General features: G+C 65.9%; 114 protein-coding genes, 4 tRNA genes, 2 rRNA genes and 1 pseudogene (1 of these 121 running past the window's edge). 23 read left to right on the top strand and 98 right to left on the bottom strand.

Features of this window, described 5'->3' with window-relative positions; all coding sequences use genetic code 11:
- A protein-coding gene (locus tag AAFN46_RS08500) for a polyhydroxyalkanoic acid system family protein (protein ID WP_347808245.1) crosses the window boundary here: on the bottom strand, positions 1 to 115 show its 5' portion. The gene continues 164 nt to the left of window position 1, outside the view; 115 of the gene's 279 nt are visible here — the first part of the coding sequence; its start codon is at positions 113 to 115; the stop codon falls past the left edge of the window.
- A 221-nt stretch (positions 116 to 336) separates the two neighbouring features.
- On the opposite strand from AAFN46_RS08500, the gene ubiE reads away from it, so the two are divergent.
- From ubiE to AAFN46_RS08450, 10 genes and pseudogenes are all read left to right on the top strand, one after another.
- Complete coding sequence (gene ubiE / locus AAFN46_RS08495; RefSeq protein ID WP_347808244.1) at positions 337 to 1,107, top strand: bifunctional demethylmenaquinone methyltransferase/2-methoxy-6-polyprenyl-1,4-benzoquinol methylase UbiE; 771 nt, start codon at positions 337 to 339, stop codon at positions 1,105 to 1,107.
- Positions 1,107 to 1,721: an SCP2 sterol-binding domain-containing protein gene (locus AAFN46_RS08490; RefSeq protein ID WP_347808243.1), complete on the top strand. Its 615-nt coding sequence runs from the start codon at positions 1,107 to 1,109 to the stop codon at positions 1,719 to 1,721. Before ubiE ends, AAFN46_RS08490 begins: the two co-directional genes overlap by 1 nt.
- Entirely contained in the window at positions 1,718 to 3,307 is a 1,590-nt protein-coding gene (gene ubiB, locus AAFN46_RS08485) for a ubiquinone biosynthesis regulatory protein kinase UbiB (RefSeq protein ID WP_347808242.1), read from the top strand. Before AAFN46_RS08490 ends, ubiB begins: the two co-directional genes overlap by 4 nt.
- A 78-nt stretch (positions 3,308 to 3,385) precedes the next feature.
- Positions 3,386 to 3,784 (top strand): phosphoribosyl-AMP cyclohydrolase, encoded by a 399-nt coding sequence (gene hisI / locus AAFN46_RS08480; RefSeq protein ID WP_347808241.1) that lies wholly within the window; start codon positions 3,386 to 3,388, stop codon positions 3,782 to 3,784.
- Entirely contained in the window at positions 3,777 to 4,109 is a 333-nt protein-coding gene (locus AAFN46_RS08475) for a phosphoribosyl-ATP diphosphatase (protein ID WP_347808240.1), read from the top strand. The genes hisI and AAFN46_RS08475 overlap by 8 nt, the downstream gene beginning before the upstream one ends.
- A 24-nt stretch (positions 4,110 to 4,133) precedes the next feature.
- Complete coding sequence (gene tatA / locus AAFN46_RS08470) at positions 4,134 to 4,370, top strand: twin-arginine translocase TatA/TatE family subunit (protein ID WP_347808239.1); 237 nt, start codon at positions 4,134 to 4,136, stop codon at positions 4,368 to 4,370.
- Between the two features lie 3 nt (positions 4,371 to 4,373).
- A pseudogene (gene tatB, locus AAFN46_RS08465) lies at positions 4,374 to 4,628 on the top strand (Sec-independent protein translocase protein TatB); the annotation flags it as partial.
- 41 nt (positions 4,629 to 4,669) lie between these two features.
- The gene (tatC, locus tag AAFN46_RS08460; protein ID WP_347808238.1) at positions 4,670 to 5,449 is read left to right on the top strand and encodes a twin-arginine translocase subunit TatC; all 780 of its coding nucleotides are present in this window, start codon (positions 4,670 to 4,672) and stop codon (positions 5,447 to 5,449) included.
- Complete coding sequence (locus AAFN46_RS08455; protein WP_347808237.1) at positions 5,446 to 6,153, top strand: 16S rRNA (uracil(1498)-N(3))-methyltransferase; 708 nt, start codon at positions 5,446 to 5,448, stop codon at positions 6,151 to 6,153. The genes tatC and AAFN46_RS08455 overlap by 4 nt, the downstream gene beginning before the upstream one ends.
- A gap of 64 nt (positions 6,154 to 6,217) precedes the next feature.
- A complete protein-coding gene (locus tag AAFN46_RS08450; RefSeq protein WP_347808236.1) occupies positions 6,218 to 6,631 on the top strand; it encodes a UPF0158 family protein in 414 nt (137 codons plus the stop codon).
- Here AAFN46_RS08450 and AAFN46_RS08445 read toward each other — a convergent pair.
- Positions 6,628 to 7,212, bottom strand: a complete 585-nt coding sequence (locus tag AAFN46_RS08445) for a TetR/AcrR family transcriptional regulator (RefSeq protein ID WP_347808235.1) — start codon at positions 7,210 to 7,212, stop codon at positions 6,628 to 6,630. The two genes, AAFN46_RS08450 and AAFN46_RS08445, sit on opposite strands and share 4 nt — an antisense overlap.
- Positions 7,213 to 7,278: 66 nt before the next feature.
- Between AAFN46_RS08445 and AAFN46_RS08440 the strand changes: the two genes are divergently transcribed.
- The gene (locus AAFN46_RS08440; RefSeq protein ID WP_347808234.1) at positions 7,279 to 7,782 is read left to right on the top strand and encodes a DoxX family protein; all 504 of its coding nucleotides are present in this window, start codon (positions 7,279 to 7,281) and stop codon (positions 7,780 to 7,782) included.
- Here AAFN46_RS08440 and dtd read toward each other — a convergent pair.
- Together dtd and pip are read right to left on the bottom strand one after the other, a co-directional pair.
- On the bottom strand, positions 7,745 to 8,182 hold the full coding sequence (gene dtd, locus AAFN46_RS08435) for a D-aminoacyl-tRNA deacylase (RefSeq protein WP_347808233.1): 438 nt from the start codon (positions 8,180 to 8,182) through the stop codon (positions 7,745 to 7,747). The two genes, AAFN46_RS08440 and dtd, sit on opposite strands and share 38 nt — an antisense overlap.
- A complete protein-coding gene (gene pip / locus AAFN46_RS08430; protein WP_347808232.1) occupies positions 8,179 to 9,150 on the bottom strand; it encodes a prolyl aminopeptidase in 972 nt (323 codons plus the stop codon). The genes dtd and pip overlap by 4 nt, the downstream gene beginning before the upstream one ends.
- A gap of 92 nt (positions 9,151 to 9,242) precedes the next feature.
- On the opposite strand from pip, the gene AAFN46_RS08425 reads away from it, so the two are divergent.
- Positions 9,243 to 9,674 (top strand): hypothetical protein, encoded by a 432-nt coding sequence (locus AAFN46_RS08425; protein ID WP_347808384.1) that lies wholly within the window; start codon positions 9,243 to 9,245, stop codon positions 9,672 to 9,674.
- Here AAFN46_RS08425 and AAFN46_RS08420 read toward each other — a convergent pair.
- The 17 genes from AAFN46_RS08420 to bioB form a co-directional block, all read right to left on the bottom strand.
- Complete coding sequence (locus tag AAFN46_RS08420; protein ID WP_347808231.1) at positions 9,648 to 10,229, bottom strand: lipocalin family protein; 582 nt, start codon at positions 10,227 to 10,229, stop codon at positions 9,648 to 9,650. The genes AAFN46_RS08425 and AAFN46_RS08420 overlap by 27 nt on opposite strands.
- On the bottom strand, positions 10,226 to 10,480 hold the full coding sequence (gene bamE / locus AAFN46_RS08415) for an outer membrane protein assembly factor BamE (protein WP_347808230.1): 255 nt from the start codon (positions 10,478 to 10,480) through the stop codon (positions 10,226 to 10,228). The genes AAFN46_RS08420 and bamE overlap by 4 nt, the downstream gene beginning before the upstream one ends.
- 71 nt (positions 10,481 to 10,551) lie before the next feature.
- Positions 10,552 to 11,157, bottom strand: coding sequence for a DUF924 family protein (locus AAFN46_RS08410; protein WP_347808383.1), 606 nt, complete (start codon positions 11,155 to 11,157; stop codon positions 10,552 to 10,554).
- Positions 11,154 to 12,161 (bottom strand): class 1 fructose-bisphosphatase, encoded by a 1,008-nt coding sequence (locus AAFN46_RS08405; protein ID WP_347808229.1) that lies wholly within the window; start codon positions 12,159 to 12,161, stop codon positions 11,154 to 11,156. Before AAFN46_RS08405 ends, AAFN46_RS08410 begins: the two co-directional genes overlap by 4 nt.
- Positions 12,162 to 12,279: 118 nt before the next feature.
- On the bottom strand, positions 12,280 to 14,256 hold the full coding sequence (locus AAFN46_RS08400) for an autotransporter domain-containing protein (RefSeq protein WP_347808228.1): 1,977 nt from the start codon (positions 14,254 to 14,256) through the stop codon (positions 12,280 to 12,282).
- A 93-nt stretch (positions 14,257 to 14,349) separates the two neighbouring features.
- Positions 14,350 to 15,687: a DUF3999 domain-containing protein gene (locus AAFN46_RS08395; RefSeq protein WP_347808227.1), complete on the bottom strand. Its 1,338-nt coding sequence runs from the start codon at positions 15,685 to 15,687 to the stop codon at positions 14,350 to 14,352.
- Positions 15,684 to 19,247, bottom strand: coding sequence for a DUF2339 domain-containing protein (locus AAFN46_RS08390; RefSeq protein ID WP_347808226.1), 3,564 nt, complete (start codon positions 19,245 to 19,247; stop codon positions 15,684 to 15,686). The genes AAFN46_RS08395 and AAFN46_RS08390 overlap by 4 nt, the downstream gene beginning before the upstream one ends.
- A 182-nt stretch (positions 19,248 to 19,429) precedes the next feature.
- Positions 19,430 to 21,208 carry an acyl-CoA dehydrogenase C-terminal domain-containing protein gene (locus AAFN46_RS08385; RefSeq protein ID WP_347808225.1) on the bottom strand — a complete coding sequence of 593 codons (1,779 nt, stop codon included), beginning with the start codon at positions 21,206 to 21,208 and terminating at the stop codon, positions 19,430 to 19,432.
- Positions 21,209 to 21,396: 188 nt separating this feature from the next.
- Positions 21,397 to 22,689 (bottom strand): GGDEF domain-containing protein, encoded by a 1,293-nt coding sequence (locus AAFN46_RS08380; protein ID WP_347808224.1) that lies wholly within the window; start codon positions 22,687 to 22,689, stop codon positions 21,397 to 21,399.
- Positions 22,690 to 22,847: 158 nt separating this feature from the next.
- Positions 22,848 to 24,653 (bottom strand): phenylacyl-CoA dehydrogenase, encoded by a 1,806-nt coding sequence (locus AAFN46_RS08375; protein ID WP_347808223.1) that lies wholly within the window; start codon positions 24,651 to 24,653, stop codon positions 22,848 to 22,850.
- A 168-nt stretch (positions 24,654 to 24,821) separates the two neighbouring features.
- Positions 24,822 to 25,565: a putative metalloprotease CJM1_0395 family protein gene (locus AAFN46_RS08370; protein WP_347808222.1), complete on the bottom strand. Its 744-nt coding sequence runs from the start codon at positions 25,563 to 25,565 to the stop codon at positions 24,822 to 24,824.
- A 56-nt stretch (positions 25,566 to 25,621) separates the two neighbouring features.
- A complete protein-coding gene (locus AAFN46_RS08365) occupies positions 25,622 to 25,918 on the bottom strand; it encodes a pyrroloquinoline quinone biosynthesis protein PqqE (RefSeq protein WP_347808221.1) in 297 nt (98 codons plus the stop codon).
- A gap of 96 nt (positions 25,919 to 26,014) precedes the next feature.
- Positions 26,015 to 26,692, bottom strand: coding sequence for a dethiobiotin synthase (gene bioD, locus AAFN46_RS08360; RefSeq protein ID WP_347808220.1), 678 nt, complete (start codon positions 26,690 to 26,692; stop codon positions 26,015 to 26,017).
- A gap of 1 nt (position 26,693) precedes the next feature.
- Positions 26,694 to 27,482: a malonyl-ACP O-methyltransferase BioC gene (gene bioC / locus AAFN46_RS08355; protein ID WP_347808219.1), complete on the bottom strand. Its 789-nt coding sequence runs from the start codon at positions 27,480 to 27,482 to the stop codon at positions 26,694 to 26,696.
- On the bottom strand, positions 27,479 to 28,207 hold the full coding sequence (locus tag AAFN46_RS08350) for an alpha/beta fold hydrolase (RefSeq protein WP_347808218.1): 729 nt from the start codon (positions 28,205 to 28,207) through the stop codon (positions 27,479 to 27,481). The genes bioC and AAFN46_RS08350 overlap by 4 nt, the downstream gene beginning before the upstream one ends.
- Entirely contained in the window at positions 28,200 to 29,369 is a 1,170-nt protein-coding gene (bioF, locus tag AAFN46_RS08345) for an 8-amino-7-oxononanoate synthase (protein ID WP_347808217.1), read from the bottom strand. Before bioF ends, AAFN46_RS08350 begins: the two co-directional genes overlap by 8 nt.
- An 82-nt stretch (positions 29,370 to 29,451) precedes the next feature.
- Positions 29,452 to 30,507: a biotin synthase BioB gene (bioB, locus tag AAFN46_RS08340; protein WP_347808216.1), complete on the bottom strand. Its 1,056-nt coding sequence runs from the start codon at positions 30,505 to 30,507 to the stop codon at positions 29,452 to 29,454.
- Positions 30,508 to 30,568: 61 nt separating this feature from the next.
- Here bioB and AAFN46_RS08335 point away from each other — a divergent pair, with 61 nt between their 5' ends.
- Entirely contained in the window at positions 30,569 to 31,303 is a 735-nt protein-coding gene (locus tag AAFN46_RS08335) for a ComF family protein (RefSeq protein ID WP_347808215.1), read from the top strand.
- Positions 31,304 to 31,340: 37 nt separating this feature from the next.
- On the top strand, positions 31,341 to 32,315 hold the full coding sequence (locus AAFN46_RS08330; protein ID WP_347808214.1) for a serine/threonine protein kinase: 975 nt from the start codon (positions 31,341 to 31,343) through the stop codon (positions 32,313 to 32,315).
- A 109-nt stretch (positions 32,316 to 32,424) separates the two neighbouring features.
- Here AAFN46_RS08330 and AAFN46_RS08325 read toward each other — a convergent pair whose 3' ends face one another.
- A complete protein-coding gene (locus AAFN46_RS08325) occupies positions 32,425 to 33,147 on the bottom strand; it encodes an NAD(P)-binding oxidoreductase (RefSeq protein WP_347808213.1) in 723 nt (240 codons plus the stop codon).
- A 315-nt stretch (positions 33,148 to 33,462) separates the two neighbouring features.
- Here AAFN46_RS08325 and rarD point away from each other — a divergent pair, with 315 nt between their 5' ends.
- The gene (rarD, locus tag AAFN46_RS08320; RefSeq protein WP_347808212.1) at positions 33,463 to 34,359 is read left to right on the top strand and encodes an EamA family transporter RarD; all 897 of its coding nucleotides are present in this window, start codon (positions 33,463 to 33,465) and stop codon (positions 34,357 to 34,359) included.
- 433 nt (positions 34,360 to 34,792) lie between these two features.
- Here rarD and AAFN46_RS08315 read toward each other — a convergent pair whose 3' ends face one another.
- The gene (locus AAFN46_RS08315; RefSeq protein WP_347808211.1) at positions 34,793 to 35,311 is read right to left on the bottom strand and encodes a glycine cleavage system protein R; all 519 of its coding nucleotides are present in this window, start codon (positions 35,309 to 35,311) and stop codon (positions 34,793 to 34,795) included.
- A 66-nt stretch (positions 35,312 to 35,377) separates the two neighbouring features.
- Positions 35,378 to 35,833, bottom strand: coding sequence for a GNAT family N-acetyltransferase (locus AAFN46_RS08310; RefSeq protein WP_347808210.1), 456 nt, complete (start codon positions 35,831 to 35,833; stop codon positions 35,378 to 35,380).
- Between the two features lie 162 nt (positions 35,834 to 35,995).
- Between AAFN46_RS08310 and AAFN46_RS08305 the strand changes: the two genes are divergently transcribed.
- Positions 35,996 to 38,185: a malate synthase G gene (locus AAFN46_RS08305; RefSeq protein WP_347808209.1), complete on the top strand. Its 2,190-nt coding sequence runs from the start codon at positions 35,996 to 35,998 to the stop codon at positions 38,183 to 38,185.
- Between the two features lie 160 nt (positions 38,186 to 38,345).
- Here AAFN46_RS08305 and speB read toward each other — a convergent pair whose 3' ends face one another.
- Both speB and AAFN46_RS08295 read right to left on the bottom strand, forming a co-directional pair.
- Positions 38,346 to 39,308 (bottom strand): agmatinase, encoded by a 963-nt coding sequence (speB, locus tag AAFN46_RS08300; protein WP_347808208.1) that lies wholly within the window; start codon positions 39,306 to 39,308, stop codon positions 38,346 to 38,348.
- 88 nt (positions 39,309 to 39,396) lie between these two features.
- Positions 39,397 to 40,470, bottom strand: a complete 1,074-nt coding sequence (locus tag AAFN46_RS08295; protein ID WP_347808207.1) for a polyamine ABC transporter substrate-binding protein — start codon at positions 40,468 to 40,470, stop codon at positions 39,397 to 39,399.
- A gap of 142 nt (positions 40,471 to 40,612) precedes the next feature.
- Here AAFN46_RS08295 and AAFN46_RS08290 point away from each other — a divergent pair, with 142 nt between their 5' ends.
- Positions 40,613 to 41,506 carry a LysR family transcriptional regulator gene (locus AAFN46_RS08290; RefSeq protein WP_347808206.1) on the top strand — a complete coding sequence of 298 codons (894 nt, stop codon included), beginning with the start codon at positions 40,613 to 40,615 and terminating at the stop codon, positions 41,504 to 41,506.
- Here AAFN46_RS08290 and AAFN46_RS08285 read toward each other — a convergent pair whose 3' ends face one another.
- A complete protein-coding gene (locus tag AAFN46_RS08285; protein ID WP_347808205.1) occupies positions 41,507 to 41,680 on the bottom strand; it encodes a hypothetical protein in 174 nt (57 codons plus the stop codon). It lies immediately after the preceding gene.
- Between the two features lie 194 nt (positions 41,681 to 41,874).
- Here AAFN46_RS08285 and AAFN46_RS08280 point away from each other — a divergent pair, with 194 nt between their 5' ends.
- Positions 41,875 to 42,435 (top strand): NADPH-dependent FMN reductase, encoded by a 561-nt coding sequence (locus AAFN46_RS08280; protein WP_347808204.1) that lies wholly within the window; start codon positions 41,875 to 41,877, stop codon positions 42,433 to 42,435.
- Positions 42,436 to 42,483: 48 nt separating this feature from the next.
- On the top strand, positions 42,484 to 43,413 hold the full coding sequence (locus AAFN46_RS08275) for an ion channel (RefSeq protein ID WP_347808203.1): 930 nt from the start codon (positions 42,484 to 42,486) through the stop codon (positions 43,411 to 43,413).
- Between the two features lie 47 nt (positions 43,414 to 43,460).
- Here AAFN46_RS08275 and AAFN46_RS08270 read toward each other — a convergent pair whose 3' ends face one another.
- Together AAFN46_RS08270 and AAFN46_RS08265 are read right to left on the bottom strand one after the other, a co-directional pair.
- Positions 43,461 to 45,227 (bottom strand): sodium:solute symporter family protein, encoded by a 1,767-nt coding sequence (locus AAFN46_RS08270; protein ID WP_347808202.1) that lies wholly within the window; start codon positions 45,225 to 45,227, stop codon positions 43,461 to 43,463.
- A gap of 10 nt (positions 45,228 to 45,237) precedes the next feature.
- Positions 45,238 to 45,504 carry a DUF4212 domain-containing protein gene (locus AAFN46_RS08265; protein ID WP_347808201.1) on the bottom strand — a complete coding sequence of 89 codons (267 nt, stop codon included), beginning with the start codon at positions 45,502 to 45,504 and terminating at the stop codon, positions 45,238 to 45,240.
- Between the two features lie 217 nt (positions 45,505 to 45,721).
- Between AAFN46_RS08265 and AAFN46_RS08260 the strand changes: the two genes are divergently transcribed.
- On the top strand, positions 45,722 to 46,345 hold the full coding sequence (locus AAFN46_RS08260; protein WP_347808200.1) for a glutathione S-transferase: 624 nt from the start codon (positions 45,722 to 45,724) through the stop codon (positions 46,343 to 46,345).
- 76 nt (positions 46,346 to 46,421) lie between these two features.
- Here AAFN46_RS08260 and AAFN46_RS08255 read toward each other — a convergent pair whose 3' ends face one another.
- From AAFN46_RS08255 to AAFN46_RS08230, 6 genes are all read right to left on the bottom strand, one after another.
- Positions 46,422 to 46,724, bottom strand: coding sequence for a hypothetical protein (locus AAFN46_RS08255; protein ID WP_347808382.1), 303 nt, complete (start codon positions 46,722 to 46,724; stop codon positions 46,422 to 46,424).
- Between the two features lie 48 nt (positions 46,725 to 46,772).
- A complete protein-coding gene (gene creD / locus AAFN46_RS08250; RefSeq protein WP_347808199.1) occupies positions 46,773 to 48,119 on the bottom strand; it encodes a cell envelope integrity protein CreD in 1,347 nt (448 codons plus the stop codon).
- Positions 48,120 to 48,340: 221 nt separating this feature from the next.
- On the bottom strand, positions 48,341 to 48,781 hold the full coding sequence (locus AAFN46_RS08245) for a CBS domain-containing protein (protein WP_347808198.1): 441 nt from the start codon (positions 48,779 to 48,781) through the stop codon (positions 48,341 to 48,343).
- Between the two features lie 99 nt (positions 48,782 to 48,880).
- Positions 48,881 to 50,305, bottom strand: coding sequence for a two-component system sensor histidine kinase CreC (gene creC, locus AAFN46_RS08240; RefSeq protein WP_347808197.1), 1,425 nt, complete (start codon positions 50,303 to 50,305; stop codon positions 48,881 to 48,883).
- Complete coding sequence (gene creB / locus AAFN46_RS08235) at positions 50,305 to 50,985, bottom strand: two-component system response regulator CreB (protein WP_347808196.1); 681 nt, start codon at positions 50,983 to 50,985, stop codon at positions 50,305 to 50,307. Before creB ends, creC begins: the two co-directional genes overlap by 1 nt.
- A 71-nt stretch (positions 50,986 to 51,056) precedes the next feature.
- Entirely contained in the window at positions 51,057 to 52,304 is a 1,248-nt protein-coding gene (locus AAFN46_RS08230; protein ID WP_347808195.1) for an HD-GYP domain-containing protein, read from the bottom strand.
- A 151-nt stretch (positions 52,305 to 52,455) separates the two neighbouring features.
- On the opposite strand from AAFN46_RS08230, the gene AAFN46_RS08225 reads away from it, so the two are divergent.
- Entirely contained in the window at positions 52,456 to 53,343 is an 888-nt protein-coding gene (locus tag AAFN46_RS08225; RefSeq protein ID WP_347808194.1) for an acyltransferase, read from the top strand.
- 4 nt (positions 53,344 to 53,347) lie between these two features.
- Here the strand turns inward: AAFN46_RS08225 and AAFN46_RS08220 are convergent, their stop codons facing one another.
- From AAFN46_RS08220 to AAFN46_RS08200, 5 genes are all read right to left on the bottom strand, one after another.
- Positions 53,348 to 54,277: an NAD-dependent epimerase/dehydratase family protein gene (locus AAFN46_RS08220; RefSeq protein ID WP_347808193.1), complete on the bottom strand. Its 930-nt coding sequence runs from the start codon at positions 54,275 to 54,277 to the stop codon at positions 53,348 to 53,350.
- A gap of 7 nt (positions 54,278 to 54,284) precedes the next feature.
- Positions 54,285 to 55,169, bottom strand: a complete 885-nt coding sequence (locus tag AAFN46_RS08215; protein WP_347808192.1) for a sugar nucleotide-binding protein — start codon at positions 55,167 to 55,169, stop codon at positions 54,285 to 54,287.
- A gap of 104 nt (positions 55,170 to 55,273) precedes the next feature.
- Entirely contained in the window at positions 55,274 to 57,277 is a 2,004-nt protein-coding gene (locus tag AAFN46_RS08210; RefSeq protein ID WP_347808191.1) for a neutral/alkaline ceramidase, read from the bottom strand.
- A gap of 236 nt (positions 57,278 to 57,513) precedes the next feature.
- Positions 57,514 to 58,878 carry a DUF1329 domain-containing protein gene (locus AAFN46_RS08205; RefSeq protein WP_347808190.1) on the bottom strand — a complete coding sequence of 455 codons (1,365 nt, stop codon included), beginning with the start codon at positions 58,876 to 58,878 and terminating at the stop codon, positions 57,514 to 57,516.
- A 14-nt stretch (positions 58,879 to 58,892) separates the two neighbouring features.
- Entirely contained in the window at positions 58,893 to 60,692 is a 1,800-nt protein-coding gene (locus AAFN46_RS08200; protein ID WP_347808189.1) for a DUF1302 family protein, read from the bottom strand.
- 169 nt (positions 60,693 to 60,861) lie between these two features.
- On the opposite strand from AAFN46_RS08200, the gene AAFN46_RS08195 reads away from it, so the two are divergent.
- The gene (locus AAFN46_RS08195) at positions 60,862 to 61,899 is read left to right on the top strand and encodes an AraC family transcriptional regulator (RefSeq protein ID WP_347808188.1); all 1,038 of its coding nucleotides are present in this window, start codon (positions 60,862 to 60,864) and stop codon (positions 61,897 to 61,899) included.
- A gap of 60 nt (positions 61,900 to 61,959) precedes the next feature.
- Here the strand turns inward: AAFN46_RS08195 and AAFN46_RS08190 are convergent, their stop codons facing one another.
- From AAFN46_RS08190 to AAFN46_RS08160, 7 genes are all read right to left on the bottom strand, one after another.
- A complete protein-coding gene (locus tag AAFN46_RS08190; protein ID WP_347808381.1) occupies positions 61,960 to 63,171 on the bottom strand; it encodes a DSD1 family PLP-dependent enzyme in 1,212 nt (403 codons plus the stop codon).
- A gap of 72 nt (positions 63,172 to 63,243) precedes the next feature.
- The gene (locus AAFN46_RS08185; protein ID WP_347808187.1) at positions 63,244 to 64,638 is read right to left on the bottom strand and encodes a D-arabinono-1,4-lactone oxidase; all 1,395 of its coding nucleotides are present in this window, start codon (positions 64,636 to 64,638) and stop codon (positions 63,244 to 63,246) included.
- A gap of 1 nt (position 64,639) precedes the next feature.
- Positions 64,640 to 65,023: a c-type cytochrome gene (locus AAFN46_RS08180; RefSeq protein ID WP_347808186.1), complete on the bottom strand. Its 384-nt coding sequence runs from the start codon at positions 65,021 to 65,023 to the stop codon at positions 64,640 to 64,642.
- A gap of 123 nt (positions 65,024 to 65,146) precedes the next feature.
- Positions 65,147 to 66,304 carry a radical SAM protein gene (locus tag AAFN46_RS08175; protein ID WP_347808185.1) on the bottom strand — a complete coding sequence of 386 codons (1,158 nt, stop codon included), beginning with the start codon at positions 66,302 to 66,304 and terminating at the stop codon, positions 65,147 to 65,149.
- 39 nt (positions 66,305 to 66,343) lie between these two features.
- The gene (locus AAFN46_RS08170; protein WP_347808184.1) at positions 66,344 to 66,685 is read right to left on the bottom strand and encodes a cobalamin-dependent protein; all 342 of its coding nucleotides are present in this window, start codon (positions 66,683 to 66,685) and stop codon (positions 66,344 to 66,346) included.
- A 148-nt stretch (positions 66,686 to 66,833) separates the two neighbouring features.
- Complete coding sequence (locus AAFN46_RS08165; RefSeq protein WP_347808183.1) at positions 66,834 to 67,328, bottom strand: single-stranded DNA-binding protein; 495 nt, start codon at positions 67,326 to 67,328, stop codon at positions 66,834 to 66,836.
- Positions 67,329 to 67,343: 15 nt separating this feature from the next.
- Positions 67,344 to 68,732 carry an MFS transporter gene (locus AAFN46_RS08160; RefSeq protein ID WP_347808182.1) on the bottom strand — a complete coding sequence of 463 codons (1,389 nt, stop codon included), beginning with the start codon at positions 68,730 to 68,732 and terminating at the stop codon, positions 67,344 to 67,346.
- Between the two features lie 132 nt (positions 68,733 to 68,864).
- Between AAFN46_RS08160 and uvrA the strand changes: the two genes are divergently transcribed.
- Positions 68,865 to 71,735, top strand: a complete 2,871-nt coding sequence (gene uvrA, locus AAFN46_RS08155; protein WP_347808181.1) for an excinuclease ABC subunit UvrA — start codon at positions 68,865 to 68,867, stop codon at positions 71,733 to 71,735.
- A gap of 86 nt (positions 71,736 to 71,821) precedes the next feature.
- Here the strand turns inward: uvrA and katG are convergent, their stop codons facing one another.
- From katG to AAFN46_RS07900, 51 genes are all read right to left on the bottom strand, one after another.
- Entirely contained in the window at positions 71,822 to 73,972 is a 2,151-nt protein-coding gene (gene katG / locus AAFN46_RS08150) for a catalase/peroxidase HPI (protein ID WP_347808180.1), read from the bottom strand.
- Positions 73,973 to 74,210: 238 nt separating this feature from the next.
- A complete protein-coding gene (gene rplQ / locus AAFN46_RS08145; RefSeq protein ID WP_110683351.1) occupies positions 74,211 to 74,600 on the bottom strand; it encodes a 50S ribosomal protein L17 in 390 nt (129 codons plus the stop codon).
- A 45-nt stretch (positions 74,601 to 74,645) separates the two neighbouring features.
- Positions 74,646 to 75,647 carry a DNA-directed RNA polymerase subunit alpha gene (gene rpoA / locus AAFN46_RS08140; protein ID WP_347808179.1) on the bottom strand — a complete coding sequence of 334 codons (1,002 nt, stop codon included), beginning with the start codon at positions 75,645 to 75,647 and terminating at the stop codon, positions 74,646 to 74,648.
- 22 nt (positions 75,648 to 75,669) lie between these two features.
- Positions 75,670 to 76,290 (bottom strand): 30S ribosomal protein S4, encoded by a 621-nt coding sequence (gene rpsD / locus AAFN46_RS08135; protein ID WP_347808178.1) that lies wholly within the window; start codon positions 76,288 to 76,290, stop codon positions 75,670 to 75,672.
- Between the two features lie 16 nt (positions 76,291 to 76,306).
- Entirely contained in the window at positions 76,307 to 76,696 is a 390-nt protein-coding gene (gene rpsK, locus AAFN46_RS08130) for a 30S ribosomal protein S11 (protein WP_021702690.1), read from the bottom strand.
- Between the two features lie 30 nt (positions 76,697 to 76,726).
- Positions 76,727 to 77,083, bottom strand: coding sequence for a 30S ribosomal protein S13 (gene rpsM / locus AAFN46_RS08125; protein WP_347808177.1), 357 nt, complete (start codon positions 77,081 to 77,083; stop codon positions 76,727 to 76,729).
- 133 nt (positions 77,084 to 77,216) lie between these two features.
- Entirely contained in the window at positions 77,217 to 77,333 is a 117-nt protein-coding gene (gene rpmJ, locus AAFN46_RS08120; protein ID WP_043217073.1) for a 50S ribosomal protein L36, read from the bottom strand.
- Positions 77,334 to 77,364: 31 nt separating this feature from the next.
- The gene (gene secY / locus AAFN46_RS08115) at positions 77,365 to 78,693 is read right to left on the bottom strand and encodes a preprotein translocase subunit SecY (RefSeq protein ID WP_347808176.1); all 1,329 of its coding nucleotides are present in this window, start codon (positions 78,691 to 78,693) and stop codon (positions 77,365 to 77,367) included.
- A complete protein-coding gene (gene rplO / locus AAFN46_RS08110) occupies positions 78,694 to 79,128 on the bottom strand; it encodes a 50S ribosomal protein L15 (RefSeq protein ID WP_347808175.1) in 435 nt (144 codons plus the stop codon).
- Between the two features lie 2 nt (positions 79,129 to 79,130).
- A complete protein-coding gene (gene rpmD, locus AAFN46_RS08105) occupies positions 79,131 to 79,307 on the bottom strand; it encodes a 50S ribosomal protein L30 (protein ID WP_110683346.1) in 177 nt (58 codons plus the stop codon).
- Positions 79,308 to 79,309: 2 nt separating this feature from the next.
- Positions 79,310 to 79,837 (bottom strand): 30S ribosomal protein S5, encoded by a 528-nt coding sequence (rpsE, locus tag AAFN46_RS08100; RefSeq protein WP_347808174.1) that lies wholly within the window; start codon positions 79,835 to 79,837, stop codon positions 79,310 to 79,312.
- A gap of 3 nt (positions 79,838 to 79,840) precedes the next feature.
- Positions 79,841 to 80,191: a 50S ribosomal protein L18 gene (gene rplR, locus AAFN46_RS08095; protein WP_110683344.1), complete on the bottom strand. Its 351-nt coding sequence runs from the start codon at positions 80,189 to 80,191 to the stop codon at positions 79,841 to 79,843.
- Positions 80,192 to 80,201: 10 nt separating this feature from the next.
- Entirely contained in the window at positions 80,202 to 80,735 is a 534-nt protein-coding gene (rplF, locus tag AAFN46_RS08090) for a 50S ribosomal protein L6 (protein WP_347808173.1), read from the bottom strand.
- Positions 80,736 to 80,747: 12 nt separating this feature from the next.
- On the bottom strand, positions 80,748 to 81,140 hold the full coding sequence (gene rpsH / locus AAFN46_RS08085; protein ID WP_347808172.1) for a 30S ribosomal protein S8: 393 nt from the start codon (positions 81,138 to 81,140) through the stop codon (positions 80,748 to 80,750).
- A gap of 173 nt (positions 81,141 to 81,313) precedes the next feature.
- Positions 81,314 to 81,619: a 30S ribosomal protein S14 gene (gene rpsN, locus AAFN46_RS08080; RefSeq protein WP_347808171.1), complete on the bottom strand. Its 306-nt coding sequence runs from the start codon at positions 81,617 to 81,619 to the stop codon at positions 81,314 to 81,316.
- 12 nt (positions 81,620 to 81,631) lie between these two features.
- Positions 81,632 to 82,171 (bottom strand): 50S ribosomal protein L5, encoded by a 540-nt coding sequence (gene rplE, locus AAFN46_RS08075; protein ID WP_347808170.1) that lies wholly within the window; start codon positions 82,169 to 82,171, stop codon positions 81,632 to 81,634.
- Positions 82,172 to 82,190: 19 nt separating this feature from the next.
- Positions 82,191 to 82,505, bottom strand: a complete 315-nt coding sequence (gene rplX / locus AAFN46_RS08070; RefSeq protein ID WP_110683340.1) for a 50S ribosomal protein L24 — start codon at positions 82,503 to 82,505, stop codon at positions 82,191 to 82,193.
- Between the two features lie 12 nt (positions 82,506 to 82,517).
- Positions 82,518 to 82,886 (bottom strand): 50S ribosomal protein L14, encoded by a 369-nt coding sequence (gene rplN, locus AAFN46_RS08065; protein ID WP_225788815.1) that lies wholly within the window; start codon positions 82,884 to 82,886, stop codon positions 82,518 to 82,520.
- 22 nt (positions 82,887 to 82,908) lie between these two features.
- Positions 82,909 to 83,175, bottom strand: a complete 267-nt coding sequence (gene rpsQ / locus AAFN46_RS08060) for a 30S ribosomal protein S17 (RefSeq protein WP_187807876.1) — start codon at positions 83,173 to 83,175, stop codon at positions 82,909 to 82,911.
- A gap of 2 nt (positions 83,176 to 83,177) precedes the next feature.
- A complete protein-coding gene (gene rpmC / locus AAFN46_RS08055) occupies positions 83,178 to 83,369 on the bottom strand; it encodes a 50S ribosomal protein L29 (protein WP_021702703.1) in 192 nt (63 codons plus the stop codon).
- Positions 83,369 to 83,782: a 50S ribosomal protein L16 gene (gene rplP / locus AAFN46_RS08050; protein ID WP_110683337.1), complete on the bottom strand. Its 414-nt coding sequence runs from the start codon at positions 83,780 to 83,782 to the stop codon at positions 83,369 to 83,371. Before rplP ends, rpmC begins: the two co-directional genes overlap by 1 nt.
- 12 nt (positions 83,783 to 83,794) lie before the next feature.
- On the bottom strand, positions 83,795 to 84,481 hold the full coding sequence (rpsC, locus tag AAFN46_RS08045) for a 30S ribosomal protein S3 (protein ID WP_347808169.1): 687 nt from the start codon (positions 84,479 to 84,481) through the stop codon (positions 83,795 to 83,797).
- A gap of 13 nt (positions 84,482 to 84,494) precedes the next feature.
- On the bottom strand, positions 84,495 to 84,827 hold the full coding sequence (gene rplV, locus AAFN46_RS08040) for a 50S ribosomal protein L22 (RefSeq protein WP_003103908.1): 333 nt from the start codon (positions 84,825 to 84,827) through the stop codon (positions 84,495 to 84,497).
- A 13-nt stretch (positions 84,828 to 84,840) separates the two neighbouring features.
- Positions 84,841 to 85,116 (bottom strand): 30S ribosomal protein S19, encoded by a 276-nt coding sequence (rpsS, locus tag AAFN46_RS08035; RefSeq protein WP_347808168.1) that lies wholly within the window; start codon positions 85,114 to 85,116, stop codon positions 84,841 to 84,843.
- A 16-nt stretch (positions 85,117 to 85,132) separates the two neighbouring features.
- The gene (gene rplB / locus AAFN46_RS08030) at positions 85,133 to 85,954 is read right to left on the bottom strand and encodes a 50S ribosomal protein L2 (RefSeq protein ID WP_347808167.1); all 822 of its coding nucleotides are present in this window, start codon (positions 85,952 to 85,954) and stop codon (positions 85,133 to 85,135) included.
- A gap of 14 nt (positions 85,955 to 85,968) precedes the next feature.
- Positions 85,969 to 86,268 (bottom strand): 50S ribosomal protein L23, encoded by a 300-nt coding sequence (rplW, locus tag AAFN46_RS08025; RefSeq protein WP_252272486.1) that lies wholly within the window; start codon positions 86,266 to 86,268, stop codon positions 85,969 to 85,971.
- Positions 86,265 to 86,867: a 50S ribosomal protein L4 gene (gene rplD / locus AAFN46_RS08020; protein ID WP_347808166.1), complete on the bottom strand. Its 603-nt coding sequence runs from the start codon at positions 86,865 to 86,867 to the stop codon at positions 86,265 to 86,267. The genes rplW and rplD overlap by 4 nt, the downstream gene beginning before the upstream one ends.
- Before the next feature lie 14 nt (positions 86,868 to 86,881).
- Positions 86,882 to 87,517, bottom strand: a complete 636-nt coding sequence (gene rplC, locus AAFN46_RS08015; protein ID WP_076580073.1) for a 50S ribosomal protein L3 — start codon at positions 87,515 to 87,517, stop codon at positions 86,882 to 86,884.
- An 83-nt stretch (positions 87,518 to 87,600) separates the two neighbouring features.
- Complete coding sequence (gene rpsJ / locus AAFN46_RS08010; protein ID WP_003243886.1) at positions 87,601 to 87,912, bottom strand: 30S ribosomal protein S10; 312 nt, start codon at positions 87,910 to 87,912, stop codon at positions 87,601 to 87,603.
- Between the two features lie 152 nt (positions 87,913 to 88,064).
- Positions 88,065 to 89,258, bottom strand: a complete 1,194-nt coding sequence (gene tuf, locus AAFN46_RS08005) for an elongation factor Tu (RefSeq protein ID WP_347808155.1) — start codon at positions 89,256 to 89,258, stop codon at positions 88,065 to 88,067.
- Between the two features lie 30 nt (positions 89,259 to 89,288).
- Positions 89,289 to 91,424, bottom strand: a complete 2,136-nt coding sequence (fusA, locus tag AAFN46_RS08000) for an elongation factor G (protein ID WP_347808165.1) — start codon at positions 91,422 to 91,424, stop codon at positions 89,289 to 89,291.
- A 30-nt stretch (positions 91,425 to 91,454) separates the two neighbouring features.
- The gene (gene rpsG, locus AAFN46_RS07995; protein WP_347808164.1) at positions 91,455 to 91,925 is read right to left on the bottom strand and encodes a 30S ribosomal protein S7; all 471 of its coding nucleotides are present in this window, start codon (positions 91,923 to 91,925) and stop codon (positions 91,455 to 91,457) included.
- Positions 91,926 to 92,016: 91 nt separating this feature from the next.
- Positions 92,017 to 92,388, bottom strand: a complete 372-nt coding sequence (gene rpsL / locus AAFN46_RS07990; RefSeq protein WP_347808163.1) for a 30S ribosomal protein S12 — start codon at positions 92,386 to 92,388, stop codon at positions 92,017 to 92,019.
- A 157-nt stretch (positions 92,389 to 92,545) separates the two neighbouring features.
- Complete coding sequence (gene rpoC / locus AAFN46_RS07985; RefSeq protein WP_347808162.1) at positions 92,546 to 96,745, bottom strand: DNA-directed RNA polymerase subunit beta'; 4,200 nt, start codon at positions 96,743 to 96,745, stop codon at positions 92,546 to 92,548.
- A gap of 56 nt (positions 96,746 to 96,801) precedes the next feature.
- Positions 96,802 to 100,875: a DNA-directed RNA polymerase subunit beta gene (gene rpoB, locus AAFN46_RS07980; protein ID WP_347808161.1), complete on the bottom strand. Its 4,074-nt coding sequence runs from the start codon at positions 100,873 to 100,875 to the stop codon at positions 96,802 to 96,804.
- A gap of 221 nt (positions 100,876 to 101,096) precedes the next feature.
- A complete protein-coding gene (rplL, locus tag AAFN46_RS07975) occupies positions 101,097 to 101,468 on the bottom strand; it encodes a 50S ribosomal protein L7/L12 (protein ID WP_347808160.1) in 372 nt (123 codons plus the stop codon).
- Positions 101,469 to 101,550: 82 nt separating this feature from the next.
- Positions 101,551 to 102,051, bottom strand: coding sequence for a 50S ribosomal protein L10 (gene rplJ / locus AAFN46_RS07970; protein ID WP_347808159.1), 501 nt, complete (start codon positions 102,049 to 102,051; stop codon positions 101,551 to 101,553).
- A 207-nt stretch (positions 102,052 to 102,258) separates the two neighbouring features.
- Positions 102,259 to 102,954 carry a 50S ribosomal protein L1 gene (gene rplA, locus AAFN46_RS07965; protein ID WP_347808158.1) on the bottom strand — a complete coding sequence of 232 codons (696 nt, stop codon included), beginning with the start codon at positions 102,952 to 102,954 and terminating at the stop codon, positions 102,259 to 102,261.
- A complete protein-coding gene (gene rplK, locus AAFN46_RS07960; protein WP_004373444.1) occupies positions 102,954 to 103,385 on the bottom strand; it encodes a 50S ribosomal protein L11 in 432 nt (143 codons plus the stop codon). The genes rplA and rplK overlap by 1 nt, the downstream gene beginning before the upstream one ends.
- Positions 103,386 to 103,504: 119 nt before the next feature.
- Entirely contained in the window at positions 103,505 to 104,038 is a 534-nt protein-coding gene (gene nusG, locus AAFN46_RS07955) for a transcription termination/antitermination protein NusG (RefSeq protein WP_347808157.1), read from the bottom strand.
- A gap of 9 nt (positions 104,039 to 104,047) precedes the next feature.
- On the bottom strand, positions 104,048 to 104,416 hold the full coding sequence (gene secE / locus AAFN46_RS07950) for a preprotein translocase subunit SecE (protein ID WP_347808156.1): 369 nt from the start codon (positions 104,414 to 104,416) through the stop codon (positions 104,048 to 104,050).
- A 49-nt stretch (positions 104,417 to 104,465) separates the two neighbouring features.
- Positions 104,466 to 104,541: transfer RNA gene (locus AAFN46_RS07945), tRNA-Trp, on the bottom strand.
- A 54-nt stretch (positions 104,542 to 104,595) separates the two neighbouring features.
- A complete protein-coding gene (tuf, locus tag AAFN46_RS07940; protein ID WP_347808155.1) occupies positions 104,596 to 105,789 on the bottom strand; it encodes an elongation factor Tu in 1,194 nt (397 codons plus the stop codon).
- Positions 105,790 to 105,873: 84 nt separating this feature from the next.
- Positions 105,874 to 105,949 (bottom strand) — tRNA-Thr (locus AAFN46_RS07935).
- Between the two features lie 26 nt (positions 105,950 to 105,975).
- Positions 105,976 to 106,049 (bottom strand) — tRNA-Gly (locus tag AAFN46_RS07930).
- Positions 106,050 to 106,075: 26 nt separating this feature from the next.
- Positions 106,076 to 106,160: transfer RNA gene (locus tag AAFN46_RS07925), tRNA-Tyr, on the bottom strand.
- Positions 106,161 to 106,289: 129 nt separating this feature from the next.
- Positions 106,290 to 106,967: an SPOR domain-containing protein gene (locus tag AAFN46_RS07920; protein ID WP_347808154.1), complete on the bottom strand. Its 678-nt coding sequence runs from the start codon at positions 106,965 to 106,967 to the stop codon at positions 106,290 to 106,292.
- Positions 106,967 to 107,716, bottom strand: a complete 750-nt coding sequence (locus AAFN46_RS07915) for a pantothenate kinase (RefSeq protein WP_347808153.1) — start codon at positions 107,714 to 107,716, stop codon at positions 106,967 to 106,969. Before AAFN46_RS07915 ends, AAFN46_RS07920 begins: the two co-directional genes overlap by 1 nt.
- Positions 107,706 to 108,671 (bottom strand): bifunctional biotin--[acetyl-CoA-carboxylase] ligase/biotin operon repressor BirA, encoded by a 966-nt coding sequence (gene birA, locus AAFN46_RS07910; RefSeq protein WP_347808152.1) that lies wholly within the window; start codon positions 108,669 to 108,671, stop codon positions 107,706 to 107,708. Before birA ends, AAFN46_RS07915 begins: the two co-directional genes overlap by 11 nt.
- Before the next feature lie 187 nt (positions 108,672 to 108,858).
- A 5S ribosomal RNA gene (gene rrf / locus AAFN46_RS07905) occupies positions 108,859 to 108,974 on the bottom strand.
- 138 nt (positions 108,975 to 109,112) lie between these two features.
- A 23S ribosomal RNA gene (locus AAFN46_RS07900) occupies positions 109,113 to 109,208 on the bottom strand; the annotation flags it as partial.

The raw sequence follows: 109,208 nt of genomic DNA, 5'->3' as shown, positions 1-109,208 counted from the left end.
TCCAGCGGTACTTCACGTCGTACTCGCGCGCCAGCCGCTCGGCCAGTGCCTCGGCCTTCTCGCGGGCGGCCGCGAGGCCGAGGTTGTGGGAACGTTCGACGGTGATGCGGCTCATGCGCGACTCCTGCTGCGACCTGATGTCACGCGACTATATCAGTAAGCTGCAAGGCGGACGGCCGCCCCCTGCAAGCTGCAAGCTGCAAGCCGATCAACGTGAAGCCGGCAAGGCCAGCCCATCAAGCGCCCACCCTGCTCTTACTTGCAGCTTGCGGCTTGAAGCTCCTAGCTGCCTTTTAGGTTTAGAATGGCCGCCACTTCGATTCAGGTGACCGCGACATGAACGACCCTCGGCAAAACCCAGAGCAGGAAAAGACCACCCACTTCGGCTTCCAGGATGTCCCGGAAAGCCAGAAGGCGGAGAAGGTCGCCGAAGTCTTCCACTCGGTGGCGGCCAAGTACGACCTGATGAACGACGTGCTCTCCGGTGGCCTGCACCGCCTGTGGAAGCGCTTCACCATCGAGCTGTCCGGCGTGCGCCCGGGTAACCGTGTGCTGGATATCGCCGGCGGCACCGGCGACCTCACCCGCAAGTTCGCCAGCCTGGTCGGCCCCAGCGGCGAGGTGGTGCTGGCCGATATCAACGACTCCATGCTCAAGGTCGGCCGCGACCGCCTGCTGGACAAGGGCGTGGCCGGCAACGTGCAGTTCGTCCAGGCCGACGCCGAGGCACTGCCCTTCCCGGACAACCACTTCGACGTGGTCACCATCGCCTTCGGCCTGCGCAACGTGACGCGCAAGGAGAACGCCCTGCGCTCCATGCTGCGCGTGCTCAAGCCGGGCGGCCGCCTGCTGGTCCTGGAGTTCTCCAAGCCGGGCAACCCGCTGCTGGCCAAGGCCTACGACACCTACTCGTTCAGCTTCATGCCGCTGGCCGGCAAGCTGATCACCGACGACGCCGACAGCTACCGCTACCTGGCCGAGTCGATCCGCATGCACCCGGACCAGGAGACGCTCAAGGCCATGATGGTCGAGGCCGGGTTCGAGCGCGTCACCTACCACAACATGACCGGCGGCATCGTCGCCCTGCATCGCGGTATCAAACCCTGATGCTTATGAGCGGCCTGCTGGCCGGCGTCGAGCTCGGCCTCAACCGTGTGCTGCGCATGGACAGCACCGCGTTGCCGCGCTTGGCCCGCCTGGAGGGCAAGCTGATCGAGGTCGACTGCCAGAGCCCGGCGCTCAAGCTGTTCATCCTGCCCAGCGGCGAAGGCCTGCAGCTGGCCAGCCACTGGGAGGGCGCCGACTGCGTGCTCAGCGCTCCCGCCAGCAGTCTGCTGAAGCTGGCCCTGGCCAAGGACAAGACCGCCGTGCTGCACCGTCCCGAAGTCAGCCTCAGCGGCGACAGCGCCGCGCTGCTGGAGCTGGCCGGCATCCTCCAGGACCTGGAGCTGGACTGGGAGTACGAGCTGTCGCGCTGGCTCGGCCCGGTCGGCAGCCAGCTGCTCGCCGGCCACCTGCGCAGCCGGGTGAACTGGGCCGGCGACAGCCTCGACAGCCTGCGCCAGACCCTGGCCGACTACCTGGCCGAGGAGTCGCGCAGCCTGGTCGGCGAGCGCGAGGCCCAGGCCCGCTTCGACGAACTGGACGACCTCAAGCTGGCCCTCGACCGCCTCGACGCGCGCATCGACCGCCTCGCCAAGAGCCTGAACAAGACCCCATGAGCCTGCTCGCCACCCGCCGCCTGCTGCGCATCCTGCGCGTGGTCGTCCGCTACCACCTGGACGACCTGCTGCTGACCCTGCCCCTGCCCGCCTGGATGCGCGCCTTGCGCCTGGTCCTGCCCTGGCGCTGGCTGCCGCGCCGCCCACTTCGAATGAGCCGCGGCGAGGCCCTGCGCCACGCGCTGCAGGACCTCGGGCCAATCTTCATCAAGTTCGGCCAGCTGCTCTCCACCCGCCGCGACCTGCTCCCCGCCGACGTCGCCGACGAGCTGGCCAGGCTGCAGGACCGGGTACCGCCGTTCGACCCCGAGCACGCCATCGAGCGCATCGAGCAGCAACTCGGCGCGCGGGTCGGCGAGGTGTTCGCCCGCTTCGACGTGCAGCCGCTGGCCTCGGCCTCGGTGGCCCAGGTGCATGCCGCCCAGCTGAAGAGCGGCGAAGAGGTGGTGGTCAAGGTGATCCGCCCCAACCTGCGGCCGATCATCCGCTCCGACCTGGCCTGGCTGTTCCTCGCCGCGCGCATCGCCGAGAGGGCTTCCGCCGACGCCCGCCGCCTGCGCCCGGTGGAGGTGGTGGCCGACTACGAGAAGACCATCTACGACGAACTCGACCTGCTGCGCGAGGCGGCCAACGCCAGCCAGCTGCGGCGCAACTTCGACGGCTCCGACCTGCTCTATGTGCCGCAGGTGCACTGGGACTGGTGCCGACCCAAGGTGCTGGTGATGGAGCGCATCTACGGCGTGCCGGTGACCGACCTGGCGACTCTGGCCGACCAGCGCACCAACATGAAACTGCTGGCCGAGCGCGGCGTGGAGATCTTCTTCACCCAGGTGTTCCGCGACAGCTTCTTCCATGCCGACATGCACCCCGGCAACATCTTCGTCGCCACCCGCACGCCCTGGAGCCCGCAGTACATCGCCATCGACTGCGGCATCATCGGCAGCCTCACCGCCGAGGACCAGGACTACCTGGCGCGCAACCTGATCGCCTTCTTCAAGCGCGACTACCGCAAGGTGGCCCAGTTGCACATCGACTCCGGCTGGGTGCCGGCCGATACCCGCGTCAACGAGTTCGAGGCGGCCATCCGCACCGTGTGCGAGCCGATCTTCGAGAAGCCGCTCAAGGACATCTCCTTCGGCCAGCTGCTGCTGCGCCTGTTCCAGACCGCGCGACGCTTCAACATGGAAGTGCAGCCGCAACTGGTGCTGCTGCAGAAGACCCTGCTCAACATCGAGGGCCTGGGCCGCCAGCTGTACCCGGACCTGGACCTGTGGAGCACCGCGCAGCCCTTCCTCGAACGCTGGATGCGCGAGCGCGTCAGCCCCCTGCACCTGCTGCGCAACCTGCAGCAGCAGGCCGAGCAGGTGCCACACCTGTCGCAGATGGCCCGCGACACCCTGGAGCGCCTCAACCAGCCGCGCCCGGCGCAGGCCGCAGCGGCGCCGCGACAACGCGCCTGGCCGCTGCGCCTGCTCGGCGCGGCGCTGGTGGCCGGTGGCGTCAGCCAGGGCCTGGCCCTGGCGCCGGCGGCCTGGGCCGCCTGGCTCAGCCTGGGCGCCGGCCTGGCGTTGATCCTGCGCCGATAGCCAGTGCCGGCCGCGGCTGGCACACTAGTCGGATAGTTACCCGATTCACCACAAGGCCGCCCAAGGGCGGAGCTGCGAATGACCGACTGGCTCGACGAAATCAACTGGAACCAAGACGGCCTGGTGCCGGCCATCGCCCAGGACCACAAGACCGGGCGCGTGCTGATGATGGCCTGGATGAACCGCGAGGCGCTGGCCCTGACCGCCAGCGAGGGCCGCGCCATCTACTGGTCACGTTCGCGTGGCAAGCTGTGGCGCAAGGGCGAGGAGTCCGGCCATGTGCAGAAACTGCACGAGCTGCGCCTGGACTGCGACGCCGACGTCATCGTCCTGCAGGTCGAGCAGCTCGGCGGCATCGCCTGCCACACCGGGCGCCAGAGCTGCTTCTACCGGGTCTTCGAGAACGGCGCGTGGCAGACCGTCGACCCGGTGCTCAAGGACCCGCACGCCATCTACCAGGATCACAAGCATGAATGACACCCTCACCCGCCTGGCCGAGGTGCTGGAGGCGCGCAAGGGTGCGGCGCCGGACAGCTCCTACGTGGCCAGCCTGTACCACAAGGGCCTGAACAAGATTCTGGAGAAGGTCGGCGAGGAGTCGGTCGAGACCATCCTCGCAGCCAAGGACGCCGCCGTCAGCGGCGACTGCGACGACCTGATCTACGAGACCGCGGACCTCTGGTTCCACAGCCTGGTCATGCTCGCCGCCCTCGGCCAGCACCCGCAGGCCGTGCTGGACGAACTGGACCGCCGTTTCGGCCTGTCCGGGCACGCGGAAAAGGCCGCGCGCCCGCAATCCTGAATTTCACCTCACTGGAGATTTCCCATGGGTATCGGCGGTATCAGCATCTGGCAACTCCTGATCATCCTGCTCATCGTCGTCATGCTGTTCGGCACCAAGCGCCTCAAGGGCCTGGGCTCGGACCTGGGTGATGCGATCAAGGGCTTTCGCAAGTCGATGAACCAGGGCGAGGAAGAGTCCAAGCCGGCGGTGGAAGAGCCCAAGGGCCAGACCATCCACGGCGAGGCGCGCAAGGTCGAAGAGCCGGCGAAGAAAGACTGATCCATGTTCGACATCGGCTTCTCCGAACTGCTGCTGGTCGGCCTGATCGCCCTGCTGGTGCTCGGCCCCGAGCGCCTGCCGGTGGCCGCACGCATGGCCGGCCTGTGGATCGGCCGGCTCAAGCGCAGTTTCAACAGCCTGAAGGCCGAGGTGGAGCGCGAGATCGGCGCCGACGAGATCCGCCGCCAGCTGCACAACGAGCATATCCTCGAGCTGGAGCGCGAGATGAAGCAGAGCATCCAGCCGCCGCCGGCCAGCCCGGCGCCGGCGACCGATAGCCAGGACAAGCCCAGCCAGCCATGAGCGAGCCTTCCCGCGACGATCAGGAGATGCCCCTGGTCGCCCACCTCACCGAACTGCGTAACCGCATCCTGCGCTGTGTGATCGCCGTGCTGCTGATCTTCGCCGCGCTGTTCTACTTCGCCCAGGACATCTACGCGCTGGTCGCCGCGCCGCTGCGCGCCTACCTGCCAGAAGGGGCGACCATGATCGCCACCGGCGTGGCCTCGCCCTTCCTCACGCCCTTCAAACTGACCCTGGTGGTGGCGCTATTTCTCAGCATGCCGGTGGTGCTGCAGCAGATCTGGGGCTTCATCGCCCCGGGGCTGTACCAGCACGAGAAGCGCATCGCCGTGCCGCTGCTGATCTCCAGCATCCTGCTGTTCTACGCCGGCATGGCCTTCGCCTACTTCGTGGTGTTCCCCATCATGTTCGGCTTCTTCGCCAGCGTGACGCCCGAGGGCGTGGCGATGATGACCGACATCGGCCAATACCTGGACTTCGTCCTCACCCTGTTCTTCGCCTTCGGCGTGGCCTTCGAGATTCCGGTGGCCACCTTCCTGCTGATCTGGGTCGGCATGGTCGACGTCGCCACCCTGCGCAAGAGCCGTCCGTACGTGATCGTCGGCTGCTTCATCGTCGGCATGGTGCTGACCCCGCCCGACGTGTTCTCGCAGACCCTGCTGGCCGTGCCCATGTGGCTGCTGTTCGAAGCTGGCCTGCTGTTCGGCAGCCTGGTGCGCAGGCGCGGCGAGCACGAGGCCGAGTCGGACGATCAGCCGCCCGCACCGCTGCCATGAATCTGCTGCTGCTGGAGGACGCCGACTTCGTCGCGGCGGATCGCGCCGTGCTCAGTGGCCGCCGCCTCAAACACCTGCACGAGGTACACGGCGCCGAGAGCGGCGACAGCCTGCGCGTCGGCCGCCTCGGCGGGCTGATGGGCCGAGGCATCCTGCTGGCCCTGGATGAGCAGCACGCCGAACTGCGGGTCGAGCTGGACCAGCCGCCGCCGGCCAAGCTGCCGCTGACCCTGCTGCTGGCCCTGCCCCGGCCGAAGATGCTCAAGCGCGTGCTGCAGACCGTGGCCGCCATGGGCGTGCCGCGCCTGGTGCTGCTCAACAGCTACCGGGTGGAGAAGAGCTTCTGGCAGACCCCCTTCCTCAGCCCCGAGGCCATCCGCGAGCAACTGATCCTCGGCCTGGAACAGGCGCGCGACACGGTGCTGCCCGAGGTGCTGATCGAGAAACGCTTCAAGCCCTTCGTCGAGGACAGACTGCCATCGCTCGCCGCCGGCAGCCTGGGCCTGGTCGGCCACCCCGGCGACTTTCCCGCCTGCCCACGCCAGGTCGAACAGCCGGTGACCCTGGCCATTGGCCCGGAAGGCGGCTGGATCCCCTACGAAGTGGACAAGCTGCGCGAGGCCGGACTGCAACCGGTGCAGCTCGGCGAGCGCATCCTGCGCGTGGAGACCGCGGTGCCGGCGCTGCTGGCGCGGCTGTTCTGAACTCGTTGTCCCGCAACACGGGCAGACGTAGGCTGGAGCGGAGCCCGCCACCGAGAAGCCCGGCATGCGCCCGCTGACCATCGACCTCGATCTTCTGGCCTGCGCCCTGATCCGCGACAGGGGCGACTTGCGCCTCGACCTGCTCAGCGGCCGCCTGCTGGATATCCCGCCCGCGGGTGAAGACCCGGAGATCGAGCGCCTGCTGGAAGAGGAGCCGCAGCGCTTCCTCGCCCTCGACGGCCTGGAGCCGGGCGAGCGCCTGGCGCTGATGCAGGACTTTCTTCCCGAGGTGCTGGAGCCGGCCGCCTACACCGCACTGGCGGCCGCCCTGGCCAGCCGCAAGCCGCAGCGGGCCTTCATCAACGCCCTGGCTCAGTTGCCGGAGCAGCGCCAGGCCTGGCAGGCCTACGAGGGCGAGCGCCTGCGCGAGCGGGCGCTGGACTGGCTGGCCGAGCACGAGCTGGAGCCGCGCACCTAGGTCGTGCGCAGCCCGGCGACGAAGCCCGCGGTCACCCGTGCTATCACCCCGTCGCGATCCTCGTCGGCCGCCACCTGCCCGTCCAGCAACAGCTGCGCCAGGCCATGCACCAGGCTCCAGGCGGACAGGCTGGCGATCCGCGTATCGCCCGCCACCAGTTCGGCCACGGCCTCGTCCAGCTGGCGGTGTAGCGCCTCGGCCGCCTGTTGCAACTCCGGGTGGCGCCCCCGCTCCAGCGGCGCGGCGAACATCAGGCGGAACAGGCCACGGCGCTCCAGGGCGAAGCGCACATAGCAGGCGCCCAGCGCCGCCAGGCGCGCGTCCGCGTCCAGCCCGGCGCCGGCATGGCACATGCGCGCGAGCAACTCGGCGAAGCCCTGCGTGGCCAGCGCGGCCAGCAGCGCCTCGCGATCGGCGAAGTGGCGGTAGGGCGCGCTGTGCGACACCTGAGCGCGGCGCGCCACCTCGCGCAGGCTGATGGCCGCCTCGCCCTGCTCCGCCAATAGCTGGGCCGCCGCCTGCAGCAGCGCCGCACGCAAGTCGCCGTGATGATAGGAACGCCCATCGCTCGAAGTTGACACCGACAACATCTCCCGCCTATGTTGACACCAGAAACATGATAGCCGAGGCGCCCGAGGAGGTCTGCCATGCTCTTCGTCATTCTGCTGGCTCTGCTCTGCCTGGCGGCCTGGGCCGCCGCGCGCCTGGGTACGCCCGGGCTCGCCGACTGGCCCGCGCGCATGCGCCTGGCCCTGGCGCTGGCCCTGTTGTTCGCCGGCACCGATCACTGGCTGACCCCGCAGCGCTACCTGCCGATGATGCCGGACTACCTGCCCTGGCACCTGCAGTGGGTGCTGTTCACCGGTGCCTGCGAGATCGCCGGCGCGTTGGGCCTGCTGCTGGCGCGCACGCGGCGGCTGGCGGCGGCCCTGCTGGCGCTGTACTTCGTCTGCGTGTTCCCGGCCAACCTGCACAACGCGCTCAACGGCCTGAACGTGGCCGGCCTGCCGCAGGCGCAGTGGTACTACTGGCTGCGCCTGCCGTTCCAGCCGCTGATCATTCTGTGGACGCTATACGCCGGCGGTCTGCTGCCACGCCGGGCAGCGGGCGGACTCAGACTTCGAGGAGAAAGGTCACCGGCCCATCGTTGACCAGATGCACCTGCATGTCGGCGCCAAAGCGGCCGGTCGCCACCTGCGGGTGCTGTTCGCGGGCCAGCGCCACCAGCCGCTCGAACAGCTCGGCGCCCAGGGCCGGCGGCGCGGCGCTGGAGAAGCTCGGGCGCAGGCCGCTGCGGGTGTCGGCGGCGAGGGTGAACTGCGAGACCAGCAGCAGGCCGCCGTTCACGTCCGTCAGTGACAGGTTCATCTTGCCCTCGGCATCGCCGAACACGCGATAGGCGAGCATGCGCTTGAGGCCCTTGGCGATGCTCGCCGGGCTGTCCTGCGGCTCGATGCCGACCAGTGCCAGCAGGCCCCGGTCGATGGCGCCGACGATCTCGCCCGCGACTTCGACGCGGGCGCCGCGCACCCGCTGGATCAGCAGCTTCATGCGTCTTCCGGCGGCAGGTCGAGCAAGCGCCGGGCCATCTGATCGCAGGCGCGCACCAAGGCGTCGATGATGCCCGGCTCGGCGGCCGAGTGGCCGGCGTCGCGGATGATCTGCAGCTCGCTGTTGGGCCAGGCCTTGTGCAGCGCCCAGGCGTTGTCCAGCGGGCAGATCACGTCGTAGCGGCCATGCACTATGACCCCCGGCAGATGGGCGATCTTCGGCATGTCGCGAAGCAGCTGGTCCTCTTCGAGGAAGGCCTGATTGACGAAGTAATGGCACTCGATACGGGCGATGGACAGGGCGCGATGCGCCTCGCTGAAGCGCTCGACCACCTGCGGATTGGGGCGCAGGGTGGCGGTGCGCCCCTCCCAGGTGGACCAGGCCTTGGCCGCGTGCATCTGGGCGATCTGGTCCGCGCCGGTGAGGCGCTTGTGGAAGGCCTGCAACAGGTCGCCGCGCTCCTCCGCCGGGATCGGCGCGACGTAGTCCTCCCAGTAGTCGGGGAACAGGCGGCTGGCGCCCTCCTGGTAGAACCAGCTGATCTCCTGCGGGCGGCAGAGAAAGATGCCGCGCAGGATCAGGCCATGCACCCGCTCGGGATGCGCCTGGGCGTAGGCCAGGGCCAGGGTCGAGCCCCAGGAGCCGCCGAACAGCAGCCACTTGTCGATACCCAGATGCTCACGGATGCGTTCGAGGTCGGCGATCAGCGCCTGGGTGTTGTTGTTCTCCAGGCTGGCGTGCGGGGTGGAGCGGCCACAACCGCGCTGGTCGAAGGTGACGATGCGATACAGGTTGGGGTCGAAATAGCGGCGGCTGGCGGCGTCGCAACCGGCGCCCGGGCCGCCATGGATGAACACCACCGGCAGACCGTCCGCCGAGCCGCTTTCATCCACGTAGAGTACGTGCGGCTCCTCTACCGCCAGCTCGTGGCGGGCGTGGGGTTTGATCTCCGGATACAAAGTCAGCATGGCGCACTCCCGAGTCTGTGCGTAAGGTCCCTATGACCGTCTGCCGACGGCCAGCCGTGCCGGGCATCATAACCATGAATCGGGAGATGAACATGCTTAGTCGGCGATTTGCCCTGCCTTTGCTGCTGTTCTGCGGCCTGCTCGCCGGTTGCGGTCGGGACGATCCGCAGGCCGCCCTGGAGCGGGCGGTGCAGGAACTGCAGGACAATCTGGAGGCCAAGCGCAGCGACCTGGTGCTGGAGCAACTGCACCCGCAGTTCGCCGCCCAGCAGCAGTACGACCGCGACTGGGCGCGGCGCACCATGGCGCTGCTGTTCCTGCGCCACAAGCAGGTGCGGGTCATCGCCATCGGCACTCGCAGCGAACTCGACCCCAGCTACAGCGGCCGGGGCCATACCCGTGCCGAGGTGGCGCTGACCGGCGCCGCAGGGCTGATCCCGGACAGCGCCCGCCACTACAGCGTCAGCCTGGAGTGGTGGCAGGAGGGGAACGACTGGCTACTGGCCAGGCTGCACTGGGAGTGACGGGCCTATCTCGGCATCCGCCACCCGCCATATCAGGGCACTGGTGTCATAACCACGGGCCCGCGCCTCGGCGAGCAGTCGCGCGCGCAGCTCGGCCGAGACCTCTGGCTGCCGCGCCAGCAGCCAGAGGTAGTCGCGACTGGGATTGCCGACCAGCACGGCCTGGTAGTCGTTCTCCAGGTAGAGCACCCAGTAGTTGCCCCTGGCCACCCCCGGCAGCAGCCGGCTGAACCAGTTGTCGAAGCTGACCCAGAGCCGGTCAGTGCGCCCTTGCTGCTGGGCCACGGCCTGGCCACGCGCCTCGATCCACTCGCCTTCACGCGTGCGGCAGCGGTTGGTGACGGCGAGGCTGCCGTCGTCTTGCAGGCGGTAATGGGCCTGCGACTGGGCGCAGTTGCGCTGGAAGAACATCGGCAGGCGCGCCAGCTCGTACCAGGTGCCCTGGTAGCGCTGCAAGTCGACGACACCGGCGCTGGCCGGCGGCTCGGAGACCGCCGAAGCGCTGCAGCCGCCCAGCACGACCAGGGCGGCGAGCAGCCCGCCGCGGACAATCATTTCAGGCCCTGGCCGGAGAACATCAGCACCTTGTCGCCGGCGAACTGCACGCTGATGAAGGCCTTGTCGTCGCCCCAGGTACAACTGGTCAGGCCGATGGCGCCGGCGCATTCGCTCGGGCTGCCGAGCAGGCTCTCCACCTCGCTCTTGGCCATGCCGGCCTTGAGCTTGGCGTAGTTCTCCTGGTTGATCTTGCTGCAGGCGGCGAGCAGGACGCAGGTGGCGAGCAGAGCGAGACGACGGGGCGACATGAGGAACTCCTGAAGGGCGGAAATTGCCAGAGAGCTTGGCACAGGACGAGCCCGATTGCGCCCCTCGAACCTCAGAAGCGCGAACCCGGTTCCTGCAGGAAGGCCGCCTCCTCGGGCGTGTCGGCACGCCCGAGGATGGCGTTGCGATGGGGAAAGCGGCCGAAGCGCAGAATCACCGCCCGGTGCCGCTCGGCATAGTCGAGATAGCCGGCGAACAGCTCGTGTTCCTCGGTCGCCGCCGCATCGCGCAGGGCGACGAAACGCTCGACCGCCTCGTCCTGCAGGGCCAGCTCTTCGGCGTGCTCCAGCACCAGGTAGACGAAGACCCGGCGAATGGCCGGCAGCTGCCGATCGAAGCCCGCGGCCAGGCCCTGACGCACCAGCGCCCTGGCCCGGACGTCGCCGGCGAAGGCCTGCGGCGTGCCGCGATACAACATGCGCGGCAACTGATCGAGCAGCAGGATCAGCGCCAACCAGCCCTGCGGCTGCTCGGCCCAGTCCTGCAGCCCGCCGGCCAGGGCCGCCGCGCACGGCTCGGCGAAGCGCTCGCGCGCCTGCTCGTCCTGCTCGGCGCGATAGCCGAACCACAGCCGGCTGCGGCTGGCCGCCACCTGCGCGGCGGACTCGGCCTCGCCGAACCACCAGTCGAGCAACGGCTGCCAGGCTGCATGCTTCAGCCGCGGTGGTAGGCGCTGATGCGCAGCACTTCTTCCTTGGAACCGAGGAACACCGCCACGCGCTGGTGCAGGCTCTCCGGCTGGATCTCGAGGATGCGCTGGGTGCCGTTGGTGGCGGCGCCGCCGGCCTGCTCGATGATCATCGACATCGGGTTGGCCTCGTACATCAGGCGCAGCTTGCCGGGCTTCTCAGGCTCGCGGGCATCGCGCGGATACATGAAGATGCCGCCGCGGGTGAGGATGCGGTGCACGTCGGCCACCATCGAGGCGATCCAGCGCATGTTGTAGTTCTTGCCCAGCGGCCCGGTCTCGCCGGCCAGCAGCTCGGACACGTAGCGCTGCACCGGGGCCTCCCAGTGGCGCTGGTTGGACATGTTGATGGCGAACTCCTTGGTCGCCTCCGGCACGCGGATGTTGTCGTGGGTCAGCACGAAGCTGCCCAGCTCGCGGTCCAGGGTGAAGCCCTTGACGCCGTCGCCCAGGGTCAACATCAGCATGGTCTGCGGGCCGTAGATGGCGTAGCCGGCGCAGACCTGCTCGGTGCCCGGCTGGAGGAAGGCGTCCTCGCCCAAGTCGCCGGTCTCGCCATTGCGGTCCGGGCAGCGCAGCACGGAGAAGATAGTGCCGACCGAGACATTGACGTCGATGTTGCTGGAGCCGTCCAGCGGGTCGAACACCAGCAGGTAGGCGCCCTTGGGGTACTTACCGGGAATCTGGTAGGCGTTGTCCATTTCCTCGGAGGCCATGCCGGCCAGGTGGCCGCCCCACTCGTTGGCCTCCAGCAGGATCTCGTTGGACAGCACGTCGAGCTTCTTCTGCACCTCGCCCTGCACGTTCTCGCTGTCCAGGCTACCGAGCACGCCGCCCAGCGCACCCTTGGACACCTGATGACTGATCGCCTTGCAGGCACGCGCCACCACCTCGATGAGGAAGCGCAAATCGGCCGGAGTGTTGTGGCTGCGGGTCTGTTCGATCAGGTAGCGACTGAGGGTCACGCGGGACATGGAGAGGCTCCGGGGGCGGCAATGAAAATCGCGCGCAGTTTACCCTTCTGTGACCGCCGCGTCTCGGCCGACCGACGGGGCGGGCGTTGCCCGGCCCCGCGAGGGGCCGGGACAGGCCTCAGAGATCCCAGGAGAGGGACAGGTTGATGCCCTGCTGATCGTTGTCGTCGGCGTAGCGGTAGCTGTAGACGCCGCGCAGGGCCAGACCGGGCGCCAGCTGATGGCTCAGGCCCAGACTGGCACGCCAGGTCCGGTCGTCCGGCGCATAACCCTGCAGGGTGTAGCCGAGGGTCGGCAGACTGCGCTGAGCCATGTCGACTTCGCTGGCATCGTCCTCGTACTCGCGCTCCACCGCCACCTCGCCGAACAGGCGGGTCTGCTGGCTGAGGTCGTACAGGCCCTGGAAACCCAGCCCCAGACGCTTGGAGCTGCGCTTCTGGTCGCCGTAGCTGAGCGCCGCCGAGCTGTTGCTATCCTCGGCGTAACCGTCGACCTCGACCCGCGCGTAGTCGGCGCTGACGAAGGGGCTGAGATGCCAGGGGCTGTCCGCGCTCGGGGCGATGTCGTAGCCCAGGCGCGCGCTCAGGCTCCACAGGTCGCCGTCGGTGTCGGCCTTCTCGTTGCGGGTTGCCGGCCCGAGGTCGAAGCGGCGCTCGAGGTCGTGGTAATCCAGGTAGCCGATGCTCGCGGCGGCCTCACCCCACCAGCGATCCTGCTGGTACTGGGCGAAAGCGCTGGCCAGGTAGCTGCGCAGGTTGTAATCGGAATCGGCCTCGCCGGCCTCCAGACCCTGCTCGTAGAAGCCCGCGGCCAGACCGACGCGCCAGGCCTCTTTGAGCCGGTAGCTGCCACCGAAGTTGAGGTTGTAGCCATTGCCGTCGGCATCGCTCTCGTAGATGTCATAGGTCTGTCGCTGCCCCCCGGCACTGACGAAGGAGCGCCACTGACCTACTGCCTGCCAGGCCTCCCAGTCGGCCTGCCACTGAGTGCGCAGCTGGTCCTGATGGGCGCGCAGGGCACCATGCGCCATTTCCGGCAGCAGGCTGGCCTCCCAGGGCGCGGCCAACAGTGAGTAGGCGTAGTCGGCGAACAGCGTCTGGCCGGCGATGGTCGGATGTACACCATCATTGAATAGCAGTTTGGTTGGGTCTGGATTGGTGCCGTTAATGCCATACACGGCATTTTCGTTGGCGCAGCCATCGAAGCAGGTACCGATCAACTGCGCCGTGGTCAGGTCGGTCGCCAGGCCATAGCGTCCCGGGTTTTCTAACACCTCGCGAACCATCAACGGCACATTGAGCGGAATAATTTCTGCATCAATTGTCTGGAGCTGACGAATCAACTCCTGATTGAAATCGCCCACCAGCCCAGAGATGGTACCGGGCAAAGAGGGGATGAAGTTCCCCAAGTTGGTCGCGAACGGCGTACGCCCGACATCCGGAAGCAAAGACACCATGATGTAACGCGCGCCTGCAGCATCCAGGGCGCGGATACCCACAACCAAGTTGGTGGCGGACTGTTGCGCCTGCTGAGTGGCAAGGCTGGGCGCGGCAAGGGGGTTGATGAGCCCGTCGAGGAAATCATTCCCCCCACCGTTGACGTAGAACAGGGTATTGGGATCGACGCGCAGCCCGAGGCTGGCTAGCTCCGCCAGATAGCCGGGGCGCTGTCGCAGGTTGGTGCCATCTGTCAGCTCGACCACCGATCCCTCACCCGATCCGACGATGGAGTCGGTGATCTGGCTGGTCGTATTACCGCCAACGGCATAGTTGGTGCCGTCAGGCAAACCCAGCGACTGATTCACCGGCGAGGTGGAGCCCGTGAGATTACCCATGCCCAGGCGCAAGCTCAGCAGCTGGGTAGCATTAAGGGCAAACTCTTCGCCACTGCTGCTCAGATATGTAGGCCCAGTACGATTGGTAAAGCGCCTTGTAGCGCCCACGGGAGCATTGGAGCCAGGGTCCGCAAACTGCCCGGCATCACTCAGGCTGTCGCCGAAGACGATCAAGGAGGAATAGGGAGAGGATGCTTGCAGCGGCGTGGCAGCACAGGCCAGCAAGCAGGCCGCCGCCAGCGGAGTCAGAATGCGCTTCATCGGAAAGTCCTTGTCGTTGTTATTGGACCGGTTAGCACTGCCGGACTTTACCGTGATTTATTTCATATTTCACCAAGCGTTTGCTTGGGAGCACTAACGTTCACCGACTTCCGGCTTGCGCAACAGGCTAAAGGCCATGCCGCCGAGCAGGGCGACGCCGGCCAGCAGCACGGCCCACAGTCCGATGCGCTTCCAGTCGGCCGCCGACTGCGCGGCGTCGGCGGCCTCGCGCACCGCGGCCGGCACCTCCTGCGGGGCCAGGGCGCGCCCCAGCGCGGCCAGGCGCTTGGGCTCGTAGCCGGGTATCAGGGTGCCCAGGGGCAGCGCCGCCGAGCGCGCCGCGGCATCGCCCAGGACCAGCCGGTAGGGCGCCGAGCCGCGCGCCAGGAACACCACCTGAGTGCCGCGCACCGCCACCCTGATGCGTGGGGGATGCTCACCCAGGCCGCCACCACGGGCATCGACGCGCAGGCGAAGCTGCTGCACCGGAGCACCGTAGAGTTCGATCTCGTCCTGCAGCACTTCCCCGCCCTGCTGCGGCAGGCGATAGAGCAGGCCGCTGGCCAGCGCTCGCCACTCCAGCCGGCCGGCACCGCGCGAGGCCAGGCTGACCGGGGCCAGTACATTGCCGGCCGGCAACTCCACCCGCACCTTCTGCAGGGGCAGCGACAGTGGCAGCTCCCAGTCGTACTCGCCGGCCCTGGCCGAAGTCGGCGCCAGCGCCGCAGACCAGGCCAGCGGCGGCGCGCCATCGCGATTCTCGATGCTCACCAGGCGCGCGGAGAGCAGCGCCGGGGCCTGCTGCGGGGCCACCCAGAGCAGGCGCAGGTAGCGTGCCTTGGCGCCCGGCAGCGCCACTTCACGCTGCTCGACGCGCTCGTCGCCGAGGCTCAGGCGGGCGATCTGCCCATCCTCCCAGCGCGCCCAGTGCTGCAGGTCGTCGCTGGCCTCGATGGAGAAGCGCTGGAAGCCCTCCTGCTCGGCGCCCCAGTCGAGCTGCAGCCGGTGCAGAGGCTCGTCGAATGCGCTGGCGTCGAGCAGCCAGCCGCGCAGGATCTGCTCGCCCTGCCCGGCCTGCTCCGGCGTCACCTCCACCAGGGTGCCCGTGGTGCTGCGCTGCACGCGAATGGCCGGCGCGGCCTGGGTATCGGCGGCGCCGCGCAGCGGGAACCACTTCACCGCCGCCTCCTGGCGTTTCTCTTCGGGCTGGGCGCTGCCCAGGGTCAGGGCGTAGGCCAGCTCCTCGCCCTCGGCGTTGAGCACCCGCAGGTCGCGCAGGTCAGCATGTTTGGCCGCCATCTGCAGGCCCAGCGGCAGCTCCAGGCGGTACCAGGGGCCCTCGCCTTCCAGGGCCAGCGGCACCTGGGTGGCGAACTCGGCGCGCGCCCAGGGCGCCAACAGCAGCAGGGCGATCAACAGCGACTTATTCATGCATGTACCTCGGGGGACTCGCTCTTGCGCGGCGGCAGCGGGGCGAAGTAGCCGACCACCAGCAGCAGCACGCCGACGCCGATAAAGGAGATGATTCGTTCCAAACCGCCTCGATTGCCCAGCTCGACGAAGAACAGCTTGGCCACCACCACGGCGATCAGCGCCGCGCCCAGCAGCCACAGCTCGCGGCGCCCGCGCAGATGGCCGAGGATCATCAGCGGCAGGGCGATCAGGGTCCAGACGATGGATAGCCCGGCCTGCACCAGCATGGAGTCGAGCAGCGCATCCAGCTCGTAGGGCACGCCACCCCAGTGATGGGTGGCGCGGAACACCGCGGCGGTCAGCACGACGAACAGCGAGGCGCCGGCGACTATCTGTGCGATGCGCTCGCCGTGCGTCGCCAACCCCAGCTGCGGCAGGCCACTGCGCAGCCAGACGTAGATCGCCAACAACACCAACAGCATGCCCAGCTCCAGCGGGTTGAGCAGCGGCAGGTAGGGCAACGGCTCGGCGCCGCCGTCGCTGGCGATATTGGCCAGCCACAGCCAGCCGAGCATCAGCAGTGCCAGGGGCGCTGCGGCCCATACCCGGTACTCGCGCGGATAGGCGGCCACCGGCCAGGGCCAGGCGCGCGGCGCGGCCATCGCCAGCAGATACAGGCCCGGCAGCAGCGCCCAGCCCAGCCAGCGCCAGGCGTTGTAATGCTCGGCCAGCAGCATCAGGCCGTAACGCAGCTCCAGCGCCAGCACGCCGATGATCAGCCAGCAGCCGAGCACATGGGCGGCGCTGCGCACGCCGGCCGGCAGCAGCTCGGCCAGGCGCCTGAGCGACCATAGCTGCACGGCGAACACCAGGCCCCAGCCGAGCCAGCCGAAGCCCGCCGCCGGGTGGTAGAAGTGATGGACCAAGTGCAGCAGTATCGCCCCGGCCAGCGGCACCAGCAGGGTGCTCAGCAACGCCAGCGAGCGCCAGCGCAGGCGCCCGGCTAGCCAGGCCCACAGCGCCACGCTAAGCGCTGCCAGCGACAATAGTGCCGCGCCCTGCAACTCGACCGCGACGAAGCGCAGCACCTCGCTGGCGAGCGCCAGCGCCCACCAGCCGGCACCCCAGGCCAGCAGCAGCTGCGCCAGGCGCTGCAGGCTCAGGCTGCCCAAGGCCCCGGCCTGCTGGCGCAGCAGCACATGGCGCAGGCGCCAGGCGCCGAACTGAGCGGCCAGGGCCAGCACCAGCGGCGCCCAGAAACCGGCATGGGCCAGCGGGCGCAGCCCCTCGCTCGGTAGCTGGCCGAGCAGCAGCGGGCTGGCGGCGAGGAAGGCGATGCCGCCGACCAGCTGCAGCAGCAGGCCGAACAGGAAGCTGGCGCGCAGCTGCAGGCGCAGGCTGAGCCAGATGATCAGCAGCCCCGTGCCGGCCCACACCGCCGCCGCGCTCTGCCAGGGAAGAACGAACAGCACCGCCAGGTTGACGAACAGCAGGCCGACCAGCATGACCAGCGACAGGCCGCGCATCAGCCGGCGATCCTCGCTGACCAGCTTGTCGCGCACCGCTATCAGCATGCCGGCGACCAGTGCCAGGCCGATCAGCGAGCAGACCAGCAGGCCGCGCCAGCCCGAGTAGAAGATGGCGGACTCGCCCAGGCCGCTGCCCTGCATCTGGCTCAGGAACAGCGCGCCGCCCAGCAGCTGCACGGCGAAGGCGGTGAACAGGAAGCTGCGCGCCTGCAGGCGCAGGCCAACGAACAGGGTGGCCAGGCCGGCCAGGGCCCAGGCGATGGCGGTTCCCTCGGCGCCGAGAGCCAGCGGCGCGATCAGGTAGAGAAACACCAGCCCCGCCACCGCCAGCCAGGGCAGGCCGCGACGTTCCCAGCCGCGACTCGCCTCGACCGGCGCCCGGCGCAGCTGCCAGTGACTGAACAGCAGCGCCGCGCCGAGCATCAGCGCGCCCAGCGGCGCGCCGTCGAGCAGCTGCTCCTGGCCGAGATCGAGCTGGCCGAGGAAGGCCAGCGCCGCGCCGATCTGCAGCAACAGGGCGAAGGCGCGGGCCAAGGTTCGGCCCTGGCGCAGGCCCAGCCAATAGATGCCGGCGCCCTCCACCGCCCAGGCGGCGGAGGTCCAGCGCGCATCCAGGCCCAGCGGGATAGCCAGGGTGCCGAACACCACACCGAGGGCCAGGCAGGTCTCCATCAGCAACAGCACGTTGCGCCCGCGCAGCACAAGGGCCAGGCCCAGGTAGAACAGCCCCAGGCCCAGGGCGCTGAAGGCGGCGGCGAACTCCAGGTGCTGAACGATGGCGTACTGCAGGCCGAAGCCCACCAGTGGCGGGCCGAACAGCACGGTACCGTCGACATAGTCGGCGCGGCCGCGGCTCCAGCGCAGCAGCGCGTCACGCTCCTGCGGCGCGTCCGGCGCCTCGCGCAGCTTGCGCCGGGCGAACAGCAGGCCGATGGCCACGTAGGTCAGGAAGAACAGCACCAGGAAGGGCTCGCTGCTCCACAGCAGCTCAGGCGTGTAGGAGCGCAGGCCCCAGGCGAAGCCGATGCCGAAGGTGCCGACGAAACCGACCAGGTTGAGCAGGCGCCAGGCCTTGAACCAGGCGATGGCGAGGATGCCGGCGTTGAGCAGGATGAAGTAGGAGAACAGCGCCACATGGTTGCCGCTGCCGGTGGAGGTGAGAATCGGCGCGGCGAAGCCGCCGAGCGCCGCCGCCACGGCAAGGCCCAGGGCATTCTGTGCCACGGCGAGGATGGCCGAGAAGGCGGTAACCAGCACCAGCAGACCCAGGGCCAGCTTGGGATCGAGCAGCGGGTGCAGGCGCATGGCGGCGAACACCGTCAGGTAGAGCACGGCGATGCCGGCGCCCTGCAGCATCAGGCCGTAGTTCGGATTGCGCCGGCGCAACCACCAGCCCAGGCCGAGCAGGGCGATGGCGCTGGCCGCGACCCCGGCGTAACGCAGCTCCACCGGCACCACCATGCCTTCGGTGGCATAGCGCAGGAGGAAGGCCAGGCCGAGAAACAGCAGCACCACGCCGACCCGCAGCACGGTGTTGCCGCCCAGCAGCCAGGCCTTGGCCAGGGCGAAGCCGCGCTCTATGGTCGAGGGTTGGCGCGGTGGTTTGGGCGGGCGCGGGCTGGCAGATGGCGGCGGGCTGCTCGGTGGCGCCTCTGAGAGCAGGGGCTCGGCGGCGACAGGTTGCGGCTCGGCGGGCAGCCCCCAAACTAACTCGTCGTACTCTATCTCGGATGGATCCGGCTCGCTCTGCGCAGCCTCGCTCGGCGCGGCTGCGGCCGACACCGGTATGGGTTGCTCGGACTCGGCCGCCGGTGACTGGCCGCTCTCCAGCCTGGCCAGGCGCTCGACCACGGCCGAGGTGCCGCGCTCGAAGCGCTCGGCGAAATCCTTGAGTTCCTTGCGCAGGCGTGCATTGTCGGCGCCCAGTTGCTGCAGGCGCAGCGCCTGCCCCAGGCCCAGGCCGATCAGCCCGCCGAGCAGGGCGGAGGTCAGCGATTCTCCGGCCAGTGCACCGAGCACCAGGCCGACCAGCATGAAGATCCATTGCATGCGCCGTATTCCTCGAATGTCCCGCCTTTCCCGGCGAGTCGCCCGAGTATATCGGCGCCCCTACCGGACACTACACAGACGTAGGCCAACTGGCGCACAGACACAACGCATAGCTGGCTAGGCATTTTCACCGAACAAGAAAAAGCCCCGCCGAGGCGGGGCCCTTTCATCGCAGATCGGCCTTAGAACTGAGCGGCATCCAGCAGATACAGCGACTCGCTGCCGGCCTTGACCGAGGCGGTCAGGGAGTGAATGCGCGGCAGCAGGCGGGCGAAGAAGAAACGCGCGGTGCCCAGCTTGCTGGCATAGAAGTCGTCCTGACCCTCCTTGCCCAGGGCCGCACGCGCCATCAGCGCCCACATGTAGGCATAGGCGGTGTAGCCGAACACGTGCAGGTACTCCACCGAGGCGGCGCCGATCTCGTTCGGGTTGCCCTTGGCCTGCTCGATGACCCAGGCGGTCAGCGCGTCGAGGTTCTCCACGGCGGCCTGCAGCGGGCCGGTGAACTCGGCCAGCGAGGCGTCGGCGGAGGCGACGAAGCCCTTGATCTCGTCGGACAGGTGCTTGTAGAAGCTGCCGCCGCTGCCGACTATCTTGCGGCCCATCAGGTCCAGCGACTGGATGCCGTTGGTGCCTTCGTAGATCTGGGTGATGCGGCAGTCGCGGATCAGCTGCTCCTGGCCCCACTCGCGGACGAAGCCGTGGCCGCCGAAGATCTGCTGGCCGTGCACGGTGGTTTCCAGGCCCATGTCGGTGAGGAAGGCCTTGGCCACCGGGGTCAGCAGGGCGACCAGCTCTTCGGCGCGCTTGCGGGTGGTAGCGTCCTCGCTGTACTTGGCGGTGTCCAGCTGCATGGCGACGTAGCTGGAGAAGGCGCGGCCGCCTTCGTTCAGCGCCTTCATGGTCAGCAGCATGCGGCGCACGTCCGGATGCACGATGATCGGGTCGGCAGCCTTGTCCTTGTTCACCGGGCCGGTCGGCGCACGGCTCTGGATACGGTCGCGGGCGTACTCGACGGCGCTCTGGTAGGAGCGCTCGCCCAGGGCCAGGCCCTGGATGCCGACGCCCAGGCGCTCGTAGTTCATCATGGTGAACATGGCGTTGAGGCCCTTGTTCGGCTCGTCGATGATCCAGCCGGTGGCGCCGTCGAAGTTCATCACGCAGGTGGCCGAGGCCTTGATGCCCATCTTGTGCTCGATCGAGCCGCAGGACAGCGAGTTCTTCTCGCCCAGCGAGCCGTCGGCGTTGACCATCACCTTCGGCACCAGGAACAGCGAGATGCCTTTCGGGCCGGCCGGAGCGTCCGGCAGCTTGGCCAACACCAGGTGAACGATGTTCTCGGTCAGGTCGTGCTCGCCGCCGGTGATGAAGATCTTGGTGCCGGTGATCTTGTAGCTGCCGTCGGCCTGCGGCTCGGCCTTGGTGCGGATTATCCCTAAGTCGGTGCCGGCGTGCGGCTCGGTCAGGCACATGGAGCCGGCCCAAGTGCCTTCGTACATCTTCGGCAGGTACTGCGCCTTCAGCTCTTCGCTGGCGTGGTTGAGGATCGACAGGCAGGCGCCGGCGGTCAGCATCGGGTACAGGCCGAAGGACAGGTTGGCCGAGTTGACCATCTCCTCGACCTGGGCGCCGATCACCTTGGGCATGCCCATGCCACCGAACTCCGGCGAACCGCCGACGCCGACCCAGCCGCCTTCGGCATAGGTCCGGTAGGCCTCGGGGAAGCCGGCCGGGGTCTTCACCACGCCGTCTTCCCAGGAGCAGCCCTCTTCGTCGCCGCTGCGGTTCAGCGGGGCGATCACGCCGCCGGTGACCTTGCCGGCCTCCTCGAGGATGGCGGCGGCGGTGTCTTCGTCCACCACTTCGGCCAGGCCGGGCAGCTCGGCCCACAGCTTGGAGACCTCGAAGACTTCATTGAGTACGAAGCGCATGTCGCGCAGGGGAGCTTGGTAGTCGGCCATGGAGCGATCCTCGAACGATACGGCGATGCGGTCGGCAGACCGCGAGTGCATAGGCGAACGAGTGTAGCCAAACAACCAACAGGAGATAAGGGGTCGCAATGTGACCGACCATTCTAGCCAGGGTCACACTTAGACCTCGCCGGATAAGCGCCTTGAAAACAGGGGCTTATCCGAGTGACCGGTCGTCGTCAGGTCTGCGGCTCGGCCACGCGCACGGCGCCGCGGCGGCGCTCGCCCTGCGCCACCACGCAGTTGCGCCCGGCGCCCTTGGCCGCGTAGAGCGCCTTGTCGGCACAGCGGATGACCTCTTCGGCGCCGCGCTGATGGGCCTCGCGCTCGGCCACGCCGATGCTGATGGTCACCGACACGCTGCCCGCGCCGCCGGCCTTGCGCCGCTGGCGGCCCTGCTTGTCGTTCTTCGGCCGCTGCTGGCGGTCGCGCAGCTGCAGCGAGTAGTTCTCCACCGCCTCGCGCACCGCCTCCAGGTGCGGCCGACAGTCGTCCAGGCTCTTGCCCGGGAATACCAGGGTGAACTCCTCGCCGCCGTAGCGGTAGGCCTTGCCACCGCCGCCGATCTTGCGCAGGTGGCTGGCGACCAGCCTGAGCACCTCGTCACCGACGTCGTGGCCGTGGGTGTCGTTGAACTTCTTGAAGTGGTCGACGTCGGCCATGGCGATCACGTAGTTGCGCCCCAGGCGCTGCAGGCGGTCGTTCAACGCGCGCCGTCCGGGCAGGCCGGTCAGTTCGTCGCGGTAGGCCATCAGGTAGGCCTCGTGCACCACGGCGGCGACCAGCATCAGCATCGTCAGGCTACTCATCACCTGCAGGGCGTGCGGCAGGATGAAGGTATTGGGCAGCATCCACAGCAGGCCGAGCAGGCCACAGAACAAGGCCGCGTGCAGCGGCCTCGGCTGGCGCAGGTACTGCACCAGCAGCAGCCCGCCGGCAAGCAGGAACAGCGGGTAGGCGAGCTGGATCAGGCTCATCCACTGCCCGTGCCAGAGCGGCCAGTGGACCTCCGCCAGCCAGGCCTGCAGGTCCTGTGGGAAGCGCCGCGCCAGGGCCAGCGCGGTGCCGCCGACGGCCAGCAGCACGGCGGCGCGGGCGACCATGTCCTGCAGCAGATGGCTGCGCTCGCGCCAGGCGCCGTAGAGGCCGTAGAGCAACGGCAGTAGCAGGCTGCACAGGTGGAACACCAGGGCGGCGTCCCCGCGCACCTTGCCCTGCGCGTGGAAATAGTCGGTCTGGGTGTCCAGCAGGAAATAGCCGAGGTAGACCACCACCAGCAGGGAGAACTCGCGCTGGCGGCCGTAGACCACGCAGAAGACGCCACCGAGCAGCAGCAGCAGGGTCGGCAGCACGTTGAACAGCGACAGGAAGAACTCGCTCAACTCGCCCAGGCGCGCCACCGCCAGCCCGGCCAGCAGCAGCGGCAGCGAGGTCAGCAGATGATCGGGGCGGTAGGCGGAAAGCGGCGGCAAGTTCGGCCCTGCGGAATGCAGTTGGAGATGCGGCATTCTGCCCAGATTGCCGACAAAGAGCAGCGGAAATCCTGCGCATTCCGTCGCCCGACTTTTCCCGGGCAATAAAAAACCGCGGCCCGGAGGCCGCGGTTCTCTGACCCGAGGTCGGACCGGGCTTAGTAGCCCAGAGCGAAGTGCTCTTCGTCCATTTCCATCAGGTTGCTGGCGCCGGACAGCATGGTGGCGACGTGGGCACGGGTACGCGGCAGGATACGCTGGAAGTAGAAGCGCGCGGTCTGCAGTTTGGCCTTGTAGAAGGCCTCGTCCTCGGTGCCGGCAGCCAGCTTCTCGGCGGCCAGGCGCGCCATGTCGGCCCAGAAGTAGGCCAGGCAGGCGTAGCCGGAGTACATCAGGTAGTCCACGGAAGCGGCGCCCACTTCTTCGCGGTCCTTCATGGCGGCCATGCCCACTTTCATGGTCAGGTCGCCCCACTCCTTGTTCAGCTGGGCCAGCGGCGCGACGAATTCCTTGACGGCTTCGTTGCCTTCGTTGGCCTGGCAGAACTTGTGCACAATCTTGGTGAAGCCCTTCAGCGCTTCGCCCTGGGTCATCAGCACCTTGCGGCCCAGCAGGTCGAGTGCCTGAACGCCGGTGGTGCCTTCGTACATCATGGAGATGCGGCAGTCACGCAGGTTCTGCTCCATGCCCCACTCGCTGATGAAGCCGTGGCCACCGTAGATCTGCATGCCGTGGGAAGCGGCCTCGAAGCCCACTTCGGTCATGAACGCTTTGGCGATCGGGGTGAGGAAGGCCAGCAGGGAGTCGGCGGCTTTCTTCTCTTCTTCGTCCTGGCTGTACTTGACGATGTCGACCTGCTTGGCGGTGAAGTACACCATCGCGCGGTTGCCTTCGGCGAAGGCCTTCATGGTCAGCAGCATGCGACGCACGTCCGGGTGGACGATGATCGGGTCGGCGGCCTTGTCCGGCGCTTTCGGGCCGGTCAGGGAGCGCATCTGCAGACGCTCGCGGGCGTACTTGATGCCGCCCTGGAAGGCGATTTCGGCGTGGGCCAGGCCCTGCAGCGCGGTACCCAGGCGAGCAGTGTTCATGAAGGTGAACATGCAGTTCAGGCCCTTGTTGGCCGGGCCGATCAGGTAGCCGGTGGCGCCGTCGAAGTTCATCACGCAGGTGGCGTTACCGTGGATGCCCATCTTGTGCTCGATCGAGCCACAGGAAACGGCGTTGCGCTCGCCGACGGAGCCGTCGGCATTCGGCAGGAACTTCGGCACGATGAACAGGGAGATGCCCTTGGTGCCTTGCGGGGCGTCGGGCAGGCGAGCCAGCACGATGTGGACGATGTTGTCGACCATGTCGTGTTCGCCGGCGGAGATGAAGATCTTGGTGCCGGACACCTTGTAGGAGCCGTCGGCCTGCGGCTCGGCCTTGGTGCGCAGCATGCCCAGGTCGGTACCGCAGTGCGGCTCGGTCAGGCACATGGTGCCGGTCCACTCGCCGGAGACCAGCTTGGTCAGGTAGGTGTGCTTCTGCTCGTCGGTGCCGTGGGCCTCGATGGTGTTCATCGCGCCGTGGGACAGGCCGGGGTACATGCCCCAGGACCAGTTGGCCTCGCCGACCATCTCGCTCAGGGCCAGGCCGAGGGATTCCGGCAGGCCTTGGCCGCCGTGGTCGACGTGGTGAGCCAGGCTCGGCCAGCCGCCTTCGACGAACTGCTGGTAGGCCTCTTTGAAGCCGGTCGGAGTCTTCACGCCGGACTCGGACCAGGTGCAGCCTTCGAGGTCACCGACACGGTTCAGCGGAGCGATGACTTGCTCGCAGAACTTGGCGCCTTCTTCCAGGATGGCACTGACCATGTCCGGGGTAGCGTCCTGGCAGCCAGGCAGGCTCTGATAGTGCGCTTCGTAGCCGAGCAGTTCGTCGCGAACGAAGCGGATATCACGCAAGGGGGCCTTGTACTCAGGCATAGCGGTAAACCTCTACGGTGGATTCCTTAGTTTTGGGGTGACCGTCTAGTGCGGTCGTTCGCGGGATTTCTCCCGGCGCCCGGCAGGCACGAACCGGCCTGGCAATCAAACAGGCGTTTGAAACATACGTTTACGCCCCACCCTTGTCAAGCACCCGCCAGCGGTCGCTCAGACCAGCAGATCGACCGTCGGCACCGGGGCCTGCAACTGGGCCAGACGCAGATACAGATCCAGTCTAGGCGGCGACGCCGGCGCCTGCCGTTCCTTGCCATCGCGCTCGGCCTCGCGCGCCTCGCGTTCCTCTTCCGCGGCCAGGCGCTCCTCACGCTGCAGGGCACGCTCCTCGGCGACCGCAGCCTCCTCCTCGCGGCGCAGCTGGGCCAGTTCGGCGCGAGCCTGGGTGGCCTGCGCGGAAGCCTGGGCGGCGATGCGCAGATCCTGGGCCGAGGGCTCGGCCGGCGCCAGGGCGGCGCGCTGCACCAGTTCCATCTTGCGCAGGGTGGCCTCGGGGTCGTTGGGGATGGGGCTGGTGTCGATGCCGACTTCGCCGCCGACGGCATAGCGCTTGCCGTCCGGACCGCGAGTGAAGGTGTAGGTGGGTGCCCCGGCGTAGGCACCGCCGACGGCGGCATGGGCCTGCTCATGAGCCCGCACCTCTAGATCGCGGCTGGTCAGCTTGGCGATCTCCAGCCGCTCCTGACGCTGCTGCTGGACTTCGCCAGGGGACAGCTTGTCCTCCTCGGCCCTGGTCGCCGCCTCCTCGTGCAGGGCGGCATCATCGGGCTCGACGGGAGGCGTATCGCTCAGCGACTCATCGCCGGGGGCGGGCTGGGAAAGGTCGGACGAAGCGGGGCGAGCCGTCTGGGAAAGCGGCTGAGGCGCGACATAAGACGTAGCGCTGCCGATTTGCATCGGACTCCTCCTCGCCGAGCCGGAGCGAGCCCTCTACGACAGACCCGGGGCTTCGCTCAGGCGCGGGTATCGATCAGGGTACCCAGCACCTCGTCGGCGGTCTCCACCACCCGCGCGCTGGCCTGCACCTCGTTGCGCCCCTGAGTCAGCCCCACCAGGCTCTCGGCCAGATCGGGCTGGGTACTGGCCTGGGTCTCGGAGGTCGGCTCGACCTGCTGGGTCGGCGGCGTCTCGTCCTGAGGCTCGGTCGGCAGGCTGTTGTTGGCGATCTCGCTGGCCGCCTGTTCGACACGGCGCTGCCCGGCCTGGATGCCACTGAGACCGGCGCTAAAGGCGTTACCTGAGATTTCCATGCTTGCGACTCCCTCGTGGGGACAGACCTATGCAGGCAATTGAAGCAGAAAATGCTCAAAAAACGTACAGCGGAAGCGCTATGACCGATAAACGGCTTATAGCGCCGGCAGGCGCAAGTACTGCGCCACCGTCTCCGGCGTCGCTTCGCCCAGGCGCGGCACCCGCCCCAGGCAGGGTGCGGGCAGGCGCTCGGCCAGGGTGGCGAGATTCTCCTCCAGGCGCGAGGTGTGCGGGTCAACGATATTGGCCACCCAGCCGGCCAGGCGCAGGCCGTCGCGCTCGATGGCCTCGGCGCTGAGCACCGCGTGGTTGATGCAGCCCAGGCGCACGCCGACCACCAGAATGACCGGCAACTGCAAAGCAATGGCCAGGTCGGAGAGGCTCTCCCGCCCGGCCAGCGGCACCCGCCAGCCCCCAGCGCCCTCGACCAGGGTGAAGTCGGCGCCACGGGCCAGCACCCACTCCACCGCCGGCCGCAGCCGCACCACCGAGAGTTCCACCCCCGCCTCGCGCGCCGCCAGATGCGGGGCTATCGCCGGCGCGAAGGCGAAGGGATTGACCTCCTCGTAGGCCAGCGCCAGCGAACACTGGCCGAGCAGGGCCAGAGCGTCGTCGTTGCGCAGCCCCTCGGGGCCGTGCACGCAGCCGGAGGCCACCGGCTTGGCCGCCGCCGTGCTCAGCCCGGCCTGGCGCGCCGCACACAGCAGGCCGGCGGCGATGGTGGTCTTGCCGATCTCGGTGTCGGTGCCGGTGACGAAATAGGCGTGAGTCATCTCAGTCTTCCTTGCGCAGCACGCCATATACCACCTGGTAGGTGGCCGGCAGGCCATCGACGCTACGGAAGCGCTCGTAGGCCTCCATCAGCGCGCGGATGCGCGCCGGGCCGGTGAGCCCGCCGGGGCGGCCGGGGTTGAGGTTATGCGCGCCGAGGTCCTTGAGCGAGCGGGTCAGCGCGCGCAGGTCGGGGAAATGCAGGACCTTGGCCCGTCGCTCCAGGGTCAGCACCTGCAGGCTACTGCCGGCGCACAGGGCCTGGTAGTCCTCGAAGCGGCGGAAGCGGTTGACGTGGACGAAGCCGTCCACCGTCTGCCAGCTGCCCTGCAGCTCCTGCAGGGTGCCGACGCACAGGCTGCTGAAGGCCAGCACGCCGCCGGGGCGCAGCACCCGCCGCGCCTCGGCCAGCACGGCGGCGAAGTCGGCGCACCACTGCACGGCCAGGCTGGTGAAGATCAGGTCGCAGGCGCCGTCCTGCAGCGGCAGGCGCTCGGCATCGCCGGCGACGAAATGGCAGGCACCGCCCAGCGGCCGGGCGTGGCGCAGCATGCCTTCGGCCAGGTCGACGGCCAGGCCCTCGCTCTGCGGGTAGCGCAGGGCCAGGGCGCGGCTGAAGTGCCCGGTGCCGCAGCCCAGGTCGAGCCAGCGCCGCGGCGCCAGCGGCGGCAGGCCGGCCAGCAACTCGCCGCCGACCTGGCGCTGCAGATCGGCCACGGCGTCATAACTCTCGGCGGCGCGGGAGAACGACTCGGCGACCCGGCGCTTGTCCGGCAGGCCCGTTTCGCTCATGCGCCGGCCTCGGTGAGGAAGGCCTGGATGGCCGCGGCCACCTCATGCGGACGCTCCAACGGGAAGGCATGGCTGACCGCCTCGATCAGCCCGACCTCGATGTCCGGCTGCAGCGCGAGCAGCTCGCCGGCCACCTGCTCCGGCACCAGTGCATCGGCGCCGGCCAGCAGGTGCAGCTGCGGCCCGGCGAAACGCTGCAGGGCGCTGCGCCCGTCGAAGTTGCCCAGCACCTCCAGGCCGGCCAGCAGCACCTCGGGAGCCTGCTGCGGCGCGGCGGCCTGCAGCTGGCGGGCCAGCGCCCGCGCCTCGCCCGCACCCTGGGTGCAGAGCAGGCTGAAGCGCTTGAGGGTGGCCGCCGGATCGCGCCGGCAACCGGCGACGAAGGCCTCGAAGGTGGCCTCGTCCATGCCGTACGGCCAGTCCGGCCCGGCGACGAAACAGGGGTTGCTGGCCAGGGTGATCAGCCCACGGCAGCGCTCGCCGCGCAGCGCCGCCAGCTCGCTGGCGAGCATGCCGCCGAGCGACCAGCCGCCCAGCCAGGTATGCGGCGGCAGGCGCTCGTCCAGCTCCAGCAGCCAGTCGCGCGGCTCGCCGCGGACCAGCCCGGGCAGCGGCTCGATCTCCACCCGCAAGCCGGCGTCGAGGCCACGCAGGGCATCGGCCAGCACTTCCAGCGGCAGGCTGCCGAGGCCCCAGCCGGGCAACAGGATCAGATGATCACGCATCAGGGTTCACCAGCGGCCAGCACTCGGCCAGGGTCTCGAGCAGGCGCTCCAGCTGCGCCTCGCTGTGGGCGGCGGAGAGGGTCACACGCAGGCGTGCGCTGCCGGCCGGCACGGTCGGCGGGCGAATGGCGCCGACCAGCAGGCCGCGCTCCTTCAGCAGCGCCGAGAGCTGCAGGGCTCGTTCGCTGTCGCCGACCAGGATCGGCTGGATGGGGGTCGGGCTGTCCATCAGGTTCAGGCCGATCTCGGCGGCGCCCTGGCGGAAGCGCGCGATCAGCCGGTTCAGATGCTCGCGGCGCCAGCTCTCGTCGCGCAGCAGTTGCAGGCTCTTGAGGGTGGCGCAGGCCACGGCCGGCGGCTGGCTGGTGGTGTAGATATAGGGGCGGGCGAACTGGATCAGCGTCTCGATCAGCTCTTCGCTGCCGGCGACGAAGGCGCCGGCCGTACCGAAGGCCTTGCCCAGGGTGCCGACCAGCACCGGCACCTCGTCCAGGCCCAGGCCAAAGTGCTCGACTATGCCGCCGCCCGTGGCGCCCAGCGGGCCGAAGCCATGGGCATCGTCGACCATCACCCAGGCCTTGTGGGCCTTGGCCCGTGCACAGAGCGCGGGCAGATCGGCCAGGTCGCCGTCCATGCTGAACACGCCGTCGGTCACCACCAGGGTGTTGCCTTCGGCCTTGTTCAGTCGCTTGCCCAGGCTCTCGGCATCGTTGTGTAGATAACGCGAGAAGCGCGCGCCGCTGAGCAGCCCGGCATCCAGCAGCGAGGCGTGGTTGAGGCGATCCTCCAGCACCCTGTCGCCCTGCCCCACCAGGGCCGTCACCGCCGCCAGATTGGCCATGTAGCCGGTGGAGAACAGCAGCGCGCGGGGTCGGCCGGTGAACTCGGCCAACGCCTCCTCCAGCTCGTGGTGCGGCGTGCTGTGGCCGATCACCAGATGCGAGGCGCCACCGCCCACGCCCCACTTCTCCGCGCCCTGCTGCAGGGCACGAATCACCTCGGGGTGATTGGCCAGGCCCAGGTAGTCGTTGGAGCAGAAGGCCAGCAGCTCGCGACCGTCGACCCGCACTGCGGGGCCCTGGGGGGCGTCCAGCAGGGGGCGCTGGCGATACAGATGGGCGGCGCGGCGCTCGGCTAGACGTGAAGCGAGATCGAAAGACATCAATAGCTCCAAGCCTCAAGCCACAAGCGCCAAGAGACGTGCACTCGGCTTGCAGCTTGAAGCTTCTGACTTGTGGCTACCGTCAGACGGCCGCGTCGTAGAACAGCTTGGAGTCGCGCTGCTCGACCAGCGCCTGCTCGATGGCCGCCTGGTGCACTTCGTCGGCGTGCTCCTCGCGCTCCTCGGGCTTGATGCCGAGGCGCTTGAACAGGGCCATGTCCTTGTCCGCCTGCGGGTTGGCGGTGGTCAGCAGCTTCTCGCCGTAGAAGATCGAGTTGGCGCCGGCCATAAAGGCCAGGGCCTGCATCTGCTCGTTCATCTGCTCGCGGCCGGCGGACAGGCGCACGTGCGACTTGGGCATCATGATCCTTGCAACCGCCAATGTGCGGATAAAGTCGAACGGATCGACGTCCTTCTCCTCGGCCAGCGGAGTGCCCTTCACTTTCACCAGCATGTTGATCGGTACCGACTCCGGATGCTCGGGCAGGTTGGCCAGCTGGATCAGCAGGCCGGCGCGGTCGTCCAGCGACTCGCCCATGCCGAGAATGCCGCCGGAACAGATCTTCATCCCCGCCTCGCGCACGTAGGCCAGGGTCTGCAGGCGCTCGCTGTAGGTGCGGGTGGTGATGATGTTGCCGTAGAACTCCGGCGAGGTATCGAGGTTGTGGTTGTAGTAGTCGAGGCCGGCTTCGGCGAGCGCCTGGGTCTGCACCTGGTCCAGCTTGCCCAGGGTCATGCAGGTCTCCAGGCCGAGCTTCTTCACGCCTTTGACCATTTCCAGCACGTAGGGCATGTCCTTGGCCGACGGGTGCTTCCACGCCGCGCCCATGCAGAAACGGGTGGAGCCGATGGCCTTGGCCTCTTCGGCGGCCTTGAGCACCTTCTGCACTTCCATCAGCTTCTCTTTGTCGAGGCCGGTGTTGTAGTGGCCGGACTGCGGGCAGTACTTGCAGTCTTCCGGGCAGGCACCGGTCTTGATCGACAGCAGGGTCGAGACCTGCACGCGGTTCGGGTCGAAATGCGCGCGGTGCACGGTCTGCGCCTGGAACAGCAGGTCGTTGAACGGCTGCTCGAACAGCGCCCTGACCTCGGCGAGGGACCAATCGTGGCGGGTGACGGAGACGGTACTGGCGCTCATCGGCGTTTCCTTTGTTCTAGGCTGTGCGACACGGCTGCGAGGCATCGTCAAGGGAAGGACCATGCGCTGTCAACCATACCGCGAGAATGCGGTTTACATCTGGACAAAAAACAAACAACAATGCCTGATCTGCAACGAGCAGACCGACACCTCGGAGCCGCTGTGCAGCGCCTGCGAGGCCGAGCTGCCCTGGCTCGGCGGGCAGTGCGGTGTCTGCGCCGTGCCGCTGCCGAGCGTCGGGCTGACCTGTGGCGCCTGCCTGCGCAGGCCGCCCGCCTTCACCCGGGTGGAGGCCGCGTGGCGCTATGCCTTTCCCGTGGACAGCCTGATCACCCGCTTCAAGCATCAGCAGCAATGGCCGATGGGACGTCTGCTCGGTGCCCTGCTGTCACATCATCTGCAGCATGCCTTCGCCGAGGGCCTGCCGCGCCCCGACCTGCTGCTGCCAGTGCCACTGGGGCGCAGGCGCCTGCGCCAGCGTGGCTTCAACCAGGCCGGCATGCTCGCCGGATGGCTCGGCAAGAGCCTGCAGCTGCCCGTGCAGGAGCACTGGCTGCAGCGCCCGCACGAGGGCGCGCACCAGCAGGAACTGGACGCCGCCGCGCGCAAGCGCAACCTGCGCCGGGCCTTCGCCCTGCATCCTCAGGCCCGGGTGGCGGGCCGGCATGTCGCGCTGGTCGACGATGTGCTGACCACCGGCGCCACCGCCGAAACCCTGGCCCGCCTGCTGCTGAAGGCCGGCGCGGCGCGGGTGGACGTCTACTGCCTGGCGCGCACCCCGAAGCCCGGCGACTGAGGCTGGGTTACACTGGGTGCCCCCGCAGGAGCCGCCCATGTCCCACCCCTTCGACGCCCTCAGCCCCGACCTGATCCTCGACGCCGTCGAGAGCCTCGGCTACCTCAGCGACGCCCGCGTGCTGGCGCTGAACAGCTACGAGAACCGCGTCTACCAGGTGGGCATCGAAGGGGAGACGCCGCTGATCGCCAAGTTCTACCGGCCGGATCGCTGGAGCGATGCGGCGATCCGCGAGGAACATGGCTTCAGCCAGGAGCTGGCCGACTGCGAGGTACCGGTGGTGGCGCCGCTGCGCCGCGATGGCGAGAGCCTGTTCGAACACGCCGGCTTTCGCTTCGCCCTGTTCCCCCGCCGCGGCGGCCGCGCCCCCGAGCCGGGCAATCTGGACCAGCTGTACCGTCTCGGCCAGCTGCTCGGCCGCCTGCACGCGGTGGGCGCCAGTCGCCCCTTCGCGCACCGCGAGACCCTGGCGGTGGACAACTTCGGTCATGCCGCGCTGGCGACCCTGCTGCAGGGCGATTTCGTCCCGCGCGCCCTGCTGCCGGCCTACGAGTCGGTGGCGCGCGACCTGCTGGGGCGCCTCGACACGCTGTTCGCCCGCGTGCGCTATACGTCGATCCGCCTGCACGGCGACTGCCATCCGGGCAACCTGCTGCACCGCGACGACGCCTTCCATATGGTCGACCTGGACGACTGTCGCATGGGCCCGGCCGTGCAGGACCTGTGGATGATGCTGGCCGGTGAGCGCCAGGAGCGCCTCGGCCAACTGTCCGAGCTGATGGATGGCTACCAGGAGTTCCACGACTTCGACAGCCGCGAGCTGGCACTGATCGAGGGCCTGCGCGCCCTGCGCCTGCTGCACCACAGCGCCTGGATCGCCCGCCGCTGGGACGACCCGGCCTTCCCCCTGGCCTTCCCCTGGTTCGCCAACGAACGCTACTGGGGCGACCAGATCCTGTCGCTGCGCGAACAGCTGGCGGCGCTCGACGAGGAGCCGCTGCGGCTGTTCTGAGCCGGCAGCCCAGACAAGCCGCCGCTTGCCGCATGGTTAGCCGCTCCAGTGGCCGCAACGGAATGCCGCGCGGGACGGACCTATGCCCATGCCGGCCAGCCCTGAGCCACTAGGCGAAGCCGTGGTTGTAGATCACCGGCATCCGCCCCCGCCACTGGCTCCAGGGCTCCTCCTCCATGAGCAAGTCGGCCATGAAGTGGGCGACGTTGATGCGACTGCTCTTGCCCGGGTTGAAAATCGCGCTGCGGGTGGGCGCGGGATGCACCTCATACGAGCTGACAGCGCCTTCATCGACCAGGCTGTCCGGCCTCACCACCGCCCACTCGATGGCATCCTCGTTCGGACCGAGATGATCCCGTAGATAGGCGGCGGCCAGCTCGTTATCCCTGTGTGGCGGCAGCAGCAGGCGGACCAGGCCAACGATGCAGCGCTGGCCCAGGGAAACAGGCTCGGCGAGGTTGCGATTGCCCGCGGTGTTCATCAGCACGAACCTGACGGGGCGGTGCGGGCGCCGCTCGCGGACGGCCTGGCACAGCCTGCGCGTAGCGTGCGCCACCAGCCGACGAGGGGAGCCATAGATTCCCCTGAGGCTCAGGTTGTGCCCCAGGCAGGAGGCGACGCCACTGCAACCCTCGACCTGCTGCGCCAGCGCATCGTCATCGAGGTCGAGCACGCTCGCCTGGACGACGGACAGCAGGGGGTGAGCGGCGAGGGCCGCGGGCAGCCTCTCCGGCGTTCGCACTATCGCCCTCACCCGCTGACCACGATCGAGCAATTCCCCGACCAGCAAGCGCCCGGTCGCCCCGCTGGCACCCACCACCAGAATCGTCATGTCTCGTCCCTGTCTTTAGTGATCGCTCGAGAGCAGGAGGTATATGCCAAGGCGGCCCATACTCTCGCCGCCTGGCATCACAGCGTAGCGCCTGCACCAGGGCCGAGGGAGTTTTCGCGGTCACGCCGATCCATCACTGGTGCCAGCCCATCGTGACAGCGCTTCTCGCAGGCACAGCGGCGCACCTGCGTAAAACCTTCCTTACAGCCAAGTCGAGCCGGCTCCCCTGGAGCAAAGCTGATCACACAGACAAACTCCCTGGTCCGGCACTAGAATCGACGCGCTTTGTTAGCCGCCTAACCACCAAGGAAAATCATGGCCACCGCCCACCCCACCCGGGGTTATACCCTCGGCATCGCCGCCTACATCATCTGGGGCCTGTTCCCGCTCTACTTCAAGGCCATCCAGGCGGTTCCCGCGCTGGAGATCGTGGTGCACCGGGCGCTGTGGTCGGCGCTGTTCGGCATGCTCCTGCTGCAGCTGTGGAAGCATCCGGGCTGGTGGCGCGAACTGCGCGCCAATCCCAGGCGCCTGGCGGTGCTGACCGCCAGCGGCCTGCTGATCGCCAGCAACTGGCTGGTCTATGTCTGGGCGGTGAACAACGGGCGCATGCTGGAGGCCAGCCTGGGCTACTACATCAACCCGCTGATCAACGTGCTGCTCGGCATGCTGCTGCTCGGCGAGCGCCTGCGCCGCCTGCAGTGGGTCGCCGTGACACTGGCCGCGCTGGGCGTGCTGCAACAGTTGTGGCAGGTCGGCAGCATCCCCTGGGTGTCGCTGGTACTGGCGCTGACCTTCGGCTTCTACGGCCTGATCCGCAAGCAGGCGCCGGTGGCCGCCCTGCCCGGCCTGGTGGTGGAAACCTGGCTGCTGCTGCCGCTGGCGCTCGGCTGGCTGCTCCTGCATCCGGCCGCGGTCAGCACCCAGGCGGGCTTCTGGGGCAGCGGCGAGGCGCTCTGGCTGATCGCCGCCGGCCCCATCACCCTGGTGCCGCTGCTGTGCTTCAACGCCGCCGCCCGCCACCTGCCCTACACCACCCTGGGCTTCCTGCAGTATCTGGCGCCGACCCTGGTGCTGCTACAGGCGGTGCTGCTGTTCGGCGAGACCCTGGAGTCGAGCAAGCTGCTGTCCTTCGTGTGCATCTGGGCGGCGCTGCTGATCTACAGCCTGGATATCTGGCTGGGTGTGCGCCGCCGCGGGCAGATCGCCTAAAAAACCAGCGACCATGGCAAAGCCGCGCCGGCCCTGGCCTGGCGCGCTCGATCCCGCCCTTGTCCACAGAGACATCCCCAGCCTTTGTGCACAACCTACTGATATTGCTGTTTTTTTGAGCGAGGCACGGCGATCCGCGACACGCCAGCGGCGCGGCGCCCTGCCCCCAGTCTGCGCACAGACTCATCCACAGCCGCTGGGGATATTCTCGCCCCATCGGCACTGATCGGAAAACGTTCAAGCGCCGCCGCACCACAGGGGACGCGGCCTGCGCCGATTTATCCCCAGGGCACCCACAGAGTCACCCCCGATCCTTGTGCACAAGCCACTGATCTTGAAGGTTTTTTAACCAGGCAAAGGAAAGCCCCGGGGCACTAGTCGGTGCGCCGGGGCTCCCCAGTCTGTCCACAGCTTGATCCACGCCAGCGGTGGATCATTCCTCGCTGCGCAGGTTCAGCTCCACCATCAGGTCGTCGGCCAGGGTCTCGAGCTTGTCCTGCAGCACGTCCAGCGACAGGCTCAGCGGCACCGCCAGCAGGGCCTGGGCATGGAACAGCGGCTCGCTGCTCATCGGCGCCGGCACCACCTCGGTGGTCAGGCTCTCCAGGTTGACGCCGTGCTCGGCCAGCAGGCGGGTGATGTCGCGGACGATGCCCGGGCGGTCGTTGCCGACCAGGTCCAGGTGAATCGGCTTCCAGGTGCAGGCCGGCTCGATGCCGCTCTCCGCCACCAGCACGCGGATGCCCTGGCTGCCCAGCGCCTGCAGGCCCTCGACCAGCTCGTCGTAGCCCTCGGCCGGCACCGCCACCTTGAGGATGCCGGCGAACTGCCCGGCCATCCGCGACATGCGGCTCTCCAGCCAGTTGCCGCCATGGGCGGCGATGCACTGGGCGATGCGTTCGACCAGCCCCGGCTGGTCCTGGGCGATGACGGTGAGTACCAGATGATCCATGAAAACCTCTCGTGATCCGGATGGAGATGCGCGACGCGAGCCGGCCTCGCGCCTCGGGAACAGAGCTCAAGCCGAGCCGGTCAGTCCGAGCCAGTAGGTATAGAACACCTCATCGCGCACATAGCCAAGCTTTTCATAGAGCGCCTGGCCGGCCAGGTTATCCTTCGCCGTTTCCAGCTGCAGGCCACAGGCGCCATTGGCCTCGGCATGGGCGCGGGCGGCATTCATCAGCGCCTCGGCCAGGCCCTGGCGGCGCCCGTGCGGATGCACGTACAGATCGCTGAGCAGGAAGGCCGGCGCCAGCTGCAGCGAGGCGAAGAACGGATACAGCTGGACGAAGCCCAGCGCCCTGCCCGCCTCGTCGCGCGCGAGGAACAGCGCCGAGTCGGCGCGCTGCAGGCGGTCGGCGAGAAAGGCGCGGACTTCGCCGGGGTCGCGCGGGACCCGGTAGAAGTCCAGGTAGCCGGCGAACAGCTCGGCCAGTTCGGGCAGATCGGCTGGCATGGCGCGGTCGATGCGCATGATCGGATTCCAAAGCCTGGGAAGCCCGCAGTATAGCCAGCCGCGCCATGCGCCCAATGGTCGCAGTTTGTGACTGATTTTTCCGGATGAGTCATGTAGTATCCGCCGACTCTTACTACAAGGCCCTTTCCGGCCCTGTTTAGCATCACAGTGAGGCAAGCAATGACTGAGCGCGTTCAAGTAGGTGGTCTGCAGGTCGCCAAGGCCCTTTACGACTTCATCAACAACGAAGCCATCCCGGGTACCGGCATCGCCGCCGACCAGTTCTGGGCCGGCGCCGAAGCCGTGATCAACGAGCTGGCTCCGAAGAACCGCGCCCTGCTGGCCAAACGCGACGAGCTGCAAGCCAAGATCGACGCCTGGCACCAGGCGCGCAAGGGCCAGGCGCACGACGCCGCCGCCTACAAGGCCTTCCTCCAGGAAATCGGCTATCTGCTGCCCGAGCCGGCCGACTTCCAGGCCAGCACGCAGAACGTCGACGACGAGATCGCCCGCCTGGCCGGCCCGCAGCTGGTGGTTCCGGTGATGAACGCGCGCTTCGCCCTGAACGCCTCCAACGCCCGCTGGGGCTCGCTGTACGACGCCCTCTACGGCACCGACGTGATCAGCGAGGAAGGCGGCGCCGAGAAGGGCAAGGGCTACAACAAGGTGCGCGGTGACAAGGTGATCGCCTTCGCCCGCGCCTTCCTCGACGAGGCCGCGCCGCTGGAAGGCGCCTCCCATGTCGACGCAGCCGCCTATGCAGTGAAGAACGGCCAGCTTGCCGTGACCATGAAGAACGGCAGCGAAGTCGGCCTGCAGAACGCCGAGCAGTTCGTCGCCTTCCAGGGCGAGGCCGCCAAGCCTGTGGCCGTGCTGCTCAAGCACAACGGCCTGCACTTCGAGATCCAGATCGACCCGAACAGCCCGATCGGCAGCACCGACGCCGCCGGCGTGAAGGACGTGCTGATGGAATCCGCGCTGACCACCATCATGGACTGCGAAGACTCCGTGGCCGCCGTCGACGCCGACGACAAGGTGGTGGTCTACCGCAACTGGCTGGGCCTGATGAAGGGCGACCTGGCCGAACAGGTGTCCAAGGGCGGCAGCACCTTCACCCGCACCATGAACCCGGACCGCGTCTACACCAAGGCCGACGGCTCCGAGCTGGTGCTGCACGGCCGCTCCATGCTGTTCGTGCGCAACGTCGGCCACCTGATGACCAACCCGGCCATCCTCGACGCCGCCGGCAACGAGATTCCGGAAGGCATCCAGGACGGCCTGTTCACCAGCCTGATCGCCATCCACAACCTCAACGGCAACACCACCCGCAAGAACAGCCGCACCGGCAGCGTGTACATCGTCAAGCCGAAGATGCACGGCCCGGAAGAAGTGGCCTTCGCCTGCGAGATCTTCTCGCGCGTCGAGGACGTGCTGGGCCTGGCGCGCAACACCCTGAAGGTCGGCATCATGGACGAGGAGCGCCGCACCACCGTCAACCTCAAGGCCTGCATCAAGGCCGCCGCCGAGCGCGTGGTGTTCATCAACACCGGCTTCCTCGACCGCACCGGTGACGAGATCCACACCTCCATGGAAGCCGGCGCCATGGTGCGCAAGGCCGCCATGAAGAGCGAGAAGTGGATCGGCGCCTACGAGAACAACAACGTCGACATCGGCCTGGCCACCGGCCTGCAGGGTCGCGCGCAGATCGGCAAGGGCATGTGGGCCATGCCCGATCTGATGGGCGCCATGCTCGAGCAGAAGATCATGCACCCGATGGCCGGCGCCAACACCGCCTGGGTGCCGTCGCCGACCGCCGCCACCCTGCACGCCCTGCACTACCACAAGGTCGACGTGTTCGCCCGCCAGGCCGAACTGGCCAAGCGCGCCCCGGCCTCGGTCGACGACATCCTGACCATCCCGCTGGCGCCGAACACCGACTGGAGCGCCGAGGAGATCCAGAACGAACTGGACAACAACGCCCAGGGCATCCTCGGCTATGTGGTGCGCTGGATCGACCAAGGCGTCGGCTGCTCCAAGGTGCCGGACATCAACGACGTCGGCCTGATGGAAGACCGCGCCACCCTGCGCATCTCCAGCCAGCTGCTGGCCAACTGGCTGCGCCACGGCGTGGTCAGCGAGGCGCAGATCGTCGAGAGCCTCAAGCGCATGGCCCTGGTGGTCGACCGGCAGAACGCCCACGACCCGCTGTACCGCCCGATGGCGCCGGACTTCGACAGCAACATCGCCTTCCAGGCCGCCCTGGAACTGGTGGTCGAAGGCACCCGACAGCCGAACGGCTACACCGAGCCGGTGCTGCACCGCCGCCGCCGCCAATTCAAGGAAGCGACCAAGGCCACCAACGGCCTCTGATCGCGCAGCAACGAAAAAGCCGCCCCTCGGGGCGGCTTTTTCGTATCTATCGAGTTCGCCATTCAAAACGGCAGCATCGGGCGCGCTCCCCTCTCCCGCCGGGAGAGGGGCCGGGGGTGAGGGATAGCGACAGCCCCTCTGAGCCCCCGCCCCCAACAGTTCAACGCTCGCCCAGCTTATGCCGCGCGGCATACAGGCAGATCATCTCCATCGCCAGGGTCGCGCCGGCCAGGGCGGTGACTTCGGCGTTGTCGTAGGGCGGCGCCACCTCCACCACATCCATGCCGACCAGGTTGATGCCGCGCAGGCCACGCAGTATCTCCAGGGCCTGGTGGCTGGAAAGGCCGCCGCATACCGGGGTGCCGGTGCCGGGGGCGAAGGCCGGGTCGAGGCAGTCGATGTCGAAGGTCAGGTACACCGGCCGGTCGCCGACCCGGGCGCGGATCAGTTCGGCGATCTGCTCCGGCGTGCTGCGGTTGACCTGGCGCGCGTCCAGCACCGCAAAGCCCATCACGTCGTCGTTGGTGGTGCGCAGGCCGACCTGCACCGAGCACGCCGGATCGACCAGGCCCTCCCTGGCGGCGTGGTAGAACATGGTGCCGTGGTCGATGCGCCGGCCCTCCTCGTCCGGCCAGGTGTCGCTGTGCGCGTCGAAGTGGATCAGCGCCAGCTGGCCGTGCTTCTTGGCATGCGCCTTGAGCAACGGGTAGCTGATGAAGTGGTCGCCGCCCAGGGTGAGCATGGCGCAGCCGGCTTCGAGGATGCGCTCGGCATGGGCCTCGATCACCGCCGGCGTTTCCTGCGGGGTGCCGTGGTCGAAGTGGCAGTCGCCGTAGTCGATGCAGGCCAGCAGGTCGAAGGGGTCGAACTCCCAGGGATAGTGACGGGCCCAGGCCGACTGGATCGAGGCGGCGCGGATGGCGCGCGGCCCGAAGCGGCTGCCGGGCCGGTTGGTGGTGGCGGTGTCGAAGGGCACGCCGCTGACCACCAGATCCACACCTTGCAGATCTCTGGTGTAGCGCCGACGCATAAAGCTGGTGATGCCGGCGTAGGTCGGCTCGGCACTGGTGCCGTAGAGGCTGGGACGGGTGATGGCCTGGTCGTTGTCGAAGGCGTGGTCCATGGTCGCTTACTCATTGGAACGGACCGCTCATGGCCGGAGCGGTCATACGGCATCTCAGAAATCACGCGGGCAGATGCTTCGCGAGCAGTCAGTACTGGGTGCGGAAACCGGCCCACAGACGGGTGCGTTCGCGCTGGGCGCGTAGCGGCAGGACACGCTCGGCGAACAGCTTGGCGCGCACCTCGCGCGGCGGGTAGATGTCCGGGTCGCCGCTCACCGCGGGGTCCAGCAGGGGGGTGGCCGCGCGGTTGGCGTTGGCGAAGTACAGCGAGTTGGTCAGCTCGGCGATGGCCTCGGGCCTGAGCATGTAGTCGATGAAGGCGCGCGCGGCCCCGGGATGCGGCGCGTCGACCGGGATGGCCATGGTGTCGAACCAGATCAGCGTGCCCTCGCGCGGAATGCGGTAGATCACCTCGAAGGGTTGCTTGGCCTCGGCGGCGCGGGCGGCGGCCATGCCGGCGTCGCCGGTGTAGGTCAGCGCCAGGCAGATCTCGCCCTTGGCCAGGTCGTCGATGTGCCGCGCCGTGGCCACGTAACGCAGGTTGGGCTGCAACTCGGCGAGCAGCTGCCTGACCGCCTGCAGATCGCCCGAAGCATGGGAGTAAGGCTGCTTGCCCAGGTAGTTGAGAGCGATGGCCACCACCTCCTGCGGCGAGTCCAGCACGGCGACGCCGCAGTCCTTGAGCTTGCCGGCGTATTCCGGCTTGAACAGCAAATCGAGGCTGTCCAGCGCCACCCCGGGCAGGCGCTTCTCCACCGCCTGGCGGTTGATACCGAGGCCGACCGTGCCCCAGGTGTAGGGCACGCCGAAGCGGTTGCCGGGGTCGATGTAAGCCAGCTTGGCCAGCATCTCCGGGTCGAGGTTGGCGGCATTGCCGAGCTCGCCCACCGGTTGCACGGCCTTGGCCTGGATGGCCCGGGCCAGGCCGCTGGAGGCGGGGAAGACGACGTCGTAGCCGCTGCCGCCGGTGAGCAGCTTGGCATCCAGCACCTCGGCACTGTCGAAGGTGTCGTACTTGACCTGGATGCCGGTCTCGGCCTGGAAGCGCGCGAGCGCCTCGGGCGCCACATAGTCGGCCCAGTTGTACAGGTTCAGGTTCTTTTCCGCCGCCTGCAGCGGCAGGGCGCAGGCGATCAGCAACAGACTGGCGGTGAGGCGCATGGCGAATTCCTCCGGCGGTTCAGGGCGGGTCCGGCCCACTGCTGGGGCCTGAGCGACGGGATCATCCTGCGCCGGCATTTGCTTCCGATAAATACGAAGTGATCTACTCTGGAATCTACAACTATCAATGTATGGAGCCGCCATGCTCAGCCAGCTGCGCGACCTCGACCTGCAACTGCTGCGCCTGTTCGTCACCGTGGTGGAGAGCGGCGGCTTCAGCGCCGCCCAGGGCGAGCTGGGCATCGGCCAGTCGACCATCAGCACGCAGATGGCCAAGCTGGAGACGCGCCTGGGCTTTCGCCTGTGCGAGCGTGGCAAGGCCGGCTTCCGCCTGACGCCCAAGGGCGAGCAGGTGCTGGCCGCCACCCGCCGCCTGTTCGCCGCCATCGAGCTGTTCAAGGGCGAGGCCCAGGGCATGGCCGACAAGCTGCTCGGCGAGCTGCACGTCGGCCTCTCCGAGGCCCTGGCCGACGAGGTGCTGGAGCGGCTCGGCGCGGCCATCGGGCTGTTCCGCCGGCGCAACCAGGCGGTGCAGATCGAGCTGCTCAGCGCCATGCCCGCCGAGCTGGAGCGCCGCCTGCTGCAGGGCCAGCTGCAGCTCGCCATCGGCTACTTCTCCGGCAGCCAGACGGCGCTGGACTATCGCTCGCTGTTCCGCGAGCGCCAGCAGCTGTACTGCGGCCGTGGCCACCCGCTGTTCGCCCGGGCGCCGGTCGAACTCGCCGAGCTGGAGCCGTGCGATGGCGTGCTGCACCCCTACCGCTTCATCGTCGCCGACGAGCCCTGGCAGGCCGGCGTCAGCAGCGCGCGCAGCGAACAGGTCGAGGGCTGCCTGGCCTTCATCCTCTCCGGTGCCCATATCGGCTACCTGCCCGGCCATGTCGCCGCGCCCTGGGAGGCACGCGGCCAACTGCGCGCCCTGCTGCCCGGACGCCTGGGCTACGAGATCGACTTCCGCCTGGCTCGCCATCGCGCGCGCAGCCCCAGCGAGGCGCAGCGGGCGCTGGAAGAGGACCTGCTGGCGGCCTTCGCCTGATCAGCGTCGCGACGACTGCCGTTCCTCGGCCGAAGCCAGACGCGCGGCGAGATCGTCGATGACCCGCAGGGTCAGCTCGATCTCCTCGTGAATGCGCGGCGGCAGCGGGGGCGCGGCCTCCGGCTCCTCGGCCTCCAGTTGATAACGCGGGTCGAACAGCTCATGGGGATGCATGGCGAAATCCTCAACAGTGGTGGACTGTCGGCAGTTCGGTAGGCAGATGAGTCGTTCTTGTCGGGTCAGGCTGCGCGCACGGAGTGACCGCCGTGTGAAGGGCGCCCGGTCAATTTCTGCGCAATCCGAACCTTCGTCAAGCCGTGCCTGACTATAGTTCCAGCTCAGACACCCACTGTGACGAGGGAGTTCGCATGAGCAAGGCATACAAGGTGGCCGTCCTGGTGGGCAGCCTGCGCAAGGCCTCGATCAACCGCAAGCTGGCACTGGCCCTGACCCAACTGGCGCCACCCTCGCTGCAGATGGAACTGGTCGAGATCGGCGAGCTGCCGCTGTACAACGAGGATATCGATATCAGCCCGGCGCCCGAGGCCTATAGCCGCTTTCGCGAGCAACTGCGCGGTGCCGATGCCCTGCTGTTCGTCACCCCCGAGTACAACCGCTCGATGCCGGGCGCGATGAAGAACGCCATAGACGTCGGCTCGCGCCCCTATGGCCAGAGCGTGTTCGCCGGCAAGCCGGGCGCCGTGCTGACGGCCTCCCCGGGCGCCATCGGCGGCTTCGGCGCCAATCACCACCTGCGTCAGTCGATGGTCTTTCTCGACGTGCGCATGATGCAGCAGCCCGAGGCCTACCTGGGCGGCGCCGGCAAGTTCTTCGACGAGCAGGGCAAGCTGGACGAGGCTATCGAGGGCCTGCTGCAGAAGTTCATCGACGCCTATGCCGCCTGGGTGGACGCGCACATCGCAGGCTAAGACGCTTGCGCGCGACTAGGCTTGGCAGATACCCTGCGAGGCCTGCCCATGAACACCGAGACGCCGAACGACGACTTCTGGCTGTCCCCCAGTCAGGACCGACACCAAGCCGAAGATCTGTGCACGGCACTGGAGCAGCGCGCGCGCAGCGGCGCGCCGATGCTGGGATTCCAGCTCAAGCACGCCACGCTCGCCGGCATCAACCTGGTCAACCACGGTCAGCGCCAGGGCTTCGTGCTGCGGGGCGCCGACCTGTATCGCGCCGACCTGCAGGGGGCGCACCTGTTCGCCCTCGACCTGCGCGGCAGCTCGCTGATGAAGGCCGACCTGCGCGACGCCAACCTGCACTGCGCCGACCTGCGCGACTGCAACCTGCTGGGCGTGCGCCTGGAGGGCGCGCGGCTGGACAACGTGCTCTGGGACCGACGCCTGATCCAGGAGCGCAAGGGCCGCGAACGGCGCGCGGCCGGCGACGGCGATAGCGCGCGGCAGTTGTTCGAGGAGGCCGAGGAGACCTATCGCAACCTGCGCCTGCGCCTGGAGAAGGCCGGGCTGTTCGAGCAGGCCGGGCAGTTCTTCCATCGCGAGATGGTCATGCGCCGCCTGCAGATGCCGCGCCTGTCCGGGCGCCGCGCGCTGTCCTGGCTGGTCGACCTGTTCTGCGGCTACGGCGAGAAGCCGCTCAACGTGGTGCTGTTCTCCCTCGGCCTGGTGCTGGTCTGCGGCCTGCTGTACTTCATGGTCGGCGTGCGCCACGGCGACCTGCCGCTGGGCCTGGCCCTGGAACGCGGCCTGGCGGAGAACCTGATGGACCTGCTCGACTGCCTCTACTACAGCGTGGTGACCTTCACCACCCTGGGCTACGGCGACATCACGCCACACGGGCTGGCGCGCCCCATCGCCGCCTTCGAGGCCTTCGTCGGCAGCTTCACCATGGCCCTGTTCGTGGTGGTTTTCGTGAAGAAGATGACCCGCTGAAACGACAACGCCCCGGCGAGCCGGGGCGCTGCTTCACGGGCGGCTCATCAGTGGTCGAGGGCGGCGCCGGCACCACGCGGGATGCGGATGTCCTCGACCAGGTGCTGGATGCGCTCCGGCGGCGAGGAGGTCAGCTTGGCCACCAGGATGGCGGCGGCGAAGTTGAAGATCATCCCCAGGGTGCCGATGCCTTCCGGCGAGATGCCGAACCACCAGTCCGCGGCAGTGGCGCTCGGCTCGATGAACTTGAAGTAGACGATGTAGCTGAAGGTGAAGGCCAGGCCCACCACCATGCCGGCGATCGCCCCTTCCTTGTTCATGCTCTTGGAGAAGATGCCCATGACGATGGCCGGGAAGAACGAGGCCGCCGCCAGGCCGAAGGCGAACGCCACCACCTGGGCGACGAAGGCCGGCGGATAGATGCCGAACAGCCCGGCGATCACCACCGCCACGCCGGCGGCGATGCGCGCGGCGAGCAGCTCGCCCTTCTCGCTGATGTCCGGCTTGATGTTGCTCTTCAGCAGGTCGTGGGAGATCGAGGTGGAGATCACCAGCAGCAGGCCGGCGGCGGTGGACAGCGCGGCGGCCAGGCCGCCGGCGGCGATCAGGGCGATCACCCAGCCCGGCAGGTCTGCGATTTCCGGGTTGGCCAGGACCATGATGTCGCGGTCCACGTACAGCTCGGTGGCGGCCTCGGTCGGCGCATTGGTCAGCAGACGCTCGCCATGGGCACCCTTCTCGGCGGAGAAGGTCGGGCTGCCTGCGAACGGCGCGCCCGGGCCGTACTGGATGACGCCGTCGTTGTTCTTGTCCAGCCAGCCGATCAGCCCGGCGTTCTCCCAGGTCTTGAACCAGGCCGGTGCCTGCTCGTAGCTGACGTTGGGAATCGAGGTCAGCAGGTTGGTGCGGGCGAAGGCGGCCACGGCCGGGGCGGTGGTGTAGAGGATGGCGATGAACAGCAGGGCGTAGCCGGCCGACTTGCGCGCGTCCTTCACCGTCGGGGTGGTGAAGAAGCGCACTATCACGTGCGGCAGGCCGGCGGTGCCGACCATCAGCGCCATGGTGATGAAGAACACGTCGAGGGTCGACTTGCTGCCATCGGTGTAGGCGCTGAAGCCCAGCTCGGCGCCCAGGCCGTTGAGGCGTTCCAGCACGCTCTGCCCGGTGCCGCTGGCCTCGCTGCCGAAGCCCAGCTGCGGGATCGGGTTGCCGGTGATCAGCAGGGAGATGAAGATGGCCGGCACCATGTAGGCGAAGATCATCACGCAGTACTGCGCCACCTGGGTGTAGGTGATGCCCTTCATGCCGCCCAGCACCGAGTAGAAGAACACGATGGCCATGCCGATCATCACGCCGGTGTTGATGTCCACTTCCAGGTAGCGCGAGAAGACGATGCCGACGCCGCGCATCTGCCCGGCCACGTAGGTGAAGGAGATGAAGATCACGCAGATCACCGCCACCACCCGCGCGGTCTGCGAGTAGTAACGCTCGCCGATGAACTCGGGCACGGTGAACTTGCCGAACTTGCGCAGGTAGGGCGCCAGGCACATGGCCAGGAGCACGTAGCCGCCGGTCCAGCCCATCAGGTAGACCGAGCCGTCGTAGCCGGCGAAGGCGATGATGCCGGCCATGGAGATGAAGGAGGCGGCGCTCATCCAGTCGGCGCCGGTGGCCATGCCGTTCATCACCGGGTGCACGCCCTTGCTGGCCACGTAGTACTCGCCGGTGGAACCGGCGCGGGTCCAGATGGCGATGCCGATGTACAGCGCGAAGGTGGCGCCGACCACCAGGTAGATCAGGGTCTGGGTATCCATGGTCTCGGCCTCAGTCTTCGTGGACGTCGTACTTGCGGTCGAGCCGATTCATCTTCCACACGTAGAAGAAGATCATGACCACGAAGGCGTAGATGGAGCCCTGCTGGGCGAACCAGAACCCGAGCGGGAAGCCGAAGAACTGGATGGCGTTGAGCTGCTCGACGAAGAGGATGCCGGCGCCGTAGGACACGGCGAACCAGATCGCCAGCAACGTCAGCATCAGCCTGAGGTTTTCTTTCCAGTAGGCGGCAGCCGCCTCTTGCTTGGACAGGGACATGGGGACCTCCGGGTAATTGTTTTTGTAGTTGGGGCCCCCTGACCCTAGCAGCCGGGCGTCGCGCGGCCCTTGCGACTTTAGTCGCAGGGGCCCTGCAGCCGGCGTGCTTGAGCCCTCGCCCGCGGCCGGCTACGACCAAGGTCGCAGACGCACGAGCATTTGCAGGCTGGCCAAGCAGCTGCCAGCCTGAGAGAACCCACGCCAGCGGAGCCTCGCCATGAGCACCATGACCCTGTTCCACTCCCCCGCCTCGCCCTTCGTGCGCAAGGTGCGGGTGCTGCTGCACGAGACCGGCCAGCAGGAGCGCGTCGCCCTGCAGGAAGTGCAGACCAGCCCGGTCGCCCCCAGTCCGGAACTGCTGGCCGGCAATCCGGCCGGCAAGATCCCCGCCCTGCGCCTGGCCGACGGCAGCGTGCTGCACGACAGCCGGGTGATTCTCGACTACCTCGACAGCCAGCATGTCGGCGAGCCGCTGATTCCGGCCGCCGGCCATGCGCGCTGGCGCCGCCTGACCCTGGCCTCGCTGGCCGACGCCATGCTCGACGCCGCCGTGCTGCTGCGCTACGAACAGGCCCTGCGCCCCGCGGACAAGCGCTGGGACGAGTGGAGCGCGGCGCAACTGGAGAAGATCGAGCACAGCCTGGCCTACTTCGAGCGCGAAGCCCTGGCCGAGATCGACAGCCGCTTCGACATCGCCGCCATCGGCCTGGCCTGCGCGCTCGGCTATCTCGACCTGCGCCAGCCGCAGCTGGCCTGGCGCGAGCGCTACCCGGGGCTGGCCGCCTGGTTCGCCGAGGTCGAGCGGCGCCCGTCGATGCTGGCCAGCGCCCCCAGCCGCTGACGGGCGAACAGCCCGGCGATGCGCCGCGCCAGCAGGTGGCCCCGGCGCGCCTCCTCGCGCAGGCCGACATGCCCGCTCATCGCCAGTACCACAGGCGGAAGAAGCCGGCGCCCAGCAGCAGCGCCACCTGGCCCAGCGCCGCACACAGCTGCAGGAAGGAGCGCACGTGGGGGTTGCCGGCGGCATCGGCGAAGCCGGTAAGGCTCTCCCAGAAGCCGGCCGGCAGCAGCTCCAGGGCCAGCCAGGCCAGCGGCCGGCCGGTGAAGTTGAGGCCGTGGATCAGGTCGAACTGGCCGAAGAACATCAGGCCGATCAGCAGCACTCCGGCCACCACCAGGCCGAGCGCACAGCAGGCACAGAACTGCATCAGCAAACGCAACATGGCGATCTCCTCGCAGGGCGCGGCAGCGGCCGCGCCCGATAGTTGTCAGACGGCGGCCGGCTTGCTCAGGCCGTACCAGTCGAGCTTGCGGGTCAGCACCATCACCGCGGCGAGCAGGCCGAACACCAGCAGCGAGCCCATCAGCAGGGCGTAGTCCTCGGCGCTGAGCAGGGCGTAGAGCATGGCGTAGAGGCCGGCCAGGGCGACGCTGAAGCCGCCGCCGCGCCACCAGCTGCGCAGCACATGGCTGACGTAGAAGCCGATCAGCGCGACGCAGGCCGAGGCGGCCAGGGCGTAGGCGCGGGCGAACTCCATGTGCTCGGCCAGCGACAGCAGCAGCAGGTAGAACATGGCCAGGGCAAGGCCCACCAGGCCGTACTGCACCGGGTGCACGGCCAGGCGCTTGAGCACCTCGAACAAGAAGAAGCCGGCGAAGGTCAGGGCGATGAACAGCAGGGCGTACTTCAGCGCGCGATCGCTCTTCAGGTACTGGTCCACCGGGTCGACGAAGCTGACGCCGAAATGGCGGTTCTTCAGCTCCCAGCACTCCTGGCCCAGCGCGCAGTCGCTCAACACTTCCTGCAGGTTGGTGGCGAAGAAGCTGGTCTGCCAGCGCGCCTTGAAGCCCTTGGCATCGATCTCCCGCTCGCCGGGCAGGTAGGCACCGACGAAGCTCGGGTGCGGCCAGTCGGCCTCCAGATCGACCAGCGTCTCGCGGCCTACCGGTACGATGTTCAGCTCGCCGGTGCCCTGCAGCAGCAGGTCGAAGGCGAAATCCAGGCGCCGGCCCTGGTGAATGTCGGCCACCGCCAGCGGCAGCGGCGCATGCACGCCTGCTCCGAGCAGGCTGGTGGCGCTGCCGGGCTGGAACGCCAGCTTGCGCCCGTCCTGCTCCAGCACCAGGTTGTTCTTGATGCCGCGGATATCGCTGATGCCGAGGCTGACGAAGGGCTCGCCGAAGCGATAGTCGGCCACATCCTCGCTGATGCCGAAGTTGGCCGGCACCTCGAAATGCCCGGAGAGACGGCTGTTGCTGTGGAACAGCCGCGCCTGGTAGATACCGCGCGCGCGCAGCTCGGTGGTCACCGTGCCACCCAGGGTGAAACGCTCCGGCAGGAAGTACAGGCGCCCGGAGCGCTCGCTCTCCTCCAGGTAGCGCTCGCCGGTGTTGACGTGGGTCTTCCAGTTGCGCTCGGTCTTGCGGTAGGGCACCACCAGCAGCGGGCCGGTGATGGTCTGGCTATGGCTGGAACTGCGCGCGATGTCCTCCAGCACGCGGTCGCGCAGGGACTGACGCTCCTCGACCATGCCGTCGATCATCAGGATGGGAATCATCAGCAGAATGATCAGCGCGGCGATGGCGCCGAGCTTGATCAACAGATTGCGGCTCATTCGAACTCTCCTTGGGTTGGACCGTGGGGAGAGTCTCGACGGCGCCAATGGCGGCGCCATGCGGGCTGTATGGAGACTGTGTGGAGTTTGTGTGGCAAGCCGCGCAGTAGCAACCGGGTAGGCTGGGTAGAGCACAGCGAAACCCAGCGACGAATCACGCTGGGTTTCGGCGCACGGCGCCTCTACGCCAGCCTACGCGCGGTTCACGCAGAGCGATGTAACTAGCCCACCTCGCCGCGAATATATTGCTCCAGCTGCTGGATCAGGCTGGCCTGGTCGTCGATGGTCTGCTTGACCAGGTCGCCGATCGACAGCATGCCGATCAGCTCGCCCTCGGCCAGCACCGGCAGGTGGCGCAGGCGGCGGTCGGTCATCAGTTGCAGGCAGTGCTGCACGCTGTCGCGCGGGCCGACGGTGATCACCTCGGCGGTCATGATGTCGCTGACCTTGGCATCGAAGGCGGCGCGCTCCAGTTCGGCCAGCTTGCGCACGTAGTCGCGCTCGCTGACGATGCCCACCAGCCGCCCGCCGGCCATCACCAGCAGGGCGCCGATGCGCTTCTCCGCCAGCTGCTTGACCGCATCGAGCACCGAGGCGTCCGGGGCGATGCTGTGGACATAGGCGCTGGTCTTGCTTCTGAGCAGTTCGGCAACGGTCTTCATCGTTGTGGTGTCTCCCCCTTGTCTGGACCTTTCACAGTTGTAGCAGAGCCCGACGACCATGGGTCGCTGCGCAACAATGTGTTGCAAGCCGCGCGCCGTTCAGGCGCGCGGCAGCACCAGGCGTGCCTGGACCCCGCCGGCGACATTGCCGACCTGCAGCTCGCCGCCGTGCAGCAGCACCACCTCGCGCACGAAGTTGAGCCCCAGGCCGGTGCTCTTGCGTCCGCTGGCGGGGCGCGGCAGCGAATAGAAGCGCTCGGTCAGGCGCGCCAGGGCATAGTCGGGGATCGCCTCGCCCTGGTTGAACAGGGTCAGCTCCAGGCGCTCGCCGCTGGCCTGCGCGGCGAAGCGCAGCAGGCCGCCGGGCGGCACGAAGTCGAGGGCGTTGTCCAGCAGATTGGCCAGCGCCTGGCGCAACAGGAAACGCTCGCCGAGCGCACACAGCCCCGGCGGGATGGCGTTCTCCACGCGCAGGCCGGCGGCCTCGACACGCGCCGCCTGGGCGGCCAGCAGCTCCTCGGCCAGGCCGTGCAGCTCGACCGCCACGCGCTCCTCCAGGCCCTGGCGCTGCTCGACCTGGGCCAGATTGAGCAGGCGCTCGATCAATTGCTGCAGACGCGCGCCCTCACCGGCGATATTGGCGACGAAACGCCGGCGCTGCTCGGCCGGCAGCTCGCCCTCGAGCAGCTCGGCGGCGCCGCGGATGGCCGCCAGCGGGCTCTTCAGCTCGTGGGTCAGGGTATGCACGTAACGCTCGACGTAGGCCTTGCCCTCCAGCTCGGTGCGCATTTTTTGCACCGCTTCGGCCAGCTGGTTCAGCTCGCCGCCGCGCAGGGCCGGCAGCTCGGCGCGTTGGCCCTGGCTGACCGCCTGGGCATAGCGGGTGAGCTTGCGCAGCGAGCCGCTGAGCCACCAGGACAGCAGCCCGCCGATCAACAGGCCGAGGCCGATCAGGCCGGCGCCGAGCCAGGCCAGGCGGCGCTGCGAGCGCTCGACATAGGGCTGCAGCGACTTGTTCGGCTTGGCCACCGAGACCACGCCGATGATGCGCTGGCCATCGGTGATCGGCGCCGCCACGTACATCACCGAGCTGTCCTCGTCGGCCGGGTCCTCGCGGGTCGAGCGGGCGCCGTACTGGCCGCGCAGGGTCAGGTAGACGTCGTTCCAGCGCGAGTAGTCCTGGCCGACGGCCAGCCCGCTGGAATCGAGCAGGACGATGCCAGCGGCGTCGGTGACATAGATGCGGTGGTTCACCGCCTGCTTGCTCACGCCCCAGATGCGCGCCTGCGGCCGGCGCTCGCCATAGGACTCCAGCAGGCGCGGCCAGGCGCCCTGCTGCAGGCGGCCGGCGCGCAGGTCGTCGCGCAGGATCTCGGCCAGCAGGTTGGCGGTGTCGACCAGGGTCTCCTCGGTGCTCTGCCGCACCCCGGGGCGGATCTCGTCCATCACCGTGCTCAGCACGAACCAGCCGGCCAGGCCGACGAACAGGAAGTAGACCAGGAAGATGCGCACGCCGAGCGGCATCACTCCTCCCTCAGGCTGTAGCCCAGGCCGCGGTGGGTCTGGATCGGCTCGGCGGCCGGCGCCACCTGGCGCAGCTTGGCGCGCAGGCTCTTGATGTGGCTGTCGATGTTGCGCTCGTAGCCGGCATCGCTGGCCACGCCGAGGGCATCGAGCAGCTGCTCGCGGGAGAACACCCGCTCGGGCTGGCCGAGCAGGGTCTGCAGCAGGCGGAACTCGTGGCGGGTCAGGGACAACGCCTGGCCGTGGTAGTCGATGCGCGCCCGTGCGAGGTCGAGGCGGAACGGCCCGCCGTCGCTCGCCGGCGGCGCCTCGCCGCGCGGCAGCAGGCGCTTGAGAATGGCCTTGACCCTTGCCGCCACCTCGCGCGGGCTGAAGGGCTTGACCACGTAGTCGTCGGCGCCGATTTCCAGGCCCACCACCCGGTCGATCTCGGCGTCGCGCGCGGTGAGGAAGAGCACCGGCACCTCGGAGAAACGGCGCAGGCGCTTGCACACCTCGAAGCCGCTGATGTCCGGCAGGCCGACGTCGAGAATCAGCAGGTCGGCCGGACTGCCGCGCTGCAACTGCAGCGCCGCCTCGCCCAGCTGCAGCCAGGTGGTGGCGAAGCCTTCGGCCTGCAGGGCGAAGACCAGGGTGTCGGCGATGGCGGCTTCGTCTTCGACGATGAGGATATGCGGCATGGCGTCCGTGCGGCGGTGGTGAGCGATGCCGGCACGGTGCCGCAGCGCCCGGCGCCCGTCAATGCCGGCCCTCAGTCGAACAGCGAACCCTCGCCCCGCTCGCGACCGGACCAGAGCTCCTCGATATTCTTGAAGCCCCAGTCCTCCACCGACTCGCGCGCGACTATCTTGTCGCGCCCGGCCAGCTTGGCCAGGTCGACCACCTCCTGCAGGATCGGCATCTTCGTACGGGTGGAGAAGAACACCTTGACCCTGGGCGTGAGCAGGGACTTCTCGTGCTGTTCCATGACCACCCCCAGGCGCCCGCTCTGCAGGCGCACCAGGGCGCCGACCGGGTAGATGCCCACCGACTTGACGAAGGCCTGGAACAGCAGGGGATCGAAGTGGCCCTTCCACTCGGCCATCTTGCGGATCGCCTCGGCCGGATCCCAGCCGCGCTTGTAGGGCCTGTCCGAAGTGATGGCGTCGTACACGTCGCACACCGCGCCCATGCGCGCGAACAGGCCGATCCGCTCGCCAGCCAGGCGATGCGGGTAACCGCTGCCGTCATACTTCTCGTGATGGTGCAGACACACATCCAGCACCAGCGCGCTGATCCGCCCGCCGCCCAGGAGCAGGCGGGCGCCGGCCTCGGGATGGCCGCGCATGGTGGCGAACTCGGCGTCGGTGAGCTTGTCCGGCTTGTTCAGGATGCTGTCGGGGATGGCCATCTTGCCGATGTCGTGCAGCAGGCCGGCCATGCCGGCCTCGCGCACCTGCTCCTCGCTCAGGCCGAGCTGGCGGGCCAGGGCGATCATCAGGGCGCAGACCGCCACCGAGTGCATGTAGGTGTATTCGTCGCTGGTCTTCAGCCGCGCCAGGCTGATCAGCGCGTTGGGATGGCGCAGCACCGAGTTGGAGATTTCCTCCACCAGCTCGGCGGCATGCTCGACCTCGACCGCCTGGCCCATGCGCGCGTCGCAGAACATCGCGACTATGGCCTGCTTGGAGCGCGTGCACAGCTTGTGCGCGCGGCGCACCTCGTCCTCCAGGCTGGCGCGGGCGACCATGGGCTGGGCTTCGACCACCGCCAGCAGCTGCGCCTCGGCCTCCGCCTCGACCTCCTCGACCGTCTGGCTGACCTGCCCGGGCGCCACGTCCTTGCCCTTGCCGACGTCGATCCAGACTTCGTGGATATTGGTGTCGAGGATGCGCTGCAGGTCGCGCTCGCTGTCCAGCAGGAAGCGCCCGCGCCAGAACGGATGGTCCATCCATGATCCGCAGAACTCGTGGATATACATGCCGAGGCAGAGCTCGGTAACGGCGATACGTTTCAGCACGATGGAGGACCGGTAGACAGATTGCTCCCGACTCCGCCCCCGCGGAGCCAGACCGAGGCACATTGCTACCAATCGAGTCTAGGCGCCCTCCGCCATTCGCGACAGCGCGGAGGATGGTTATGATCGCCCTGCTCAAAATATGGAAGTTCCCATGCGCCGACTCCTCACCGCCCTTTGCATCATCCTCCTGCTGCTGCTCAACACCCTGATCCTGATCGGCCCGCTGCTGCTGATCGCCCTGCTCAAGCTGGCCGCGCCCCATCGCCGGCTGCGCAAGCTCTGCTCGCGCGGGGTGATGTGGGTGGCCGAGACCTGGGCGGAAGTGGACAAGGCGATCTTCGCCGCCCTCACCCCCACCGTCTGGGACATCCGCGGCGGCGACGGCCTGCGCGGCGACCGCTCCTACCTGGTGGTGAGCAATCACCAGTCCTGGGTCGACATCCCCGCGCTGATCCAGGCCTTCAACCGCAAGACGCCCTACTTCAAGTTCTTCCTCAAACAGGAGCTGATCTGGGTGCCCTTCCTCGGCCTGGCCTTCTGGGCGCTCGACTACCCCTTCATGAAGCGCTACTCCAAGGCCTACCTGGCCAAGAATCCGCAGATGGCCGGCAAGGACCTGGAGATCACCAAGCGCGCCTGCGAACGCTTCAAGGACCTGCCGGTGACCGTGGTCAACTACCTGGAGGGCACCCGCTTCACGCCGGCCAAGCAGGCCCAGCAGAGCTCGCCCTACCAGCACCTGCTGCGGCCCAAGGCCGGCGGTCTGGCCTTCACCCTGGCCGCCCTGGGGGCGCAGTTCGACGCCCTGCTGGATGTCACCCTGGTCTATCCGGGCAAGCGCGCGCCCGGCTTCTGGGCGCTGATCAGCGGCCGGGTAGACAGGGTGATAGTGGATATCCAGACCCGCGAGCTGGACCCGCAGCTGTGGGCCGGCGACTACGAGAACGATGCCGAGTTTCGCCAGTACCTGCAGGCCTGGGTCAGCCAGCTGTGGCAGGACAAGGACGCGCGCATCGCCGCGCTCAAGCGCCAGCTGTGAGGCCTCAGCGACCGAGCAGGCGCGCCAGCCCCTCGCGCAGCGGGGTGGCCGGCGCCAGGCGATAGCGCTGGCGCAGCAGGGCGTTGTCCGCCCGCGAGTGGCGGATATCGCCGGGGCGCGGTGCCTGGTAGCTGACCTCGGGCAGGCCGCCGAGCACCTCGCGCAGGGCCTGCAGCAGCTGGTTCAGGCTGATCGACTGGTTGTGCCCGACATTCACCGCGTCGGCCTCCACCCGCTCGGCCGTCAGCGCCTGCAGCAGCAGCGGCACCAGGTCGGCGACGTAGAAGAAGTCGCGGGTCTGCTCGCCGTCGCCGTACACACTGATCGGCTGCCCGGCCAGGGCGCGCTCGGTGAAGATGCTGATCACCCCGGAATAGGGCGAGGACGGGTCCTGACGCGGGCCGAAGATATTGAAGAAGCGGAAGATCGCAGGCGTGAGGCCGTGCTGACGACGGTAGAAATCGAGGTAGTGCTCGCTGGCCAGCTTGTCCGCGGCATAGGGCGTGAGCGGCGCCTTGGGCGTGTCTTCGGCCACCGCCACGCCCTCGCCGTTATTGCCGTAAACGGCGGCGCTCGAAGCGAATACCACCCGGCGCACGCCGGCCTCGCGCATCGCCTCGCAGACGTTCAGGGTGCCGATGAAGTTGCTCTGGTGGGTCGCCACCGGGTCGTCCACCGAGGCCTGCACCGAGGCCACCGCGGCCAGGTGGGCCACCGCCGCGCAGCCGGCCACGGCGCGGCGCACCAGGGCGGCGTCGGCCACGTCGCCTTCGAGCAGTTCGATGCGCGGATCGTGCAGCGGCAGGTTGGCGCGCTTGCCGGTGGACAGGTTGTCCAGCACGCGCACCCGGTGGCCGGCGGCCAGCAGGGCATCGCACAGGTGCGAGCCGATGAAACCGGCGCCGCCGGTGACCAGGATGGGCAGATCGCTCATGGCAGCCTCAACGGTGTCGATAGTGACGATCCAGCAGCGCGGCCAGGCCGGCGCGCCAGGCCCGCGGCTTGATGCCGAAGGTGTGCAGGATCTTCTTGCAGGCCAGCACCGCGTGCTGCGGCTCGTCGCTGGCATCGCTGCGGGCGGCGTGGGCCTGGGCGCCGACCTCCTGCACCGCCAGCGGATGCAGGGCGCGTGCCTCGGCCAGCACCGCCTGGCCCAGGGCCAGGGGCGTGGTGGCCTCGTGGCCGCCGTAATGGTAGATGCCCCACAGCGGGCTCTGGCAGTCGAGCTGCTTGAGCACGGCCAGAATCACCCGCGCGGCGTCGTCCACCGGGGTCGGGTTGCCGCGCCGGTCGTCGGCCATCAGCAGCTCCTGGCCACGTTCGGCGCGGCGCAGGAAGCGCCCCAGCTGGCCCTCGGGGCTCTCGTCCAGCAGCCAGCCGAAGCGCAGCAGCACATGCCGTGGGCAGGCGGCGCGCACGCTCTGCTCGATGCGCAGCAGGGCCTGGCCGCGCAGGCCGAGCGGCACCGGCTCGTCCTTCTCGCTGTAGGCGGTGGCGCGCGAACCGTCGAACACCCGGTAGCTGGAGGGTTGCAGGAGGAGAATCTGGTGATGCTGGCAGAGCTCGGCGAGGCGCTCCACGGCGCGCTCCTGGCGCGCGAAACGGGCCTCGTCGAAGCCTTCGGCCTGGAACCAGTCGAAGTAGTAGGCCAGGTTGATCACCGCGTCCGGGCGGGTCTCGTCGAGCAGCTGGGTCAGGCTCGCGGCGTCCCAGCCGGCTTCCGGCGGGCGCGGGGCGAGGAAGCCGATATCCTCCTCGGCCCCCTGGCGCACCAGCGCCTGCCCCAGGGCACTGCCCCCACCCAGCAACAAAAGCCGCATTCGCATGATTCAGAACAAGACCCGACTGATCCGAGGAAGGCCCCGCCTGGCGGCGGGGCGAAAAACGGCATTTTGCGGGTTTCGCGGCGCTGCGTCACTACCGCGACGGCTCAGGGCACGACGACGAAGCCCCGGCTGGCGCCGGAGAAGGCCGTGATCCGGCCGGTGACCGGGGCCTTGCTGTCGCCATGGTGGACCAGGCGGTACTCGCCCGCCGGCGTGCCCGCGGGGATGGTCCAGCGCAGGGTGGCCTGCGAGGTGCCCCAGAAGCCGTCCTTGCGCAGCCAGCGGTACTGGGTGCTCCAGTCATTGTCGGTGGCCACCGTTTGCCAGGCGCCGTTCACCTTGCGCTGCACCTCGAGGAAGCTGCTCCCGATGCGCAGGTTGTTGCGCGGGTGGCCGGTCCAGAACACCGCCTGGGCCGTCTCGCCGACGCGGTACTGGGCCTTGGCGTCGCTGACCAGCTGACCGAAGCGCTTGCCCAGCGGAGGATTGTCGTAGACCACCCCGGGGACGAAGTTGTGCTGGTCGTGGCGCAGGTCACGCGGCTGCAGGGTGCTGATCACCGCCTGGCGGTCGCGCAGGGCCACGGCTAGGTCGTGGAACACCTGCTGGTAGGCGGCCAGGGTCCAGCGCCCGAAATGGGTGGAGCCGCCCTCGTAGTGCTGCTTGTCGTACTCCTCGGCGGTGGTGACGTAGCCCGAGTAGGCGTTGGACAGCCCGGCCAGCACCAGCAGCTGGTCGTTGCCGAGCACGCCGCGCACCGTCTCGCGCAGGCGCCGCCCGGCCATCACGGTGAACTCGCCGGGCACCGCCAGCAGGGCGAACTGGCCGATGCGCAGGACCGACGCCGGCAGCACCTCGGGGCTCCAGGGATAGGGCTTGAACGCGCTCTGCTGGAGGATGATCGGCTTGGGCGCCTGGCAGGCGATATCCGCCGCGGTGGGCGGGGTGATGGCCTGGGTGATCAGGTTGAGCAGCGGATTGGTCTCCAGCGTGCCCTCGTCGACGTCGTCCAGCCCGCGGCCGTCCTCGGTGCCGGCGGCGAAGGCATAGCCCAGCGCGGCGTTGCAGGTCTTGCGCTCCTGGCCCTGGCCGAACTGCGGGCGCACGCGGATCTTCGAGTAGTCGTTGTACTGGTGGCGGAAGTCGACGCCGCCGGTCAGCTGCACGCTGGCGCCCTGGTACAGCTGCAGGGCCTTGTCGAACTGGCGGTCGCCGATGATCTCGGTATTGCGCCACATGTCGCCGGTGGGCCCGGTGCCGTCCAGATTCAGGTTCGGCGTGGTGTCGGCGTGGTTGCTCTGGGCGAAGGAGGCGACGAAGTCCGGGTTGCCCTGGGCCCTGGCCAGCTCCTCGAAACGCCACTCGGCGCGGCCCTTGTTGTCGCTGGTGAGCAGGGTGTTGCTCTTGTTCATCGACACCGGGTGCACGGCGAACCAGCTGATCATGCCGACATCGCGCGCGCCCTGGCGCAGGCGCAGCACCAGCATCTCCGGATCGATGGAGCTGCCGTAGCGGGCGCGCTCCTCGGCCGGGTTGTTGTCGTAGGCCGGTTGCGAGCGATTGATGCTGGCGTTGTGCAGCTCGCCGCGGTTGACCAGCACATGGCCGGGGCGCAGGTTGGCGTGGGCCTCGGCGATGGCCGCGACTATTCCATTGACCTGAGCCTCGAAGTTCTCCTTGATGAAACCGAAGATGGTCAGGTTGTACAGCGCGTAGTGCGACTGGCCGCCGGCCGCGCCGTGGGTGTGGGTGGCGCTGAGCACCACGTTGCTCTCGTTGTAGCGCTCGCCGAAGCGCTGGCGCAGGCGCTCGATCACCGCCTGGTTGACCGACTGGAACAGCGCGCCGGCATCGACGTTGACGAACACCACGGCGGGCCCGCCGTTGTTCTCCGCGACTATGTAGGCGCGGGCGTACTGGCGGTTGTGGATGCCGCTGCTCTTCTGCGCGGGGTCGGCGTAGCCCATCATGCCGATCTCGGCGGCGGCGCCGGTGACGTCGTGCTTGCCGACGCCGACCAGGTAGTTGTCGCTGTAGGCCTGGACGGCCAGGGACAGGACGCTGCCCAGACAAGCGAGCAGCAGTGAGGCGATTCTCCTTGTTTTCATTATTCAGCACCTCGAGCCGGAGGCTCTTGCAAGAACTGCAATCGGTGGCTTGAACTCAGCCGGTGGTTTCTCGGTCGGTGCGGACCGGCGGCCAGGCCGAAGGCCCACACCCCAAGGCGGAAAAACATCGAATGCCCTCTCTCGTTCACGGGAGAGGGTTAGGGGCATCTGACCGTCCCTCTCCCCTACGCGGGCCGCCCCAGCCCCTCTCCCACGAGTGGGAGAGGGGGGAATAGTTACTGGGTGCCCTTGCGGCGCAGGCTGGCCGGGGTGAAGTAGCTCTGCGGCGGCGGCGTCAGGTGGAACTGGCGCGGCGCCTTCTCGTTGTTGCGCAGGCCGATCACCGTGTAGCTGCGCGCGATCAGGTCGTGGTAGACGATGTTCACCGGGGTGATGGTGGGCACCTCGTAGGCGTTCTTGCTGAACGCCAGGTTGACGTGCCACAGCTCGCCGCGGGCGTCATGGTTCTCCACCATCAGGGCGTACCAGCTGTCCTCGTCCAGGTAGAAGCGCCGCTTGCCGTGCACGTGGCGCTGGCCCGGGCGCAGGGTGGCCTCGACCACCCACACGCGGTGCATCTCCCAGCGAGTCAGGTCGCTGTTCAGGTGGCCCGGCTTGATCAGCTCGTCGAGCGCGCGCCCCGGCTGCTCCATCGCGTAGTTGTGGTAGGGCACCAGCAGGCTCTGCTTGCCGAGCAGCTTCCAGTCGTAGCGGTCGGTGGCGCCGTTGTACATGTCGGTGTCGTCGGCGTAGATGCCGTCGATCGGCGTGTCGTAGGCCAGCGTCGGCGCGCGCCGCACGCGGCGCTGGCCGGGGTTGTAGATCCAGGCCGAGCGCGGCTCGGCGACCTGATCGATGGGCTCGTGCACCAGCAGCGCGCGACCGGCGTCGCGCGAGGGCGGCAGCAGCTCGCTGGCGAAGTAGTAGAGCTGGTTGTCCAGGCTGCCGGCGCCCTTCTGCGGATGGTAGTAGTTGGACAGCATCTGGATGCGCTCGCGCAGGATCGAATAGCTGCCGCTGGTGGTGACCTGGGCGGTCACCGCCACCTCGTCCTGGTAGCGCCCCTGCCAGCGGGCGATGTGGTTCCAGATCGCCTCGCGGCCATCCGCCGGAATCGGGAACGGCACCCCGGCATAGGCATCGCTCAAACCGTTGCCGCCAGCGGCCAGGCTGGCCTGCTCGGCGTTGCGCCGGGTGTTGGCGTAGATCTCCTGCGGCGCGGCGAAGCTGCGATGGCTGGGATAGACCGGCAGCCTGAAGCTCTGCGGGTAGGTCTTGAGCAGGGCCTTGACCCCCGGGCTGAGACTGGCCTCGTCGGCGGCCATGTTGTGGGCATCGACGACCCGCAGCGGTCGCTCGCCGGCGAAGGGGTCGGCATGGAAGCTGCCCGGCCCGCCATAGCCGGCCGGCGCCTGGCCGAGGCCGCCGCTCCACTCGGGAATACCTTTGCCCGCATCGCCCTGGCGCTCGGCGCCGAAGGGAGTGAGCGTGCTGCCGAGCTGCGCCGCCTGCTCGGCGCCGACCTTGGCCTGGGCCGCCAGTGGCAGCAGCAGGGCGAGTGGGAGCAGGACGCTGCTGGCCCGCAAAGCTGTTGTGGTCATGGTGGTTCCTGCCATCAGAAGGAGTAGGAGAGATTGAGGGCGACGTGGTCGCGGTCGATCAGTGCGTTGTCCTTGCGCGCGCCCCAGAACGCCGTGTAGGCCAGCTTGCCGGCCAGGCGCTGGCCGTACTTGCCGCCCAGCTCGAGGGTGGCGGACTTGCGCCCCTGGACGAAGTTCTCGTTGAGCGAGGGCGAGGTGCCGGAGACGTCCTGGCGCAAGGTGATGGCCGGCAGCAGGTCGAAGTTCGGCCGCACGTCCTGCACCAGCCCGGAGAGGTTGAGGGTGTAGCCCCAGGCGAAGGAGTCCAGGTACTCATAGTTGACCGAGTCCAGCAGGCTGCCCGGCACGTGGTTGAAGGCCGCCTCGCCCAGCAGCATGAGGTCGTCCAGGCCGAGCACCGGGCCGAAGCTGTGGATGGCCGAGAGCGAGCCGGTGTAGAGCTCGTGGCGCTTGTACAGGTCGATGCTGCGCCGCGGGTCGTTGGCCGAGCCGTCGCCGAACTCGCCCAGGTCGATGCTGCCGCCGCTGGCCCCGCCCGCGCCCAGGGCGCCCTCGCCCAGCGCCTCCAGCTCGTAGATCATCGAGGGCTCCAGCGGCGCGTTGGGCCGGTAAGTCAGCTCGCCGGCCACGCTGGTGTCGCCGACGGTGCCCGACACGCTGAGGCCGAACAGGCGGATGTCCTCGGGGTAGATGAAGTCGTAGTAGGTGCTGTCGAGCAGGGCCAGGCCGTCCACCAGCGGCACCGAGGCCGGGTCGAGCAGCTTGGCCATACCGCACAGATCGGCGAAGCGCCCGCCGCTGCCGGCGCTGCAGGCCATGGACTGGCCCTTCTGGATGCGCAGGAAGGGCACCTTGCTGTGGTAGTTGAGGTAGTAGAGGCTGAACTCGGTGTTGTTCCACTCCTCCATCAGGTAGCGCAAGGCGACGCCGAACTGGCCGTCGTCGCGGGCATCGTGCTCGCGGCCGTAGCGCGCGCCGGCGACCACGCCGTTCTCGCCATTGAGCCCGGGCACCAGCTCGGCCAGGGCGCCAAGCTCGCCGCGCAGGTCCACCAGCACGCCGTTGCTGCCCTTGCCGAAGTAGTCCTGGTTGTTGAGGAAGGCCCCGGTGGGAATCAGCTCGTGGCCCTTCCACTCCAGGCCGTAGAAGGCCTCCAGGCTCAACGCGTCGCTCAGGCCGAGCTGGCCGGAGATCATGTTGGTCGGCAGCAGCGCGTCCTTGAGGCTGGCATTGGGTAGCACCACGCGGCCGATATCGACCGGGTTCACCACGTTGAGGCCGTCCGAGTAGTAGATGCCCTCGCCCCAGTTGATCACCTGGCGACCGAATCGCAGGCTGTAGGGCATCTCGCCAAGGTAGCGGTTGGTATAGAGGTAGGCGTCGAGCAGGCGCGCGCGGTGGCCGGCGCGATTCTCCAGGTCCGAGGGGTAGCGCTCGTCGCTGTCGGTGTTGTGGGTGGCGAAGGCGTCCCCGCTGGGATCGTTATCCATGAGCTGGGCGTCGTACCAGGCGGTGCCGCGCACGAACAGGCCGTCCTGCGCGGTGCGCACATGCAGCTCCGAGGTCAGCTTGAACTCGTGGGAAACGAAGCCGCGGTCGTAGTACTCGCTGCCGTCGTTGTTGTTGGCGAAGACGTTCTGCCCATCGCGGTAGATGCGCTCCGGCGAGCCGGTGCGGTACACCGTGGTGTACTCGGCGACGCTCTCCAGGGAAGTCGTAAGATCGGGCCCGGTGTCGATCTGCAAGGCCTGCAGCTGCGCGCCCCACAGCCCGAACCCCATTGCCAATGCCATCTTGCTTTTGTTGTATGACATATGCCCCTCCTGAGTCCCGTTGAAATTAACGGCAACGACAGGGCCGGCATGGGGCCAAAACGGACAAAAAAGACGGCTCAAGAGGCCCGTCACATTTGCAAACACTTTCATCGCGCGCAGTTTGCGGCACACTGCCGGCAGCCGCTTCTCAAGCCACCGGGACACAGGCATGAAACCCATAGTCGACCCGCGCTATTCGGAGGCCTCGGCGCCGCCGCAGATTTCCCGTTTCCTGCTGCAGTACGCGATTTCCCGCGGCCATGATCCGGCGCTGCTGTGCCGTGGCCTGGGCTTCGCCCCCGATGACCTGAAACGGCCGGACTACCGCCTGTCCTTCCGACAGAGCTACCAGCTGCTGCGCCGCGCCCGCCAGGTGCTGGGCGACAGCGGCCTGGGCCTGGCAGTCGGCAGCCGGCAGACGCCGGTGTCCTGGGGCCTGGTCGGGCTGGCCATGCTGGCCAGTCCGGACCTGGGCGCGGCGCTGCAACTGGCGCTGCGCTACCAGTGGCATATCGGCAGCCTGCTCGACTACCGCATGGAGATAGTCGGCGACCAGGTGCAGGTGCACGCCACGCCGCGCTTCTTCGACCCGGATGTGGTGGTGTTCTACCTGGAGGAGGCCTTCGCCAGCAGCCTGGCCATAGTCCGCGGCCTCACCGGCCTGGACCTGGTCGCCAGCCGCATCGAAGTGCAGCATCCCAGTCCGCCGCACGCGCAGCGCTACGCCGAGCTGTTCCGCTGCCCGCTGCGCTTCGCCGGCGAGCACAACCTGGTGCAGTTCCCGCTCAGCTGGCTGGAACTGCCGCTGCCGACCCGCGACGACTATGTCGCCGCCGAGACCTGCCTGCTGCTGGACGACACCCAGCGCCAGGAGCAGGGGCTGAGCGACCTGATCGAGACCATCGAGCGCGAGGTACGCAAGAACCTCGGCGACCCGCCCACGCTGAGCCAGCTGGCCGGCCAGCTGAACCTGAGCGAACGCACCCTGCGCCGGCGCATCGGCGAGGCGGGCCTTAGCTATCACGGCATCCTCGACCAGCAGCGCCGGGCCCACGCCCTGCAACTGCTCGGCCAGCGCGACAACCGGCTGATCGACGTGGCCTGCGCCACCGGCTTCAGCGACGTGCGCAACTTCCGCCGCGCCTTCAAGCGCTGGACCGGGGTGACGCCGCGCACGGCCAAGCGGAGCATCGCCGAGGACGTCTAGCCTCGCCCCCTGACCCGCCGCACCTAGGCCAGCCCCCTCTCCCGAAGGGAGAGGGGAGGATTACTCCGTATACACCGGCCAGCGCTCGACTATCTTGCCGCCGCGCACGGCCAGCAGGTCGCCGAACTGCAGCAGCACCGCCTCGCTCTGGGTCGGGCGCAGGAACACCTGATCGTCCACCGCCAGCCCCACCGCCGGCGAGGCGTTGACCAGCTCCTGGTTCGAGCTGCGCCCATACAGGCCGCTCAGCCGCAGCCCGGCGGGCGAGACGAAGTCGGCCTGCCAATTGCCGCCGTAGACGAAGAAGGTCTCGCGCCGGTTGACGTCCCACCAGGACAGCAGCCGCGACTTGTCGTCCAGCGCCGGCAGGCGCAGCGCCCCGGTGCGCTTGAGCACCGGCGTGGCGATGAACACCGCCGGCACGTGCTCGGCCAGAGACGGCAGGTCGTAGTGGCTGGGCTTGAGCAGGCCGGTGCCGATCGCCACCTCGCTGCTCAGCGACTCGTGCGCGTGGGCCGGGTAGCTGGGGCTGCCGGCGGTGTTCAGAGTCAGGTCCTCGCGCCACAGGGCGGGGAAGCGCTGGCGGGTGAAGTCGACATGGCCCTGGTACAGCGTCATGACCTTGGCCAGCAGCTCGTTCGGCGTGCCGAGCAGCTCCGGCAGGTTCATGCCGACGAAGGGGTCGTAGCCCATGAAGCCGGCGAACTCCAGGTGCTGCGGGTGCTCCGCGATCAGCTGCAGCAGCGGCGCCAGCGCTCGGGGCTCGGCCACGCCGCCGCGGTGCAGGCCGACGTCCAGCTCGATATTGATGCGCAGCCGCGTGCCCAGGCCCTGGGCCAGGCCCAGGTACTGGCGCAGCCGCTCGGGCGTGTCGATCAGCCACTGCAGCTGGCGGGCCGGATCGAACGGGCCGCGATGTTGCTGATAGAACAGCTGCGCCGAGCGCACCGGCAGCGGCTTGCCGAGCAGGATGTCGGCCTCGGGAAACAACCGCGCGTCGTGGTTGAGAAAGGGCTGATGGAAGGACATCAGCCTGCGGGTGCCGATGCGCTCGCCGATGTAGCGCAGCAGGCCGGGCGCCGGCAGGGACTTCTCCACCAGGCGCAGCTGCTTGCCGCTGCGGGCGAGAAAGCGGCGCACCACCTCGATGTTGTGGTCGAGGCGGTCGAGGTCGATCAGCAGCGCCGGACGCATCGGCCCGTGACTCTTCAGTTCGTCGTTGAGCGCCTGGAAGTAGGCGTCATGCGGTCGTCCCTGGTCGCCCGGACGCAGGCCGGCGGCGGCCAGCAGCCCGCCGGCGCCGAGGCCGGCCAGCACGAAAGTGCGTCGTTTCATCGCCCCTCCTCAGGCCAGGCCGAACAGCCCGGCCAGGTGCGCGTTGACGAAGCGCCCCTGCGGGTCGAGCGCCTGGCGCAACTCGGTGAATTCCCGCCAGCGCGGATACAGCGCCTGCAGCTGGCGCGCGCCCAGGCTGTGCAGCTTGCCCCAGTGCGGCCGGCCCTGGTACTTCCAGAAGATCGGCTCGATGGCGGCGAAGAAGTTGTGGTGATCCATCGCATAGTGCTGGTGCACCGAGATCGCGCAGCTGTCGCGCCCCTCGAACATGCTCAGGGGAATGTCGTCGGCCTTGACGTAGCGATACTCGATGGGGAACCAGGTGCGCAGGTTGCCGTCGTCGATGCGCTTGAGAATCTCGCGCAGGCAGGCCGGGCCGTGCTCGGCCGGCACCGAGTACTCCATCTCGTTGAAGCGCACGTTGCGCACGTTGGCGAACACCTCGTAGGAGTCGTCCACCCGGTCGTCGAAGCTGGCCAGGTGGCGCATGCTGTTGAGCAGGCTGCGACGCAGTTCGGGGAAGTCGCTAAGGTACTTGTCCAGCCCCTCGATCAGGCCGACGAAGCCGTTGCCGCCCTCCTCCTCGGGCGACAAGGGCGGCGTGCTCGGGTCGTCGGTCTCGTTCAGCGCCACCGACAGTGCGTAGTCGGAATGGGTGATCACCAGCATTTCCCAGTGCTGGTTGGCGCGCTTGAGGTTGTCGATATCCTCCAGCAGCTCCTCGGTGCGGGCGATCCACTGGCGTTCGCGCAGACGGTAGGCGGCGCGGTTCTGCAGGCGCACGCGGGTGACCACGCCCAGCGCGCCGAGGGAGACGCGCGCGGCGGCGAACAGTTCGGGGTTGCGCTGGCGGCTGCAGTCGAGCACCTCGCCGGCGGCGCTGACCAGCTGCAGGCCGCAGACCTGGCTGGAATAGGAACCGAAGCCGATGCCGGTGCCGTGGGTCGAGGTGGCGATGGCCCCGGCCAGGGTCTGGTAGTCGATGTCGGCCATGTTGCTCAGCGCCTGGCCGACCGCCTTGAGCGGCGCGCCCATCTGCGCCATCGGCGTGCCGCCGGCGAACTCGGCCTGCAGGGTCTGCCCATCGTGCTCCAGCAACCCGCTGAAGTGGCTGAGCGACAGCAGGGTGCCGTCGGTGGGCACCAGGGCGCTGAAGGAATGCCCGGAGCCGACCGGGCGGATCTTGCCCGGCGCCTGGCGGATGGCCTGCACCAGCTCGTCCAGATTGGCCGGCGCCAGGCGCTGCAGCGGCAGGCAGCTCTGCGCCCCGGACCAGTTGCGCCAGGGAATCGGCCGCGGCGCGGCGGCCGGCTCGGCCCACAACGCGCGCCCCGGCAACGCCAGGCAGGCGCCCAGCAGGCTGGCGCGCTGCAACAGCTGACGACGGGAAAACGGTTGGCCCATGTCACTCCCCCCCCGCCGCATTCGACATGAAGCCGATCAGGGCGCGGAACTGCTCCTCCGAGCACTGCATGCACAGGCCCATCGGCGGCATGCCCTGGAAGCCGTTGATGCTGTGTTCCAGCAGCGTCTCCATGCCCTTGGCAAGGCGCGGCGCCCAGGCCAGCGCATCGCCGGTCAGCGGCGCGCCGGCGGCCGGGTTGGCATGGCACTGCCGGCAGCTGCTGGCATACAGCTGCGCCAGCGCCGCGTCGGCCGGCAGCGCCTGCGCATCGGCGAGCCGCGCCTGCACGCCCTCCTCCTCGCCACAGCCCGCCAGCAGCGCGCACAGCCCCAGCGCCCAGAACCCACCGACGCCCCCCCGGCCCAAGCCCCGCCCTGCCCGCATAGTCGCCTCCCACGGCCGCTTCATCTCGATGCCGCCACACTAGAACAGCGCCGCCCGACGCATGAGGTCCGAAACGGCCAGCGAAGAACCGGAGAACGGTCAAAACATGCGCCACCACCGAGCCTAGCGCGCCTTGGCGATCAGCCCCGGCGCCTTGCGCTTGTCCAGCGCGTATTCGCGCTCGGCCAGGGAGACGCCGAGGAACTCGCCCAGGGTCGGCCCGCGCTTGAGCAGGCGGGTGGCGAAGAGGAACTCGGCCACCTCATGGAACCACACCCGCCGGCCCATGCGGGTATACCAGCGCATGGCATGGCGGAAGTCGCCGTCGCGATGAAATAGCACACGTGCCAGGGCCTTGGGCCGGGCCTGCATGGCCAGCTCGATCAGCTTGAACCAGAGGAACACCCGCCAGGCCGGCACCCGCTGCACCGCCAGCACCTGGTGCTTGTAGTCCCAGCGCCGGGTGTCGGCCTGGATCACCCGGCGCCGCTCCGCCGTCTGGTAGAAGGGCGTCCAGCGATGCGGGGTGACGTAGAGCAGCTGGATCTGGTCGGGGTCGTAGCGCAGCAGGTGGCGGAAGGAGCGCCAGTAGTCGCGATCACCCTCCTCCTGGAAGCCGACCACGTAGGTCGCCATCGAGACGATGCCGTGCTGGCGCAGCAGGCGAATCGCCTGCTGGTCCTCGCGCACGTCGCCGCCCTTGCGAATCGCCGCCAGCGTCGCCTCGTCGTAGCTCTCGATGCCGAGCAGGAAGCGGATCACCCCGGCCTTGCGGTACAGGTGCAGGATGTCGGCGTCGCGCACTATGTCGCCGGCGCGGGTGGAGCCGACCAGCAGCAGCGGCACGTTCTCGGCGATCAGGGCCTCGAGGAAGGCCTTCCAGGCCTTGCGCGAGCCGGTAGGCAGTTCGTCGGCGAAATTGATCAGCTCTACGCCCTGCTCGCGCTGCAGGCGCGCCAGTTCCCGGGCCAGCAGCACCGGGTCGCGGTGGCGCCAGCGCGTCCAGAAGCCGCGCTGGCCGCAGTAGTTGCACAAGTAGGGGCAACCCCGGGAGAACTGCACCACCACCGCGCGCTTGCCACCCCAGTAGGAGTAGCGCGCGTGGTCGATCAGCTCCCAGCCCACCCGGTAGTCGTCAAGGTTGCGCAGCATCGGCGCGTCGGCGCTGCACAGCACCTCGCCCTCCTGGCGATAGGCGATGCCGCGCACCTCGGCCAGCGGCGTCGCGCCTTGCAGTGCCTGCAGCAGGGAGACGGCCGTCTGCTCGCCTTCGCCGCGCACGATAAAGTCGACCTGCGGACAGTCGCGCAGGATCTCGTCCTAGTGGTAGGTCGGATGCACGCCGCCGTAGATCACCCGCAGCGCCGGCAGCCGGCGCTTGAGCAGCGCACACAGCTCGACCACGGTCAGGTGGACCGAACTGGAGCCGGAATGGCCGAGCATGACCACATCGGGCGCGAGCTCGGCGGCCCGCCGCACGATCTCGTCCAGCGCCAGATTGTCCAGGTCGGCATCCAGTAGCTGCACCCTGAAGCCGGCATCGAGCAGCGGCCCGCCGATGCTGAGCAGGCCCAGCGGCGGCAGATGCTCGCCGGGGATGCGGCTGCCGATGGCGGTGTGTGGCGGGTTGATCAACAGAATACGCAGCGTTGGGGTGACCATCCTCAATTCTCCTGACTGGGGCATGGATGGCGTTATGGCATGGGGCGATGGCGCAAGTGTGGCGGTGCGATGGGGTATGCGTGGCGTTGCCATGGTGCAACGAAAAAGCCCGTCGCAAGACGGGCTTTCGGGGGACGCGGCGCGACGCTTAGAACGGGATATCGTCGTCGAAGCTGTCGTAGTCCGGTGCCGGCTGCTGGGCGGCCGGTTGCGCGGCCGGGCGCGGTGCGGACTGTTGCGGCGCCGGGCGCGACTGCTGCTGGCGCGGCGCGTAGTCGTCGCCACCGCCCTGGTTGCCGCCACGGCCGCCGAGCAGCTGCAGGGTACCGTTCATGTCGACCACGATCTCGGTGGTGTAGCGCTTGACGCCGTCCTTCTCCCACTCGCGGGTCTGCAGGCGGCCTTCGACGTAGCACTGGCTGCCCTTGCGCAGGTACTCGCCGGCGATCTCGGCGAGCTTGCCGAAGAACACCACGCGGTGCCATTCGGTACGCTCCTGCTGCTGGCCGGTCTGCTTGTCCTTCCAGCTGTCGGTGGTGGCCAGGGTGATGTTGGTCACCGCGTTGCCGTTGGGCAGATAGCGGGTTTCCGGGTCGCCGCCGACGTTGCCGATCAGAATGACTTTGTTAACCCCACGGGCCATTTCGTTCTCCTAAGCTCAATGCGTCTCCGCGGCCTCTTCGAGCACCTGCTCGAGCAACGCGCGGTCCAGTTGTTGGGTATCCACTTTGATGTACAACGCGGCCTCCTCGGCCACCACCACGGCGTCGCTGACGCCGGGCACGGCGAGGAGCCGTCCCACCAGTCCGCTGTCGGCCAGCCCCGGCTCGGCGAGCGGGCGGCGCAGACTGGTCACATAAGGCGGCTCGCGCATAGTAGCAGCTGCCGCCAGCCAGAGAAGCCCCAGGGCGGCGCAGCCGACGAACACCAGGCCGAGGCCGCCGTGCTGGTACAGCCAGCCGCCGAGAATGCCGCCGAGGGCGGCGCCGAGGAACTGGCTGGTGGAATACAGGCCCATGGCCGTGCCCTTGCCGCCGGCCGGGGCGATCTTGCTGACCAGCGACGGCAGCGAGGCCTCCAGCAGGTTGAAGGCGGTGAAGAACAGGATGAAGCCCAGCACCAGCGCATTGAGGCCCTGACCGAAGCCCCAGAAGTACAGTTCGCAGAGCACCAGCGCCAGCACCGCACCACAGAGCACGCGCTTCATCCGGCGCTTCTTCTCGGCATAGATGATGAACGGCACCATGCCGAAGAAGCCGATCAGCAGCGCGCTGAGGTAGACCCACCAGTGTTCTTCCTTGGCCAGCCCGCCCTGCTCCACCAGCGCTAGCGGCAGCACCACGAAGCTGGCCATGAGGATGGCGTGCAGCACACCGATGCCCAGGTTCAGGCGCAGCAGCTCGCGGTTGCGCAGGGTCGGCAGCAGCGCCTGGCGCGCCACGCCGGACTCGCGATGCTGCAGGGTACGCGGGGCGCGCGGCACCCACAGGGCGACGATCAGCAGGCCGAGCAGGGCCATGCCGGCGGTGACCCAGAACAGCCCGGCCAGGCCGAAGGCGCGGGTCAGCAGCGGGCCGGCCACCATGGCCACGGCGAACGACAGGCCGATGCTCATGCCGATCATGGCCATGGCCTTGGTCCGATGCTGTTCGCGGGTCAGATCGGAAAGCAGCGCCATCACCGCCGCCGAGATGGCACCGGCACCCTGCAGCACGCGCCCGGCGATCACCCCCCAGATGGAGTCGGCATTGGCCGCCAGGGCGGCGCCGGCGGCGAAGATCAGCAGGCCGACATAGATCACCGGCAGGCGGCCAATACGGTCGGAGAGCATGCCGAAGGGAATCTGCAGCACGGCCTGGGTCAGGCCGTAGGCGCCGATGGCCAGGCCGATCAGCGCCGGGGTGGCGCCGCTCAGATCCATGCCGTAGGTGGCCAGCACCGGCAGGACCATGAACATGCCCAGCATGCGGAAGGCGAACACCAGGGCCAGGCCACCGGCGGCGCGGGTCTCGCTGGCGCTCATGCGCTCGCTGTGCGGATCGTGCATGGAAAAACCCCGAACAAATTGGCCGGCGATTCTACCAGCCCAGCCCCGGCCATTACAGGCGCGGCGCTTTGCCGCGTGGCGGCGCACGGCCGTATACTTTGCCGTTTCCGCCCGCCACCTGCGAGGCCGTTCGTGGACAAGATTCTGATCCGGGGTGCGCGCACCCATAACCTGAAAAACGTCGACCTGACCCTGCCGCGCGACAAGCTGATCGTGATCACCGGCCTGTCCGGTTCCGGCAAGTCGTCGCTGGCCTTCGATACCCTCTATGCCGAGGGTCAGCGCCGCTACGTGGAGTCCCTGTCGGCCTACGCCCGGCAGTTCCTGTCGATGATGGAGAAGCCCGACGTCGACACCATCGAGGGCCTCTCCCCGGCCATCTCCATCGAGCAGAAGTCCACTTCGCACAACCCGCGTTCGACGGTGGGCACCATCACCGAGATCTACGACTACCTGCGCCTGCTCTATGCCCGCGTCGGCATCCCGCGCTGCCCGGACCACGACGTGCCGCTGGAAGCGCAGACCGTCAGCCAGATGGTCGACCAGGTGCTGGCCCTGCCCGAGGGGCGCAAGCTGATGCTGCTGGCCCCGGTAATCCGCGAGCGCAAGGGCGAGCACCTGGCGGTGTTCGACGAGCTGCGCGCCCAGGGCTTCGTGCGTGCACGGGTCAATGGCAAGCTCTACGAGCTGGACGAGCTGCCCAAGCTGGACAAGCAGAAGAAGCACAGCATCGACGTGGTGGTGGATCGCTTCAAGGTGCGCGAGGACCTGCAGCAGCGTCTGGCCGAGTCCTTCGAGACCGCCATCAACCTGGCCGACGGCATCGCCCTGGTCGCGCCAATGGATGAAGAGCCGGGCGACGAGATCATCTTCTCCGCGCGCTTCGCCTGCCCGCACTGCGGCCACTCGATCAGCGAGCTGGAGCCCAAGCTGTTCTCCTTCAACAACCCGGCCGGCGCCTGCCCGACCTGCGACGGCCTGGGCGTGAAGCAGTTCTTCGATGCCAAGCGCCTGGTCAACGGCGAGCTGACCCTGGCCGAAGGCGCGATCCGTGGCTGGGACCGGCGCAACGTCTACTACTTCCAGATGCTCGGCTCGCTGGCCGCGCATTACGGCTTCAGCCTGGAGGAGCCGTTCGACGACCTGGCCGCCGAGCACCAGAAGGTGATTCTGTTCGGCAGCGGCGCGCAGAACGTCGACTTCAAGTACCTCAACGACCGTGGCGATATCGTCAAACGCTCGCATCCGTTCGAGGGCATCATCCCCAACCTGGAGCGGCGCTACCGCGAGACCGAGTCGGCCACCGTGCGCGAGGAGCTGGCCAAGTTCCTCAGCACCCAGCCCTGTCCGGACTGCCGCGGCACCCGCCTGCGCCGCGAGGCGCGCCACGTATGGGTCGGCGAGCGCACCCTGCCGGCGGTCACCGGCCTGCCGGTGGGCGAGGCCTGCGACTACTTCGGCGCCATGCACCTCACCGGGCGGCGTGGCGAGATCGCCGAGAAGATCCTCAAGGAAATCCGCGAGCGCCTGCAGTTCCTGGTCAACGTCGGCCTCGACTACCTGACCCTGGATCGCAGCGCCGACACATTGTCCGGTGGCGAAGCGCAGCGCATCCGCCTGGCCAGCCAGATCGGCGCCGGCCTGGTCGGCGTCATGTACATCCTCGACGAGCCGTCCATCGGCCTGCACCAGCGCGACAACGAGCGCCTGCTGGGCACCCTCACCCACCTGCGCAATCTGGGCAATACGGTGATCGTCGTCGAGCACGACGAGGACGCTATCCGCCTGGCCGACTATGTGGTGGATATCGGCCCCGGTGCCGGCGTGCACGGCGGCCAGGTGGTCGCCGAAGGTACCCCGGACCAGGTGATGAACCACCCCGACTCGCTGACCGGCAAGTACCTCTCCGGCCGCGAGAAGATCCGCTACCCGGCGCAGCGCACCGCGCGCGACAAGAAGAAGCTGCTCAAGCTCAAGGGCGCGCGCGGCAACAACCTGCGCAACGTCGACCTGGAGATTCCGGTCGGCCTGCTCACCTGCGTCACCGGCGTGTCCGGCTCGGGCAAGTCGACGCTGATCAACAATACCCTGTTCCCGCTCACCGCCACCGCGCTGAACGGCGCCACCACCCTGGAAGCCGCCCCGCACGATTCGTTCGACGGCCTGCAGCACCTGGACAAGGTGGTCGACATCGACCAGAGCCCGATCGGCCGCACGCCGCGCTCGAACCCGGCGACCTACACCGGCCTGTTCACCCCGATCCGCGAGCTGTTCGCCGGCGTGCCGGAGTCGCGCTCGCGCGGCTACGGCCCGGGGCGCTTCAGCTTCAACGTCAAGGGCGGGCGCTGCGAGGCCTGCCAGGGCGACGGCGTGATCAAGGTGGAGATGCACTTCCTGCCGGACATCTACGTGCCCTGCGACGTGTGCAAGGGCAAGCGCTACAACCGCGAGACCCTGGAGATCAAGTACAAGGGCAAGAGCATCACCGAGGTGCTCGACATGACCATCGAGGACGCCCGCGCGTTCTTCGACGCGGTGCCGGCCCTGGCGCGCAAGCTGCAGACTCTGGTCGACGTCGGCCTGGCCTATATCAAGCTGGGGCAGAGCGCGACCACTCTGTCCGGCGGCGAGGCGCAGCGGGTCAAGCTGAGCCGCGAGCTGAGCAAGCGCGACACCGGCAAGACCCTGTATATCCTCGATGAACCCACGACGGGCCTGCACTTCGCCGATATCCAGCAACTGCTCGACGTACTGCATCGCCTGCGCGACCACGGCAACACCGTGGTAGTGATCGAACACAATCTGGACGTGATCAAGACCGCCGACTGGCTGGTCGACCTCGGCCCCGAGGGCGGCTCCAAGGGCGGCATGATCATCGCCACCGGCACCCCGGAGGAAGTCGCCGCCAACCCGGCATCGCATACCGGGCACTTCCTCAAGCCGCTGCTGGAACGGGACAGGACTGACGGCAGCGGCAAGCTGCAAGCCTCAAGCAGCCAGTAACGGCAAGAGCGAAAAAGCCAGAGCACGGACAATGCTCTGGCTTTTTCTTGTGGCTTGCCGCTTGAAGCTTAGGGCTCAACCTTGGCTCAGGCCAGATCGAAGCGATCCAGGTTCATCACCTTGGTCCAGGCGGCGACGAAGTCCCTGACCAGCCGCTCCTTGCCATCGGCGCTGGCGTAGACCTCGGCATAGGCGCGCAGCACCGAGTTGGAGCCGAAGATCAGGTCGTTACGGGTGCCGCTGAACTTCACCGCCCCGCTCTTGCGGCACTTGCCCTCGAACACTTCCGCCCCGGCATCCTTGGCCTTCCACTCGATGCCCATGTCCAGCAGGTTGACGAAGAAGTCGTTGGACAGCACGCCGACCTTGTCGGTGAACACGCCGTGGGAGCCGCCATCGTGATTGGCGCCCAGCACCCGCAGGCCGCCGACCAGCGCGGTCAGCTCGGGCGCGGTCAGGGTCAGCAGTTGCGCCTTGTCGATCAGCAGGGCCTCGGTCGGCACGCCGAGCCCGGCCTGCTTGTAGTTGCGGAAACCGTCGGCCAGGGGCTCCAGCACGGCGAAGGATTCCACATCGGTCTGGTCCTGACGGGCATCGACCCGGCCCGGCGCGAAGGGCACATCGACGCTGATCCCGGCGGCCTTGGCCGCCTGCTCGACGCCGACATTACCGGCCAGCACCATGACATCGGCCAGCGACGCCTTGCCCGAAGCCTTCTGGATATCCACCAGCTTGGGCAACGCCTTGATCGCGCGCTGGTTGACCGCCCAGTCCTTCTGCGGAGCCAGGGCCAGGCGCGCGCCGTTGGCGCCGCCGCGCTTGTCGCCGCCACGGAAGGTCGAGGCCGCGGCCCAGGCCACCGACACCAGGTCGCCCACCGACAGCCCGCTGGCCGCGATCCTGGCCTTGAGGTCGGCGATATCGGCTGCACTCGGGTTATGCGTGGCGGCCGGCAGCGGGTCCTGCCAGATCAGGTCTTCCTGCGGGACTTCCGGGCCCAGGTAGCGCGCCTTCGGCCCCATGTCGCGGTGGGTCAGCTTGAACCAGGCGCGGGCGAAGGCATCGGCGAAGGCCTGCGGGTCATCGTGGAAGCGCTTGGAGATCTTGCCGAACTCCGGATCGAAGCGCAGGGTCAGGTCGGTGGTGAGCATGGTCGGCTTGTGGAACTTGCCGGGCACATGGGCGTCCGGAATGATCTCCGGCGCGTCCTTGGCCACCCACTGCTTGGCACCGGCGGGCGACTGGGTCAGCTCCCACTCGTACTTGAACAGGTTCTCGAAGAAGTTGTTGCTCCACAGCGCCGGGGTCTTGGTCCAGGTCACCTCGATGCCGCTGGAGATGGTGTCCTTGCCATGGCCGCTGCCGAAGTCGCTCATCCAGCCCAGGCCCTGGGCCTCGATGGGCGCGCCCTCGGGCTCCGGCCCCTTGTGCGACTCCGGCGCGGCGCCGTGGGCCTTGCCGAAGGTGTGGCCGCCGGCGATCAGGGCGACGATCTCCTCGTCGTCCATGGCCATGCGGTTGAAGGTGGCGCGGATGTCCTTGGCCGCCTCCATGTAGTCGCCGCTGGCGTTGGGCCCCTCGGGGTTCACGTAGATCAGGCCCATGTGGGTGGCACCGAAGGGCGCGCTCAGCTCGCGGTCACCCTTGACCCGCTCGGGATCGACACCCAGCCACTGCATCTCGGCGCCCCAGTTGACGTCCAGGTCCGGTTCCCAGACATCCTCGCGCCCCCCGGCGAAGCCGAAGGTACGAAAGCCCATGGACTCCAGCGCCACGTTGCCGGCGAGGATCAGCAGGTCGGCCCAGGAGATCTGTTGGCCATACTTCTGCTTGATCGGCCAGAGCAAACGCCGGGTCTTGTCGATATTGACGTTGTCCGGCCAGGAGTTGAGCGGAGCGAAGCGCTGCTGACCGCGGCCACCGCCGCCGCGGCCATCGACGGTGCGATAGGTACCGGCGGCGTGCCAGGTCATGCGGATCATCTGCGGGCCATAGTGACCGAAGTCGGCCGGCCACCAGTCCTGGGAGTCAGTCATCAGCTTGACCAGGTCGGCCTTGAGCGCCTGATAATCGAGCTGCTTGAACGCGTCGCGATAGTTGAACTGCTCGCCGAACGGGCTGGACTTGTCCGAGTGCTGGTTCAGCAGGTCCACGCGCAGCTGGTTGGGCCACCAGTCCTGGTTGCTGGTACCGCCGCCGGCGACATGATGAAACGGGCATTTTCCGGGATTGGACATCGTTCTCTCCTTTCTCCTCATCGGGTCGGTCCCGTCGACTGCGACCGACAATGGATCAAGAGTAGACCCGCCCATTCAGAAGAACCAATTTATGGAGAGTAACGATCTAATAGTTTTTATCTCTTGATAAGGAGGCATAGGTCTGTCCGCACACCCGGCCTCAGCCGCCGCCCCATATGCCCTTCCGCGGAAACAAAAAACCGGGCCATGGCCCGGTTTCTTGTGGTGCGGAAACTGCTTATTCGGCAGCTTCTACGGCTTCGCCGGCGACCTTGCGGTCAACCAGCTCGACGTACGCCATGGGGGCGTTGTCGCCGGCGCGGAAACCGCACTTGAGGATGCGCAGGTAGCCGCCCTGACGGGTGGCGTAGCGCTTGCCCAGGTCGTTGAACAGCTTGCCGACGATGGCTTTCGAACGAGTACGGTCGAAGGCCAGACGACGGTTGGCGACGCTGTCTACCTTGGCCAGGGTGATCAGCGGCTCGGCAACGCGGCGCAGTTCCTTGGCTTTCGGCAGGGTGGTCTTGATCAGTTCGTGTTCGAACAGCGACACCGCCATGTTCTGGAACATGGCCTTGCGGTGGGCGCTGGTGCGGCTCAGGTGACGGCCACTTTTACGATGACGCATGATTGAAATTCCTTACCAAACGTTCAGTTCGGTGATTACGGACGATCAGGCAGTCGCCTTATCGTCCTTCTTCAGACTTGCCGGCGGCCAGTTGTCGAGGCGCATGCCGAGGGACAGACCACGGGAGGCCAGAACGTCCTTGATCTCGGTCAGGGACTTCTTGCCCAGGTTCGGAGTCTTGAGCAGCTCTACTTCGGTGCGCTGAATCAGGTCGCCGATGTAGTAGATGTTCTCCGCCTTCAGGCAGTTGGCCGAACGCACGGTCAGCTCGAGGTCATCGACCGGACGCAGCAGGATCGGATCGATCTCGTCTTCCTGCTCGACCACCACCGGCTCGCTGTCGCCCTTCAGGTCGACGAAAGCCGCCAGCTGGTGCTGGAGGATGGTCGCGGCACGACGGATGGCCTCTTCAGGGTCCAGGGTGCCGTTGGTTTCCAGATCGAGGACCAGCTTGTCCAGGTTGGTGCGCTGCTCGACGCGGGCGTTTTCCACCACATAAGCCACACGACGGACCGGGCTGAAGGAAGCGTCCAGTTGCAGACGGCCGATGCTACGGCTCTCTTCCTCATCGCTCTGACGGGCGTCGGCCGGCTCGTAGCCACGGCCACGACGCACGGTGAGCTTCATGTTCAGAGCGCCGTTGTCCGCCAGGTTGGCGATCACGTGGTCGCCGTTGACGATCTCGACGTCGTGATCCAGCTGGATATCGGCAGCGGTGACCGCGCCCGCGCCCTTCTTGGACAGGCTCAGGGTGACTTCGTCACGGCCGTGCAGCTTGATGGCCAGACCTTTCAGGTTGAGCAGGATCTCAATCACGTCTTCCTGCACGCCTTCGATCGCGGAGTACTCATGGAGTACGCCGTCGATCTCGGCCTCGACCACTGCACAGCCAGGCATGGAGGACAACAGGATGCGACGCAGCGCGTTGCCCAGGGTATGGCCAAAACCACGCTCGAGGGGCTCGAGGGTGATCTTGGCGCGGGTCGGACTGACCGCCTGAACGTCGATGTGACGGGGGGTCAGGAACTCATTTACCGAAATCTGCATGGATGCACCTATTTTCTAGCCCTTACTTGGAGTAGAGCTCGACAATCAGGCTCTCGTTGATGTCGGAGGACAGATCGCTGCGAACCGGGACGCTCTTGAACACGCCGGACTTCTTCTCAGCATCCACTTCGACCCACTCAACGCGACCACGCTGGCCGCACAGCTCGAGAGCCTGGGCGATACGCAGCTGGTTCTTGGCCTTTTCGCGAACGGCTACCACATCACCAGCCTTGACCTGGTAGGACGGGACGTTCACGGTCGAACCGTTCACGGTGATGGCTTTGTGCGATACCAGCTGACGGGATTCGGCGCGGGTGGCACCAAAGCCCATGCGGTAAACCACGTTGTCGAGACGGCATTCCAGCAGCTGCAGCAGGTTCTCGCCGGTAGCGCCCTTACGACGGGCAGCTTCCTTGTAGTAACCGCTGAACTGACGCTCCAGCACGCCGTAGATACGACGGACTTTCTGCTTCTCACGCAGCTGGGTGCCGTAGTCGGACTGACGGCCACGGCGAGCGCCGTGCTGGCCGGGAGCCGACTCGATGTTGCACTTGGATTCGAGCGCGCGCGCACCACTCTTCAGGAAGAGGTCGGTGCCTTCACGGCGAGACAGTTTGCACTTGGGACCAATGTAACGAGCCATTCTTCACTGTCTCCTATTACACGCGACGCTTCTTCGGCGGACGGCACCCGTTATGCGGGATCGGCGTCACGTCGGTGATGCTGGCGATTTTGTAGCCGCAGGCGTTCAGAGCACGCACGGCGGATTCGCGACCCGGGCCCGGGCCCTTGACGTTCACGTCGAGGTTCTTCAGACCGTATTCCAGAGCAGCCTGACCGGCACGCTCGGCAGCCACCTGGGCAGCGAACGGGGTGCTCTTACGGGAGCCGCGGAAACCGGAACCACCGGAGGTCGCCCAGGACAGAGCATTGCCCTGACGATCGGTGATGGTAACGATGGTGTTGTTGAAAGAAGCGTGGATATGGGCGATGCCATCCACCACTGTCTTTTTGACTTTCTTACGAGTACGAGCAGCAGGCTTAGCCATGACTTAATTCCTGTCGATACGCGGGCGCAATTACTTGCGGATCGGCTTACGCGGGCCCTTACGGGTACGCGCGTTGGTCTTGGTGCGCTGACCGCGGACCGGCAGGCCACGGCGATGACGCAGACCGCGGTAGCAGCCCAGGTCCATCAGACGCTTGATCTTCATGTTGACTTCGCGGCGCAGATCACCCTCGGTGAGGATCTTGCCGACTTCGCCACGCAGCTGCTCGATCTGCTCGTCAGAGAGATCTTTGATTTTTGCCGCCGGGTTGACACCGGTGGTGGCGCAGATCTTCTGCGCAGTGGTGCGACCAACACCGTAGATGTAGGTCAGCGAGATAACAGCGTGCTTGTTATCCGGAATGTTGACGCCTGCAATACGGGCCATTCAGTGGAACTCCAATTGACAGCTACCCACGCCCTGGAAGCCAAGAAATAGGGCGCGCGATATTAGCGCTGTAATAACAAAGAATCAACCCGGCAGCGCACTAGCTGCCGGGCTCATTACGCGTGAATCACACTCAGCCTTGGCGCTGCTTGTGACGCGGCTCCGCGCTGCAGATCACGCGCACGACGCCGTCGCGACGGATGACCTTGCAGTTGCGGCACAGCTTCTTGACCGATGCACGAACTTTCATCAGTAACTCCTAGAACCTTACGGAAACCATGTCAGCGGAGCATGCCGCCGCCATAGCCCTTCAGGTTGGCTTTCTTCATCAGGGATTCGTACTGATGCGAAACGAGGTGCGATTGTACTTGGGCCATAAAGTCCATCACAACCACGACCACGATCAGCAACGAGGTCCCGCCAAGGTAGAACGGAACGTTGGCTGCCACCTGCAGGAACTGCGGGAGGAGGCAAACGGCCGTCATGTACAGAGCACCGAACATGGTCAAGCGGGTCAGCACGCCATCGATATAGCGCGCGGATTGCTCGCCCGGACGGATGCCCGGAATAAAGGCACCGGACTTCTTCAGGTTTTCCGCTACGTCTTTCGGGTTGAACATCAGCGCCGTATAGAAGAAGCAGAAGAAGATGATCCCTGCACTAAACAGCAGAATGTTCAACGGCTGACCGGGAGCGATCGCCTGCGAGATGTCCTGCAGCCAGCCCAGACCTTCGGACTGACCGAACCAGGTCCCCAGCGAAGCCGGGAACAGCAGGAGACTGCTGGCGAAGATGGCCGGGATCACGCCCGCCATATTCACCTTCAGCGGCAGGTGGCTGGTCTGCGCCGCGAAGACCTTGCGGCCCTGCTGACGCTTGGCGTAGTGCACCGCAATGCGACGCTGGCCACGCTCGATGAACACCACGAAACCGATGATCGCTACCGCCAGCAGGCCGATGGCGATCAGGGCGAAGATGTTGATATCGCCCTGACGAGCAGACTCGAAGGACTGCCCGATCGCCGACGGCAGACCGGCCACGATGCCTGCAAAAATCAGCATCGAGATACCGTTGCCGACACCGCGCTCGGTGATCTGCTCGCCCAGCCACATCATGAACATGGCGCCGGACACGAAGGTCGTCACCGCCACGAAGTGGAAGCCGAAATCAACCGAGAACGCAACGCCCTGGCTGGCCAGGCCAACGGACATGCCGATGGCCTGGACGATCGCCAGGACGAGAGTGCCGTAGCGGGTGTACTGGCTGATCTTGCGACGGCCAGCTTCACCTTCCTTCTTCAACTGCTCCAGCTGCGGACTGACAGCGGTCATCAACTGCATGATGATCGATGCCGAGATGTACGGCATGATCCCCAGCGCGAAGATGCTCATCCGCTCCAGCGCGCCGCCGGAAAACATGTTGAACAGGCTAAGAATGGTCCCCTCGTTCTGCCGGAACAGGTCGGCCAGCCGGTCAGGGTTGATTCCGGGCACCGGAATGTGCGCGCCGATCCGATAGACGATGATCGCCAGGAACAGGAAACGCAGTCGAGCCCAGAGCTCGGACAACCCGCCATTGCTGAGCGCGGAGAGAGCACCTTGCTTAGCCATTTAGTCCTCGAACTTACCGCCAGCTGCTTCGATGGCCGCACGCGCACCCTTGGTGGCGGCGATGCCCTTGAGGGTGACCGCGCGACCAACCTCGCCGGACAGCATGACTTTCACACGCTGCACGTTCTGGTTGATCACGTTGGCATCCTTCAGCGACTGCAGGGTTACGACATCGCCTGCCACCTTGGCCAGCTCGGAAGTGCGCACTTCAGCGCGATCCATGGCCTTCAGGGAAACGAAGCCGAACTTCGGCAGACGACGGTGCAGCGGCTGCTGGCCGCCCTCGAAGCCGGGGGCAATCTTGCCACCGGTACGCGAGGTCTGGCCCTTGTGGCCGCGGCCACCGGTCTTACCGAGGCCGCTACCGATACCGCGACCCAGGCGACGCTTCTCGCGACGGGCACCCGGCGCGGAACGCAGATCGTTCAGTTGCATGATTAACCCTCCACCTTCAGCAGGTAGTAAGCCTTGTTGATCATGCCGCGGTTTTCAGGAGTGTCCTGAACTTCGACGGTGTGACCGATGCGACGCAGGCCCAGGCCCTTGACGCAAGCTTTGTGGTTGGCCAGACGGCCATTGGTGCTCTTGACCAGAGTGACTTTTACGGTAGCCATGATCAGAGAATCTCCTCGACGCTCTTACCACGCTTGGCAGCCACGGATTCCGGCGACTGCATGGCCTTCAGACCCTTGAAGGTGGCGTACACCACGTTCACCGGGTTGGTAGAGCCGTAGCACTTGGCCAGAACGTTCTGCACACCAGCCACTTCCAGCACGGCACGCATGGCGCCGCCGGCGATGATGCCGGTACCTTCGGAGGCCGGCTGCATGAACACGTGGGACGCGCCATGCACGGACTTCATCGCGTACTGCAGAGTGGTACCGTTCAGGTCGACCTGGATCATGTTGCGACGCGCGGCTTCCATCGCCTTCTGGATGGCGGCCGGCACTTCGCGGGACTTGCCGCGACCGAAACCGACGCGACCCTTGCCATCACCCACCACGGTCAGCGCGGTGAAGGTGAAGATACGGCCACCCTTTACGGTCTTGGCAACGCGGTTAACCTGGACCAGCTTCTCGATGTAGCCTTCGCCCTGGGCATCGTCGCGGTTGTCGCGATCGCGCTTTTGCTCGTGATTTGCCATAACTTAGAACTCCAGCCCGCCTTCACGAGCAGCATCAGCCAGCGCTTTCACACGGCCGTGGTACTTGAAGCCAGAACGGTCGAACGCTACCTGGGTGACGCCAGCGGCTTTCGCACGCTCGGCGACCAGCAGGCCGACTTTCTTGGCCGCGTCGACGTTGCCGGTGGCGCCGTCACGCAGTTCTTTGTCCAGGGTCGAGGCGCTGGCCAGAACCTTGGCGCCGTCGGCCGAAATGACCTGGGCGTAGATGTGCTGGGAAGAGCGGTACACGCAGAGGCGTACGGTTTCCAGCTCGCGCATTTTCAGGCGTGCCTTGCGAGCGCGACGCAGACGAGTTTCTTTCTTTACGCTCATTTGCTATGCCCTACTTCTTCTTAGCTTCTTTGCGACGTACGACTTCGTCGGCGTAGCGCACACCCTTGCCCTTGTACGGCTCGGGACGACGGAAGTCGCGGATCTCCGCAGCCACCTGACCGACCAGCTGCTTGTCGATGCCCTTGATCAGGATATCGGTCTGGCTGGGGGTTTCGGCGGTAACGCCCTGCGGCAGTTCGTAGTCGATCGGATGGGAGAAGCCCAGCGCGAGATTCAGCACCTGACCTTTGGCCTGGGCCTTGTAACCCACGCCGACCAGCTGCAGCTTGCGCTCGAAGCCTTGGCTCACGCCAATGACCATGTTGTTGACCAGTGCACGGGTGGTACCGGCCATGGCCTTGTTCTGCTGATCGCCATTGCGGGCGGCAAAACGCAGCTCACCGGAGTCCTGGATGACTTCCACGGACGGGTGCACGTTGAGTTCGAGGGAGCCTTTGGCGCCCTTGATAGACAGCTGCTGGCCAGCGAGTTTGACCTCGACACCTGCCGGCAGCTTGACGGGGTTCTTAGCAACGCGAGACATGCTTATCCCCCCTTAGAACACAGTGCAGAGCACTTCACCGCCGACACCGGCAGCGCGTGCAGCACGATCAGTCATCACACCCTTGTTGGTGGAGACGATCGAAACGCCCAGACCACCGCGTACTTTCGGCAGCTGATCGACGGATTTGTACTGGCGCAGGCCTGGACGGCTGGCGCGCTTCACTTCTTCGATGACCGGACGGCCTTCGAAGTACTTCAGCTCGATGGACAGTTGCGGCTTGGCGTCGCCACTGACCTGATAACCCGCGATGTAACCTTCGTCCTTGAGAACTTTGGCTACTGCCACCTTCAGCTTGGAAGACGGCATGCTTACTACCGACTTTTCAGCCATCTGGGCATTACGGATACGAGTTAGCATGTCCGCTAACGGGTCCTGCATACTCATGGGCTAGATGCTCCTGAAACAAAAAGAACAGCCTTTCGGCTGGAACCATCCACGAGCCCGAAAATACCAGGCTCAGGAGAGCCGGACATTCTAGAGATCGATCAAAAATGAATCAAGCCCCAAAGGGGCCTGATCGATAAAACAAAGCCGGCTGACGCCGGCTTCGCTTTTTCTTACCAGCTGGCTTTCACCAGACCCGGTACGTCACCGCGCATGGCGGCCTCGCGCAGCTTGTTACGCGCAAGACCGAACTTGCGGTACACGCCGTGCGGACGGCCGGTGATGCGGCAACGGTTACGCAGGCGGCTGGCGCTGGCGTCACGCGGTTGCTTCTGCAGGGCGACCTGGGCTTCCCAACGCTGCTCCGGAGTGGAGTTCGGGCTGGCAATCACAGCTTTGAGCTCTGCACGCTTCTTGGCGAACTTGGCGACCAGACGCTGACGCTTCTGCTCGCGGTTCTTCATGCTCTCTTTGGCCATTTCCTACTCCAATCAGTTGCGGAACGGGAAGTTGAAGGCGCGCAGCAGGGCGCGACCCTCATCGTCCGTACGGGCAGTGGTGGTCAGGGTGATGTCCAGACCACGCAGAGCATCGATCTTGTCGTAATCGATTTCCGGGAAGATGATCTGCTCTTTCACGCCCATGCTGTAGTTGCCACGGCCGTCGAAGGACTTGGCATTCAGGCCGCGGAAGTCACGCACGCGCGGCAGGGAGATGGAGAGCAGGCGATCCAGGAATTCGTACATGCGATCGCGGCGCAGGGTCACCTTGACACCGATCGGCCAACCTTCACGAACCTTGAAGCCGGCAATGGACTTGCGGGCGTAGGTCACGACGGGCTTCTGACCGGTGATCTTTTCCAGGTCGGCTACGGCGTTTTCGATGATCTTCTTGTCACCGATCGCTTCGCCAAGACCCATGTTCAGGGTGATTTTGGTAACGCGCGGAACTTCCATCACGTTCGCCAGCTTCAGTTCATCCTTCAGCTTCGGAGCGATCTGGTTCCGGTAAATCTCTTTCAGTCGTGCCATGGGTTTCTACCTATGATTCTCAAGCGCCAACCGGCTTTTGGGTGGACTTGAAGACACGAATTTTCTTGCCGTCTTCGACCTTGAAGCCAACGCGATCAGCCTTGTTGGTTTCGCTGTTGAAGATAGCGACGTTGGACACGTGCAGGGGCGCCTCTTTCTCGACGATACCGCCCTGAACACCGATCATCGGGTTCGGCTTGGTATGACGCTTGACGAGGTTGATGCCGCCGACGATCAGACGATCGTCAGCCAGCACTTTCAGCACCTTGCCGCGCTTGCCCTTGTCTTTGCCGGCGATGACGATGATCTCGTCGTCACGACGAATCTTTTGCATGACGGCTTCTCCTTACAGCACTTCGGGGGCGAGCGAGACGATCTTCATGAACTTCTCGGAACGCAGTTCACGAGTCACCGGCCCGAAGATACGGGTGCCGATCGGCTCTTGCTTGTTGTTCAGCAGAACAGCGGCGTTGCCGTCGAAGCGAATGATCGAGCCGTCGGCACGACGTACGCCGTGCTTGGTGCGAACCACGACAGCGGTCATCACCTGGCCTTTCTTCACTTTGCCGCGCGGAATCGCTTCCTTCACGGTGACCTTGATGATGTCGCCGATACCGGCGTAACGACGGTGCGAACCACCAAGGACCTTGATGCACATAACGCGACGAGCACCGCTGTTGTCAGCGACGTCGAGCATGGATTGAGTCTGAATCATATCTTTCTCCGACCCTTAGTCCTTAGACTTCCACGGCACGTTCGACGACTTCCACCAGGGCCCAGGACTTGGTCTTGGCCAGCGGACGGGTCTCACGAATGGTGACCTTGTCGCCGATCTTGCACTGGTTGGTTTCGTCGTGGGCGTGCAGCTTGGTCGAACGCTTCACGTACTTACCGTAGATCGGGTGCTTGACGCGACGCTCGATCAGAACGGTGATGGTCTTGTCCATTTTGTCGCTGACGACGCGGCCGGTCAGCGTACGGACGGTTTTCTCTGCTTCAGCCATGATCACTTACCTGCCTGCTGGTTGAGCACAGTTTTCACGCGAGCGATGTCGCGCTTCACTTGCGAGAGCAGGTGAGACTGCCCCAACTGACCAGTCGCCTTCTGCATGCGCAGATTGAACTGGTCGCGCAGCAGGCCGAGCAGTTGCTCGTTCAGCTGCTGAACCGATTTTTCACGGAGTTCTTTCGCTTTCATCACATCACCGTCCGCTTAACAAAGGAGGTGGCGAGGGGCAGCTTTGCAGCAGCCAGGGCGAAAGCCTCACGCGCCAGCTCTTCCGGAACACCTTCGATCTCGTACAGCACCTTGCCCGGCTGGATCTGGGCTACCCAGTACTCCACACCACCCTTACCTTTACCCATACGAACTTCGAGGGGCTTCTTGGTAACCGGCTTGTCCGGGAACACGCGGATCCAGATCTTGCCGCCACGCTTAACGTGACGAGTCAGGGCGCGACGGGCTGCCTCGATCTGACGAGCAGTCAGGCGACCACGGGAAACAGCTTTCAGGGCGAACTCGCCGAAGCTGACCTTGCTACCGCGATGAGCCAGACCACGGTTGTGGCCGGTCATCTGCTTGCGGAATTTTGTACGCTTGGGTTGCAGCATGTTGCGTACTCCTTACTTAGCAGCTTTCTTGCGCGGCGCCGGAGCGGCAGGCTTGGACTCTTCCAGCTGGCCACCGATGACCTCGCCCTTGAAGATCCACACCTTCACACCGATCACACCGTAAGTGGTGTGCGCCTCGTAGGTGGAGTAATCGATATCGGCACGCAGGGTGTGCAGGGGCACACGACCTTCGCGATACCACTCGGTACGGGCGATTTCCGCGCCACCGAGACGACCACTCACCTGGATCTTGATGCCCTTGGCACCAATGCGCATGGCGTTCTGTACGGCGCGCTTCATGGCGCGACGGAACATAACGCGACGCTCCAGCTGCTGAGCAACGCTCTGCGCTACCAGCATGGCATCGAGCTCCGGCTTGCGGATTTCCTCGATGTTGATGTGCACCGGCACACCCATTTGCTTGGTCAGGTCCTGACGCAGCTTCTCGACGTCTTCACCCTTCTTGCCAATCACGATACCGGGACGGGCAGTGTGGATGGTGACGCGCGCGGTTTGAGCCGGACGCGCGATGTCGATGCGGCTTACGGACGCGTTTTTTAGTTTGTCCTGGAGGTACTCACGAGCCTGCAGGTCGGCCAGCAGATAATCAGCGTATTGACGCTTGTCTGCGTACCAGACGGAGGTGTGCTCCTTGACGATTCCCAGGCGGATGCCTACGGGATGTACTTTCTGACCCATCTGATCGACTCCGTTACTTGTCCGCAACCTTGACAGTGATATGGCAAGACCGCTTGACGATGCGATCAGCACGGCCCTTGGCACGCGGCATGATGCGCTTAAGCGAACGCCCTTCGTTGACGAAAACGGTGCTGACCTTCAGGTCATCAACGTCCGCGCCTTCGTTGTGCTCGGCGTTGGCAACGGCCGACTCCAGCACTTTCTTCATGATCTCGGCGGCTTTCTTCGAGCTGAAAGCCAGGAGGTTGAGCGCTTCGCCCACCTTCTTCCCGCGGATCTGGTCGGCGACCAAGCGGGCTTTCTGGGCGGAGATTCGAGCGCCCGACAGCTTAGCGGCTACTTCCATCTTTCCTTACCCCTTAACGCTTGGCTTTCTTGTCCGCAGCGTGCCCACGGTAGGTGCGGGTAGCAGCGAACTCGCCGAGTTTGTGGCCGACCATGTCTTCGTTCACGAGGACCGGGACATGCTGACGACCGTTATGCACAGCGATGGTCAGACCGACCATCTGCGGCAGAATGATGGAGCGACGCGACCAGGTTTTAACCGGCTTGCGATCGTTCTTTTCCACCGCAACTTCGACCTTCTTCAACAGGTGAAGATCGATAAAAGGACCTTTTTTCAGAGAACGCGGCACTGTCGTATCCCTCTAGTTACTTGCGGCGACGAACGATCATGTTGTCGGTGCGCTTGTTGGAGCGAGTCTTCGCACCCTTGGTCGGGAAGCCCCACGGCGAAACCGGGTGACGACCACCGGAGGTACGACCCTCACCACCACCGTGCGGGTGATCGACCGGGTTCATGGCAACACCACGAACGGTCGGACGAACGCCACGCCAGCGCTTGGCACCGGCCTTGCCCAGGGAGCGCAGGCTGTGCTCGGAGTTGGAAACCTCGCCCAGGGTCGCACGGCACTCAGCCAGGACCTTGCGCATCTCGCCGGAACGCAGACGCAGGGTGACGTAGGCACCTTCACGAGCCACCAGCTGCACGGAGGCACCGGCGGAGCGAGCCAGCTGAGCGCCCTTGCCCGGCTTCAGCTCGATGCCATGAATGGTCGAACCGACGGGAATGTTGCGCAGCGGCAGGGTGTTACCGACCTTGATCGGAGCAGCGGAACCGGACACCAGCTGATCGCCGGCGCTCACGCCCTTCGGCGCGATGATGTAGCGACGCTCACCGTCGGCATATTTCAGCAGAGCGATGTGCGCGGTGCGGTTCGGATCGTATTCCACGCGCTCAACGACGGCAGGGATGCCATCCTTGTTGCGACGGAAGTCGACCAGACGGTAATGCTGCTTGTGGCCACCGCCGATGTGGCGAGTGGTGATACGACCGTTGTTGTTACGGCCGCCAGTCTTCGACTTCTTCTCGAGCAGCGGAGCGTACGGAGCGCCTTTGTGCAGCTCCTGGTTGACCACCTTGACCACGAAACGGCGGCCAGCGGAAGTCGGTTTGCATTTAACGATTGCCATGATGCGCCCCTACCTTACTCAGCACTGCTGGTGAAATCGAGATCTTGGCCCGGCTGGAGGGAGACGTACGCCTTCTTCCAGTCGTTACGCTTGCCCAGGCCGCGAGCGGTGCGCTTGGTCTTGCCCTGTACGTTGACAGTGCGGACGGCATCTACCTTCACGCTGAACAGGCTTTCGACGGCCTTCTTGATTTCCAGCTTGGTTGCGTCGGTGGCAACCTTGAAAACGAATTGGCTCTTACCATCTGCCAGCACGGAGGCTTTCTCGGAGATGTGCGGGCCAACCAGCACTTTGAATACGCGTTCCTGGTTCATGCCAGCAGCTCCTCGAATTTCTTCACGGCCGACACGGTTACCAGCACTTTGTCGAAGGCGATCAGGCTGACCGGATCGGTGCCTTGAGCGTCGCGGACATCAACGTGCGGCAGGTTGCGCGCAGCCAGGTACAGGTTCTGGTCAACGGCCTCGGTGACGATCAGCACATCGCTCAGACCCATGCCGTTCAGCTTGCCCAGCAGAGCCTTGGTCTTCGGGGCTTCGACGGCGAAGTCTTCGACCACGACCAGACGATCCAGACGAACCAGCTCGGAGAGGATGGAGCGCAGAGCGGCGCGGTACATCTTCTTGTTGAGCTTCTGGCTGTGATCCTGGGTCTTGGCAGCGAAAGTCACGCCACCGCCACGCCAGATCGGGCCAACGCTGGAACCGGAACGAGCACGACCGGTGCCCTTCTGACGCCACGGCTTCTTGCCGCCGCCAGTCACTTCAGCGCGAGTCTTCTGACCACGGGTACCCTGACGACCGCCAGCCATGTAGGCGACGACAGCCTGGTGCACCAGAGTCTCGTTGAACTCGCCGCCGAAAGTGCGCTCGCTGACTTCGATAGCCTGAGCGCCATTTACATTCAGTTGCATCTCAGCTTCCCCTATTAACCGCGAGCTTTGACAGCCGGACGCACCAGCACGTCGCCACCGGTGGCGCCCGGAACGGCACCCTTGACCAGCAGCAGATTACGCTCGGCGTCGACACGGACCACTTCCAGGGACTGCACGGTCACGCGCTCGGCGCCCAGATGACCGGACATTTTCTTGCCCTTGAATACACGACCAGGAGTCTGGCACTGGCCGATGGAGCCCGGAGCGCGGTGGGAAACGGAGTTACCGTGGGTATTGTCCTGACCGCGGAAGTTCCAGCGCTTGATGGTACCGGCATAGCCTTTACCCTTGGACTCGCCGGTGACATCCACCAGCTGGCCAGCTTGGAACAGTTCGGCAGTGATCTGATCGCCGGCCTGGTACTCGCCCTCTTCCAGGCGGAATTCCCAGACACCGCGACCAGCAGCGACATTAGCCTTGGCGAAGTGACCGGCCTGCGCCTTGGTCACGCGGGAAGCGCGACGCTCACCCACGGTCACCTGCACAGCGCGGTAGCCATCGCTCTCTTCGGATTTGAACTGGGTGACGCGATTCGGCTCGATCTCGATGACCGTAACCGGAATGGAGACACCTTCTTCGGTGAAAATGCGGGTCATACCGCATTTACGACCGACTACACCAATAGTCATGTTGTAAACCTCATGAGTGTACGGGGCTTTCACCCGCTATGGCCGCCCATTTCAGAGCGTTACACGACTAAAACCGCAAGGTTTTAGCCGAGGCTGATCTGCACTTCCACGCCTGCCGCAAGGTCGAGCTTCATCAGCGCGTCGACGGTTTTATCCGTCGGCTGGACGATGTCCAGCACACGCTTGTGGGTACGAATTTCGTACTGATCGCGCGCGTCCTTGTTGACGTGCGGGGAGATCAGAACGGTGTACCGCTCTTTGCGGGTAGGCAGAGGAATAGGACCACGCACCTGAGCACCAGTACGTTTCGCGGTTTCCACGATTTCCTGGGTGGATTGATCGATCAGGCGATGGTCAAAAGCCTTCAACCGAATACGGATTTGTTGGTTTTGCATTTTGACCTCAGACTCTATCTCTGCTATCCCCAACGGACGGACTACGCCCGTTAAAAGGAGGCGCAATTGTACGGATGCGCCCAGGGGGTGTCAACTTTTGACCAGCCAAAAGAAAAGGGGCCCCGAAGGGCCCCTCTTCTGACGGTCTTCGATTACTCGATGACCTTGGCAACCACGCCGGCGCCAACGGTACGGCCGCCTTCGCGAATCGCGAAACGCAGGCCGTCGTCCATGGCGATCGGCTTGATCAGGGTGACAACCATCTTGATGTTGTCGCCCGGCATTACCATCTCAACGCCTTCCGGCAGCTCGCACGAACCGGTCACGTCGGTGGTACGGAAGTAGAACTGCGGACGGTAGCCCTTGAAGAACGGGGTGTGACGACCACCTTCTTCCTTGGACAGCACGTACACTTCGGCTTCGAACTTGGTGTGCGGCTTGATGGTGCCCGGCTTGGCCAGAACCTGACCACGCTCGACTTCATCACGCTTGGTGCCGCGCAGCAGCACGCCGCAGTTCTCGCCGGCACGACCTTCGTCGAGCAGCTTGCGGAACATCTCCACGCCGGTGCAGGTGGTCTTGGTGGTCGGACGCAGACCGACGATCTCGATCTCTTCCTGAACCTTGACGATACCGCGCTCGACACGACCGGTTACCACGGTGCCGCGACCGGAGATGGAGAACACGTCCTCGATCGGCATCAGGAACGGCATGTCGATGGCACGCACCGGCTCCGGAATGTAGGAGTCCAGGGTCTCGACCAGCTTCTTCACGGCGGTGGTGCCCAGGCCGTTCTCGTCTTCGCCGTTCAGGGCCATCAGAGCGGAACCGATGACGATCGGAGTGTCGTCACCCGGGAAGTCATAGGTGCTCAGCAGGTCGCGAACTTCCATCTCGACCAGTTCCAGCAGCTCGGCGTCGTCGACCATGTCGGCCTTGTTCAGGAACACGACGATGTAGGGAACACCCACCTGGCGGGACAGCAGGATGTGCTCGCGGGTCTGCGGCATGGGGCCGTCGGCAGCGGAGCAAACCAGGATAGCGCCGTCCATCTGGGCAGCACCGGTGATCATGTTCTTCACGTAGTCGGCGTGGCCCGGGCAGTCAACGTGCGCGTAGTGACGAACATTGGAGTCGTACTCTACGTGAGCGGTGTTGATGGTGATACCACGAGCCTTCTCTTCCGGAGCGGAGTCGATCTTGTCGAAGTCGACGCGAGCGGAACCGAACACTTCCGAGCAGACGCGAGTCAGGGCAGCGGTCAGAGTGGTTTTACCGTGGTCAACGTGACCGATGGTGCCTACGTTGACGTGCGGTTTGTTACGTTCGAATTTTTCCTTAGCCACGACAGTAAACCTCTTACTTAAAGGGCGGGATTAGCCTTGTTTTTTAACCAGAGCTTCGACGATGTTCGACGGAGCTTCTGCGTACTTGGAGAATTCCATGGAGTAGCTGGCGCGACCCTGGGACATGGAGCGAACGTCGGTAGCGTAACCAAACATCTCGCCCAGCGGAACTTCGGCACGGATAACCTTACCGGAAACCGTATCTTCCATACCCTGGATCAGACCACGACGACGGTTCAGGTCGCCCATCACGTCACCCATGTAGTCCTCGGGGGTTACCACCTCGACCTTCATGATCGGCTCAAGCACCTTACCGCCGCCCTTCTGGGCCAGTTGCTTGGTCGCCATGGAGGCAGCGATCTTGAACGCCATCTCGTTGGAGTCGACGTCGTGGTAGGAACCATCGAACACGGTCGCCTTCAGGCCGATCAGCGGATAGCCGGCGACGACGCCGTTCTTCATCTGCTCTTCGATACCCTTCTGGATCGCCGGGATGTATTCCTTCGGAACCACACCGCCCACGACTTCGTTGGCGAACACCAGACCTTCGGTGATATTGCCCTTGTCGTCCACGTCGGCCGCCGAGAAGCGGATCCAGCAGTGACCGAACTGGCCGCGACCACCGGACTGACGAACGAACTTGCCTTCGATCTCGACGTTAACGCCGGTGATGGTTTCACGGTAGGAAACCTGCGGCTTGCCGATGTTGGCCTCGACGCCGAACTCGCGCTTCATGCGGTCGACGAGGATGTCCAGGTGCAGCTCGCCCATACCGGAGATGATGGTCTGACCGGTTTCTTCGTCGGTCTTGACGCGGAACGACGGGTCTTCCTGGGCCAGCTTGCCCAGAGCGATACCCATCTTCTCCTGGTCGGCCTTGGTCTTCGGCTCGACAGCCACCGAGATCACCGGCTCCGGGAAGTCCATGCGCTCGAGAATGATCGGCTTCTCGATGTCGCACAGGGTGTCACCGGTGGTGACGTCCTTCATGCCGATCAGGGCGGCGATGTCGCCAGCGCGCACCTCCTTGATCTCGTCACGCTGGTTGGCGTGCATCTGCACCATACGACCAACGCGCTCTTTCTTGCCCTTGACCGAGTTGAGCACGGAGCTACCGGACTCCAGCACGCCCGAGTAGACACGCACGAAGGTCAGGGTACCGACGAAGGGGTCGGTGGCGATCTTGAACGCCAGGGCGGAGAACGGCGCATTGTCGTCGGCGTGACGCTCGTCTTTCGGAGCCTCGTCGCCTTCGTCGATATGATCCGGGTGGATACCCTGGATCGCCGGAATCTCGGTCGGCGCCGGCAGGAAGTCGATGACGGCATCGAGAACCAGGGGCACGCCCTTGTTCTTGAACGAGGAACCGCAAACGGCCGGAACGATTTCACAGGCGATGGTACGCATACGCAGACCGGCCTTGATGTCCTCGATGGAGAGGTCGCCCTCTTCGAGGTACTTGTTCATCAGCTCTTCATTGGCCTCGGCAGCCGCCTCGACCATGTTGTTGCGCCACTCGTTGGCCAGGTCAACCAGCTCGGCGGGAATCTCTTCCTCGCGATAGGTGGTGCCCTTGTCGTCATCGTTCCAGTAGATGGCCTTCATCGACATCAGGTCGATCTGCCCCTGGAAGTCATCTTCCGCACCGATGGCCAGCTGAACCGGAACCGGGGTGTGACCCAGGCGGTTCTTGATCTGACCGACGACGCGCAGGAAGTTGGCACCAGCGCGGTCCATCTTGTTCACGTAGACGATACGCGGCACGCCGTACTTGTTGGCCTGACGCCATACGGTCTCGGACTGCGGCTCAACGCCGGAAGTGCCGCAGAACACCACGACAGCGCCGTCCAGCACGCGCAGGGAGCGCTCAACTTCGATGGTGAAGTCTACGTGGCCGGGGGTATCGATGACGTTTACGCGGTACTTGTCGTACTGGCGGCGCGAACCTTCCCAGAAGGTGGTGATCGCAGCGGAGGTGATGGTGATACCACGCTCCTGCTCCTGCACCATCCAGTCGGTAGTGGCGGCACCGTCGTGCACCTCACCCATCTTGTGGCTGAGACCTGTGTAGAACAGGATCCGCTCGGTGGTGGTGGTCTTGCCCGCGTCTACGTGGGCACAGATACCGATGTTCCGGTAGCGGTTGATTGCTGTATTACGAGCCATAAAGCCCTCGCAAAGGAATGGAAGCTTTGATTAGAAGCGGTAGTGCGAGAAGGCCTTGTTGGCTTCAGCCATACGGTGCACGTCTTCACGCTTCTTGACGGCAGCGCCTTTGCCTTCGAAGGCATCCAGCAGCTCGCCAGCCAGGCGCAGAGCCATGGACTTCTCACCACGCTTGCGCGCGCTCTCCACCAGCCAGCGCATGGCCAGGGCGTTGCGACGGGACGGACGAACTTCGACCGGAACCTGGTAGGTAGCACCGCCTACACGGCGGGACTTGACTTCGACCAGCGGAGCGATGGCGTCGAGAGCTTTCTCGAAGATCTCCAGGGGATCGGTGTTCTTGCGGGTCTTGACGGTCTCCAGGGCACCGTAAACGATGCGCTCGGCGACGGCCTTCTTGCCGCTTTCCATCACGTGGTTCATGAACTTGGCGAGGATCTGGCTTCCGTATTTCGGATCGTCCAGGATCTCGCGCTTGGCTGCTACACGACGTCTTGGCATTGATAAGCCCTCAAACGGTCTTCAGGTTAGCTCGGGACAGTGCCCGACCTTACTCTTATCGACTCAATAAAAAAGAAATGGCCGCCCCGAATTACTTCGGACGCTTGGCACCGTACTTGGAACGACCCTGCTTACGGTCTTTCACGCCGGTGGTGTCCAGCGAGCCGCGCACGGTGTGGTAACGCACACCCGGGAGGTCCTTTACACGACCGCCACGGATCAGCACCACACTGTGCTCTTGCAGGTTGTGGCCTTCACCGCCGATGTAGGAGGTGACTTCGTAGCCATTGGTCAGACGAACACGGCACACCTTACGCAGTGCGGAGTTCGGTTTCTTCGGCGTGGTGGTGTACACGCGGGTGCACACGCCACGACGCTGCGGGCAGTTCTGCAGCGCAGGCACGTCGCTCTTCTCGACGAGACGCTTGCGCGGCTGGCGTACCAGCTGGTTGATAGTTGCCATCTATAAGCTCCACTGTTGTCTTTCGACGCTATTGCCCTAAAGCAAAATGGCAGGGACGAGCGCCCTGCCAAATTTAGGGGTGCATGAGTCTAAAGAGACTCACCTCCCCAGTCAAGACAAGGCCCCGGGTGATCGCTCGCCCGGGGCCCCACCTCTATCAGTTGCCGCTGGAGTTCAGCGCTTCGGTCAGCGCGGCTTCCACCTCGCTGGCGCTCACCCGCTGCGGCTTGTCGGCATCACGCTTGCGCTTGCGCTCGCTGTGATAGGCCAGACCGGTACCGGCCGGGATCAGACGACCGACCACAACGTTCTCCTTCAGGCCACGCAGGTAGTCGCGCTTGCCGGTGACCGCCGCCTCGGTGAGGACGCGGGTGGTCTCCTGGAAGGAGGCCGCGGAGATGAACGACTCGGTCGACAGCGAGGCCTTGGTGATACCCAGCAGGACGCGCTCGTACTTGGCGACGAACTTGTCCTCGGCGGCCAGTTGCTCGTTCTCTTCCAGCACCTGGGTGAGCTCGGTCTGGTCGCCCTTGATGAAGCTGGAGTCGCCGGACTCGCTGATCTCGACCTTGCGCAGCATCTGCCGCAGGATGGTCTCGATGTGCTTGTCGTTGATCTTCACGCCCTGCAGGCGGTACACGTCCTGGATCTCGTTGACGATGTACTTGGCCAGCGCGCTGACACCCAGCAGACGCAGGATGTCGTGCGGGTTGCTCGGACCGTCGGAGATCACTTCGCCGCGGTTTACCTGTTCGCCTTCGAAGACGTTCAGGTGGCGCCACTTCGGAATCAGCTCCTCGTACGGATCGCTGCCATCGGTCGGGGTGATGACCAGACGACGCTTGCCCTTGGTCTCCTTGCCGAAGCTGATGGTGCCGCTGATTTCCGCCAGAATCGACGGTTCCTTCGGACGACGCGCTTCGAACAGGTCGGCCACGCGCGGCAGACCACCAGTGATGTCGCGGGTCTTCGAGGTTTCCTGCGGGATACGCGCGATGACGTCACCCACGCCCACCTGGGCACCGTCGTTGACGTTGACCAGGGCGTTGGCCGGCAGGAAGTACTGGGCCGGTACGTCGGTACCCGGCAGCAGCAGCTCCTTGCCGTTGGCGTCGACCAGCTTGACGGCCGGACGAATGTCCTTGCCGGCGGCCGGACGATCCTTCGGATCCATCACCTCGATGTTGGTCAGACCGGTCAGTTCGTCGGTCTGGCGCTTGATGGTGATGCCCTCCTCCATGCCGACGAAGGTCACGGTACCCTTCATCTCGGTCACGATCGGGTGGGTGTGCGGGTCCCACTTGGCGACGATGGCGCCAGCGTCGACCTTATCGCCTTCCTTCACCGACAGCACGGCACCGTACGGCAGCTTGTAGCGCTCGCGCTCGCGACCGAACTCGTCGGCCACGGCCAGTTCGCCGGAACGCGACACGGCCACCAGGTTGCCGTCGGCACGCTCGACGTGCTTCAGGTTGTGCAGGCGGATCGCGCCGCCGTTCTTCACCTGGACGTTGTCGGCGGCCGAGGTCCGGCTCGCCGCACCACCGATGTGGAAGGTACGCATGGTCAGCTGGGTACCCGGCTCACCGATGGACTGGGCGGCGATGACGCCGACCGCTTCACCGATGTTGACCTGGTGACCACGGGCCAGATCGCGGCCGTAGCAGCTGGAGCAGATGCCGTAGCGGGTTTCGCAGGTGATCGGCGAACGCACCACCACTTCGTCGATGCTGTTGCGCTCGATGAACTCGACCCACTTCTCGTCGATCAGGGTACCGGCCGGCACGATGATCTCGTCGCTGCCCGGCTTCGGCACGTCCTTGGCCACCACACGGCCGAGCACGCGCTCGCCGAGCGGCTCGACCACGTCGCCGCCTTCGATGTGCGGAGTCATCAGCAGGCCGTGCTCGGTGCCGCAGTCGACTTCGGTCACTACCAGGTCCTGGGCCACGTCGACCAGGCGACGGGTCAGGTAACCGGAGTTCGCGGTTTTCAGTGCGGTATCCGCCAGACCCTTACGCGCACCGTGGGTGGAGATGAAGTACTGCAGTACGTTCAGACCTTCACGGAAGTTCGCGGTGATGGGGGTCTCGATGATGGAGCCGTCCGGCTTGGCCATCAGGCCGCGCATACCGGCCAGCTGACGGATCTGCGCGGCGCTACCACGAGCACCGGAGTCCGCCATCATGTACATGGAGTTGAAGGACTCCTGCTCGACTTCCTTGCCCTCGCGGTCGATGACCTTCTCCTTGGAGAGGTTGGCCATCATCGCCTTGGACACTTCGTCGTTGGCCTTGGACCACAGGTCGATCACCTTGTTGTACTTCTCGCCCTGGGTCACCAGGCCGGAGGCATACTGCGATTCGATTTCCTTCACTTCCTCGGTGGCGGCGTCGATGATGCGCGCCTTCTCGTCCGGGATGACGAAGTCGTTCACGCCGATCGACACACCGGAGATGGTCGAGTAGGCGAAACCGGTGTACATCAGCTGGTCGGCGAAGATCACGGTGTCCTTCAGACCCACGGTGCGGTAGCACTGGTTGATCAGCTTGGAGATCGCCTTCTTCTTCATCGACTGGTTGACCACGTCATAGGACAGGCCGGCCGGCACGATCTGGAACAGCAGGGCACGGCCGACGGTGGTGTCGACGATGCGGGTGTTCTTCACCAGGCTGCCGTCCTTCTGCTTGACGGTCTCGTTGATGCGCACCTTGACGCGAGCGTGCAGCGAAGCTTCGCCGGCGCGGAACACGCGGTCGACTTCCTGCAGGTCGGCGAATACGCGACCTTCGCCCTTGGCGTTAACGGCTTCGCGGGTCATGTAGTACAGACCCAGAACCACGTCCTGCGACGGCACGATGATCGGCTCGCCGTTGGCCGGCGACAGCACGTTGTTGGTGGACATCATCAGCGCGCGGGCTTCCAGCTGGGCCTCGAGGGTCAGCGGGACGTGCACGGCCATCTGGTCACCGTCGAAGTCGGCGTTGTACGCGGCGCAGACCAGCGGGTGCAGCTGGATCGCCTTACCTTCGATCAGCACCGGCTCGAACGCCTGGATACCCAGACGGTGCAGGGTCGGCGCGCGGTTGAGCAGCACGGGATGTTCGCGGATGACTTCGGCGAGAACGTCCCAGACCTCGGGCAGCTCGCGCTCGACCATCTTTTTGGCCGCCTTGATGGTGGTGGCCATGCCGCGGGCTTCGAGCTTGCCGAAGATGAACGGCTTGAACAGCTCGAGGGCCATCTTCTTCGGCAGACCGCACTGGTGCAGACGCAGGGTCGGGCCCACGGTGATCACGGAACGACCGGAGTAGTCCACGCGCTTACCGAGCAGGTTCTGACGGAAGCGACCCTGCTTACCTTTGATCATGTCGGCCAGCGACTTCAGCGGGCGCTTGTTCGACCCGGTGATGGCGCGACCGCGACGGCCGTTGTCGAGCAGGGCGTCGACCGCTTCCTGCAGCATGCGCTTTTCGTTGCGCACGATGATGTCCGGCGCGGCCAGGTCGAGCAGGCGCTTCAGACGGTTGTTACGGTTGATCACGCGACGGTACAGATCGTTCAGATCAGAGGTCGCGAAGCGGCCGCCATCCAGCGGAACCAGCGGACGCAGGTCCGGCGGCAGCACCGGCAGAACGGTCAGGACCATCCACTCCGGGTGGTTGCCGGAGTCCTTGAAGGCTTCCATCAGCTTAAGGCGCTTGGAAAGCTTCTTGATCTTGGTCTCGGAGTTGGTCTGCGGGATTTCCTCGCGCAGACGGCCGATCTCGTGATCCAGGTCGATGGCGTTGAGCAACTCGCGCACGGCCTCGGCGCCCATGCGCGCGTCGAAGTCGTCACCGAACTCCTCGAGGGCCTCGAAGTACTGCTCGTCGTTCAGCAGCTGGCCTTTCTCCAGGGTGGTCATGCCCGGATCGATCACCACGTAGCTCTCGAAGTAGAGCACGCGCTCGATGTCACGCAGGGTCATGTCCAGCAGCAGGCCGATACGCGACGGCAGCGACTTCAGGAACCAGATATGGGCGACCGGCGAGGCCAGTTCGATGTGCGCCATGCGCTCGCGACGGACCTTGGCCAGGGCCACTTCCACGCCGCACTTCTCGCAGATCACGCCGCGGTGCTTGAGGCGCTTGTACTTACCGCACAGGCACTCGTAGTCCTTCACCGGGCCGAAGATCTTGGCGCAGAACAGGCCATCGCGCTCCGGCTTGAAGGTACGGTAGTTGATGGTCTCCGGCTTCTTCACTTCACCGAAGGACCAGGAACGGATCATCTCGGGCGAGGCCAGGCCAATACGGATGGCATCGAACTCTTCGATTTGACCCTGGTTTTTCAACAGATTCAGCAAGTCTTTCAAGGCCTTTCCTCCTCACGGACCTGCTGCGGCCGGCGATGCGGCCGCAGCGAGTCGTGTTATTCGGTTTCCAGTTCGATGTCGATACCGAGCGAGCGGATCTCTTTGATCAACACGTTGAAGGACTCCGGCATGCCGGCCTCCATGCGGTGATCGCCGTCCACGATGTTCTTGTACATCTTGGTCCGGCCGTTCACGTCGTCGGACTTGACCGTCAGCATTTCCTGCAGGGTGTAGGCGGCACCGTAGGCTTCCAGCGCCCAGACCTCCATCTCACCGAAACGCTGACCACCGAACTGCGCCTTACCACCCAGCGGCTGCTGGGTAACCAGACTGTAGGAACCGGTGGAACGGGCGTGCATCTTGTCGTCGACCAGGTGGTTCAGCTTGAGCATGTACATGTAGCCGACGGTGGTCGGACGCTCGAACATGTTGCCGGTACGACCGTCGAACAGGCGCATCTGGCCGCTTTCCGGCAGATCGGCCAGCTTCAGCATGGCCTTGATCTCGCTTTCCTTGGCACCGTCGAACACCGCGGTGGCCATCGGCACGCCGCCTTTCAGGTTCTTCGCCAGGTCGAGGATCTCGGTATCCGAGAAGCTGTCCAGGCTCTCCTGGCGACCACCGATCTCGTTGTAGATCTCGTTGAGGAACTTGCGCAGTTCGGCGATCTTGCGCTGCTCTTCGAGCATGCGGTTGATCTTCTCGCCCAGGCCCTTGGCCGCCAGGCCCAGGTGGGTTTCGAGGATCTGACCGACGTTCATGCGCGACGGTACGCCCAGCGGGTTGAGGACGATGTCGACCGGGGTGCCATTGGCATCGTGCGGCATGTCTTCGACCGGCATGATCACCGAGACCACACCCTTGTTACCGTGACGGCCGGCCATCTTGTCGCCCGGCTGGATGCGACGCTTGATCGCCAGGTAGACCTTGACGATCTTCAGCACGCCCGGCGCCAGGTCATCGCCCTGCTGCAGCTTGCGCTTCTTGTCTTCGAACTTGTCGTCGAGCATCTGGCGACGGTCGCTGATGTAGGCCTGGGCCTTCTCCAGCTGCTCGTTGAGAGCGTCGTCGGCCATGCGCAGCTTGAACCACTGACCACGCTCCAGACCATCGAGGTAGGCGTCGTCGATCACAGCGCCTTTCTTCAGGCCAGCGCCGCCTTCGGCCTTGGCACCGACCAGGGCGGAACGCAGACGCTCGAAGGTGGCGCCTTCGACGATGCGGAACTCTTCGTTGAGGTCCTTGCGGATCTCGTCGAGCTGCTGCTTCTCGATGGCCAGGGCGCGGCTGTCGCGCTCCACGCCGTCGCGGGTGAAGACCTGTACGTCGATGACGGTACCCTTGGTGCCGGTCGGCACGCGCAGGGAGGTGTCCTTCACGTCGGACGCCTTCTCACCGAAGATCGCACGCAGCAGCTTCTCTTCCGGCGTCAGCTGGGTCTCGCCTTTCGGGGTGACCTTGCCGACCAGGATGTCGCCGGCCATGACTTCGGCACCGACGTAGACGATACCGGCTTCGTCCAGCTTGTTCAGCGCGGCCTCACCGACGTTCGGGATGTCCGCGGTGATTTCCTCTGGGCCGAGCTTGGTGTCACGCGCCACACAGGTCAGTTCCTGGATGTGGATGGTGGTGAAGCGGTCTTCCTGGACCACGCGCTCGGACAGGCAGATGGAGTCTTCGAAGTTGAAGCCGTTCCACGGCATGAACGCCACGCGCATGTTCTGACCCAGAGCCAGCTCGCCCATGTCGGTGGACGGGCCGTCGGCCATGATGTCGCCACGCGAAACCACATCACCCTTGCTCACCAGCGGACGCTGGTTGATGCAGGTGTTCTGGTTGGAGCGGGTGTACTTGGTCAGGTTGTAGATGTCGACACCGGCTTCACCGGTCTCCACTTCGTCGTCGGCCACGCGCACCACGATACGGCTGGCGTCGACCGAGTCGATCACGCCGCCACGACGGGCCACGACGCAGACGCCGGAGTCACGGGCGACGTTGCGCTCCATGCCGGTACCGACCAGCGGCTTGTCGGCACGCAGGGTCGGCACGGCCTGACGCTGCATGTTCGAACCCATGAGTGCACGGTTGGCGTCGTCGTGCTCGAGGAACGGAATCAGCGAGGCCGCGACGGAAACCACCTGCTTCGGCGACACGTCCATCAGGGTCACGTCTTCCGGCGCCTTGACGGTGAACTCGTTGAGGTGACGCACGTTCACCAGCTCGTCGACCAGCTGGCCCTTGGCGTTCATGGTCGCCGAAGCCTGGGCGATCACGTGATCGGCCTCTTCGATGGCGGACAGGAACACGATCTCGTCGGTGACCTGGGTGTCCTTGACCACGCGGTACGGGCTTTCCAGGAAGCCGTACTGGTTGGTGCGGGCATAGGCGGCCAGCGAGTTGATCAGACCGATGTTCGGACCTTCGGGGGTCTCGATCGGGCACACGCGGCCGTAGTGGGTCGGGTGTACGTCGCGGACTTCGAAACCGGCGCGCTCGCGGGTCAGACCGCCCGGGCCGAGTGCGGAGACGCGGCGCTTGTGGGTGATCTCGGAGAGCGGGTTGTTCTGGTCCATGAACTGCGAGAGCTGGCTGGAACCGAAGAACTCCTTCACCGCCGCCGCGACCGGCTTGGCGTTGATCAGGTCCTGCGGCATCAGGCCTTCGCTTTCGGCCATCGACAGGCGCTCTTTCACGGCGCGCTCGACGCGCACCAGGCCGACGCGGAACTGGTTCTCGGCCATCTCGCCGACGCAACGTACGCGACGGTTACCCAGGTGGTCGATGTCGTCGACGATGCCCTTGCCGTTACGGATGTCGACCAGGGTCTTCAGCACGTCGACGATGTCCTCGCGGGACAGCACGCCGGAGCCTTCGATCTCGCTGCGGCCGATACGACGGTTGAACTTCATGCGGCCGACGGCGGACAGGTCGTAACGCTCGGCGCTGAAGAACAGGTTGTTGAACAGGGTCTCGGCGGCATCCTTGGTCGGCGGCTCGCCCGGACGCATCATGCGGTAGATCTCGACCAGGGCTTCCAGCTGGTTGCCGGTGGAGTCGATCTTCAGGGTGTCGGAGATGAACGGACCGCAGTCGATGTCGTTGGTGTACAGGGTCTCGATGCGCACGACCTGGGCCTTGACGATCTTCGCCAGCAGGTCGGTGGTCAGCTCGGTGTTGCACTCGGCGACGATCTCGCCGGTGGCCGGATGGACGATGGCCTTGGCGGTGGTGCGGCCGAGTACGTAGTCGAGCGGTACTTCCAGCTCTTTGAGGCCGGCCTTGTCGATCTGGTTGATGTGGCGCGCGGTGATGCGGCGGCCCTGCTCGACGATGACCTTGCCCTTCTCGTCCTTGATGTCGAACGCGGCGATCTCGCCACGCAGACGCGACGGCACCAGCTCCAGGTTGAGGGTCTCGCCCTTCACGTGGAACACGTTGGTGTCATAGAAGGCGTCCAGCACCTCCTCGGTGCTGTAACCCAGCGCGCGCAGCAGGACGGAGGCCGGCAGCTTGCGGCGACGGTCGATACGCACGAACACGCAGTCCTTCGGGTCGAACTCGAAGTCCAGCCAGGAGCCGCGGTAGGGGATGATTCGCGCGGAGTACAGCAGCTTGCCGGAGCTGTGGGTCTTGCCACGGTCGTGGTCGAAGAACACGCCCGGAGAGCGGTGCAGCTGGGAAACGATGACGCGCTCGGTACCGTTGATGATGAAGGTACCGTTCTCGGTCATGAGCGGAATCTCGCCCATGTACACTTCTTGCTCTTTGATGTCCTTGATCGCTTTGTTCGACGATTCTTTGTCGAAAATGATCAGACGGACTTTCACGCGCAGCGGCACGGCGAAGGTCACGCCACGCAGCACGCACTCCTTGACGTCGAACGCCGGCTCACCCAGGCGATAGCCGACGTACTCCAGTGCGGCATTGCCGGAGTAGCTGATGATCGGGAATACGGACTTGAAGGCCGCATGCAGGCCAACGTCGCGGAACTGCTCCTTGCTCACTCCTTGCTGCAGGAATTCGCGATACGAATCCAGCTGGATGGCCAGGAGATAAGGCACATCCATCACGTCCGGCAACTTGCTAAAGTCCTTGCGGATACGTTTTTTCTCAGTGTATGAGTAAGCCATCAGCGTTCCCCAGCTTGGTCACCTGCTTGTTTGGTCAGTGCCGGCGGCAATGACCAGAAAATCGTGCAAACCCCTTGGTTTGCGCCGCCCTTTGGCGGGATTTTCACGCTATAGGCAGTGGCATTTCGGCCAACTGCCCATAACGGAAAAAGGCCGGTGGCATTTGCCACCAGCCATCAGCCTGTCGCTCAACGCTCGGGCTGTAGACGCAAGGTACGAACTTACTTGAGCTCGACCTTGGCGCCAGCTTCTTCCAGGGCCTTCTTGGCGGCTTCGGCTTCTTCTTTCGAAGCGCCTTCCTTGACCACGCCCGGGGCGCCGTCAACAACAGCCTTGGCTTCTTTCAGACCCAGACCGGTCAGCTCGCGAACGACCTTGATCACGTTCACTTTCTTGTCGCCGGCTTCGGTCAGCATGATGGTGAACTCGGTCTGCTCTTCAGCAGCGGCAGCCGGGCCGGCAGCCGGGCCAGCGGCAACGGCGGCAGCGGCGGTTACGCCGAACTTCTCTTCCATCGCCTTGATCAGTTCAACGATCTGCATGACGGACATTTCGGATACGGCGTTGATGATGTCTTCGTTGGTCAGAGCCATGACTCTAATTCCTGTATTGGGGTGACAGCCTTCGCGGCCATCGAATTAAACAAATAACGTTGAAAGGGACGACGCGCCTGAATCAGGCGGCAACGCCTTCTTTCTGGTCGCGAATAGCCGCCAGAGTACGAGCCAGCTTGCTGGTGGCGCCTTGGATCACGCTCATCAGCTGGGCAACGGCTTCGTCGTAGGTCGGCAGAGTTGCCAGTACGTCGATCTGATTGGCTGCGAGGAACTGACCCTCGAACGCGGCCGCCTTGATCTCGAACTTGTCCTGACCCTTGGCAAAATCCTTGAAGATACGGGCGGCAGCGCCCGGATGCTCGTTGGAGAAAGCGATGAGGGTCGGGCCTTTGAACACGTCGCTGAGCACATCGAACTGAGTGCCTTCAACGGCGCGCTTGAGCAGGGTGTTACGCACGACTTTCACGTACACGCCAGCTTCGCGGGCCTCTTTACGGAGTCCGGTCATTGCGCCGACAGTCACGCCACGGGCATCAGCCACGACAGCGGACAGACCGGCTTTGGCAGCCTCGTTGACTTCAGCGACGATGGCCTTCTTGTCTTCGAGTTTAATTGCCACGGGTTTACTCCTGGATGTTACCGTTTCGCAGAGCCGGGGCCCTGCGTCGTTTTGGTGTCTGATTCGGTACGAATCGGGAGCACCATCTGCGTAGGCTTGAGAAACGTCCTGGTTTAAGGCTTGCGCCGCCTACGGTCTTGGATAGCCCCCGCCAGGCAGGGACCCCAATCTTTACAGGCCGGCGGACAGGTCCGCCGGCCTAATCACTTACGCTTCCAGCGAAGCCTGATCGATCACCAAACCCGGACCCATGGTGGTGCTCAGGGTCACGCGCTTGACGTACACACCCTTGGAGGTGGACGGCTTCAGGCGCTTGAGGTCGGCCAGCAGGGCTTCCACGTTCTGCTTCAGCGCGGCGGCTTCGAAGCCGACCTTGCCAACGGAGGTGTGGATGATGCCGTTCTTGTCGGTACGGAAACGTACCTGACCGGCCTTGGCGTTCTTCACGGCGGTAGCCACGTCCGGAGTCACGGTGCCGACTTTCGGGTTCGGCATCAGGCCGCGCGGACCAAGAACCTGGCCCAGCTGGCCGACGACGCGCATGGCATCCGGGGAAGCGATGACCACGTCGTAGTTCAGGTCGCCGGCTTTCATTTCGGCGGCCAGATCGTCCATGCCGACCTTGTCGGCACCGGCGGCCAGAGCGGCTTCGGCGCCCGGGCCCTGAGTGAACACGGCAACGCGCACGGTCTTGCCAGTGCCGTTCGGCAGCACGGTGGCGCCACGCACAACCTGGTCGGATTTACGCGGATCCACGCCCAGGTTCACGGAGACGTCGAACGACTCGGTGAACTTGACGGTGGACAGCTCGGCCAGCAGCTTGGCGGCCTCTTCGAAGTTGTAAGCCTTGCCGGCTTCGACTTTCTCGGCGATAGCCTTCTGGCGCTTGGTCAGCTTAGCCATTACACACCCTCCACGTTGAGGCCCATGCTACGCGCGGAGCCGGCGATGGTACGCACGGCCGCATCCAGGTCAGCTGCGGTCAGATCGGCCTGCTTGGTCTTGGCGATCTCTTCCAGCTGAGCACGGGTAACGGTGCCCACTTTGACGGTGTTCGGACGAGCGGAACCGCTGGTCAGGCCGGCAGCCTTCTTCAGCAGCACCGAAGCCGGGGTGCTTTTGGTTTCAAAGGTGAAGCTGCGGTCGCTGTATACGGTGATGATCACAGGAGTCGGCAGACCGGGCTCCATGCCCTGGGTCTTGGCGTTGAACGCCTTGCAGAATTCCATGATGTTCACGCCGTGCTGGCCCAGAGCGGGACCGACGGGCGGCGACGGGTTGGCCTGGCCGGCCTTTACTTGCAGCTTGATGTAAGCCTGAATCTTCTTAGCCATGAGCTACTCCAATTTCGGGTCAGACGCCTCGCTGAGGCTCCCCGGTTAATGACGCATTTATCCCAGTGACGACAAAACCCCGCAGCCTGCGGCTGCGGGGTTCGGGATGCATTGTCCAGTTATGCCTTCTCGACCTGACTGAACTCCAGCTCCACCGGCGTGGAGCGACCGAAAATGAGCACGGCCACCTGGATCCGGCTCTTCTCGTAGTTAACTTCTTCGACGACGCCATTGAAGTCGGCGAACGGGCCATCGGTGACGCGCACGGTCTCGCCCGGCTCGAACAGAGTCTTCGGCTTCGGCTTGTCGCCACTATCGGCGACGCGACGCAGGATGGCGTCAGCCTCCTTCTCGGTGATCGGCGCCGGCTTGTCGGCAGTACCACCAATGAAACCCATGACGCGCGGCGTGTCCTTGATCAGGTGCCAGGTCGCCTCGTTCATTTCCATCTGAACCAGCACATAGCCGGGGAAGAACTTGCGCTCGCTCTTGCGCTTCTGGCCGTTGCGCATCTCCACCACTTCCTCGGTGGGCACCAGAATCTCGCCGAACTCGTCTTCCATGCCAGCCAGCTTGACGCGCTCGATCAGCGAGCGCATCACATGCTTCTCGTAACCCGAGTAAGCATGCACGACGTACCAACGCTTAGCCACGGGACACCCTTAACCGACGATCAACGAAACAAGCCAACCCAGCAGGCTGTCCAGGCCCCACAGGACCAGCGACATCACCAGCACCACGGCAACCACGATTAGCGTGGTCTGCGTGGTTTCCTGACGGGTCGGCCACACAACCTTGCGAATCTCGACGCGCGCTTCTTTTGCCAGAGCAAAGAACGCCTGCCCCTTCACCGTCTGCAGCGCGACGAAACCGACCACTACGGCCAGCGCCAGCAGAGCCAGCACGCGATACAGAAGCGGTTCAGCCGAGAAATACTGATTGCCGACAACACCTGCGACGACCAGAGTAGCCACAGCGAGCCACTTCAGCACATCAAAGCGGGAGTCTTGAGCTTCAGCTTTGGCATTCATGAGAAAACCCTGTCGAAAGAAACGCCAGATCCACTTCTAACCAGGAATCTGGCAGGCCAGGAGGGAATCGAACCCCCAACCTGCGGTTTTGGAGACCGCCGCTCTGCCAATTGAGCTACTGGCCTAAAATCGAAGTAAGGCCGACCATTATGCCGACCTTACCGAGACAGATCAACCGATTACTCGATGACCTTGGCAACCACGCCGGCGCCAACGGTACGGCCGCCTTCGCGAATCGCGAAACGCAGGCCGTCGTCCATGGCGATCGGCTTGATCAGGGTGACAACCATCTTGATGTTGTCGCCCGGCATTACCATCTCAACGCCTTCCGGCAGCTCGCACGAACCGGTCACGTCGGTGGTACGGAAGTAGAACTGCGGACGGTAGCCCTTGAAGAACGGGGTGTGACGACCACCTTCTTCCTTGGACAGCACGTACACTTCGGCTTCGAACTTGGTGTGCGGCTTGATGGTGCCCGGCTTGGCCAGAACCTGACCACGCTCGACTTCATCACGCTTGGTGCCGCGCAGCAGCACGCCGCAGTTCTCGCCGGCACGACCTTCGTCGAGCAGCTTGCGGAACATCTCCACGCCGGTGCAGGTGGTCTTGGTGGTCGGACGCAGACCGACGATCTCGATCTCTTCCTGAACCTTGACGATACCGCGCTCGACACGACCGGTTACCACGGTGCCGCGACCGGAGATGGAGAACACGTCCTCGATCGGCATCAGGAACGGCATGTCGATGGCACGCACCGGCTCCGGAATGTAGGAGTCCAGGGTCTCGACCAGCTTCTTCACGGCGGTGGTGCCCAGGCCGTTCTCGTCTTCGCCGTTCAGGGCCATCAGAGCGGAACCGATGACGATCGGAGTGTCGTCACCCGGGAAGTCATAGGTGCTCAGCAGGTCGCGAACTTCCATCTCGACCAGTTCCAGCAGCTCGGCGTCGTCGACCATGTCGGCCTTGTTCAGGAACACGACGATGTAGGGAACACCCACCTGGCGGGACAGCAGGATGTGCTCGCGGGTCTGCGGCATGGGGCCGTCGGCAGCGGAGCAAACCAGGATAGCGCCGTCCATCTGGGCAGCACCGGTGATCATGTTCTTCACGTAGTCGGCGTGGCCCGGGCAGTCAACGTGCGCGTAGTGACGAACATTGGAGTCGTACTCTACGTGAGCGGTGTTGATGGTGATACCACGAGCCTTCTCTTCCGGAGCGGAGTCGATCTTGTCGAAGTCGACGCGAGCGGAACCGAACACTTCCGAGCAGACGCGAGTCAGGGCAGCGGTCAGAGTGGTTTTACCGTGGTCAACGTGACCGATGGTGCCTACGTTGACGTGCGGTTTGTTACGTTCGAATTTTTCCTTAGCCATCTGACTCGTCTCCGAACAAGGAATTGAGAACTGACACTGCCATTAAAACAAAGGCAGATATCTGCATATCTGCCTTTGTCGAAGTGGAGCTCATGAGCGGATTTGAACCGCTGACCTCACCCTTACCAAGGGTGTGCTCTACCAGCTGAGCTACATGAGCGAAACACTTTGCACGAACAACAAACTTGGAGCGGGCAGCGGGAATCGAACCCGCACCATCAGCTTGGAAGGCTGAGGTTCTACCACTAAACTATGCCCGCGGAGCCTGCAGCTCACGCTTTAAATCTGGTGGAGGGGGAAGGATTCGAACCTTCGAAGTCTATGACGTCAGATTTACAGTCTGATCCCTTTGGCCGCTCGGGAACCCCTCCAAAGTGGGCGGCATTTTAACTTCTGCCACCGAGCTGTCAAGCATTTTCTCAATAAAAACTTAAGGTTAGCTACATCCGACAGCCACTCCGCGAAGCCACCCCCGCAAAGCGGGCGCCATTCTATGCAAACTACTGGGGCGTTGCAACGCTTTCGCACGGCATTATTTGATGCTGCAGATTCTGGAAGTCGGATGCCAGCTGCGGCATAACATCATCGGCCAGACGACGACTCTCGGGGGCGATGCGCACCCAGTAGCTGCGCTGCGCCCGCGGCAGCTCGCGCAGCAGGGGCTCGTAGCCCGCGTCACGCAGGCGCCGCATGACGCTCTCGGCCGAATCGCTGCGCGGGAAGATACCCAGGGAGATGCCATTGGCCAGATCCCCCTGAGTAATGATGTAGCTGTCGATCTTGCGCGCCTGCAGCTCCTTGAGCTGGCGCAGCGAGGCCTGCCGCGACGCCAGCGGCGCCAGATACACCCAGTAGTCGAGCCCGGCTGCCGCATTCACCGGGCGCACCTCGGCCCGGATATCCAGCGCCACCAGGCGCTGCTCGACCTGACGCGCGCCAGTTTCCTGCTGGAAGCTGCCGAGAAACAGACAGGTCTCGTCACCCCCCCGCGCTTCCGCCTGCGCCAGCTCGGGCCGGACCCTGGTCCGATCGGAGGCATCGAGCAAACGCACACCCTGCCGCGAGCCCTGATGCAGCGCCATCGGCTCCACCTCCTTGACTCGCAGTGGCGCCTGCTGTTGATGCCAGACGTAATAGAAGAGGTTGAGAACCAGCAGCAGCAGAAAGACCCAACGCATCAGCGCACCTCCGGCATCGGACAGGCCTGGGCCAGGCCGATGAACACCAGATCCGATACCAGTCGCGCCTGGGGCAGCGCCTCACGCACCAGGGCAGCATCTCCTCCGGTCAGGTAGAGGGTGAAGTCAGCGCCCCAGCGCTCGCGAGCCAGCTCGACCTGGGTCAAGACGAACCCCTGCAGCATCAGCGCGCAGCCGCGCTCGACCGCCTCGACAGTAGATCGCCCAGGCTGCAGGCTGTGCAGGGCGAGCTCGGCAGCCACATCATCGTAACGAATGCGCCGCGTATGGGTGCGCAGCTGGTTGCGCATCAAAGGCAGGCCCGGACATATATAGCCACCCAGATGCTCGCCGGCTGCAGTCACGAAGTCCGAAGTCACGGCCGTTCCGAGATCCAGCACCAGGCAGGCCCCACCCGCCAGCTGATAGGCACCGACTACCGCCAGCCAGCGATCCAGACCCAGCCGCTCATACTCCAGGTATCCATTGCGCACCCCGCCAAGCGATGGTGTCGGCTGCGCGCATAGCACCGGCGCACCGAACTCGGCCTCCAGCAGCGCCACCAGGGCCGACGTCTCGGCATCGCTACGCACGCTGACCAGTCGGCACCCGGACAGAACCAGCCCGACAAGAGCACGCAGCGTCTCGAGCAGTGCCACATCGGAATCGACCACGCCTCCGCAGCTCGACTCGCCACCCAGCACTCGCCATTTGATCAGGCTGTTGCCACAGTCCAGCTCAAGAATCATCACGCAACCTCAGGCTAAGCTCGCCGCCACTGAACTGCCGCTCCTGACCCGCCACATCCATACGCAGCGCACCCTGGCGATCCACGCCGAGCACGATGCCATCGATGCGCTGCGCACCCGCCAGCAAGCTGACCTCCCTGCCCTGCCAGAGATGACAGGACTCCCACTCTTCGCGCAGCGCCGCGAAGCCCTCACGCTCATGCCGCTCCAGATAGCGGCGCAACCAACACCCCAGCAGCAGAGCCAGCTCGGTACGATCGACCAGCTGCCCACTGCGCTCGCGCAACGAGGTCCAGGGCTGATCGATGGCGACCGCCGCGCCCGGCAGCATATTCACATTGACGCCGATGCCGATGACCACCTGGCAAGCTCCCGCCGGGTCACCCGACAACTCGAGCAGCACGCCGGCAATTTTGCGTCCGCCCACCAGCAGATCGTTCGGCCATTTGAGCCCGACATCGACAACGCCAGCCTCCTGCAGGGCCCGCGCGACCGCCAAGCCAACCGACAGACTGAGGCCATCGAGAGCGAAGGCCCCACCCTCCAGACGCAGGCCGAGACTGTAATAGAGATTCTCGCCGAAGGGACTGACCCAGGAACGCCCGCGGCGCCCACGGCCGCTCTCCTGCCTTTCGGCCAACACCAGCAAGGGCGCCGGCGCACCCTCGGCGAGGCGGCGCAGCACCTCGGCATTGGTGGAGTCGAGACTGTCGAAGACCAGAGCATCCCAGCCCGCGCTGCGCGACGCGGCGGCAATTGCCTCCCGATCCAGCAGCGACAGCGGCGAAGCCAGGCGATAACCGCGCCCTCGCACGCGATGGATCGTCAGCCCCAGCTCAGCCTCGAGGTGCTCCAGGCGCTTCCACACGGCCGCACGACTCACCCCCAGCGCGGCCCCCAGGGCCTCTCCGGAGTGGAATTCGCCATCTCGCAGCAGTTGCAGCACTTCGCGCATCGAAACAACGCCCATATAAAGAGGGGGGCATCATAACGATGCAGCTTGGCGTTGCCTAGAAAAGTGCCGACCGGATGGCGGTGAAATCTCTTCCGCAACGCCCCGGATCGCTCGCGATCGGCGATTTTTTCCTGCCAGAAAAGCCAAACCCCCAGCCGATGTCTCGACTGGGGGTTTGGGGATAGGAGCTTGACGATGACCTACTCTCACATGGGGAAGCCCCACACTACCATCGGCGATGCGTCGTTTCACTGCTGAGTTCGGGATGGGATCAGGTGGTTCCAACGCTCTATGGTCGTCAAGCAATTCGGTTGGGGAGTCGGTGTTTAGTCGCTTCCCCTAATTGGGTATGTGATCTTGGCTTTGCGGTTCTTAGCGAACTTTCGGTTCGTTTGTCGACTTCACCAGAGACCCACAATCCGCAGATTGTTTGGGTGTTATATGGTCAAGCCTCACGGGCAATTAGTATTGGTTAGCTCAACGCCTCACAGCGCTTACACACCCAACCTATCAACGTCGTAGTCTTCGACGGCCCTT

This window comes from Pseudomonas sp. CAU 1711, from assembly GCF_039888625.1.
Taxonomy (GTDB): domain Bacteria; phylum Pseudomonadota; class Gammaproteobacteria; order Pseudomonadales; family Pseudomonadaceae; genus Aquipseudomonas.
The sequence above is the reverse complement of the archived record's forward strand: the minus strand, read 5'-3'. Positions and strand labels throughout refer to the sequence as shown.

What these genes read in the sequence shown, in the direction of transcription:
- ubiE (WP_347808244.1), top strand. Translation starts at nt 337, where the DNA reads ATGAACGACCCTCGGCAAAACCCAGAGCAGGAAAAGACCACCCACTTC.
- AAFN46_RS08490 (WP_347808243.1), top strand. Translation starts at nt 1,107, where the DNA reads ATGCTTATGAGCGGCCTGCTGGCCGGCGTCGAGCTCGGCCTCAACCGT.
- ubiB (WP_347808242.1), top strand. Translation starts at nt 1,718, where the DNA reads ATGAGCCTGCTCGCCACCCGCCGCCTGCTGCGCATCCTGCGCGTGGTC.
- hisI (WP_347808241.1), top strand. Translation starts at nt 3,386, where the DNA reads ATGACCGACTGGCTCGACGAAATCAACTGGAACCAAGACGGCCTGGTG.
- AAFN46_RS08475 (WP_347808240.1), top strand. Translation starts at nt 3,777, where the DNA reads ATGAATGACACCCTCACCCGCCTGGCCGAGGTGCTGGAGGCGCGCAAG.
- tatA (WP_347808239.1), top strand. Translation starts at nt 4,134, where the DNA reads ATGGGTATCGGCGGTATCAGCATCTGGCAACTCCTGATCATCCTGCTC.
- tatC (WP_347808238.1), top strand. Translation starts at nt 4,670, where the DNA reads ATGAGCGAGCCTTCCCGCGACGATCAGGAGATGCCCCTGGTCGCCCAC.
- AAFN46_RS08455 (WP_347808237.1), top strand. Translation starts at nt 5,446, where the DNA reads ATGAATCTGCTGCTGCTGGAGGACGCCGACTTCGTCGCGGCGGATCGC.
- AAFN46_RS08450 (WP_347808236.1), top strand. Translation starts at nt 6,218, where the DNA reads ATGCGCCCGCTGACCATCGACCTCGATCTTCTGGCCTGCGCCCTGATC.
- AAFN46_RS08440 (WP_347808234.1), top strand. Translation starts at nt 7,279, where the DNA reads ATGCTCTTCGTCATTCTGCTGGCTCTGCTCTGCCTGGCGGCCTGGGCC.
- dtd (WP_347808233.1), bottom strand. Translation starts at nt 8,182, where the DNA reads ATGAAGCTGCTGATCCAGCGGGTGCGCGGCGCCCGCGTCGAAGTCGCG.
- pip (WP_347808232.1), bottom strand. Translation starts at nt 9,150, where the DNA reads ATGCTGACTTTGTATCCGGAGATCAAACCCCACGCCCGCCACGAGCTG.
- AAFN46_RS08425 (WP_347808384.1), top strand. Translation starts at nt 9,243, where the DNA reads ATGCTTAGTCGGCGATTTGCCCTGCCTTTGCTGCTGTTCTGCGGCCTG.
- AAFN46_RS08420 (WP_347808231.1), bottom strand. Translation starts at nt 10,229, where the DNA reads ATGATTGTCCGCGGCGGGCTGCTCGCCGCCCTGGTCGTGCTGGGCGGC.
- bamE (WP_347808230.1), bottom strand. Translation starts at nt 10,480, where the DNA reads ATGTCGCCCCGTCGTCTCGCTCTGCTCGCCACCTGCGTCCTGCTCGCC.
- AAFN46_RS08405 (WP_347808229.1), bottom strand. Translation starts at nt 12,161, where the DNA reads ATGTCCCGCGTGACCCTCAGTCGCTACCTGATCGAACAGACCCGCAGC.
- AAFN46_RS08400 (WP_347808228.1), bottom strand. Translation starts at nt 14,256, where the DNA reads ATGAAGCGCATTCTGACTCCGCTGGCGGCGGCCTGCTTGCTGGCCTGT.
- AAFN46_RS08395 (WP_347808227.1), bottom strand. Translation starts at nt 15,687, where the DNA reads ATGAATAAGTCGCTGTTGATCGCCCTGCTGCTGTTGGCGCCCTGGGCG.
- AAFN46_RS08390 (WP_347808226.1), bottom strand. Translation starts at nt 19,247, where the DNA reads ATGCAATGGATCTTCATGCTGGTCGGCCTGGTGCTCGGTGCACTGGCC.
- AAFN46_RS08385 (WP_347808225.1), bottom strand. Translation starts at nt 21,208, where the DNA reads ATGGCCGACTACCAAGCTCCCCTGCGCGACATGCGCTTCGTACTCAAT.
- AAFN46_RS08375 (WP_347808223.1), bottom strand. Translation starts at nt 24,653, where the DNA reads ATGCCTGAGTACAAGGCCCCCTTGCGTGATATCCGCTTCGTTCGCGAC.
- AAFN46_RS08370 (WP_347808222.1), bottom strand. Translation starts at nt 25,565, where the DNA reads ATGCAAATCGGCAGCGCTACGTCTTATGTCGCGCCTCAGCCGCTTTCC.
- AAFN46_RS08365 (WP_347808221.1), bottom strand. Translation starts at nt 25,918, where the DNA reads ATGGAAATCTCAGGTAACGCCTTTAGCGCCGGTCTCAGTGGCATCCAG.
- bioD (WP_347808220.1), bottom strand. Translation starts at nt 26,692, where the DNA reads ATGACTCACGCCTATTTCGTCACCGGCACCGACACCGAGATCGGCAAG.
- bioC (WP_347808219.1), bottom strand. Translation starts at nt 27,482, where the DNA reads ATGAGCGAAACGGGCCTGCCGGACAAGCGCCGGGTCGCCGAGTCGTTC.
- AAFN46_RS08350 (WP_347808218.1), bottom strand. Translation starts at nt 28,207, where the DNA reads ATGCGTGATCATCTGATCCTGTTGCCCGGCTGGGGCCTCGGCAGCCTG.
- bioF (WP_347808217.1), bottom strand. Translation starts at nt 29,369, where the DNA reads ATGTCTTTCGATCTCGCTTCACGTCTAGCCGAGCGCCGCGCCGCCCAT.
- bioB (WP_347808216.1), bottom strand. Translation starts at nt 30,507, where the DNA reads ATGAGCGCCAGTACCGTCTCCGTCACCCGCCACGATTGGTCCCTCGCC.
- AAFN46_RS08335 (WP_347808215.1), top strand. Translation starts at nt 30,569, where the DNA reads ATGCGCTGTCAACCATACCGCGAGAATGCGGTTTACATCTGGACAAAA.
- AAFN46_RS08330 (WP_347808214.1), top strand. Translation starts at nt 31,341, where the DNA reads ATGTCCCACCCCTTCGACGCCCTCAGCCCCGACCTGATCCTCGACGCC.
- AAFN46_RS08325 (WP_347808213.1), bottom strand. Translation starts at nt 33,147, where the DNA reads ATGACGATTCTGGTGGTGGGTGCCAGCGGGGCGACCGGGCGCTTGCTG.
- rarD (WP_347808212.1), top strand. Translation starts at nt 33,463, where the DNA reads ATGGCCACCGCCCACCCCACCCGGGGTTATACCCTCGGCATCGCCGCC.
- AAFN46_RS08315 (WP_347808211.1), bottom strand. Translation starts at nt 35,311, where the DNA reads ATGGATCATCTGGTACTCACCGTCATCGCCCAGGACCAGCCGGGGCTG.
- AAFN46_RS08310 (WP_347808210.1), bottom strand. Translation starts at nt 35,833, where the DNA reads ATGCGCATCGACCGCGCCATGCCAGCCGATCTGCCCGAACTGGCCGAG.
- AAFN46_RS08305 (WP_347808209.1), top strand. Translation starts at nt 35,996, where the DNA reads ATGACTGAGCGCGTTCAAGTAGGTGGTCTGCAGGTCGCCAAGGCCCTT.
- speB (WP_347808208.1), bottom strand. Translation starts at nt 39,308, where the DNA reads ATGGACCACGCCTTCGACAACGACCAGGCCATCACCCGTCCCAGCCTC.
- AAFN46_RS08295 (WP_347808207.1), bottom strand. Translation starts at nt 40,470, where the DNA reads ATGCGCCTCACCGCCAGTCTGTTGCTGATCGCCTGCGCCCTGCCGCTG.
- AAFN46_RS08290 (WP_347808206.1), top strand. Translation starts at nt 40,613, where the DNA reads ATGCTCAGCCAGCTGCGCGACCTCGACCTGCAACTGCTGCGCCTGTTC.
- AAFN46_RS08285 (WP_347808205.1), bottom strand. Translation starts at nt 41,680, where the DNA reads ATGCATCCCCATGAGCTGTTCGACCCGCGTTATCAACTGGAGGCCGAG.
- AAFN46_RS08280 (WP_347808204.1), top strand. Translation starts at nt 41,875, where the DNA reads ATGAGCAAGGCATACAAGGTGGCCGTCCTGGTGGGCAGCCTGCGCAAG.
- AAFN46_RS08275 (WP_347808203.1), top strand. Translation starts at nt 42,484, where the DNA reads ATGAACACCGAGACGCCGAACGACGACTTCTGGCTGTCCCCCAGTCAG.
- AAFN46_RS08270 (WP_347808202.1), bottom strand. Translation starts at nt 45,227, where the DNA reads ATGGATACCCAGACCCTGATCTACCTGGTGGTCGGCGCCACCTTCGCG.
- AAFN46_RS08265 (WP_347808201.1), bottom strand. Translation starts at nt 45,504, where the DNA reads ATGTCCCTGTCCAAGCAAGAGGCGGCTGCCGCCTACTGGAAAGAAAAC.
- AAFN46_RS08260 (WP_347808200.1), top strand. Translation starts at nt 45,722, where the DNA reads ATGAGCACCATGACCCTGTTCCACTCCCCCGCCTCGCCCTTCGTGCGC.
- creD (WP_347808199.1), bottom strand. Translation starts at nt 48,119, where the DNA reads ATGAGCCGCAATCTGTTGATCAAGCTCGGCGCCATCGCCGCGCTGATC.
- AAFN46_RS08245 (WP_347808198.1), bottom strand. Translation starts at nt 48,781, where the DNA reads ATGAAGACCGTTGCCGAACTGCTCAGAAGCAAGACCAGCGCCTATGTC.
- creC (WP_347808197.1), bottom strand. Translation starts at nt 50,305, where the DNA reads ATGCCGCTCGGCGTGCGCATCTTCCTGGTCTACTTCCTGTTCGTCGGC.
- creB (WP_347808196.1), bottom strand. Translation starts at nt 50,985, where the DNA reads ATGCCGCATATCCTCATCGTCGAAGACGAAGCCGCCATCGCCGACACC.
- AAFN46_RS08225 (WP_347808194.1), top strand. Translation starts at nt 52,456, where the DNA reads ATGCGCCGACTCCTCACCGCCCTTTGCATCATCCTCCTGCTGCTGCTC.
- AAFN46_RS08220 (WP_347808193.1), bottom strand. Translation starts at nt 54,277, where the DNA reads ATGAGCGATCTGCCCATCCTGGTCACCGGCGGCGCCGGTTTCATCGGC.
- AAFN46_RS08215 (WP_347808192.1), bottom strand. Translation starts at nt 55,169, where the DNA reads ATGCGAATGCGGCTTTTGTTGCTGGGTGGGGGCAGTGCCCTGGGGCAG.
- AAFN46_RS08210 (WP_347808191.1), bottom strand. Translation starts at nt 57,277, where the DNA reads ATGAAAACAAGGAGAATCGCCTCACTGCTGCTCGCTTGTCTGGGCAGC.
- AAFN46_RS08205 (WP_347808190.1), bottom strand. Translation starts at nt 58,878, where the DNA reads ATGACCACAACAGCTTTGCGGGCCAGCAGCGTCCTGCTCCCACTCGCC.
- AAFN46_RS08200 (WP_347808189.1), bottom strand. Translation starts at nt 60,692, where the DNA reads ATGTCATACAACAAAAGCAAGATGGCATTGGCAATGGGGTTCGGGCTG.
- AAFN46_RS08195 (WP_347808188.1), top strand. Translation starts at nt 60,862, where the DNA reads ATGAAACCCATAGTCGACCCGCGCTATTCGGAGGCCTCGGCGCCGCCG.
- AAFN46_RS08185 (WP_347808187.1), bottom strand. Translation starts at nt 64,638, where the DNA reads ATGGGCCAACCGTTTTCCCGTCGTCAGCTGTTGCAGCGCGCCAGCCTG.
- AAFN46_RS08180 (WP_347808186.1), bottom strand. Translation starts at nt 65,023, where the DNA reads ATGCGGGCAGGGCGGGGCTTGGGCCGGGGGGGCGTCGGTGGGTTCTGG.
- AAFN46_RS08170 (WP_347808184.1), bottom strand. Translation starts at nt 66,685, where the DNA reads ATGGTCACCCCAACGCTGCGTATTCTGTTGATCAACCCGCCACACACC.
- AAFN46_RS08165 (WP_347808183.1), bottom strand. Translation starts at nt 67,328, where the DNA reads ATGGCCCGTGGGGTTAACAAAGTCATTCTGATCGGCAACGTCGGCGGC.
- AAFN46_RS08160 (WP_347808182.1), bottom strand. Translation starts at nt 68,732, where the DNA reads ATGCACGATCCGCACAGCGAGCGCATGAGCGCCAGCGAGACCCGCGCC.
- katG (WP_347808180.1), bottom strand. Translation starts at nt 73,972, where the DNA reads ATGTCCAATCCCGGAAAATGCCCGTTTCATCATGTCGCCGGCGGCGGT.
- rplQ (WP_110683351.1), bottom strand. Translation starts at nt 74,600, where the DNA reads ATGCGTCATCGTAAAAGTGGCCGTCACCTGAGCCGCACCAGCGCCCAC.
- rpoA (WP_347808179.1), bottom strand. Translation starts at nt 75,647, where the DNA reads ATGCAGATTTCGGTAAATGAGTTCCTGACCCCCCGTCACATCGACGTT.
- rpsD (WP_347808178.1), bottom strand. Translation starts at nt 76,290, where the DNA reads ATGGCTCGTTACATTGGTCCCAAGTGCAAACTGTCTCGCCGTGAAGGC.
- rpsK (WP_021702690.1), bottom strand. Translation starts at nt 76,696, where the DNA reads ATGGCTAAGCCTGCTGCTCGTACTCGTAAGAAAGTCAAAAAGACAGTG.
- rpsM (WP_347808177.1), bottom strand. Translation starts at nt 77,083, where the DNA reads ATGGCCCGTATTGCAGGCGTCAACATTCCGGATAACAAGCACGCTGTT.
- rpmJ (WP_043217073.1), bottom strand. Translation starts at nt 77,333, where the DNA reads ATGAAAGTTCGTGCATCGGTCAAGAAGCTGTGCCGCAACTGCAAGGTC.
- secY (WP_347808176.1), bottom strand. Translation starts at nt 78,693, where the DNA reads ATGGCTAAGCAAGGTGCTCTCTCCGCGCTCAGCAATGGCGGGTTGTCC.
- rplO (WP_347808175.1), bottom strand. Translation starts at nt 79,128, where the DNA reads ATGCAACTGAACGATCTGCGTTCCGCGCCGGGTGCCCGTCGCGAGAAG.
- rpmD (WP_110683346.1), bottom strand. Translation starts at nt 79,307, where the DNA reads ATGGCTACCGTAAAAGTCACTCTGGTCAAGAGCACCAATGGCCGTCTG.
- rpsE (WP_347808174.1), bottom strand. Translation starts at nt 79,837, where the DNA reads ATGGCAAATCACGAGCAAAAGCGCGATCGCGACAACCGCGACGATGCC.
- rplR (WP_110683344.1), bottom strand. Translation starts at nt 80,191, where the DNA reads ATGAGCGTAAAGAAAGAAACTCGTCTGCGTCGCGCTCGCAAGGCACGC.
- rplF (WP_347808173.1), bottom strand. Translation starts at nt 80,735, where the DNA reads ATGTCTCGCGTTGCTAAGAACCCCGTCAAGCTGCCGGCAGGTGTCGAG.
- rpsH (WP_347808172.1), bottom strand. Translation starts at nt 81,140, where the DNA reads ATGAGTATGCAGGACCCGTTAGCGGACATGCTAACTCGTATCCGTAAT.
- rpsN (WP_347808171.1), bottom strand. Translation starts at nt 81,619, where the DNA reads ATGGCCAAAGAGAGCATGAAGAACCGCGAGCAGAAGCGTCAGCGTCTG.
- rplE (WP_347808170.1), bottom strand. Translation starts at nt 82,171, where the DNA reads ATGGCACGACTGAAAGAGATTTACCGGAACCAGATCGCTCCGAAGCTG.
- rplX (WP_110683340.1), bottom strand. Translation starts at nt 82,505, where the DNA reads ATGCAAAAGATTCGTCGTGACGACGAGATCATCGTCATCGCCGGCAAA.
- rplN (WP_225788815.1), bottom strand. Translation starts at nt 82,886, where the DNA reads ATGATTCAGACTCAATCCATGCTCGACGTCGCTGACAACAGCGGTGCT.
- rpsQ (WP_187807876.1), bottom strand. Translation starts at nt 83,175, where the DNA reads ATGGCTGAAGCAGAGAAAACCGTCCGTACGCTGACCGGCCGCGTCGTC.
- rpmC (WP_021702703.1), bottom strand. Translation starts at nt 83,369, where the DNA reads ATGAAAGCGAAAGAACTCCGTGAAAAATCGGTTCAGCAGCTGAACGAG.
- rplP (WP_110683337.1), bottom strand. Translation starts at nt 83,782, where the DNA reads ATGCTGCAACCCAAGCGTACAAAATTCCGCAAGCAGATGACCGGCCAC.
- rpsC (WP_347808169.1), bottom strand. Translation starts at nt 84,481, where the DNA reads ATGGGTCAGAAAGTACATCCCGTAGGCATCCGCCTGGGAATCGTCAAG.
- rplV (WP_003103908.1), bottom strand. Translation starts at nt 84,827, where the DNA reads ATGGAAGTAGCCGCTAAGCTGTCGGGCGCTCGAATCTCCGCCCAGAAA.
- rplB (WP_347808167.1), bottom strand. Translation starts at nt 85,954, where the DNA reads ATGGCAATCGTTAAATGCAAACCGACTTCCGCTGGCCGCCGTTTCGTG.
- rplW (WP_252272486.1), bottom strand. Translation starts at nt 86,268, where the DNA reads ATGAACCAGGAACGCGTATTCAAAGTGCTGGTTGGCCCGCACATCTCC.
- rplD (WP_347808166.1), bottom strand. Translation starts at nt 86,867, where the DNA reads ATGCAACTGAATGTAAATGGCGCTCAGGCTATCGAAGTCAGCGAGCGC.
- rplC (WP_076580073.1), bottom strand. Translation starts at nt 87,517, where the DNA reads ATGACTATTGGTGTAGTCGGTCGTAAATGCGGTATGACCCGCATTTTC.
- rpsJ (WP_003243886.1), bottom strand. Translation starts at nt 87,912, where the DNA reads ATGCAAAACCAACAAATCCGTATTCGGTTGAAGGCTTTTGACCATCGC.
- fusA (WP_347808165.1), bottom strand. Translation starts at nt 91,424, where the DNA reads ATGGCTCGTAATACAGCAATCAACCGCTACCGGAACATCGGTATCTGT.
- rpsG (WP_347808164.1), bottom strand. Translation starts at nt 91,925, where the DNA reads ATGCCAAGACGTCGTGTAGCAGCCAAGCGCGAGATCCTGGACGATCCG.
- rpsL (WP_347808163.1), bottom strand. Translation starts at nt 92,388, where the DNA reads ATGGCAACTATCAACCAGCTGGTACGCCAGCCGCGCAAGCGTCTCGTC.
- rpoB (WP_347808161.1), bottom strand. Translation starts at nt 100,875, where the DNA reads ATGGCTTACTCATACACTGAGAAAAAACGTATCCGCAAGGACTTTAGC.
- rplL (WP_347808160.1), bottom strand. Translation starts at nt 101,468, where the DNA reads ATGGCTCTGACCAACGAAGACATCATCAACGCCGTATCCGAAATGTCC.
- rplA (WP_347808158.1), bottom strand. Translation starts at nt 102,954, where the DNA reads ATGGCTAAGCTGACCAAGCGCCAGAAGGCTATCGCCGAGAAAGTCGAA.
- rplK (WP_004373444.1), bottom strand. Translation starts at nt 103,385, where the DNA reads ATGGCTAAGAAGATTCAGGCTTACATCAAGCTGCAAGTAAAGGCCGGC.
- secE (WP_347808156.1), bottom strand. Translation starts at nt 104,416, where the DNA reads ATGAATGCCAAAGCTGAAGCTCAAGACTCCCGCTTTGATGTGCTGAAG.
- tuf (WP_347808155.1), bottom strand. Translation starts at nt 105,789, where the DNA reads ATGGCTAAGGAAAAATTCGAACGTAACAAACCGCACGTCAACGTAGGC.
- AAFN46_RS07920 (WP_347808154.1), bottom strand. Translation starts at nt 106,967, where the DNA reads ATGCGTTGGGTCTTTCTGCTGCTGCTGGTTCTCAACCTCTTCTATTAC.
- AAFN46_RS07915 (WP_347808153.1), bottom strand. Translation starts at nt 107,716, where the DNA reads ATGATTCTTGAGCTGGACTGTGGCAACAGCCTGATCAAATGGCGAGTG.
- birA (WP_347808152.1), bottom strand. Translation starts at nt 108,671, where the DNA reads ATGCGCGAAGTGCTGCAACTGCTGCGAGATGGCGAATTCCACTCCGGA.